This window comes from Streptomyces sp. NBC_00986 (assembly GCF_045162565.1).
In the GTDB taxonomy this organism is placed as follows: Bacteria; Actinomycetota; Actinomycetes; order Streptomycetales; family Streptomycetaceae; genus Streptomyces.
The window spans coordinates 4,878,943-4,990,280 of the sequence record NZ_CP108733.1 but is presented as its reverse complement, the minus strand read 5'-3'; the positions used below and the strand labels follow the sequence as shown (position 1 = coordinate 4,990,280).

At 69.7% G+C, this 111,338-nt stretch carries 112 protein-coding genes (2 of these 112 only partly in view); 56 read left to right on the top strand and 56 right to left on the bottom strand.

Features of this window, described 5'->3' with window-relative positions; genetic code table 11:
- The 3 genes from OG504_RS21775 to OG504_RS21765 form a co-directional block, all read right to left on the bottom strand.
- A protein-coding gene (locus OG504_RS21775; protein WP_405991335.1) for a thiol-disulfide oxidoreductase DCC family protein crosses the window boundary here: on the bottom strand, positions 1-503 show its 5' portion. It extends 19 nt beyond the left edge of the window; the window shows 503 of its 522 coding nt (coding positions 1-503); it begins with the start codon at positions 501-503; its stop codon lies off the left edge, out of view.
- Positions 500-907, bottom strand: a complete 408-nt coding sequence (locus tag OG504_RS21770) for a hypothetical protein (protein WP_033280152.1) — start codon at positions 905-907, stop codon at positions 500-502. The genes OG504_RS21775 and OG504_RS21770 overlap by 4 nt, the downstream gene beginning before the upstream one ends.
- A gap of 96 nt (positions 908-1,003) precedes the next feature.
- Positions 1,004-1,414, bottom strand: coding sequence for a VOC family protein (locus tag OG504_RS21765; protein WP_405991334.1), 411 nt, complete (start codon positions 1,412-1,414; stop codon positions 1,004-1,006).
- 382 nt (positions 1,415-1,796) lie between these two features.
- Here OG504_RS21765 and OG504_RS21760 point away from each other — a divergent pair, with 382 nt between their 5' ends.
- Positions 1,797-2,369, top strand: a complete 573-nt coding sequence (locus OG504_RS21760; protein WP_405991333.1) for a hypothetical protein — start codon at positions 1,797-1,799, stop codon at positions 2,367-2,369.
- Here the strand turns inward: OG504_RS21760 and OG504_RS21755 are convergent.
- On the bottom strand, positions 2,353-2,550 hold the full coding sequence (locus tag OG504_RS21755) for a DUF397 domain-containing protein (protein WP_405991332.1): 198 nt from the start codon (positions 2,548-2,550) through the stop codon (positions 2,353-2,355). The genes OG504_RS21760 and OG504_RS21755 overlap by 17 nt on opposite strands.
- Before the next feature lie 10 nt (positions 2,551-2,560).
- Positions 2,561-3,412 (bottom strand): helix-turn-helix domain-containing protein, encoded by an 852-nt coding sequence (locus OG504_RS21750; protein ID WP_405991331.1) that lies wholly within the window; start codon positions 3,410-3,412, stop codon positions 2,561-2,563.
- A gap of 139 nt (positions 3,413-3,551) precedes the next feature.
- Between OG504_RS21750 and OG504_RS21745 the strand changes: the two genes are divergently transcribed.
- Complete coding sequence (locus OG504_RS21745) at positions 3,552-3,989, top strand: ATP-binding protein (protein ID WP_405991330.1); 438 nt, start codon at positions 3,552-3,554, stop codon at positions 3,987-3,989.
- A 3-nt stretch (positions 3,990-3,992) separates the two neighbouring features.
- Here OG504_RS21745 and OG504_RS21740 read toward each other — a convergent pair whose 3' ends face one another.
- The 6 genes from OG504_RS21740 to OG504_RS21715 all read right to left on the bottom strand — a co-directional run bounded on the left by OG504_RS21740 (position 3,993) and on the right by OG504_RS21715 (position 8,960).
- Positions 3,993-4,565, bottom strand: coding sequence for a Uma2 family endonuclease (locus OG504_RS21740; RefSeq protein WP_405991329.1), 573 nt, complete (start codon positions 4,563-4,565; stop codon positions 3,993-3,995).
- Between the two features lie 169 nt (positions 4,566-4,734).
- Positions 4,735-5,514, bottom strand: coding sequence for a succinate dehydrogenase iron-sulfur subunit (locus OG504_RS21735; RefSeq protein ID WP_405991328.1), 780 nt, complete (start codon positions 5,512-5,514; stop codon positions 4,735-4,737).
- Entirely contained in the window at positions 5,514-7,268 is a 1,755-nt protein-coding gene (gene sdhA, locus OG504_RS21730) for a succinate dehydrogenase flavoprotein subunit (protein ID WP_399115044.1), read from the bottom strand. Before sdhA ends, OG504_RS21735 begins: the two co-directional genes overlap by 1 nt.
- A 24-nt stretch (positions 7,269-7,292) precedes the next feature.
- Positions 7,293-7,775, bottom strand: coding sequence for a succinate dehydrogenase hydrophobic membrane anchor subunit (locus OG504_RS21725; protein WP_405991327.1), 483 nt, complete (start codon positions 7,773-7,775; stop codon positions 7,293-7,295).
- Between the two features lie 5 nt (positions 7,776-7,780).
- Entirely contained in the window at positions 7,781-8,161 is a 381-nt protein-coding gene (sdhC, locus tag OG504_RS21720; protein ID WP_079660228.1) for a succinate dehydrogenase, cytochrome b556 subunit, read from the bottom strand.
- 241 nt (positions 8,162-8,402) lie between these two features.
- Complete coding sequence (locus OG504_RS21715; RefSeq protein ID WP_405991326.1) at positions 8,403-8,960, bottom strand: 2-oxo-4-hydroxy-4-carboxy-5-ureidoimidazoline decarboxylase; 558 nt, start codon at positions 8,958-8,960, stop codon at positions 8,403-8,405.
- Positions 8,961-9,179: 219 nt separating this feature from the next.
- Between OG504_RS21715 and OG504_RS21710 the strand changes: the two genes are divergently transcribed.
- From OG504_RS21710 to OG504_RS21690, 5 genes are all read left to right on the top strand, one after another.
- On the top strand, positions 9,180-10,814 hold the full coding sequence (locus OG504_RS21710; protein ID WP_405996397.1) for a beta-N-acetylhexosaminidase: 1,635 nt from the start codon (positions 9,180-9,182) through the stop codon (positions 10,812-10,814).
- 139 nt (positions 10,815-10,953) lie between these two features.
- Positions 10,954-11,637: a DUF4328 domain-containing protein gene (locus OG504_RS21705; RefSeq protein WP_405991325.1), complete on the top strand. Its 684-nt coding sequence runs from the start codon at positions 10,954-10,956 to the stop codon at positions 11,635-11,637.
- Between the two features lie 145 nt (positions 11,638-11,782).
- The gene (locus OG504_RS21700; protein ID WP_405991324.1) at positions 11,783-12,373 is read left to right on the top strand and encodes a hypothetical protein; all 591 of its coding nucleotides are present in this window, start codon (positions 11,783-11,785) and stop codon (positions 12,371-12,373) included.
- Between the two features lie 112 nt (positions 12,374-12,485).
- Positions 12,486-12,887, top strand: coding sequence for a hypothetical protein (locus OG504_RS21695; protein WP_405991323.1), 402 nt, complete (start codon positions 12,486-12,488; stop codon positions 12,885-12,887).
- Between the two features lie 148 nt (positions 12,888-13,035).
- Entirely contained in the window at positions 13,036-14,511 is a 1,476-nt protein-coding gene (locus OG504_RS21690; RefSeq protein WP_405991322.1) for an MFS transporter, read from the top strand.
- Positions 14,512-14,548: 37 nt separating this feature from the next.
- On the opposite strand, the gene OG504_RS21685 is transcribed toward OG504_RS21690, so the two are convergent.
- A complete protein-coding gene (locus OG504_RS21685; protein WP_405991321.1) occupies positions 14,549-15,739 on the bottom strand; it encodes a Gfo/Idh/MocA family protein in 1,191 nt (396 codons plus the stop codon).
- Between the two features lie 232 nt (positions 15,740-15,971).
- Between OG504_RS21685 and OG504_RS21680 the strand changes: the two genes are divergently transcribed.
- The 4 genes from OG504_RS21680 (at position 15,972) to OG504_RS21665 (ending at position 18,887) form a co-directional block, all read left to right on the top strand.
- Positions 15,972-16,583, top strand: coding sequence for an RNA polymerase sigma factor (locus OG504_RS21680; protein ID WP_405991320.1), 612 nt, complete (start codon positions 15,972-15,974; stop codon positions 16,581-16,583).
- Complete coding sequence (locus OG504_RS21675; RefSeq protein WP_405991319.1) at positions 16,576-16,785, top strand: hypothetical protein; 210 nt, start codon at positions 16,576-16,578, stop codon at positions 16,783-16,785. The genes OG504_RS21680 and OG504_RS21675 overlap by 8 nt, the downstream gene beginning before the upstream one ends.
- 267 nt (positions 16,786-17,052) lie before the next feature.
- Positions 17,053-17,715, top strand: a complete 663-nt coding sequence (locus OG504_RS21670) for an RNA polymerase sigma factor (protein ID WP_405991318.1) — start codon at positions 17,053-17,055, stop codon at positions 17,713-17,715.
- Positions 17,715-18,887 (top strand): hypothetical protein, encoded by a 1,173-nt coding sequence (locus OG504_RS21665; protein ID WP_405991317.1) that lies wholly within the window; start codon positions 17,715-17,717, stop codon positions 18,885-18,887. Before OG504_RS21670 ends, OG504_RS21665 begins: the two co-directional genes overlap by 1 nt.
- A 208-nt stretch (positions 18,888-19,095) precedes the next feature.
- On the opposite strand, the gene OG504_RS21660 is transcribed toward OG504_RS21665, so the two are convergent.
- Entirely contained in the window at positions 19,096-19,929 is an 834-nt protein-coding gene (locus OG504_RS21660) for a L,D-transpeptidase family protein (RefSeq protein ID WP_405991316.1), read from the bottom strand.
- A gap of 111 nt (positions 19,930-20,040) precedes the next feature.
- On the opposite strand from OG504_RS21660, the gene leuE reads away from it, so the two are divergent.
- Positions 20,041-20,697 (top strand): leucine efflux protein LeuE, encoded by a 657-nt coding sequence (gene leuE / locus OG504_RS21655; RefSeq protein WP_405991315.1) that lies wholly within the window; start codon positions 20,041-20,043, stop codon positions 20,695-20,697.
- Here leuE and OG504_RS21650 read toward each other — a convergent pair whose 3' ends face one another.
- Positions 20,698-22,110 (bottom strand): FAD-dependent oxidoreductase, encoded by a 1,413-nt coding sequence (locus OG504_RS21650; RefSeq protein ID WP_405991314.1) that lies wholly within the window; start codon positions 22,108-22,110, stop codon positions 20,698-20,700. It lies immediately after the preceding gene.
- Between the two features lie 72 nt (positions 22,111-22,182).
- On the opposite strand from OG504_RS21650, the gene OG504_RS21645 reads away from it, so the two are divergent.
- On the top strand, positions 22,183-22,833 hold the full coding sequence (locus OG504_RS21645) for a TetR/AcrR family transcriptional regulator C-terminal domain-containing protein (RefSeq protein WP_405991313.1): 651 nt from the start codon (positions 22,183-22,185) through the stop codon (positions 22,831-22,833).
- 2 nt (positions 22,834-22,835) lie between these two features.
- On the opposite strand, the gene OG504_RS21640 is transcribed toward OG504_RS21645, so the two are convergent.
- The 3 genes from OG504_RS21640 to OG504_RS21630 all read right to left on the bottom strand — a co-directional run bounded on the left by OG504_RS21640 (position 22,836) and on the right by OG504_RS21630 (position 25,251).
- Complete coding sequence (locus tag OG504_RS21640; protein ID WP_405991312.1) at positions 22,836-23,324, bottom strand: RICIN domain-containing protein; 489 nt, start codon at positions 23,322-23,324, stop codon at positions 22,836-22,838.
- Between the two features lie 94 nt (positions 23,325-23,418).
- Entirely contained in the window at positions 23,419-24,264 is an 846-nt protein-coding gene (locus tag OG504_RS21635) for a helix-turn-helix domain-containing protein (RefSeq protein ID WP_405991311.1), read from the bottom strand.
- Between the two features lie 21 nt (positions 24,265-24,285).
- Positions 24,286-25,251 carry a helix-turn-helix domain-containing protein gene (locus tag OG504_RS21630; protein WP_405991310.1) on the bottom strand — a complete coding sequence of 322 codons (966 nt, stop codon included), beginning with the start codon at positions 25,249-25,251 and terminating at the stop codon, positions 24,286-24,288.
- Between the two features lie 204 nt (positions 25,252-25,455).
- Between OG504_RS21630 and OG504_RS21625 the strand changes: the two genes are divergently transcribed.
- Together OG504_RS21625 and OG504_RS21620 are read left to right on the top strand one after the other, a co-directional pair.
- Complete coding sequence (locus OG504_RS21625; RefSeq protein WP_405991309.1) at positions 25,456-26,442, top strand: glycosyltransferase family 2 protein; 987 nt, start codon at positions 25,456-25,458, stop codon at positions 26,440-26,442.
- A complete protein-coding gene (locus tag OG504_RS21620; RefSeq protein ID WP_405991308.1) occupies positions 26,439-27,788 on the top strand; it encodes a polysialyltransferase family glycosyltransferase in 1,350 nt (449 codons plus the stop codon). The genes OG504_RS21625 and OG504_RS21620 overlap by 4 nt, the downstream gene beginning before the upstream one ends.
- A gap of 65 nt (positions 27,789-27,853) precedes the next feature.
- Here the strand turns inward: OG504_RS21620 and OG504_RS21615 are convergent, their stop codons facing one another.
- The 3 genes from OG504_RS21615 to OG504_RS21605 all read right to left on the bottom strand — a co-directional run bounded on the left by OG504_RS21615 (position 27,854) and on the right by OG504_RS21605 (position 31,493).
- Complete coding sequence (locus tag OG504_RS21615) at positions 27,854-29,029, bottom strand: acyltransferase family protein (protein ID WP_405991307.1); 1,176 nt, start codon at positions 29,027-29,029, stop codon at positions 27,854-27,856.
- Between the two features lie 143 nt (positions 29,030-29,172).
- Positions 29,173-30,513 carry an alpha-2,8-polysialyltransferase family protein gene (locus OG504_RS21610; protein WP_405991306.1) on the bottom strand — a complete coding sequence of 447 codons (1,341 nt, stop codon included), beginning with the start codon at positions 30,511-30,513 and terminating at the stop codon, positions 29,173-29,175.
- A complete protein-coding gene (locus tag OG504_RS21605) occupies positions 30,513-31,493 on the bottom strand; it encodes a glycosyltransferase family 2 protein (RefSeq protein WP_398992379.1) in 981 nt (326 codons plus the stop codon). The genes OG504_RS21610 and OG504_RS21605 overlap by 1 nt, the downstream gene beginning before the upstream one ends.
- 198 nt (positions 31,494-31,691) lie before the next feature.
- On the opposite strand from OG504_RS21605, the gene OG504_RS21600 reads away from it, so the two are divergent.
- Genes OG504_RS21600 through OG504_RS21580 form a run of 5 tightly spaced genes read left to right on the top strand, consistent with a single transcriptional unit; the run spans position 31,692 to position 37,240 of the window.
- Complete coding sequence (locus OG504_RS21600) at positions 31,692-33,020, top strand: DUF6716 putative glycosyltransferase (RefSeq protein WP_405991305.1); 1,329 nt, start codon at positions 31,692-31,694, stop codon at positions 33,018-33,020.
- Between the two features lie 32 nt (positions 33,021-33,052).
- Positions 33,053-34,354 carry a cytidylyltransferase domain-containing protein gene (locus OG504_RS21595; RefSeq protein WP_405991304.1) on the top strand — a complete coding sequence of 434 codons (1,302 nt, stop codon included), beginning with the start codon at positions 33,053-33,055 and terminating at the stop codon, positions 34,352-34,354.
- Positions 34,355-34,368: 14 nt separating this feature from the next.
- Positions 34,369-35,307: an N-acetylneuraminate synthase family protein gene (locus OG504_RS21590; protein WP_390157717.1), complete on the top strand. Its 939-nt coding sequence runs from the start codon at positions 34,369-34,371 to the stop codon at positions 35,305-35,307.
- A gap of 48 nt (positions 35,308-35,355) precedes the next feature.
- Positions 35,356-36,444, top strand: coding sequence for a hypothetical protein (locus OG504_RS21585; RefSeq protein ID WP_405991303.1), 1,089 nt, complete (start codon positions 35,356-35,358; stop codon positions 36,442-36,444).
- A gap of 37 nt (positions 36,445-36,481) precedes the next feature.
- Positions 36,482-37,240, top strand: a complete 759-nt coding sequence (locus OG504_RS21580; protein WP_405991302.1) for a hypothetical protein — start codon at positions 36,482-36,484, stop codon at positions 37,238-37,240.
- On the opposite strand, the gene OG504_RS21575 is transcribed toward OG504_RS21580, so the two are convergent.
- A complete protein-coding gene (locus OG504_RS21575; RefSeq protein WP_405991301.1) occupies positions 37,216-37,893 on the bottom strand; it encodes a class I SAM-dependent DNA methyltransferase in 678 nt (225 codons plus the stop codon). The genes OG504_RS21580 and OG504_RS21575 overlap by 25 nt on opposite strands.
- A 298-nt stretch (positions 37,894-38,191) precedes the next feature.
- Between OG504_RS21575 and OG504_RS21570 the strand changes: the two genes are divergently transcribed.
- From OG504_RS21570 to OG504_RS21535, 8 genes are all read left to right on the top strand, one after another.
- On the top strand, positions 38,192-39,421 hold the full coding sequence (locus OG504_RS21570; RefSeq protein WP_405991300.1) for an amidohydrolase: 1,230 nt from the start codon (positions 38,192-38,194) through the stop codon (positions 39,419-39,421).
- A gap of 276 nt (positions 39,422-39,697) precedes the next feature.
- The gene (locus OG504_RS21565) at positions 39,698-40,738 is read left to right on the top strand and encodes a BMP family protein (RefSeq protein ID WP_405996396.1); all 1,041 of its coding nucleotides are present in this window, start codon (positions 39,698-39,700) and stop codon (positions 40,736-40,738) included.
- Positions 40,739-40,966: 228 nt separating this feature from the next.
- Entirely contained in the window at positions 40,967-42,025 is a 1,059-nt protein-coding gene (locus tag OG504_RS21560) for a BMP family protein (RefSeq protein WP_405991299.1), read from the top strand.
- Between the two features lie 266 nt (positions 42,026-42,291).
- Entirely contained in the window at positions 42,292-43,977 is a 1,686-nt protein-coding gene (locus OG504_RS21555) for an ABC transporter ATP-binding protein (protein ID WP_405996395.1), read from the top strand.
- A complete protein-coding gene (locus OG504_RS21550) occupies positions 43,974-45,101 on the top strand; it encodes an ABC transporter permease (RefSeq protein ID WP_405991298.1) in 1,128 nt (375 codons plus the stop codon). The genes OG504_RS21555 and OG504_RS21550 overlap by 4 nt, the downstream gene beginning before the upstream one ends.
- Positions 45,098-46,360, top strand: a complete 1,263-nt coding sequence (locus OG504_RS21545) for an ABC transporter permease (protein WP_405991297.1) — start codon at positions 45,098-45,100, stop codon at positions 46,358-46,360. The genes OG504_RS21550 and OG504_RS21545 overlap by 4 nt, the downstream gene beginning before the upstream one ends.
- Positions 46,357-46,767: a cytidine deaminase gene (locus OG504_RS21540; protein ID WP_033280204.1), complete on the top strand. Its 411-nt coding sequence runs from the start codon at positions 46,357-46,359 to the stop codon at positions 46,765-46,767. The genes OG504_RS21545 and OG504_RS21540 overlap by 4 nt, the downstream gene beginning before the upstream one ends.
- A gap of 82 nt (positions 46,768-46,849) precedes the next feature.
- On the top strand, positions 46,850-48,142 hold the full coding sequence (locus OG504_RS21535) for a thymidine phosphorylase (protein ID WP_405991296.1): 1,293 nt from the start codon (positions 46,850-46,852) through the stop codon (positions 48,140-48,142).
- A 210-nt stretch (positions 48,143-48,352) separates the two neighbouring features.
- On the opposite strand, the gene OG504_RS21530 is transcribed toward OG504_RS21535, so the two are convergent.
- Complete coding sequence (locus tag OG504_RS21530; protein WP_405991295.1) at positions 48,353-49,273, bottom strand: AEC family transporter; 921 nt, start codon at positions 49,271-49,273, stop codon at positions 48,353-48,355.
- A gap of 100 nt (positions 49,274-49,373) precedes the next feature.
- On the opposite strand from OG504_RS21530, the gene OG504_RS21525 reads away from it, so the two are divergent.
- Entirely contained in the window at positions 49,374-49,766 is a 393-nt protein-coding gene (locus OG504_RS21525) for a hypothetical protein (RefSeq protein ID WP_405991294.1), read from the top strand.
- Here OG504_RS21525 and OG504_RS21520 read toward each other — a convergent pair.
- On the bottom strand, positions 49,650-50,666 hold the full coding sequence (locus OG504_RS21520) for a sigma-70 family RNA polymerase sigma factor (RefSeq protein WP_405991293.1): 1,017 nt from the start codon (positions 50,664-50,666) through the stop codon (positions 49,650-49,652). The genes OG504_RS21525 and OG504_RS21520 overlap by 117 nt on opposite strands.
- A 1,148-nt stretch (positions 50,667-51,814) precedes the next feature.
- Entirely contained in the window at positions 51,815-53,092 is a 1,278-nt protein-coding gene (locus OG504_RS21515) for an MFS transporter (RefSeq protein ID WP_405991292.1), read from the bottom strand.
- A 63-nt stretch (positions 53,093-53,155) separates the two neighbouring features.
- On the opposite strand from OG504_RS21515, the gene OG504_RS21510 reads away from it, so the two are divergent.
- Positions 53,156-54,112: a LysR substrate-binding domain-containing protein gene (locus OG504_RS21510; RefSeq protein ID WP_405991291.1), complete on the top strand. Its 957-nt coding sequence runs from the start codon at positions 53,156-53,158 to the stop codon at positions 54,110-54,112.
- A 71-nt stretch (positions 54,113-54,183) separates the two neighbouring features.
- On the opposite strand, the gene OG504_RS21505 is transcribed toward OG504_RS21510, so the two are convergent.
- On the bottom strand, positions 54,184-54,948 hold the full coding sequence (locus OG504_RS21505; protein WP_405991290.1) for a prolyl oligopeptidase family serine peptidase: 765 nt from the start codon (positions 54,946-54,948) through the stop codon (positions 54,184-54,186).
- 113 nt (positions 54,949-55,061) lie between these two features.
- On the opposite strand from OG504_RS21505, the gene OG504_RS21500 reads away from it, so the two are divergent.
- On the top strand, positions 55,062-56,219 hold the full coding sequence (locus OG504_RS21500; protein WP_405991289.1) for an adenosine deaminase: 1,158 nt from the start codon (positions 55,062-55,064) through the stop codon (positions 56,217-56,219).
- Between the two features lie 141 nt (positions 56,220-56,360).
- The gene (locus OG504_RS21495; RefSeq protein WP_327401732.1) at positions 56,361-56,720 is read left to right on the top strand and encodes an ATP-binding protein; all 360 of its coding nucleotides are present in this window, start codon (positions 56,361-56,363) and stop codon (positions 56,718-56,720) included.
- 75 nt (positions 56,721-56,795) lie between these two features.
- On the opposite strand, the gene OG504_RS21490 is transcribed toward OG504_RS21495, so the two are convergent.
- The 5 genes from OG504_RS21490 to afsQ1 form a co-directional block, all read right to left on the bottom strand.
- On the bottom strand, positions 56,796-56,999 hold the full coding sequence (locus OG504_RS21490; RefSeq protein WP_033280213.1) for a PspC domain-containing protein: 204 nt from the start codon (positions 56,997-56,999) through the stop codon (positions 56,796-56,798).
- Positions 57,000-57,093: 94 nt separating this feature from the next.
- On the bottom strand, positions 57,094-57,645 hold the full coding sequence (locus OG504_RS21485) for a VanZ family protein (protein ID WP_405991288.1): 552 nt from the start codon (positions 57,643-57,645) through the stop codon (positions 57,094-57,096).
- Positions 57,646-57,762: 117 nt separating this feature from the next.
- Complete coding sequence (locus OG504_RS21480; protein WP_405996394.1) at positions 57,763-58,347, bottom strand: hypothetical protein; 585 nt, start codon at positions 58,345-58,347, stop codon at positions 57,763-57,765.
- Between the two features lie 98 nt (positions 58,348-58,445).
- Positions 58,446-60,059, bottom strand: a complete 1,614-nt coding sequence (locus OG504_RS21475; protein ID WP_405991287.1) for an ATP-binding protein — start codon at positions 60,057-60,059, stop codon at positions 58,446-58,448.
- Positions 60,056-60,733, bottom strand: a complete 678-nt coding sequence (afsQ1, locus tag OG504_RS21470; protein ID WP_033280216.1) for a two-component system response regulator AfsQ1 — start codon at positions 60,731-60,733, stop codon at positions 60,056-60,058. The genes OG504_RS21475 and afsQ1 overlap by 4 nt, the downstream gene beginning before the upstream one ends.
- 267 nt (positions 60,734-61,000) lie before the next feature.
- Here afsQ1 and OG504_RS21465 point away from each other — a divergent pair, with 267 nt between their 5' ends.
- Positions 61,001-61,738, top strand: a complete 738-nt coding sequence (locus tag OG504_RS21465) for a SigE family RNA polymerase sigma factor (RefSeq protein WP_366489380.1) — start codon at positions 61,001-61,003, stop codon at positions 61,736-61,738.
- Positions 61,739-61,920: 182 nt separating this feature from the next.
- Here the strand turns inward: OG504_RS21465 and OG504_RS21460 are convergent, their stop codons facing one another.
- The gene (locus tag OG504_RS21460; RefSeq protein WP_405991286.1) at positions 61,921-62,568 is read right to left on the bottom strand and encodes a uridine kinase; all 648 of its coding nucleotides are present in this window, start codon (positions 62,566-62,568) and stop codon (positions 61,921-61,923) included.
- 127 nt (positions 62,569-62,695) lie between these two features.
- Between OG504_RS21460 and OG504_RS21455 the strand changes: the two genes are divergently transcribed.
- Positions 62,696-63,100: a hypothetical protein gene (locus OG504_RS21455; protein ID WP_393761824.1), complete on the top strand. Its 405-nt coding sequence runs from the start codon at positions 62,696-62,698 to the stop codon at positions 63,098-63,100.
- Between the two features lie 108 nt (positions 63,101-63,208).
- Here the strand turns inward: OG504_RS21455 and OG504_RS21450 are convergent, their stop codons facing one another.
- Genes OG504_RS21450 through deoC form a run of 3 tightly spaced genes read right to left on the bottom strand, consistent with a single transcriptional unit; the run spans position 63,209 to position 66,508 of the window.
- Positions 63,209-64,117: an aldehyde dehydrogenase family protein gene (locus tag OG504_RS21450; RefSeq protein ID WP_405991285.1), complete on the bottom strand. Its 909-nt coding sequence runs from the start codon at positions 64,115-64,117 to the stop codon at positions 63,209-63,211.
- The gene (locus OG504_RS21445; RefSeq protein WP_405991284.1) at positions 64,110-65,543 is read right to left on the bottom strand and encodes an aldehyde dehydrogenase family protein; all 1,434 of its coding nucleotides are present in this window, start codon (positions 65,541-65,543) and stop codon (positions 64,110-64,112) included. The genes OG504_RS21450 and OG504_RS21445 overlap by 8 nt, the downstream gene beginning before the upstream one ends.
- A 5-nt stretch (positions 65,544-65,548) precedes the next feature.
- Positions 65,549-66,508: a deoxyribose-phosphate aldolase gene (gene deoC / locus OG504_RS21440; RefSeq protein WP_405996393.1), complete on the bottom strand. Its 960-nt coding sequence runs from the start codon at positions 66,506-66,508 to the stop codon at positions 65,549-65,551.
- A gap of 191 nt (positions 66,509-66,699) precedes the next feature.
- Here deoC and OG504_RS21435 point away from each other — a divergent pair, with 191 nt between their 5' ends.
- The 4 genes from OG504_RS21435 (at position 66,700) to OG504_RS21420 (ending at position 70,685) form a co-directional block, all read left to right on the top strand.
- Complete coding sequence (locus tag OG504_RS21435; RefSeq protein ID WP_405991283.1) at positions 66,700-67,395, top strand: PH domain-containing protein; 696 nt, start codon at positions 66,700-66,702, stop codon at positions 67,393-67,395.
- 52 nt (positions 67,396-67,447) lie between these two features.
- Entirely contained in the window at positions 67,448-69,124 is a 1,677-nt protein-coding gene (locus tag OG504_RS21430; RefSeq protein WP_405991282.1) for a hypothetical protein, read from the top strand.
- Positions 69,125-69,195: 71 nt separating this feature from the next.
- Positions 69,196-69,948 carry a phosphate ABC transporter ATP-binding protein gene (locus OG504_RS21425; protein ID WP_405991281.1) on the top strand — a complete coding sequence of 251 codons (753 nt, stop codon included), beginning with the start codon at positions 69,196-69,198 and terminating at the stop codon, positions 69,946-69,948.
- Entirely contained in the window at positions 69,945-70,685 is a 741-nt protein-coding gene (locus OG504_RS21420) for a hypothetical protein (RefSeq protein WP_405991280.1), read from the top strand. Before OG504_RS21425 ends, OG504_RS21420 begins: the two co-directional genes overlap by 4 nt.
- 55 nt (positions 70,686-70,740) lie before the next feature.
- On the opposite strand, the gene OG504_RS21415 is transcribed toward OG504_RS21420, so the two are convergent.
- The 3 genes from OG504_RS21415 to OG504_RS21405 form a co-directional block, all read right to left on the bottom strand.
- Positions 70,741-72,375 (bottom strand): phospho-sugar mutase, encoded by a 1,635-nt coding sequence (locus OG504_RS21415; RefSeq protein ID WP_405991279.1) that lies wholly within the window; start codon positions 72,373-72,375, stop codon positions 70,741-70,743.
- Positions 72,376-72,552: 177 nt separating this feature from the next.
- The gene (locus tag OG504_RS21410; protein ID WP_405991278.1) at positions 72,553-73,377 is read right to left on the bottom strand and encodes a purine-nucleoside phosphorylase; all 825 of its coding nucleotides are present in this window, start codon (positions 73,375-73,377) and stop codon (positions 72,553-72,555) included.
- Between the two features lie 139 nt (positions 73,378-73,516).
- Positions 73,517-73,954: a gamma-glutamylcyclotransferase gene (locus tag OG504_RS21405; protein WP_019055782.1), complete on the bottom strand. Its 438-nt coding sequence runs from the start codon at positions 73,952-73,954 to the stop codon at positions 73,517-73,519.
- A gap of 174 nt (positions 73,955-74,128) precedes the next feature.
- Between OG504_RS21405 and OG504_RS21400 the strand changes: the two genes are divergently transcribed.
- Both OG504_RS21400 and OG504_RS21395 read left to right on the top strand, forming a co-directional pair.
- Positions 74,129-75,577, top strand: coding sequence for an NAD(P)H-quinone dehydrogenase (locus tag OG504_RS21400; protein WP_262056026.1), 1,449 nt, complete (start codon positions 74,129-74,131; stop codon positions 75,575-75,577).
- A 164-nt stretch (positions 75,578-75,741) separates the two neighbouring features.
- Positions 75,742-76,707: a DeoR/GlpR family DNA-binding transcription regulator gene (locus tag OG504_RS21395; protein ID WP_405991277.1), complete on the top strand. Its 966-nt coding sequence runs from the start codon at positions 75,742-75,744 to the stop codon at positions 76,705-76,707.
- Between the two features lie 213 nt (positions 76,708-76,920).
- On the opposite strand, the gene OG504_RS21390 is transcribed toward OG504_RS21395, so the two are convergent.
- Together OG504_RS21390 and OG504_RS21385 are read right to left on the bottom strand one after the other, a co-directional pair.
- Positions 76,921-77,496 carry a TetR/AcrR family transcriptional regulator gene (locus OG504_RS21390; protein WP_405991276.1) on the bottom strand — a complete coding sequence of 192 codons (576 nt, stop codon included), beginning with the start codon at positions 77,494-77,496 and terminating at the stop codon, positions 76,921-76,923.
- Between the two features lie 116 nt (positions 77,497-77,612).
- Entirely contained in the window at positions 77,613-79,385 is a 1,773-nt protein-coding gene (locus OG504_RS21385; RefSeq protein ID WP_405991275.1) for an acetyl/propionyl/methylcrotonyl-CoA carboxylase subunit alpha, read from the bottom strand.
- A 389-nt stretch (positions 79,386-79,774) separates the two neighbouring features.
- On the opposite strand from OG504_RS21385, the gene OG504_RS21380 reads away from it, so the two are divergent.
- The gene (locus tag OG504_RS21380; protein WP_405991274.1) at positions 79,775-80,236 is read left to right on the top strand and encodes a hypothetical protein; all 462 of its coding nucleotides are present in this window, start codon (positions 79,775-79,777) and stop codon (positions 80,234-80,236) included.
- Here the strand turns inward: OG504_RS21380 and OG504_RS21375 are convergent, their stop codons facing one another.
- From OG504_RS21375 to OG504_RS21365, 3 genes are all read right to left on the bottom strand, one after another.
- On the bottom strand, positions 80,237-80,857 hold the full coding sequence (locus tag OG504_RS21375; protein ID WP_405991273.1) for a Maf family protein: 621 nt from the start codon (positions 80,855-80,857) through the stop codon (positions 80,237-80,239).
- A gap of 31 nt (positions 80,858-80,888) precedes the next feature.
- Positions 80,889-81,017, bottom strand: coding sequence for a morphogenic membrane protein MmpB (mmpB, locus tag OG504_RS21370; protein ID WP_267885198.1), 129 nt, complete (start codon positions 81,015-81,017; stop codon positions 80,889-80,891).
- Between the two features lie 201 nt (positions 81,018-81,218).
- Positions 81,219-81,476 (bottom strand): hypothetical protein, encoded by a 258-nt coding sequence (locus OG504_RS21365; protein ID WP_405991272.1) that lies wholly within the window; start codon positions 81,474-81,476, stop codon positions 81,219-81,221.
- On the opposite strand from OG504_RS21365, the gene OG504_RS21360 reads away from it, so the two are divergent.
- On the top strand, positions 81,445-82,233 hold the full coding sequence (locus OG504_RS21360; RefSeq protein ID WP_405991271.1) for an SGNH/GDSL hydrolase family protein: 789 nt from the start codon (positions 81,445-81,447) through the stop codon (positions 82,231-82,233). The two genes, OG504_RS21365 and OG504_RS21360, sit on opposite strands and share 32 nt — an antisense overlap.
- Before the next feature lie 53 nt (positions 82,234-82,286).
- On the opposite strand, the gene OG504_RS21355 is transcribed toward OG504_RS21360, so the two are convergent.
- Entirely contained in the window at positions 82,287-82,496 is a 210-nt protein-coding gene (locus OG504_RS21355; protein WP_405991270.1) for an acyl-CoA carboxylase subunit epsilon, read from the bottom strand.
- 13 nt (positions 82,497-82,509) lie between these two features.
- Positions 82,510-84,111, bottom strand: a complete 1,602-nt coding sequence (locus OG504_RS21350) for an acyl-CoA carboxylase subunit beta (RefSeq protein ID WP_405991269.1) — start codon at positions 84,109-84,111, stop codon at positions 82,510-82,512.
- A 136-nt stretch (positions 84,112-84,247) separates the two neighbouring features.
- Between OG504_RS21350 and OG504_RS21345 the strand changes: the two genes are divergently transcribed.
- On the top strand, positions 84,248-85,123 hold the full coding sequence (locus OG504_RS21345; protein WP_405991268.1) for a biotin--[acetyl-CoA-carboxylase] ligase: 876 nt from the start codon (positions 84,248-84,250) through the stop codon (positions 85,121-85,123).
- 118 nt (positions 85,124-85,241) lie between these two features.
- Positions 85,242-86,369, top strand: a complete 1,128-nt coding sequence (locus tag OG504_RS21340; protein WP_405991267.1) for an adenylate/guanylate cyclase domain-containing protein — start codon at positions 85,242-85,244, stop codon at positions 86,367-86,369.
- 20 nt (positions 86,370-86,389) lie between these two features.
- Here OG504_RS21340 and OG504_RS21335 read toward each other — a convergent pair whose 3' ends face one another.
- Positions 86,390-86,992 carry a hypothetical protein gene (locus OG504_RS21335; RefSeq protein ID WP_405991266.1) on the bottom strand — a complete coding sequence of 201 codons (603 nt, stop codon included), beginning with the start codon at positions 86,990-86,992 and terminating at the stop codon, positions 86,390-86,392.
- 146 nt (positions 86,993-87,138) lie between these two features.
- Here OG504_RS21335 and OG504_RS21330 point away from each other — a divergent pair, with 146 nt between their 5' ends.
- The 3 genes from OG504_RS21330 to hutH all read left to right on the top strand — a co-directional run bounded on the left by OG504_RS21330 (position 87,139) and on the right by hutH (position 90,979).
- Positions 87,139-87,945 (top strand): enoyl-CoA hydratase/isomerase family protein, encoded by an 807-nt coding sequence (locus OG504_RS21330; RefSeq protein WP_405991265.1) that lies wholly within the window; start codon positions 87,139-87,141, stop codon positions 87,943-87,945.
- A 274-nt stretch (positions 87,946-88,219) separates the two neighbouring features.
- The gene (locus tag OG504_RS21325; RefSeq protein WP_365305433.1) at positions 88,220-89,365 is read left to right on the top strand and encodes a sensor domain-containing diguanylate cyclase; all 1,146 of its coding nucleotides are present in this window, start codon (positions 88,220-88,222) and stop codon (positions 89,363-89,365) included.
- A 75-nt stretch (positions 89,366-89,440) separates the two neighbouring features.
- The gene (gene hutH, locus OG504_RS21320; protein WP_405996392.1) at positions 89,441-90,979 is read left to right on the top strand and encodes a histidine ammonia-lyase; all 1,539 of its coding nucleotides are present in this window, start codon (positions 89,441-89,443) and stop codon (positions 90,977-90,979) included.
- 42 nt (positions 90,980-91,021) lie between these two features.
- On the opposite strand, the gene OG504_RS21315 is transcribed toward hutH, so the two are convergent.
- Both OG504_RS21315 and OG504_RS21310 read right to left on the bottom strand, forming a co-directional pair.
- Positions 91,022-91,828 (bottom strand): hypothetical protein, encoded by an 807-nt coding sequence (locus OG504_RS21315; RefSeq protein ID WP_405991264.1) that lies wholly within the window; start codon positions 91,826-91,828, stop codon positions 91,022-91,024.
- Between the two features lie 41 nt (positions 91,829-91,869).
- On the bottom strand, positions 91,870-92,163 hold the full coding sequence (locus tag OG504_RS21310; protein ID WP_405868721.1) for an LAETG motif-containing sortase-dependent surface protein: 294 nt from the start codon (positions 92,161-92,163) through the stop codon (positions 91,870-91,872).
- Positions 92,164-92,293: 130 nt separating this feature from the next.
- Between OG504_RS21310 and OG504_RS21305 the strand changes: the two genes are divergently transcribed.
- The 3 genes from OG504_RS21305 to OG504_RS21295 all read left to right on the top strand — a co-directional run bounded on the left by OG504_RS21305 (position 92,294) and on the right by OG504_RS21295 (position 95,061).
- Positions 92,294-92,647: a hypothetical protein gene (locus OG504_RS21305; RefSeq protein ID WP_033280241.1), complete on the top strand. Its 354-nt coding sequence runs from the start codon at positions 92,294-92,296 to the stop codon at positions 92,645-92,647.
- Positions 92,648-92,857: 210 nt separating this feature from the next.
- On the top strand, positions 92,858-94,108 hold the full coding sequence (locus OG504_RS21300; RefSeq protein WP_405991263.1) for an Ig-like domain-containing protein: 1,251 nt from the start codon (positions 92,858-92,860) through the stop codon (positions 94,106-94,108).
- A gap of 224 nt (positions 94,109-94,332) precedes the next feature.
- On the top strand, positions 94,333-95,061 hold the full coding sequence (locus OG504_RS21295; protein ID WP_405991262.1) for a dienelactone hydrolase family protein: 729 nt from the start codon (positions 94,333-94,335) through the stop codon (positions 95,059-95,061).
- Positions 95,062-95,120: 59 nt separating this feature from the next.
- Here the strand turns inward: OG504_RS21295 and OG504_RS21290 are convergent, their stop codons facing one another.
- On the bottom strand, positions 95,121-95,351 hold the full coding sequence (locus OG504_RS21290) for a DUF397 domain-containing protein (RefSeq protein ID WP_405991261.1): 231 nt from the start codon (positions 95,349-95,351) through the stop codon (positions 95,121-95,123).
- Positions 95,323-96,186: a helix-turn-helix domain-containing protein gene (locus OG504_RS21285; RefSeq protein ID WP_405991260.1), complete on the bottom strand. Its 864-nt coding sequence runs from the start codon at positions 96,184-96,186 to the stop codon at positions 95,323-95,325. The genes OG504_RS21290 and OG504_RS21285 overlap by 29 nt, the downstream gene beginning before the upstream one ends.
- Positions 96,187-96,298: 112 nt before the next feature.
- Between OG504_RS21285 and OG504_RS21280 the strand changes: the two genes are divergently transcribed.
- The gene (locus OG504_RS21280) at positions 96,299-96,484 is read left to right on the top strand and encodes a hypothetical protein (protein WP_405991259.1); all 186 of its coding nucleotides are present in this window, start codon (positions 96,299-96,301) and stop codon (positions 96,482-96,484) included.
- Positions 96,481-96,858 (top strand): ATP-binding protein, encoded by a 378-nt coding sequence (locus OG504_RS21275; RefSeq protein ID WP_405991258.1) that lies wholly within the window; start codon positions 96,481-96,483, stop codon positions 96,856-96,858. Before OG504_RS21280 ends, OG504_RS21275 begins: the two co-directional genes overlap by 4 nt.
- A gap of 17 nt (positions 96,859-96,875) precedes the next feature.
- Here OG504_RS21275 and OG504_RS21270 read toward each other — a convergent pair whose 3' ends face one another.
- Positions 96,876-97,442 (bottom strand): DUF6817 domain-containing protein, encoded by a 567-nt coding sequence (locus tag OG504_RS21270; protein ID WP_405991257.1) that lies wholly within the window; start codon positions 97,440-97,442, stop codon positions 96,876-96,878.
- Positions 97,443-97,564: 122 nt separating this feature from the next.
- Here OG504_RS21270 and OG504_RS21265 point away from each other — a divergent pair, with 122 nt between their 5' ends.
- A complete protein-coding gene (locus OG504_RS21265) occupies positions 97,565-98,188 on the top strand; it encodes an exonuclease domain-containing protein (RefSeq protein ID WP_405991256.1) in 624 nt (207 codons plus the stop codon).
- On the opposite strand, the gene OG504_RS21260 is transcribed toward OG504_RS21265, so the two are convergent.
- The 6 genes from OG504_RS21260 to OG504_RS21235 form a co-directional block, all read right to left on the bottom strand.
- A complete protein-coding gene (locus tag OG504_RS21260; protein WP_405991255.1) occupies positions 98,157-98,501 on the bottom strand; it encodes a hypothetical protein in 345 nt (114 codons plus the stop codon). The genes OG504_RS21265 and OG504_RS21260 overlap by 32 nt on opposite strands.
- 238 nt (positions 98,502-98,739) lie before the next feature.
- Complete coding sequence (locus tag OG504_RS21255) at positions 98,740-99,060, bottom strand: hypothetical protein (protein WP_405991254.1); 321 nt, start codon at positions 99,058-99,060, stop codon at positions 98,740-98,742.
- Positions 99,061-99,068: 8 nt separating this feature from the next.
- Complete coding sequence (locus OG504_RS21250; RefSeq protein WP_405991253.1) at positions 99,069-99,461, bottom strand: Imm50 family immunity protein; 393 nt, start codon at positions 99,459-99,461, stop codon at positions 99,069-99,071.
- Positions 99,462-99,487: 26 nt separating this feature from the next.
- Positions 99,488-104,149, bottom strand: a complete 4,662-nt coding sequence (locus OG504_RS21245; protein ID WP_405991252.1) for a putative T7SS-secreted protein — start codon at positions 104,147-104,149, stop codon at positions 99,488-99,490.
- Entirely contained in the window at positions 104,149-104,820 is a 672-nt protein-coding gene (locus OG504_RS21240; RefSeq protein ID WP_405991251.1) for a hypothetical protein, read from the bottom strand. The genes OG504_RS21245 and OG504_RS21240 overlap by 1 nt, the downstream gene beginning before the upstream one ends.
- The gene (locus OG504_RS21235) at positions 104,817-105,374 is read right to left on the bottom strand and encodes a hypothetical protein (protein WP_405991250.1); all 558 of its coding nucleotides are present in this window, start codon (positions 105,372-105,374) and stop codon (positions 104,817-104,819) included. Before OG504_RS21235 ends, OG504_RS21240 begins: the two co-directional genes overlap by 4 nt.
- A gap of 210 nt (positions 105,375-105,584) precedes the next feature.
- On the opposite strand from OG504_RS21235, the gene OG504_RS21230 reads away from it, so the two are divergent.
- The 3 genes from OG504_RS21230 to OG504_RS21220 form a co-directional block, all read left to right on the top strand.
- On the top strand, positions 105,585-107,054 hold the full coding sequence (locus OG504_RS21230) for an ABC transporter permease (RefSeq protein ID WP_405991249.1): 1,470 nt from the start codon (positions 105,585-105,587) through the stop codon (positions 107,052-107,054).
- A 131-nt stretch (positions 107,055-107,185) separates the two neighbouring features.
- Positions 107,186-107,872, top strand: coding sequence for an ABC transporter ATP-binding protein (locus OG504_RS21225; protein WP_262056004.1), 687 nt, complete (start codon positions 107,186-107,188; stop codon positions 107,870-107,872).
- A gap of 288 nt (positions 107,873-108,160) precedes the next feature.
- Positions 108,161-111,338: the 5' portion of a S8 family peptidase gene (locus tag OG504_RS21220; RefSeq protein ID WP_405996391.1), read on the top strand. The gene runs 152 nt beyond the window's last position; the window shows 3,178 of its 3,330 coding nt (coding positions 1-3,178); its start codon is at positions 108,161-108,163; its stop codon lies beyond the right edge, outside the window.

Genomic DNA, 111,338 nt, shown 5'->3' with positions numbered 1-111,338 from the left:
CCGTCGGCGCAGCCCGGCGCGGTGTAGGTCCACCCCCGGTGCGGGTCGTACGTCCAGCCGTCCCCCTGCCGGTAGACCCCGCCGCCCCACCGCCCGGCGCCCCACTGCGCCCCGCGCCACTTCGCGGCGGCGAGCACGGCGCCCCGGGCGAGGCGGGCCCCGGCCGGGGTGTTCAACCGGTGCGCCAGGGGCCGCTGTTCGCGCAGGGCCCACAGGGTGACGATCCAGGCCGCGGCACCCTGGTAGACCTGCCCGGAGTCGCCGACGACGGTGACCTCGTCGAGGGTGGCGCGGTGGTCGAGCCCGGGAAAGCGCCGCCGGGCCTCTTCGGAGGACGCCGGTACCAGCTCCAGGGGCACCAACTGCGGCTGCCGTACGAGCCAGTCGCGCACGAAGGTGCACAGGGCGCAGTCGGCGTCGTAGAGGACGGTGAGCCCGTGGACCGGGACGCGCGAGGCGTCCCGGTCCTGGGTCCCGCCGACGGCCGGGGCCACCCCCGTCACGCCCCGGCCGTCGGCGGGACCCACCCCTGCGGCGCGATGGGCGGCACCTGCTCCCGCTCCATGACCCCGCGCCGCCGGATCTTGTTCAGCACGAACACGTTCCCCAGGTGCATCACCCCGAGCACCAGCAGCACCACGCCCACCTTCTTCGACAGGGCCTCGAAGATGCCCCGGGTGTCGTCGATGGTGCCGTCGCCGCTGAGGTACAGGGCGACGAACCCGAGGTTGACGAGATAGAAGCCCACCACCAGGAGGTGGTTCACGGCCTCCGCGAGTTTCTCGTTCCCCTGGAGGACGTCGGCGAGGAAGATCCGCCCGTTGCGGCTGAGCGTGCGGGCCACCCAGACGGTGAGTCCGATGCTGACGATCAGATAGATGACGTAGGCGATGACCGTGCGGTCCATGCGCCTCCCCCTTCTTGAACACGTTCAAAAGTGCCGACAGGAAGAACTGTAGGAGCATTTTTGAACGTGTTCAACTCGGCTGCGCTGGGACCTGCGTCACACCCGCCGCGCCAACTCCGGCCGCTTCGAGTAGTCGGTGAACCCGATGACGTTGCCCCAGGGGTCGGCGATCTCGACGGTCCATCCGGTGGCCACGGAGAACGGTGCGTCGAGGAGGTCGATTCCGGCGGCGCTGAGGTGCTGGGCGGCCTTGCGGGCGTCCGGCACCTCCAGCCACACGCGCGGCGCGGGCCAGGGGGGCGGCCGGTGCCCCAGCCCGTCTTCCTGCCGCAGGAGAACCCCGGGCGTCTCGCCGCCGACCTTCAGGATCGCGATACCGGCCTCGTCGAGCCGGAACCCGACGGTGAATCCGGCGCGTTCGTAGAAGGGGACGGCTTCGGTGAGGTCCCCTACGGGGAGGAGGAGGTTGTCGAAGCCGAGCAGTTCGTACGACTCTTCATCTGACATTCCGTCAGATTAGAGTGGCGGAGCGGGGAAAGTGCTCGACCGTCCGGCAGGGCGGGGGATGTGCACTCGTTGAGGCGAGGGGCGCACGAGAAAGGCCCCGCTCCTTGACGGACGCTGTTGGCCGGATCCCGTCAGCGGGCCTGGGCAGGCTTGTACACCTGAGAAAGTGTGACGCTTTCGCGAGAAGTGTCACACTTTTCCGGGGGTACCAGGTCGCACCGGATTCGCCCACGGCATCCTTGACGTCGGCGTGGCCCGACAGGCGCGGCTACCTCGGGGCGGGCATCGACCAGGCCGGCTCAATGCACCCCGACACCGATTTCGACACCGTGCGCCAGGTCCTCGGGCGGGGACGGGAGGGGAAGTTCTCCTGGCCAGGGAAGTGCTGACCGTCTGCCGGGTTGAGCCCGGGTTCGAGGAAGATCCCCTTGTCGTCCGCGACTACGAACCGGTGCGCGAGGGCAAGGTCCACGTCGTCGCGCCGGATCGCTGCTCCGGGGGCCCGGTACGGCTCCTCGACTTCGACGGTCAGCGAGCGCGGGCGGCGGCGGAAGCGGACGTGCTGTGGCGTGCGTGGGCGGAGCTGCCCTCGGGGTTTCCGCCCGCCCGCAGCCTGGACGACCTGATCGCTGAGCATCCCGAGGCCACGGTTCGGCACGCGGGACTCGCGTGGCAGCGGTATGCGGCCCAGCCGTTGGTGCGTGCGGTCTTGGACGATGCCGACCTGCTCGCCCGCTTCGGACAGCGGGCCGTGGGGGAGTTCGGTGTCGGCCGCGACCGGTTTCTGCGCCGCAAGGCCGATGAGGCGTTGGTCCGTGACGCACTGCTGACGCTCGACGGGAGTTGGGTCACCCCGGTGTCCCGGCGAGACGACGACTACGTTTCCTTCTTCAACACGTATGTCGACGAACTGGCCCCGGACACCGTGCTGGTGAACATCACCTACCACTCCTGACGCGAAGGCTTCTGGCCATGGATATCAGGGCGCCGAGTTGGTGGGTGCCGGTGGTGAGGATGGTTTCCGCGGGGTCGTCGGATTCGCGGAGGAGGATCGTTCCGGTGGGGGCGGTGGCGACGTAGACGCAGGAGGAGGCCTCCTCGCTGTAGGTGGACTTCTGCCAGAGGGGTTCGGTCACGGGGGGTCTCTCAGGTGTCTTGGGCGATGCGGTGGATGAGGTCGCGGGATGCGTCGGGTTCGAGGGTGACCTGCTCCATGCGGTCCAGGATCAGTCGGTACTTGGTCAACTGTGCGGCAGCGTCGATGAGTTCGCTGCCGTGCGCGGCGTCGAGCTGCGCCGTGTCGAGGGCGGGCACCGGCCCGTGGGCGTAGTCCAGGCCATGGCCGACGGTGGGGAACACGGTGCCGTCGAAGGGGATCACCCGGAGCGTGACGTGTGGCTGTTCGCTCGTCTTGGCGAGATGGTCCAGTTGGGCGCGAGCCACTTCGCCGCCGCCGAACCGCATACGCAGCGCGGCCTCGTGGATGATCGCCGTGTACTGCGGCGGCTGCGCCCGGTGCAGGATGGCCTGGCGCTTGATGCGGTGCGAGATGCGGTACTCGATCTCGTGCGGGCGGAGCGTCGGGACGGCCTGGCGGAAGAGGGTCCGGGCGTGCTCCGGCGTCTGGAGCAGCCCGGGGATGTTGATGACCTGGGCCACGCGTAGCGCGACGCAGTGGTGCTCCATCTCCGCGACGTCCAGAAAGCGGGGCGGGAGTGTGTCCCGGTACTCCTCCCACCAGCCGCGCTCGCGGTGCGCCGTCATGTCCACGAGCGCGTCGATCAGGGCTTCGTCGGTGCAGTCGTAGTTCTGGGCGAGGGTGCGGACCCGTTGTTCGCTGAGGCCGAAGCGACCCGTCTCGATGTTGCTGATGCGTGCCTGGTTGGCGCCGAGCATCTCGCCCGCCGCGCGAGCGGTGAGGCCCGCGTGCTCCCGCAGTTTCCGCAGCTCGGCGCCCAGGCGGAGCTGACGTGCCGTGGGTGTCTGCCGTGGTGGCATGCTCTTCCGCTCCCTCGTCCCGTGGTCACCCACACGAGTGGACCGTCGGATGTATTCGCAGGTTTCGTAGAAACTATTCTACGCGCACCGTTACGGTGAGTTCCGAACCGCTCAACTCCCCCCTCCGTAGGAGGCGTTCATGGTCACCGTATCCCCGCCAACGTGGGCGTACGCCCTCCAACTGCCCCACGATCCCCGCGCCGCACGCATCGCCCGCGCCACCGTCCGTGCCGTACTCGCCGGGCACGGTATGGATCAACTGGCCGACCCCGCCGAACTGTTGGTCTCCGAACTCGTCACCAACGCCTACCGCCACGCGGGCGGCACCGCCACCCTCCGCCTGCGGTGCCTCGACTCCCGGCGCCTGCGTGTGAGTGTCTGGGACGCCAACCCGGACATCCCGCCGCCTTTCGACAAGCGGTCCGGTCCCCTTCGTTCGGTTCCGGTCGATGCCGATGGCGGGCGGGGGCTGTTTCTCGTCCGTCACTACGCCGTGGCGTGGGGCGGGTATCCGCTCGGGGACGATCTCTTCGGGATGGGCGGGAAGCTGCTGTGGTGCGAGTTGGCGGCGGCCTGAGCCTCAATCGCCCTTCGGCTGACCGGCCTTGAGGATCTCCGCCACGTCAAGGGTGACCTTCGCGCCGAGGGTGTCGGGGAGGGTGACGAGTTCGCCGGGGGCGTGGACGCGGTGGTTGGTATATGCGCCCTCCGCCGGGTCCGTCAGGACGTGGAGGCGCTGGTGTTTGCGGTCGACGATGACGTAGACCGGGACCCTGGCCTGGGCGTAGGCGGTGACCTTGGTGCGGAGGTCGGCGGGCCAGTTGCTGGAAGTGACCTCCAGGACAAGGCGGAAGACCACGGGGGCGTAGCAGTTGTTCTCCACGAGGTGGTCGTCGACGTCGGCTTCGACGATGCTGAGATCGGGGATCGCGTAGTCCTCGGGGTCGTCCGGCAGCCAGACGCCGATGCTCCGGTGAACCTCGGTCCCGTCCTCATCGAGACCGGCGGCCTCGAAGGCGTGAGTCACCTTCTTCAGCACCCTCGTATGAGCGATGTCAGGACGGGGCGTCGCCAGCATCTGGCCTCCGATGATCTCGACGAGGACGCCCGGAAGGCGACGCATGAGGCTGTTCGCCGCCTCGATCTGCGACATGCCATTCATCATCACGTGCCTCCCGCTGGGCTGTTGTCGAGAGCATCTTCGTAGGCCGAAGGGTTCCAGGAGCCCTGAACCGCACGCTTCACCCGATCGTGGCCCCGCACGCCCGAGGGCCCCGTTCCGGAACAGGAACGGGGCCCTCACAGCCGTACAGGAAACAACCTCAGAAGCGCCGCGTGATCAGCGCCCGCTTCACTTCCTGGATCGCCTTCGTGACCTCGATGCCGCGCGGGCACGCGTCCGTGCAGTTGAAGGTCGTGCGGCAACGCCACACGCCGTCGCGGTCGTTGAGGATCTCCAGGCGCTGCTCGCCCGCGTCGTCACGGCTGTCGAAGATGAAGCGGTGCGCGTTGACGATGGCGGCCGGGCCGAAGTACTGGCCGTCGTTCCAGAAGACCGGGCACGAGGACGTGCAGGCCGCGCACAGGATGCACTTCGTCGTGTCGTCGAAGCGCTCGCGGTCCTCCGCCGACTGGAGGCGTTCCCGGGTCGGCTCGTTCGTGTCGTGGTTGATCAGGAACGGCATCACGTCCCGGTACGCCTGGAAGAACGGGTCCATGTCGACGACCAGATCCTTCAGGACCGTCAGACCCTTGATCGGCTCGACCGTGATCGGCTTCTCGGGGCTGAGGTCCTTGATCAGGGTCTTGCAGGCGAGACGGTTCTTGCCGTTGATCCGCATCGCGTCCGAACCGCAGATGCCGTGGGCACAGGAACGGCGGAAGGTGAGGGTGCCGTCCAGTTCCCACTTGATCTTGTGGAGGCCGTCGAGGACGCGCTCCTTGGGGTCGATCTCCAGCTGGAAGTCCTCCCAGACCGCTTCCGCCGAGACCTCGGAGTTGAAGCGGCGGATCCGGAAGGTGACCGTGATGTAGGGGGAGTCGGCGAAGCCGGGCTCGGGCTGGCCGGCCGCTTCCGCCTTGTCCAGAACAGGGGTAGCCATCAGTACTTACGCTCCATCGGCTGGTAGCGGGTCTGGACGACCGGCTTGTAGTCGAGACGGATGGACTCGGTGCCGTCGTCGCCGACCTCGCGGTACGCCATGGTGTGGCGCATGAAGTTGACGTCGTCGCGGTTCGGGTAGTCCTCGCGGTAGTGACCGCCGCGGGACTCCTTGCGGGCGAGCGCCGAGACCGCCATGACCTCGGCGAGGTCGAGCAGGTTGCCCAGCTCGATGGCCTCGAGGAGGTCCGTGTTGAACCGGCGGCCCTTGTCCTGGATCGAGACGTTGCGGTAGCGCTCGCGCAGCTCCGCGATCTTCTCGACCGCCGTCTTGATCGTCTGCTCGGTGCGGAACACCATGACGTTCGCGTCCATGCACTCCTGCAGCTCGCGGCGGATGACCGCCACGCGCTCGGTGCCCGTGGAGTTGCGCAGGTGCTCGACCTGGTCGATGACCTGCTGCGCGGGGTCCTCGGGCAGCTCGACGTAGGACGCCTTCTGCGAGTACTCCGCCGCCGCGATGCCGGCCCGGCGCCCGAACACGTTGATGTCCAGGAGGGAGTTGGTGCCGAGGCGGTTGGCGCCGTGCACGGAGACACAGGCGACCTCGCCGGCCGCGTACAGGCCCGGGACGACGGTGGTGTTGTCGGTGAGGACCTCACCCTCGACGTTCGTCGGGATGCCGCCCATCGCGTAGTGCGCGGTGGGCTGGATCGGGATCGGGTCCGTGTACGGCTCGATACCGAGGTAGGTGCGCGCGAACTCCGTGATGTCCGGGAGCTTGGCGTCGAGCTGCTCCGGCGGGAGGTGCGTGAGGTCGAGGTAGACGTGGTCGCCCTCGGGACCGCAGCCGCGGCCCTCACGGATCTCCGTGTAGATGGAGCGGGACACGACGTCACGGGACGCGAGGTCCTTCATGACCGGCGCGTACTTCTCCATGAAGCGCTCGCCGTCCTTGTTGCGGAGGATGCCGCCCTCACCGCGGGCGCCCTCCGTCAGCAGGATGCCCATGCGCCAGATGCCGGTCGGGTGGAACTGGAAGAACTCCATGTCCTCCAGCGGCAGCCCGCGGCGGTACACCGCGGCCTGGCCGTCACCGGTCAGGGTGTGCGCGTTCGACGTCACCTTGAAGAACTTGCCGCAGCCACCGGACGCGTAGATCACGGCCTTCGCCTGGAAGACGTGGATCTCGCCGGTCGCCAGCTCGTACGCGACCACGCCGACCGACGTCTTCACGCCGTCGACGTCGGCGATCAGCTGGTCGAGGACGTAGAACTCGTTGAAGAACTCCACACCCTCCTTCACGCAGTTCTGGTACAGCGTCTGGAGGATCATGTGGCCGGTGCGGTCGGCCGCGTAGCAGGACCGGCGGACCGGGGCCTCGCCGTGGTTGCGGCTGTGACCGCCGAAGCGGCGCTGGTCGATCGTCCCGTCGGGCGTGCGGTTGAACGGCAGGCCCATCTTCTCCAGGTCGAGGACCGAGTCGATGGCCTCCTTCGCCAGGATCTCGGCGGCGTCCTGGTCGACCAGGTAGTCGCCGCCCTTGATCGTGTCGAAGGTGTGCCACTCCCAGTTGTCCTCCTCCACGTTGGCGAGCGCGGCGGCCATACCGCCCTGCGCGGCGCCCGTGTGGGAGCGGGTGGGGTAGAGCTTCGTCAGGACCGCGGTGCGGCTGCGCTTCGTCGACTCGATCGCGGCGCGCATACCGGCGCCGCCGGCGCCGACGATGACGGTGTCGTACTTGTGGATCTTCATCAGGAAATTCCTCAGCCCCGTTGCCTAACGGATGTTCGGGTCGAAGGTGAAGATCACCAGCGTGCCCAGCAGGATGGTGAACACCGTGGCGGTGTAGAGCAGGCCCTTGAGCCACAGCCGGGTGTTCGCGCGCTCCGCGTAGTCGTTGATGACCGTGCGCAGGCCGTTGGCGCCGTGCAGCATCGCGAGCCAGAGCATCAGGAGGTCCCAGACCTGCCAGAACGGCGAGGCCCAGCGGCCGGCCACGAAGGCGAAGCCGATCTTGGAGACACCGCCGTCCAGCACGAGCTGGATCAGCAGGTGGCCGAGGACCAGGACGACCAGCACGACGCCGGACAGGCGCATGAAGAGCCAGCCGTACATCTCGAAGTTGCCCCGGGTCGACTTCGGGGTCTTCTTGGTGCGCTGGCGGGGGGCCTCGATGAGGGGCGCGGGGTTGTCCACGTTGTAGAGGGACTCGCCCTCGACCGGGCCGATGCCGGAAGCGGTGGATTCGGTGGTGGCCATGGGTGTCAGCTCCCGAACAGTTCACGAGCGGCGTGGCCGAGCACGGGGTAGATCGCCCCGAGCATGAGCACGACCCACAGGCCGACCACGGACCAGAGCATCTGCTTCTGGTAGCGCGGGCCCTTCGACCAGAAGTCGACGGCGATGACGCGCAGGCCGTTGAGGGCGTGGAACAGGATGGCGGCGACGAGGCCGTACTCCAGCAGTCCCACGATCGGCGTCTTGTAGGTGGCTACGACCTTGTCGTAGTCCTCGGGGGAGACACGCACGAGAGCGGTGTCCAGCACGTGTACGAACAGGAAGAAGAAGATGAGGACGCCGGTGACTCGATGAGCCACCCAGGACCACATTCCTTCCCGGCCGCGGTACAGCGTTCCAGCCGGCACGGAAGAACCCTCCGGGAGCGGGGATTTAGGGCCGCGCCGGCTTCTCTGTCGGTCGGGCCCGGCCGGGTACGGTCCTCCGGCCCTCCGCATCGTATCCAGCCGTTGACGCCGGTCTTACGGCGGGCCTGCCTGTGTGATCAAACTGGCACGCAAAGGTGCACGTACGGGCTAGCGGTGGGCGGGTTTGTGTGGATTGCCGGGTGCGGCGCCGTCGTGGCTGGTCGCGCAGTTCCCCGCGCCCCTAAAAGGAAAAGACATCGAGTAGCCGCCCTCTTGCAAGGCGCCGCAACTCTTCCGCCACCACTACCCGCTCCTCCTCCGGGTCGTTCGTCAGGCGGGAACGGATGCCTGCCAGTACGTGGTCGAGGACCTCGTCCGGGGCGATGCCGTCCGCGCAGATGACGAACACGTGGCCGAAGCGGGCCTCGTACGCAGCGTGGGCCGCGTCCAGGGCCATGTGGGCGGCCTCGTACGTGTCGTCCGGCAGGACCGGAAGCGACTCGCCCGCCAGGGCCTCCGCCAGGTCACCCGCCGTCAGGTCGTACGACGCCTCGTCGGACGCCGCGAGTAGGGCGTCGAGGTCGGGGTAGGGGCGGTGGTCGGTGAGGCGGCGGGACCAGTGGAGGCTGTGGAGGCAGGTGAGGAGGGTGCGGCGGGCGTCCTCGGGGGGCGCGGCGTTGAACCCCGCCAGCGAGTTCGGGGACGGCGAGGTGCGGGACTGCTCGGGCAGCGCCGGTATGGCCACTCGGCCGGGGAGGTGGGGGAGGCGGTGCGCAGGCAGGGTGGATCCTCGTGTCACGGACGATGCGGCAGGGGATGCGGTGCTGAAGAGTGAGAAGTGCGTCACCACGTTATCGGGAGTGGTCATGAGGTGTCCGACAGATGCCCGAATTTCACCCGGACGGGAGAGTTTCGGAACGCGTGGTGGACACCCACGATCCACCCGGGGCCGTAGGTTGGCGCCGTGAGCCAGCACAGGCGCCGCTCGTCGGCGAAGCAGGTGAAGCCGTCGAAGCCGTTGAGGCAGCGGCGGGGGCTGATCGCGGTCGCCGCGGCCACCGTGGTGGTCGGGGGCGGGGTGGGCCTCGGGCTGTGGGCCGCGTCCGCGGACGAGGGGGGTTCCGGGGGTGCGGCGGTCGGGTCCGCCGACGAGACCTCCGCCGCCTCGCGCGGCGCGGCCTCCCGTTCCGCGTCCCCGACGCCGAAGCCGAGTCCGACCCGGTCGTATCCCTTGTCGCAGGCGCCCCGCACCATTCCCGCCGTGCGTTCCCACACCCCCGCGCGCGGTCCCGGCTGGCGGCCCGTCAAGGGGAACCGGGTCGTCGTCGAGGACGCCGATCTCGTCGACGAGGGCCGGCTGATCGCCGGTGAGCTGGGGCTGACGTACGGCGGCGAGGCGAGTGACGTGCGCGCCGGGGACGTACGGCTGGCGCTGAACGACGACGAGGGCGCGAACCCGGAGTCGTACGCGATGACCGTGCGCGGTGGGCGGGTCAACATCAGCGGGCCCTCGGACGCGGGGGTGTTCTACGGGACGCGCACCCTCAAGCAGGAAGTGCACGGGGGCGGTACGGCGCCGGAGGGTGTCGTGCACGACCAGCCGGCCAAGCCGCGGCGCGGGTTCATGCTGGACATCGCGCGCAAGCCGTTCACCGCGGCCTGGATCGAGGACCGGGTACGGGAGTTGGGCGACCTCAAGTTCAACGAACTGGGGCTGCACTTCTCCGACGACCAGGGTTTCCGGATCGAGTCCACGACCCACCCCGAGGTCGTGTCGAAGGACCACCTGACCAAGGCGCAGGTCAAGCAGATCGTCGCCCTCGCGGCCAGCCGGCACATCACCGTCGTGCCCGAGATCGACTCCCCGGGGCACCTCGGCGCGGTGCTCGCCGCTCACCCGGATCTGCAGCTGCGGAACGTGTCGGGTGTCGCCACGCGCGGTGCGATCGACATCTCCAAGGACGCGTCCGCCGCGATCGTGGACGAACTCCTCGACGAGTACGCCGGGTTGTTCCCCGGCGACCAGTGGCACCTCGGCGGCGACGAGTACCAGGCGCTGACCGTCGCCAACCCCCAGGCGTCCTTCCCCCAGTTGGCGGCCGAGGCCGTGAAGGCCTACGGCTCCGGCGGCACCGTCGCCGACCTCACCACCGGCTGGCTCAACGACCGCGCCGACACCGTCCGCAACCACGACCGCACGATGCGGGTGTGGAACGACGGCTTCCTCAAGGGGACTTCGGTGGCCGCGGCCAAGGACCTCCAGGTCGCGTACTGGACGGGCAAGGAGATCGGCGCCCGGCAGCCCGTCGCGTATCTGAGCGCGGGGCGCAAGCTCCTCAACTACAACGACGAGTACCTCTATTACGTCCTCGGCGAGCCGCAGACCTTCGTCTATCCGACGGGGCGGCGGATCTACGAACAGTGGACCCCGCGCGTACTGCGCGGCACGACGGCGGTTCCGGCGAAGTACGACTCCCAGATCCTCGGCGGGTCGTTCGCGGTCTGGTGCGACCTCGCCAACTCGCAGACGCAGAACCAGGTCGCGGCCGGAATTCGTATGCCGCTGCGCGCGACGGTCCAGAAACTCTGGGACCCGGGGACGCCCGCACTGACCTGGACGCAGTTCAAGTCCCTTGCGGACAAGGTGGGTTGAGCGGGGACCGGGCGGCGGGTCGGGCGAGGGCCGAGCGGGCGGTCGGCGCGGCTGGACGGGCAGGGGCCAGGGAACGTATGTTCCCCTCTCTTTTCTCTTTCCGCTCGCACTCGGGGGTCGTTTCACCATGTCCGTTCCCATGCCCACGCCCAGACCCGCGCCCGGTCCCTATCTGCGCTCGCCCATCGGGCTCGGCCGGGCCGCCGTCGCACTGCTCGGCCTCGTCATCGCCGTCGACCTGTTCGCCGTCTACGCCGATCTCGTCCTCTACGACGTGACGGGCGACCTCATGGACGGCGCGTCCGCCGGTGCGGCCGCCGGGAGGCTGGACGACGCGAACTCGCTCAACACGGTGGCCGGTGGCATCCAGTCGGGCGCGCTGATCGCGTGCGCCGTCGTGTACCTGTGCTGGTTCGTGCGGGTGCGGGCCAACGCCGGGGTGTTCGCACCCGACGCGCAGAGCATGAAGCCCGGGTGGGCGATAGGCGGGTGGTTCGTCCCGTTCGTGAACCTCTGGTACCCGCGCCGGATCACCCGTGACATCTGGGACGCCAGCAGCCCGCTGGGCGCCCGCAGGTCGTATCTGCTGGTCAACGCGTGGTGGACGCTGTGGCTCCTGTCGCTCGTCGGCGACCGGGTGGGCTCCGCGCAGTCCGCGGACGCCGACACGGTGGACGGGACCCACGCCGGTGCCTACGCGTTGATGATCTCCGACGCCCTCGACATCGCGGCCGCGGCGCTGGCGATCGCGCTGGTGCTGCGGCTGACCCGGATGCAGCACGCGAAGGCGCTGGCGGGGCCGGGCGTCCCGGGCGGGGTCTGAGGGATCCCGTTCAGTTGGCCGAAAACCTCTTCTTCCCTTTTCTCTGCCTGCTCGGGGGTGTCCCGTGTGACACTCCCGGGGTGGGGCGTGCCGTCAGGGGAAATGCGGGCTCCATAGGGGAGGGGCCCCGCTGAGGGAGGTCTGGATGAGTCTGGTGGAACTGATCGCGCAGGCCGACGAACGCGCGCTGGCTGCCAGTGGACTGGCTTGTTTGGATCGGTGCGTGCCGCTGCTGGGCGGTGACGACGAGGTGCTGCGCCCGCTGTGGACCAGCCTCGCCGACCCGGCCGCGGGGGAGACGTGGGGCGAGTGCCTGGAGCGGGCCCGCGCCAAGTTGCCCGGGCTCTTCGAGGAACCCGGTGAGGAAGCCGGCGAGGACCAAGCCGTGCGGCTCGCCCGCGCGATGCTCGCGACCGCGCCGGCCGATCCGGTGGGCGCTCCGCTGCGGGAGTGGGCCGACGCCTGTTCGGTAGCCGCGCTGCGGATCCACCGGCTCCTGGAGGTCATGGCCCCCGCCGGCGAGGTGGACGGCGCCGGCGACATCGACTCCCGCCGTGAAGGTCGTACGGAAGGAATGTCACCCCTCGTCGCCGCCGAACTGCGCCGCCAGATCACCGTCCTCGAACTCCTCGCCGGAACCGGCTCGGGCGGACTGCGCCAGGTGCTCGCGGTGTCGACGGAGGGGCGCCGGGTGCTGCGCGCGGTGGTCTCGCGGCGGGCGCGCGGCCGGAGTTGACGGCGAGGTCTGTGACCGTTGTGCGGCGAGGGTGGGTCGGTCCTGCGCCGGTCCGTGGAAATGTCCGGATCGGGGTGCCGGAACACCCTCCCACCATGCTTCTCCTGGTGCGATGACGCATGTGACGACGGTTCGAGAGACCAGGCCCTCCGCCGCCGCCCGGCCCGTGCGGTGGGCGGCGGACGCGGTGGCGACGATGCGCGAGGGGGCCCGGGTGCGGCTCGACTACTCGGCGCGGAGCCTGTGGCGGGTCGACCGGACGATCGAGGAGATACGGCGGGACGGGGCGCCGTACGCCGCCGTCGAGAGCGAGTTGCGCGGGTTCGGGGCGTATGCCGGTGAGGTGATCGCGCGGCAGACCGGTGGCGAGTGGTGGGCGACCGGGGGCGAGCACTGGCTGCGTACTCCCGAGGGGCGGCTGTGGGACCCCATCGACGAGGCCCGGCGGTGTTTCGGCGGGCACGGGTCGCTGCGGCTGCTGTGCCGGGACGCGGTGAACGGCGTTCGCCGGTAAGGGAGTTCGGTGCCGAGCATCAAGCGCCCCGCACCCGGCACGCAGTGGGGCCCGGTCGGCAAAATCGACGTAATAAGAGACGCCACCGTTCCCAAAGGATGGCGTGCGGGAGGACGATGAGGACGTTCGCCGGACCCGGGGAGGATCCATGGCCGAGAACCGTCGTTGGTGGGCGCTGGTCGTCATCGCGCTCGCGCAGTTGATGGTCGTCCTCGACATGACCATCGTCAACATCGCACTGCCGTCCGCCCAGACCGACCTCGGCATGTCGGACGGGAACCGGCAGTGGGTCATCACCGCCTACACCCTCGCGTTCGGCGGGCTGTTGCTCCTCGGGGGCCGGATCGCGGACCTCGCCGGGCGCAAGAACACCTTCATGATCGGGCTGATCGGCTTCGCCGCCGCGTCCGCGCTCGGCGGTGCAGCCGCCAACCAGGGCATGCTCTTCGGCGCCCGGGCGCTGCAAGGAGTCTTCGCCGCCCTGCTGGCCCCCTCCGCGCTGTCGCTGCTCACGACGACGTTCACCGACCCGAAGGACCGCAGCAAGGCCTTCGGTGTGTTCGGCGCGATCGTCGGCGCGGGCGCGGCAGTCGGGCTCCTGGCGGGCGGCTTCCTCACCCAGTATCTGGACTGGCGCTGGTGCCTCTACGTCAATGTCCCCATCGCGCTGGTCGCGTTCGCCGGTGCCTGGGTCCTGCTCAGCGACAGCTCCCGGCACCCGGACGCCCACCTCGACATACCCGGCGCGCTCCTCGGCTCCCTCGGCATGCTCACGCTGGTCTACGGCTTCTCCGAGGCGGAGTCGAGGAGTTGGGGCGACGGACTGGTCCTGACCCTGCTCGCCGCCGGGGTCGTCCTGCTCGGCGCCTTCGGGTTCTGGCAGACGCGGGCGAAGGTTCCGCTGCTGCCGATGTCGGTGGTGAAGGACCGTCAGCGGGTCGGGGCCTTCCTGACCATCCTGTTCGTCACCATCGGCATGTTCGGTGTGTTCCTCTTCCTCACCTACTACATGCAGCGCGTCCTCGGATACTCGCCGGTCAAGACGGGCGTCGCCTATCTCCCCATCACCGTCGGCATGATCACCGGCTCGACCCAGGTCGCGGCCCGGCTGCTGCACCGGGTCCCGCCGCGCACCCTGATGGTCCCCGGTCTCCTGATCGCGGCGGGCGCGCTCGCGCTGATCGCCCAGGTCGGCGTGGAGCCCGCGTACGCCACGTACATCCTGCCCGGCATGCTGATGCTCGGCCTCGGCATGGGTACGGCGATGATGACCTCGGTCTCCCTGGCCACCGGCGGTGTCGCACCCCGCGACTCGGGCGCGGCCTCCGCGACCTTCAACACCGCCCAGCAGGTGGGCGGTTCGATCGGTACGGCCCTCCTCAACACGATCGCCGCCACGGTCACCACCCGCTACGCGACCGCCCACGCGGGCCCCGGCGTGAACCGGAAACTCCTGGAGGCGAAGGCCGCCGTGCACGGCTTCAACGTCGCCACCTGGTGGGCGATGGCATCGATCCTGCTGGCCGCCCTCATTGCCGGGGTCCTGGTGAACGCGGACCGGGTGCCCACCGTGGGCGCGGTGGCGAAGGAGACCCCGCAGCAGCCGGTGGAGACCTCCATCTAGACCTACGGCCTCCATGGCCTCGCAGTCCCAACCAGGCCTACGACTGCTGCACTTGACCCCGCTCGAAGTAGGCGACGAGTTCCGGATCGAGGGGCGGCACCTCGCGCGGGGTGCCGCCGTCCCGCAGTGACTCGGTGGCCCCGGACCCCGCGGCCACGGCCATCCGCGCGGCGACGGGCGAGGTGTCGGTGCGCCCGCCGTGCCGTACGAACCGCAGGAACTCGTCGATCAACAGCGGGTCGGCGCCGCCGTGTTCGCCGTCCTGCCCGGTGTCCGGGACCCGGTACTCGGCGTCGGCGTGCTCGCGGTATTCCGAACGGCGGCTGTTCCAGACCTTGACCACCGCGCCGGGCCCGTCGCCGAAGTTCTCCAGTCGGCCCGCGTCGCCGATGACGGTGTAGTTGCGCCAGTAGTCGGGGGTGAAGTGGCACTGCTGGTAGGCGGCCAACACCCCGTTGTCCAGGCGCATGTTGACCAACGACACGTCCTCGACGTCGATGACCGGGTTGAGCGCCCGCTGGGTGTGCGGCGGCCAGTGTCCGTCCTCGGTGTACCAGTCGGCGGTCTTCGGCTCGCCGGGCGCGCGCCGGTGCGGGAGGCCGCCGTAGACCAACAGGTCGCCGAATGCGTGGACTTGGCGGGTGTATCCGCCGGCGAGCCAGTGCACCACGTCGAGGTCGTGCGCCGCCTTCTGCAGCAACAGGCCCGTGCTGTAACGGCGTTCGGCGTGCCAGTCCTTGAAGTACCAGTCACCGCCGTAGCCCACGAAGTGCCGTACCCACACCGTCTTCACGGTGCCGATCGCGCCGCCCTCGACGAGGTCGCGCATCAGGCGGATCACCGGCATGTGGCGCATGTTGTGGCCGACATAGAGGCGGGTGCCGGTCTCCTGGGCCGTACGCAGGACGCGGTCGCAGCGTTCGACGGTGATGTCGAGCGGCTTCTCGACGAGGACGGGCCTGCCCGCGCGCAACGCCTCGCAGGCGAGGTCGGCGTGGGTGTGGTCGGGGGTGAGGACGAGGATCGCGTCGACGTGCGGGGACAGGACAACTTCCCGATGGCCGGCGGATGTTGAGACCCCCGGGAAGTCGCGGGCCGCCTGCTCCCGGGCCGCCGGGTCGGGGTCCGCGAGGGCGGTGACGCGGGAGCCCGCGCCGGGGCGGTGGGCGACCCGGGCGAGGCTGCCGCGCAGGCCGTAGCCGAGGACACCGATACGGAGGTCGGACATGGGTCTCCTTCGTTCGCGGGGACGCCACGGGCGGACGTGCGCCGGGGCCAGAGGGACCGTGCCCCGTCGCCGGGCCGGAGATGTGCCGGGCGGGCCGCGGGCTGTGACGTTTCTGTGAGGGGCGGCGCTGATGGCGATGGGGGGTGCGGGGGATCGCCGAGGGGGGATCACCGAGGAGGACCGCCGTGCCCGTACGGATTCTTCGCGCACTCGGTACGGACGAGGACAGTCCTTGGGCCAGACAGGCGAGCCCCGGCGCGGGCACGCGTACGACGGGGAACTGGGCGCGGCCGTCGCGCGGGCCCAGGAGGGCGACGACGGCGCGTTCGCGGTCGCGTACCGGCTCGTGCAGCCCGGGCTGCTCGGGTATCTCCGCGGGCTCGTCGGCGACGACGCCGAGGACGTGGCGTCCGACGCGTGGCTGGAGATCGCCCGCGACCTGGGCCGGTTCCGCGGCGACGGGGCGGGCTTCCGCGGCTGGACGGCGACCATCGCCCGGCACCGGGCGCTCGACCATCTGCGCAGACAGCGGGTACGTCCGAGACCGGCGGCGCTCGAACAGGACGTACTCGAACTGCCCGGCCCGCACAGCACCCACGACCAGGCGCTGGAGTCCCTCTCCACGGAGTACGCGCTCGGGCTGGTGCGGGGGCTGCCGCGGGACCAGGCCGAGGCCGTGCTGCTGCGGGTGGTCGTGGGGCTCGACGGGCCCGCCGCCGCACGGGTGTTGGGCAAGCGGCCGGGAGCGGTGCGTACGGCCGCCTATCGGGGGTTGAAGCGGCTGGCGCGCGAACTGGGCGTGACGGACGGCGTGAGGGAAAGGGACGGAGACGGACATGGCTGACCACGACACGGGCCCTCCGGGTCCCCCCGGTCCGGCCGGCCTCCCGGGCCTGCTGGGCGCGGCTCTCCGCGAGGGTGACGTGGACGGCGAGGCCGAACGGCGGGCGGTGGCTGCGTTCAGGGCGGCGCGGGACGCGGGGGTCCAGGCGGCGCCGACGCGGAGTCAGGACGACTGGCGGCCGAGGGGCAGTGGCGGCCTGTAAGGGTTCGCGCATCGTCGCAGGCCCGTGAGGGACACCGCGGAGACGGCCGGGGCCGCCACCCCCCACAGGAGAGGCCCCGGCCGTCGCGCTGTACGGGCCGCGCGGCGGCCCGTACTTTTTACAGCGCCGGGAGTGCGTTTTCTGTCACACCGGGGGTCCGAACCAAGTAGTTGCGTCTTGTACGGACATGGACGAGGAACAGTTTCAGGTCGTAACGTGCCTTTCGCGCCGGAGTGCGGACGCGACCAACACCATTCGAGGGACCACGTGCTGGGGGACGACGCGGAGCTGACCGCCGCGGTGCTTGCGGCGCAGGACGGGGACGAGACCGCGTTCCGGACTGTGTACCGCACGGTGCACCCACGGTTGCTCGGATACGTACGGACGCTGGTCGGCGATCCGGACGCCGAGGACGTCGCGTCCGAGGCCTGGCTGCAGATCGCCCGTGACCTGGACCGGTTCAGCGGGGACGCGGACCGGTTCCGCGGCTGGGCCGCCCGGATCGCCCGCAACCGCGCCCTGGACCACATACGGATGCGCGGCCGCCGCCCCGCGATAGGCGGCGACGAGACCGAACTCACCGGCCGCGCCGCCGAGTCCGACACCGCAGGCGAGGCCATCGAGGCCCTGGCCACCGACAACACCCTCTCCCTCATCGCCCAGCTGCCGCAGGACCAGGCCGAGGCCGTCGTCCTCCGCGTGGTGATGGGCCTCGACGCCAAGACCGTCGCGGAGACCCTCGGCAAGCGGCCCGGCGCCGTCCGCACGGCCGCGCACCGCGGGCTGAAACGGCTGGCGGAACTGCTCGGCGGCGACCCGGAATCGGCCGCGGCCCTCGACGCCCTGCCGCCCCAGCGAGACCCGCGCGACCGCGCGGTGACGTCCGCCACTGTGACGCATACGCGCGCGCGGACGCAGAAGGACATGTGATGGCCGACGAGCGCTCTGCTTTTCCGGGGGACACCCCTCGGACCCCCGGCCGATGGCTGGACCGTGAGACCGCCGAACTGCTGCTGCGCGGCGAGTCCCTGGAAGCCGTCGACCCGGCCGCCCGCGCCCAGGCCGAGCGGCTCGCCAGAACCCTCGGCGCGCTGTCCGTGGAACCCTCGCAGACCAAGGTCGAACTCCCGGGCGAGGAGGCCGCGTTGGCCGCCTTCAGGTCGGCGCGCACCGGCAACGATGTCGAGCGGGCCGCCCTCGTCCGGCGCGGCCGCGGGCCGTCCTCCGACGCCGGTCTCGTCCGGCTCGGGCGCCCCGCCACGACCGTCCCGGGCCCGCGCTGGGGAAGACCCGTACGGGTCGCCCTGACCGCCGCGCTCGCCGTCGGCATGCTCGGCGGGGTCGCGGCCGCCGTCGGCACCGGAGCCCTGCCGACGCCGTTCTACGACGACCCGACGCCCGCCTCCTCCATCTCCGCCGCCGTGACACCGTCCGACCGCACGCTCGTCTCGCCCTCGCCGAGCGGCACCGGCGGCCCGGGCACGCCCACGACGGGCGGCGGTTCCGACGACTCCTCCGGCGAGGCCGCCGGCAGCGGCACCGGCCCCACGGCCACGGCCGGTACCGGTGACGGCAAGTCCTTCGGCTCCGGCGGCTGGTGGAAAGGCGTCACCTCGTCCTGCCGTGCCGTGCGCGACGGCAAGCCCCTGGCCCCCGGCCGCAAGCGCACCCTGGAGGGCGCGGCGGGCGGTACCTCCCACGTGTGGACGTACTGCAAGGGCCTCCTCCAGCACACCGGCACCGACACGGACGACAAGAACGCCGGCGGCAAGGGCAACGGCAACAGCGCCGGCAGCGGTAACAGCAACGGGCAGAACGCCGGCGGTCAGGGCGGCGACCAGAACGGTTCGGACGAGCAGACCGGCGGCCAGGGCGGCGGCAACGACGGGCACATAGCCCCGATCGCACCGGGCGGCGGCAGCGGCGGTGGCGGTAACGGCGGCAGCAGCAACGGCGGTTATCAGAACAACGGCGCCGCCACCTCCGGTCCCTCGGTCTTCACCCCGCTCGCCCGGCACCAGCCGTCGCCCGCCCCGGCCCCGTCGCACACCACCGACACCCGGCAGACCCCGTCGCCGAGCCCGACGTACAGCGTGCTCTGAACCGATCGCACGTCGCTGACCTGCGATTTCGTGGCTCGTGGAAATTTCTTCGCGGCGGGTGTGACATTTTCGGCCGTCGTGGCGCAGTACTGAGTGAGCCGACTGGTCATCGGCCATCGCACAGAGCCGGGGTTCCCCCCGTACCTACGGCTCGTGCACCCGGCGCGGGTGGGACACGTTCCCCCGGTCCCGCCCGCGCCTCATACCCCTACTGGTAGACGACGACCTTGTCGCCGGTCCGCACCTGGGCGAAGAGACTCGCGATCGCCGCCTCGTCCCGTACGTTGACGCAGCCGTGCGAGCCGCCCGCGTAACCCCGCATCGAGAAGTCGTACGAGTAGTGCACCGCCTGGCCGCCGCTGAAGAACATCGCGTACGGCATGGGGGAGTGGTAGAGCGTGGACACCCAGTTGCGGGCCTTCCAGTAGACCTGGAACACACCGTCGCGGGTCGGGGTGAGCTCCGCGCCGAACCGTACCGACATCGTCGACACCGTCCGTCCGTCGATCATCCAGCGCAGGGTCCGGCTCGTCTTGTCGATGCACAGCACCCGGCCGGTGAGACAGCGCGGGTCGGGTGCGCCGGCCGGCTGGCCGCCCATCAGGTACAGGTCCCACTTGCCCGGCTCGTGCGTCATCTTCAGCAGCCGCTGCCAGGTGACGGTGTCGGTCCGGCCCGTCTTCGGCAGTCCGCGCTTGCCCTGGAAACCCGCGACGGCCTGCTCGGTGAGGTCGTCGTAGGTCCCGGTCGGCCCGTCGAAGAGCCAGTCGACCTGCCGTAGCCGCGCCTGCAGTTCGCGCACGTCGCCGCCGCTGTCGCCGCGCGACCACAGGACGTTCGCGGCGCGGACGGTGCTCGGGGAGGCGGCGGGCTTGCTGTCGCCGGTGCCGGTGCCGCTGTCCGGAAGCTGGATACGGACGGGCAGATGGTGCCCGCCGTCCGCGTCGGTGCCCTGCACCGTGCAGCCGCACACCGCCGCCAGTGCGGACAGGGCCGCCGCGGCGGCGATCGCTCGCGCCCTACCCGAAGTACGCCTCCCCATACCCGTAGTACGCATCGCGGACCCCCGTCGTCTCACCGGCCTCGTACCCCCGACACGTACCCCCGGACGACAGGCCGCGAACGGCGTCCGGCGCATGCGACACTCGTTCTCATGCTCGGTGTCATAGACCTCCCCACCTACCTGGCCGGCCTCGTCCTGATCGTTCTGCTGCCCGGGCCCAACTCGCTGTACGTCCTCTCGGTCGCCGCCCGGCGCGGGATTCGGGCCGGGTACACGGCCGCCGCCGGTGTCTGGTGCGGGGACACCGTGCTGATGACGCTCTCCGCGGCCGGGGTCGCCTCGCTGTTGGAGGCCAACGCCGTGCTGTTCGGGATCGTGAAGTACGCGGGGGCCGGGTATCTGACCTGGCTGGCGTTCGGGATGCTGCGGGCCGCGTGGGCGATGTGGCGCAGCCGCAAGGAGCGGGCGGCCATGGAGGCGGCGCCCGCCGAGGAGGCGGCCGAGGAGCGGCCCTACCGCCGTGCCTTCGTCGTGAGCCTCTTCAACCCGAAGGCGATCCTGTTCTTCGTCGCCTTCTTCGTGCAGTTCGTCGACCCGGGGTACGCCTACCCCGCCCTGTCGTTCGTCGTGCTCGGCGCCTTCGCGCAGCTGGCGAGCTTCCTCTACCTCAGTGCCCTGATCTTCAGCGGGACCCGGCTGGCGACGGCCTTCCGCCGCCGCAGGCGGCTCGCGGCTGGGGCCACCTCGGCGGCGGGGGCGCTCTTCCTGGGCTTCGCGGTGAAGCTCTCACTGGCCAGTTCCGTGTAACTAGACGCTCAGGCCGAAGCGTTCCGCGTACTCCGCCAGGCCGTCGTCCGTCTCGCCCGCCCAGCCGACGTAGCCGTCGGGGCGGACCAGGAAGAGGCCCGTGCCGTACGTCTCGGCCGCCGGGCCCGCTACGACGCGTACGGCGTCGCCGTCACCGGTCGCCGGTGCCTTCGTGCCCAGTGCGAGCAGGGTCCAGTGCGGGCCCCGGAAGGCGTCGAGGAGGCGGACGCCCGCGACGGTCCGGTTCGGGGCGCGGTCGCCGGCCCGTAGCCCGTCCGAGGCCGCCCGGGTCTCCGCCGTGAGGCTCGACTCCCGGTAGCCGATGCCCAGTTGGCGGGTCGCTTCGCCGCGGCGGGCCTCGCCCCGGTGGACCTTGGTGGACAGGCCGAGCATCTCGGCTGCGTTGGGGCGCCGCTCCTCCTCGTAGGTGTCGAGCAGGCTCGCGGGAGCCTCGCCGCGCAGGACCGCGCCCAGCTTCCAGCCCAGGTTGTAGGCGTCCTGGACGCTGGTGTTGAGGCCCTGGCCGCCGGCCGGCGAGTGGACGTGCGCCGCGTCCCCGGCGAGGAAGACCCGGCCCTGCTGGAAGCTGTCCGCGAGGGCGGCCCGGGGTCGGAAGTCCGAGGCCCAGCGGAGCTCGGTGATGTCCTCGGGGGCGACGTGCGAGCGGGCGGCGACGATCTTCCGTACGCCGTCGAGGGAGAGGTCGGGCGTGCTGTCGTCCAGGAGTTGGGCGACCACCTGGAAGTCCTCGGTCCCGGCCAGCGGGCAGATCGCCAGGAAGCCCTCGTCGCCCCGCGGCGGGAAGATGTGCCAGTTGTCGCGGTCCAGGCCGGTGATGCGGGTGTCCGCCACCAGGATCGGGTTCGGGTCGACGGTCTCGCCGGTCATGCCGATGCCGAGCCCGCGCCGGATCACCGAGCGACCGCCGTCCGCGGCCACCGCGTACCGGGCGCGGACAGGGGCGCCGGACGTGAACTCGACCGTCACACCGTCCTCGTCCTGGGTGAGCCCGGTGACCTCGCGGCCGAAGGACACTCGGCCGCCCAGCTCGTCGAGCCGGGCCCGGAGGATCTCCTGGGTGCGCCACTGCGGCACCATCCACGGGGCGCCGTACGGCGAGTCCTCGTTCGTCTCGGCCGGGTCGAACATCTGCTGCTCGGCGACCCGCTCACCGTCCTGCCAGACCATTCCGACCGGGTAGTCGCCGCCCGCCGCGAGGATCGCGTCCAGGACACCGAGGTCGTCGAAGACCTCCATCGTGCGCGGCTGGATGCCCTTGCCGCGGGAGCCGGGGGACAGGTCCGCGCCGCGCTCCACGACCAACGCGTCCACCCCGCGCCGGGCGAGGTCGACGCCGAGGGCGAGTCCGGTGGGGCCGGCGCCCACGATCAGTACGTCCACGTGATCGGTCATGATCCAGTCTCCTTAACGCTGTTAAGTGCCATCGATTCCGAGGGTGGCCTTAACGGTGTTAAGTTGTCAAGCGTGAGTACGGAACGACGCATCCCCCTCGACCGCAAGCGCGTGGCGGACACGGCCCTGAAGCTGCTGAACGAAGTCGGCCTCGACGGGCTGACCCTGCGCGCCATCGCCAAGGAGCTGGACGTCAAGGCGCCCGCCCTGTACTGGCACTTCAAGGACAAACAGGCGCTGCTCGACGAGATGGCGACGGAGATGTACCGGCGGATGGTCGCCGACGCCCCGCTCGCCCCCGAGGACACCTGGCAGGAGCGGCTGCTGAAGTCCAACCGCGGACTGCGGGACGCGCTGCTCGGCTACCGCGACGGTGCCAAGGTCTTCAGCGGCTCACGTTTCACCGGCACGCTGCACGCCGTGGCGATGGAGAACACCCTGCGCCTGTTCACCGAGGCCGGCTTCACCCTCGCCCAGGCGGTCCGCGCGACCTCGACGTCGTACCTCTTCACGATCGGTTTCGTCAGCGAGGAGCAGGGTGTCCAGCCGCTGCCGGACGAGCGCCGCGAGGGCTACGACGTACACGAACGCGCCCGCCTGATGGCCGACTTCCCTCTGTCGGCCGCGGCGGGCGCGGAGATCTTCGAGGACTACGGCCGGCATTTCGAGGAAGGGCTGGCCGTAGTCGTGGCGGGCGTGGAGGTGTGGTCGGGGGTCAGCTGAGGTCAGTCGTGGGTGCCCCACCAGATGAAGGTGTCGCTGTCGATCCCCGACTGGGGGTAGTCGGTGGCGTAGACCGCGTTCTGGACGGTGCTCGTCCTCAGGTGCTCCTCGAATTCCAGGCCGAGGAGGCCGACGATGAACCCGGTGGCGCCGTTGTACGACCACAACTGGCCGAGGGAGCCGGTGCAGGAGCTCATCCAGACGGCGTTGGTGTCGGTGTTGTTGTCGGTCATCAGGCAGGTGCCGGTCTCGCGGTTTCTGAGTTCCTGGTAGGTGCCGGTACCGACGAAGTCCCACTGCTGACGGTTGCTCCCGACACACGACGTGGCGAACGCCGTGCCGGTGTCACCGGCCGTCAGACACGTGCCGTACCTGGCGTTCTGGAACTGCCAGTACGTCGGCGCCGCCTGCGCGGTCGCCGGGAACATCAGCCCGGCGCTCGCGGCGAGTGCGCCCACGGCGCTGACTGCGGCAAGACGGAGTTTCTTCACTGCAACCTCTTTCGGAGAGTTGGAAGTGGAGCGGTCGTCCTGATCAACAGCCTGCCGGGAAGGGGCAGTTGGGGCGTTGGCGCACAGAGCACACTCATGTGGCAATGCGTCCACGGGAACCGCGGGAGTGCTTGCGGAAGTCGCCCGGCGCCAGCCCGTACGCGGCGCGGAAGGCGCGCGCGAAGTCGGTGGCGCGGGCGAAGCCCCAGCGGGCCGCGACGGCGTGCACGGGGGTGTCGGCCTGGGCCGGGTCGGCGAGGTCGAAGCGGGCCCGCTCCAGGCGCCTGCGGCGGACGAACGCGGCGACGGTCTCGCTCTCGTCCTCGAAGAGCCGGTGCAGATAGCTGAGCGAGATGCCGTGCGCGGCGGCGATGCTCTGCGGGGTCAACTCCGGGTCGTCCAGGCGCTGTTGGATGAACGCCGTGATGCGCGGGGTCAGCGGCGCCCGGGGAGTCAGTGGCGGGCAGGGGGCCGGTTCCGCGGCGCGGGTCAGCAGGGCGGCGACCATGCTGCTCAGGACCGTGCCCAGCCGGGGTCCGTCGGCGGGGCGGTAGGCGCCGGTGTGTTCCGTGACCTGGGTGAGGAAACGGGCGAGCAGGGGTGCCATGAGGTCCCGGCCCGGGATGCGGTGGCCGAGCACCCGGTGGGCGCTGTCCCGGGGCAACGGCAGCAGGGCCTCCGGGATGACGGCGCCGACGGCCCTGATCGGGCCGGTGCGGATCTCGTGCGGGTGTGAGCCGTCGTCGCAGTAGAAGTCGCCCGCGCGCAGACGGGTTTCGCGCCGGCCGCAGGTGATCACCGCCTCCCCCTCAAGGAGGAGCGCGAGGCGAAAGTCCACGCCGGTCCTCTGTCTCGATCGAGGGTGACGTCGTAGTTCCAGCGGCTGGAAGGCCGCCGACCACACCGGCATCGCGCCGAGTCTGACAAGTCGTCCGGTCATGAACTCCCCCTGGGTGTGCGGTCATTCGGTACGGGTCTCGCGGTACTCCCGCGGCGGTACGCCGTAGGCCGTGCGGAACGCCCGGGTGAAGGCCGAGTGGTCCCGGAAGCCCCAGCGGGCGGCGATGCGGTGCACCGGGGTCTCCCGCAGGCGCCGGTCGGCGAGGTCGCGGCGGGCCCGTTCCAGGCGGCCGCGGCGGATCAGCTCGGTGACCGTGGTCTCGCGGGTCCGGAAGAGCCGGTGCAGATAGCTGACGGAGATGTGGTGGGCGGCGGCGACCGTGCGCGGGGTCAGCTCGGGGTCGGCCACGTGCTCCAGGACGTAGGCCTCGATCCGCCCGGCCAGCTCGCAGTCGCGGGGTTCGGGCGGCGGGCCGAGCGTGCCGTCGAGGTGGTGGGTGAGGGTCGCGGCCAGCAGGTCCAGGGCGACCGCGCTCACCCGGGTCTCGTCGGCGGCCGGGTAGGCGCACACCTCGGCGGCCAGGTCGGTGAGGAAGTGGGTGAGCAGTGCGCCCAGTCCTTCCTGGGCGGGTAATCGGGTCCCGAGCAGGCGGTCGGCGCGGCGGGCCGGGAGCGGCAGCAGTGTCCAGGGGACGTGGACCCGCAGAAGGGTGGTCGGCTCCGGGCCCGTGATCCGCAGGCGGAGGGGGCGGGAGCTGTCGTAGAAGGTGAAGTCCTGGCCGCGCAGGAGGGCCTCGTGGCCCGTCTGGGAGACCGTGAGGGTGCCCCGTAGGGGGAAGACCACCGCGCACACGGCGGGGTCGGAGCGGTGGATCAGGCGGGTCGTGCGGCGGAGCACGGACGGGGAGCAGGCCAGCTCCAGGATGTGGACCGGGCCGAGGTCGCGCGCGCGGGCCGTGGCCCGGAACCGTTCCGGTGCCGTGCTCGTCACGCGCATCGGGGGGTCGCGGGTGTGCAGGAAATCGTCGAAGGCGGCCAGTCGTTCGGCCGGTGGCAGGGCTTCGCTCCGGAACACCGTTCTGATCACGCGACCCCCCGGATCGATCAGCCGTTCATTTCGAACGTTGGATCGTCGAGCAGGCGTTCGGGATGTGCCTTTGAGCGGCTATTTGTAAATGGAGGGCGGCCCGTAACTTCACGTTCACCTGTTGGCCCCGGCAGGGTTGATATCCGGGCTCGAACATCTCCTACGGTCACAAGAATCCGCCCCGGAGAGAGCCCAGGTGTACGCGTGACCAACCGCCCCCCAACACTGTCCGTGATCGTCCCTTGCTACAACATCGAGGCCTATGTCCCGGAAACGGTGACCAGCCTGATCAACAATGCGCGGGACGAGTTCGAGTTCCTGTTCGTCGAGGACCGCTCGACCAAGGACAAGACCTATGAGGCTCTCCTGGAGCTGACGAAGCGGCTGCCGAACAGCAGGGTCATCCGGCACGAGAAGAACGGCGGTCTGGCCACCGCCCGCAACACCGGGATCGACGAGGCCGAAGGCCGCTACCTCACGTTCCTCGACGGCGACGACTGGCTCGCGCCCGGCTACCTGGCCGACCTCGTCGACGTCATCGAGCGCTTCGACGTCGACTTCGTGCGCACCGACCACGTCACCGTCACCGGCGTCGAGCGCGCCATCCAGCGCTCCCCGGAGGGTCGCCGGCACACCCCGCTCGACCCGCGCAGCTCGATCCTCCCCGTCGACGACACGACGATGGTCGACTACCCGTACGCCTGGGCCGGCATCTACCACCGCCGCCTCCTCGACCGGGGCCTGCTGCGCTTTCACGACGGCCTGCGCACCGCCGAGGACCGCCCCTGGATCTGGGAACTGCACCGCAAGGCGGAGTCCTACGTCGCCGCCAGCCTGCGCGGGGTCTTCTACCGCCGGGGCCTGGCCGGTTCGCTGACCCAGATCGGCGACGTCCGCCAGCTGGACTTCTTCCGCTCCTTCGACCTGGTCCTCGCCGAACTCGCCGACGACCCCGAAGCTGCGAAACTGAGGAAGAAGGCGCTGCGCAACTACTGCGTCGTCATCGCCCACCAGCTCCTGGACCGGGGCCGCTTCGAGCGCAGCGTGCACGCCAAGCTGCGGCAGATGTCCGCCGAGGCGCTCGGCCGGATGACGGAGACCGAACTCAACGAAGCACTCGTCGGCATGGGCGAGGAACGCGTGCACACGCTGCGGCGCATCCGCGGTGGCATGAAGGGAGTCGCGGCATGAGCGGCACGACACAGATCTTCTTCTCGGCCACGCAGTACGCCGCCGCGACCGTCACCGCCGCGATCCGCGCCGGCTTCTTCGGCCCGCGCACGGCCCACCGCCGCATCCTGGTCGTCAGCAACACGGCCGCCGTGCCCGAGGTCGGCACCCCGCTGGACCGGATGCCCGGCTTCGAGAAGCTGCGCCCCGAGTTCGACGAGGTCCGCTCGTGGAACGAGTTCATCTCCCCCTTCCACCCGGCCGGTTGGTCCCCGCGCGCCCAGGACGCCGCCCTGTGGGAGAAGGCCGTACGGCTGGCCTGGAACCTCGGTGACGAGGACGTGGAGATCGCCTGCGAGTCCATCCAGGCCAACCCGTCCCGCGCGGTCGCCGACATCTTCGCCGACAGCCCGGTGCACGTGTACGCGGACGGCCTGATGAGCTACGGCCCCACCCGCAACCGCATCCCGCACAACCTGAACAGCCGCATCGCGCGCGTGCTGCACCTCGACCTGATACCCGGGCTGCGGCCGATGCTGCTGTCCGAGTACGGGGTCGAGCCGCAGCCCGTCCCGAACGAGGCGATCGTCGACGTCCTCGCCCAGATCGGCGAGGAGGGCGCCGCGATCCTCGCCGACAAGCTGCCCCAGGAGAACCGGCCCACGGCCGTGATGCTCGGCCAGTACCTCTCCGCCATCGACCTGATCACCCAGGACGAGGAGGAGCAGCTGCACGTCCGCATGTTGCGCGCCGCGGCGAAGGCGGGCCACCAGGACGTCCTGTTCAAGCCCCACCCCAGCGCACCCGCCGTCTACAGCACGTCACTTGAGCAGACCGCCGACCAACTCGGCGTCCGCCTCACGGTGTTGCGCGAGCCGGTCCTCGCGGAGACGGTCTTCGCCTACCTCCGCCCGCAGTTGGTCATCGGCTGCTTCTCCACGGCCCTGATGACGGCCGCCGCCCTCTACGACATCCCCGTCGCCCGCGTCGGCACCGGACTGCTCCTCGAACGCATCACGCCGTACGAGAACAGCAACCGCATCCCGCTCACCGTCATCGACGCGATCCTGCCGGACGCCGAGAAGGACAAGGTCGGCCAGCCCCTCGAACTGGGCGCTCTGGCCGAGCAGTTGGCGCCGCTGGTGCGGGCCGTCGGCTACTGCATGCAGGCCCTGAAGCACCACGCGATGCGCGACGAGGTGTCGGCCTGGCTCGCCGTCCACCTCGACGAGTACCCGCAGTACTTCAAGAAGCGCCGCCTGACGAGCCTGCGCCTGCCCGGTGGCAGCGCCGTGCGCGCGGAGTCGCTGCGCAGGAACCCGACCGTACGGCGCGTGGTGCGCCGTATCCGGGCCGCGCAGGCCTGAGACGCACACGGGAAGGGCCCCTCGACCGGCGTCGGTCGAGGGGCCCTTCCCGTTGTTCGGTGCGGCTACTTGCCGAGCCTCGCCGCCAGTTGCTTCGACTGGAGCGACATCGTGCGCTTCAGCCGTGGCCCGAACGGCTTCTCGACGAAGCGGTGCATCAGATACGCCAGGCACAGCAGCCCCGGCACGGTCAGCGCGAGCGTCTCGTACGGGCCGAGGCCGAAGCCCCGGTGCAGGATGCGGATCGCGAACCAGCCCAGGTGCTCGTGGATCAGGTAGAACGGGTACGTCAGCGCGCCGGCCAGCGTCAGCCAGCTCCAGTTCGCCCAGCTCGTCCAGCCCAGCGCCACCGCCGCCACCGCCGCGAAGGCGACGAAGACGATCGCCTGGATGACATGCGGGTTGCGATGGAAGTCGCCGGTCATGCCCGGGTGCCACAGTGCCGTCACCGAGTAGCGCTGACCCAGCAGGAAGGACATCCCCACGATGCCCCACAGAAGCAGGTCGCTGCCGTAGCGGTAGATCAGGTAGAAGGCGAGGCCGCCGATGAAGTACGGCGCGTGGTCGCGCATCACCAGCTCGGTCGTCAGCGGGTTGTCGGCGACCCGGGCGAAGCAGCCGGCCATCGTCCACAGGATGCAGAAGGTCACCACCCGGCGGTAGGTGACGCCCTTCCAGATCACGAACAGCGCGAAGAACAGGTAGAACCGCATCTCCACCCAGAGCGTCCAGTCGACGCCGATGACGCGGGGCACGCCCATCGGCTGCTGGAGCATGGTGAAGTTGACGAGGAACTCGTCCGAGCGCAGCGGCTTGACGACCACCGGCATCAGCACCGACGCGGTGCCCACCAGGATCAGGGCCACCCAGTACGCCGGGTAGAGGCGGGCGATGCGGGAGCGGAAGAACTCGCCCATCGACTTGCCCCAGCTGCTCATGCAGATCACGAAGCCGCTGATGAGGAAGAAGAACTGCACGCCGAGCGAGCCGTAGGTCCCCGCCTCGGACAGGGTCGGGAACATCTTCCCGGGGGACTGGTGCCAGGAGGAGGCCACCTCACCGTTCTTGCCGGTGAAGTGGTACAGGCACACCATCAGCGCGGCCAGCAGCCGCAGTCCGTCCAGGGCGCGCAGCCGGTTCTCCCGGGGCGGGCGGGGCGGGGCGACGGGTGGCTGCTCCGGGTCCTGCCCAGGGTCCTGGCCCCGCAGGGTGGGTGCCAGGGCCTGGTCAACCGCGTTCATCCTGGGCCTTTCTCGCCGACGTCGAATGGCTGTTCCGCAGGGGAACGATGTGACGCTACGAACGTTCGACGGATGAGAGGCAATTCACCGGCGACACACAGGGGTCTCCTACATGTCGCCCGGATGAACAATTTGAATGGACGCTAACGTCCGGACAAAGCACGGGCGCGACGCGCGATGCGCCGGACCGTCTGATTCCGCGGAATGAACGACAGTTGCGCCGGTACGGCTCCGGGCAGCGCCAACGCGGTCAGGCGCCGGCGTTTGAAGTACCGCCAGGTGTGCGGGTTCAGGTGCGCCGAGAGGTAGCGCTCGGCGTCCGCGCGCAGCCGCGGGTAGATCTTGGGCTGCATCGCGAAGCCCACCGCCTTGAGCAGCCCGGCCAGTGCGTCCACGCGCTCCGCCGACGGCATCCGCCAGTCCGTCACCGCCTTCTTGTCGGCGAGGTCGGGCAGCACGTCGTCCACGATGGTCAGCGGCACCCGGTTGCTGTTCTGGTAGGGCGCGAGCCGGGCCAGCAGGGTGTCCGTGCCGACCCGCGCGACCGGGATGTCGTACAGGCCGGCCGCGGTGAACAGCGCGGTGGAGAAGCAGCCGACGACCAGCGCGGGCCGCATCCGCTGGAAGGCGACCTCGGCGAGCACCGGCCGGTCCAGCAGGGTGAGATGAGCACCCAGCTTCTTCGCCTCGTCCTCCAGGAGCCGCGACCAGCGGGAGGGGGCCACCGGGTGCGGCTTGAACACCAGCTCGCGATGACCGAGGGCCACGGCGCCGCGCACCATGCGCAGATGCAGCTCCTCCTCCTGCTGGTCGGTGAGGATGCCGAGCGCGGCGAGGTACTGGCCGAGCAGCAGGGCCGGTTGACCCTTCACGGCGGGCAACTCGCTCTCGGACTCGGCGAGTTCGCCAAGTACCTTGAGGAAGGCCTCCGTTGGCACCAGCTCCGGCGGGACGCCGAACTCGGTGAGCAGCAGCGGGGTGAGGCCCGGGACGAGATCGAGGTGCAGCAGCCGCTCGATGCGGGTGCCGACCAACGGGTCGATCTTGTCGCGCGTGGGGCCGTAACTTATGAGGCCGTCCGCGTAGACGTCGACCGGGGCGCCGGTGAACAGCTGGCACAGCGCGAGCGACGGATTGACCTGGACGGACTCCACGGCGAGCCGGATCTCGTCGTCGCCCAGCTTCCACAGCAGCCGTACGTACCGCTCCCACATCGGGACGTCGTCGCCCCGCGGGCTCCAACCGCTCGGGTGGAAGGGGGAGATGGTCTCGTTCCACGACAGCACGTCGTCGAAGCGGTCCCGGAGCCGGTCGAAGCCCGGCATGGTGTCCACCGACGGGGTGGTCTCCGGGTTCGCCGCGTTGTTGGTGATCAGCAGCAGCCTGCGGTCGGCCTCGCCGAGGAGCCCGGCGTCCAGTGCGGCGGCCAGGGTCGCGGCGCCGTACAGGGTCGACGCGCACAGGATCTGGGTGGTGCGGGGCATCAGGCGGCCACCGTCCGGGCCGAGGTGGGACGGCGGCGCAGGCGCCGCAGCCGGCTCGCGCGCTGGGGGTCCATCGAGTCCATTACCTCCGCCAGAACATCCTGCGGCATGCGCTTCAGCGCGGCAGAACTCAGTGAACGCAGTTTTCGAGCCACGGCGGGTTCGAACCTCTCGATCGATCCGAGATGATGAGCCATGATCGCGCAATAGGTGCGCACCGCTTTGGGCAGCAGTTTATCGGCGTCGCGGTCAGCCGCCGTCTCCTCGATTACCTGGTCGAACGCACGAATGAAATCGAGCTGCCGGACATCCCCGATCTGGGTCAGCGACGAGGCGACCCCGCGCCGGTAGAACACCCCGAGCAGCCCCACCGTGGCGAAGGACTCCGCCTCCCGGTGCAGCTTCCAGATCCACGGCCGGTCCTCGGCCGTGCGCAGCCCGTCGGTGAAGTGCAGCAGGCCCCGGTCGACCAGTCTGCGGTGGTAGATGCCCGCCCAGGCGTAGGCGTAGTCCACGGACGTGGAGCGGTCGGCGGGCAGGATCGCGTCCCGCGGGTTCATCACCACACCCCGCCGGCCCTGCGGCACCCGGGCGATCGAGCGGGCCTTGGCCGTGCACACCACGTGGTCGGTGCGCACGAAGTCGCAGCCGAGTTCCTCGATGGCGGCCAGCAGGCGCGGGAAGTAGTCCGGGGCGAGCCAGTCGTCGCCGTCCAGAAACGTCAGATACTCGCCACGTGCCTTGTCGATGCCGGTGTTGCGGGCGGTCGCCAGCCCTCCGTTCTTCTTGTGTCTGACATGCACGACGCCTGGCAGCTCCCGCTCCGCGCGCGCGAGAATGTCAGGGGTCTCGTCGGTCGAACAGTCGTCGACGAAGATGAATTCGAAGTCCTCCCGTGTGTTCGCACGCAGGCTCTTCAGGGTGTCGGGCGCGTATTGCTGCACGTTGTAGAACGGCACGATGACGGAGAGCTTGACCACCCGCATGACGTTAGAGGGCGCTCCGTCATCGGTCTTTACCATTGGTTTGATGTCGGGTGAACGCCACGTGGCGAACCTGTGAACCAGGAATTTTTACCGCACTACCACGCCCTGATTCGCCATTCAGCGGTGTGCTGTTAACCCTTTGTTGCCTTCGGGTTGGGCCGATCAACGGAATGGCTTCCTAGCGTCTTCGGTGTGCCAGCAAGTGCAACGCAGACCCTGCGAGTAGCCGTCCTCGCGGATTCCGACACCCGGTGGAAATGGGGTTCGCTCACCGCGAACCGCATTGCTCCGCCTAATTCGGACATCTCTTTGGACGGGTACCTCCTGCGGGGTCGTGCCACCCCAACAGCCCGCCAGCTGAAGGAAGTCGGCGTCACCGCCGACTCCCTCCGCGAGGTGACCGCCGTCGAATTCCTGCGCGCCATGGAGAAGGAGTCCTACGACATCCTCGTGCTCTCCCTCGTCGGCGGCGGGGTCCAGGCGATGCTGCACGGTCTGGCCCGCGCCTGGGACGGACGCACCGAGCGCCCCGTGGTCGTCACCGGCTATGTCGGCGTCGTCTACGAGAAGCTCACCGACGGTCTGCTGCTGCGGCACGGCGCGGACCTCGTCCTCGCCAACTCCCGCCAGGACGCGGACCGTTTCAAGGCGGTCTACGACGGGGTCGGCGCCGACTCCTCGGCGGTCACCGAGGTCGCCCTGCCGTTCCTCGGCGGGGACGCCTACCAGGGGGAGCGCGACCCGTACACGGTCGTCTTCGCCGTGCAGCCCTCGGTGCCCGACAACCGCCGGGACCGCGACTACCTGCTCAACAGGGCGATCCAGCACGCCCGTTTCCACCCCAACCGCGAGGTCCTCCTCAAGCTCCGCTCCAAGCCGGGCGAACACACCACGCACATCGAGGAGTTGCCCTACCAGAAGCTGGTCCAGGGCAAGGACCTCCCCGCCAACTTCAGCCTGGTGTACGGGCACATGGGCGACGTGCTCGACCGCACCGACCTCCTGGTGACCATCAGTTCGACGGCCGCCCTGGAGTCCCTGCACCGCCGTATCCCCACCGTCGTGCTGACCGACCTCGGCATCCGCGAAGGACTCGGCAACCACCACTTCGTGGGCTCCGGGTGCCTCGCCTCCTGGGACCAGCTCGACGCCGGGTACAAGCCGGCGCCGGACGCGGAGTGGGTGGCGCGGCAGGGTGTCATGGCTGGGGGTCCCCCCTCTGGGGGAGGATCGTACGAGACGGCCTTCGACGCGGCACGGGAGCGGATCACCAAGCTCCTGGCCGGCGACGAAATGGCCCCCCTGAACCCGTACTACACGCCCGAGACCGCCCCCGGCTATCTGCCCGGCATCCTCGCCCGCCACCACCTCGGCCCCGACGGCACCCCGCTGCCCGGCGCCCCCGCAGCGGACAAGGCGCCGGGCCCCGTCCGGCAGATCGTCCGCCGGGCCGCGCGCGGCGCCTACCGCCACGGCGTGCAGCGCGTGGCGCCCGTCATCCGCCGGATGGGGGAGCTGTGACCGCCGAGTCTTCCGCTCAAGGAGTAGAGCCCATGTCCAACTCGCAAGCGGGCCAAGGCGCTTCGATGCGCCGGGTGCTCGCGGTGATCCCCGCGCGCGGCGGCTCCAAGGGCGTCCCCGCCAAGAACCTCGCCCCCGTCGGCGGAGTGCCGCTGGTGGCCCGCGCCGTGCGCGAGTGCCGGGCGTCGCGACTGGTCACGGACGTGGTCGTCTCCACCGACGACCAGGCCATCGCCGCCGCCGCCCGCCAGGCCGGTGCCGAGGTCGTGCTGCGCCCCGCCGCCATCGCCGGTGACACCGCGACCTCCGAGGCCGCCGTCCTGCACGCCATGGACGCCCACGAGGCGCTGCACGGCTCCGCGGTCGACGTCGTCCTGCTGGTCCAGTGCACCAGCCCCTTCATCGTCCGCGAGGACGTCGACGGCATCGTCAACGCGATCGTCGCGAACGGCGCCGACACCGCGCACACCGTCGCCCCCTTCCACGGCTTCGTGTGGCGCGACGCCGACGACGAGGCCACGGCGGTCGTCGAACCCGCCCGCAGCGAAGAGGTCGGTGGCGCCACGAAGGTCGCCAACTCGACGGTGGCCAGCGGCGGTTACGGCGTCAACCACGACAAGTCGTTCCGCCCGCGCCGCCAGGACCGCCCCCAGGACTTCCTGGAGACCGGCGCCGTCTACGGCATGGACGCGGTCGGCTTCCGCAAGGTCGGCCACCGCTTCTTCGGCCGCACGGAACTCGTACGGACCGACCCCGCCCGCGTGTTGGAGATCGACGACCCCCACGAGCTGGCCAGGGCAAGGGCGTTGGCCCCGCTGTTCGACGCGGACCGCCCCGGCTCGCTCCCGACCGCCGACGACATCGACGCGGTCGTACTCGACTTCGACGGCACCCAGACCGACGACAGGGTGCTGATCGATTCCGACGGACGGGAGTTCGTCTCCGTGCACCGCGGAGACGGACTCGGCATCGCGGCGCTGCGCAAGAGCGGCCTGAAGATGCTCATCCTGTCCTCGGAGCAGAACCCGGTCGTCGCCGCCCGGGCCCGGAAGCTCCAACTCCCGGTCCTGCACGGCATCGACCGGAAGGACCTCGCACTCAAGCAGTGGTGCGAGGAGCAGGGCATCGCGCCGGAGCGCGTGCTCTACGTCGGCAACGACGTCAACGACCTCCCGTGCTTCGCCCTCGTGGGCTGGCCCGTGGCGGTCGCGAGCGCCCACGACGTCGTACGCGGCGCCGCACGAGCGGTCACCACCGTGGCCGGTGGCGACGGCGCTGTCCGAGAGATCGCCAGCTGGATCCTCGGCCCCTCTCTCGATTCCCTCACCAAGTAAGGAAACCCGCTGTCATGAGCATCAACTCCCGTCTGCGCCAGTTCGGTTCGAAGACCGCAGGCCCCGGCCAGCCCGTCTACGTCGTGGGCGAGATCGGCATCAACCACAACGGTGAGCTGGAGAACGCCTTCAAGCTGATCGACGCCGCCGCCGAGGCAGGCTGCGACGCCGTCAAGTTCCAGAAGCGCACCCCGGAGATCTGCACCCCGCGCGACCAGTGGGACATCGAGCGCGACACCCCCTGGGGCCGCATGACCTACATCGACTACCGCCACCGCGTGGAGTTCGGTGAGGACGAGTACCGCCAGATCGACGAGTACGCCAAGTCGAAGAACATCGACTGGTTCGCCTCCCCGTGGGACACCGAGGCCGTCGCCTTCCTGGAGAAGTTCGACGTCCCGGCCCACAAGGTCGCCTCCGCGTCGCTGACCGACGACGAGCTCCTGCGCTCGCTGCGCGCCACGGGCCGTACGGTCATCCTCTCGACCGGCATGTCGACCCCGAAGCAGATCCGCCACGCGGTCGAGGTCCTCGGCAGCGACAACATCCTGATGTGCCACGCCACTTCGACCTACCCGGCGGTGGCCGAGGAGCTCAACCTCCGCGTCATCAACACCCTCCAGGCCGAGTACCCGAACGTCCCGATCGGCTACTCCGGTCACGAGACGGGCCTGCAGACCACCCTCGCCGCGGTCGCGCTCGGCGCCACCTTCGTCGAGCGTCACATCACCCTCGACCGCGCCATGTGGGGCTCGGACCAGGCCGCGTCGGTCGAGCCGCAGGGCCTGACCCGCCTCGTCCGCGACATCCGCACCATCGAGGCCTCCCTCGGCGACGGCGTCAAGAAGGTCTACGAGTCGGAGCTGGGCCCGATGAAGAAGCTGCGCCGCGTCAACGGCGTGGTCGCCGAGGCGGAGATCGCCGCGGCCGCGGGCGAGCCGGTCTCGGTCTGAGTCTGAGCCATTAAGCGCCACTTACGGTCACGGGACGGTCGTACGACAATGAGCCCCCACGCCGGCACCGCCGGCCTCACCCCCCACACTCTCGCGTTCGTGGAGAGTCCGGTACAGCTTCTGAACGTGCTGGAGTGGGCGCACCTCCGTGCGCCCAGGGCCGAGGCGGCAGCCGGCGGGGGGCTCACCCTCGTGGTCCTGTCGCCGACCGACCCGATGACCCGCGGCCAGCTGCGCCGCATGGCCGACCTCGCCCGCGACGAAGGCCACACCGTGCGCTGGGAGGAGGCGCGGGGCGGACCCCTGGCCCCCTTCCAGACGATCGGCGGCCTGACCCGGCTGCTGCGCAAGGCGGACCGGATCGTCATGGGAGACCCGTTCTCGCGCTACGTGCAACTGCTGCTGACCATCACCAAGGCACGCGAGCTGGTGGTGGTCGACGACGGCACCGCGACGATGGAGTTCGTCGCACAGCTCGCCAGCGGCGAACGCCTGGTGCGCTGGCACCGCAAGGGCGGCCGCCAGGGCCCCCGCGACCTGATCTTCGCCCCGGTCTCCTCGGCGGCCCGCCGCCGCCTGACCCCGAGCGCCCGCCGCACGGTGGAGATCTTCTCCTCCATGCCGATCGAGACGACCCCCGAGGGCGTCACGATCACCCCGAACGAATTCGCCTGGACCCGCGCCACGTTCGGCCCGCCCCGCATCACCAAGGGCGCGGACATGGTCGGAACGTCCTTGGTGGAAACGGGAGTTGTCGACAACGACCGCTACCTGGAGGCCGTAGCCGTCCTCGCCAAGACCCACGGCGCGACCCGCTACTTCGCCCACCGCCGCGAAAGCACGGAGAAACTCCACCGGTTGGCGGTGGAGACAGGCCTGGAGATCGTCCGCCCGGACCTCCCGCTGGAGCTGATCGCCAGGCGGGGTCCCATCGGCCGTACGATCCTCAGCTTCCCGTCGACGGTGGTGCATACGCTGCCGCTGGCGCTGGTCGGCACCGAGGTCCGGGTCGCGGTGTGCGACATCGACCCGGCGTGGCTGACGGAGAATGCCTCGCCTCGGGCGCAGGGGTTTTTGTCGGGGGTCACGGGGACGGCTCGGGATGTGCATCGGTTGTCGGCGGTGACGGCCGCGTAGGGCGGTCCGGGCGGGGGCGTCCTGTCACCCTCAAGGCGTGCAACCACAACCAGGAATCGCGCCTACGACCCCGCCCACCGCCGGCACCCTCTTCGCCGCCCTGTACGGCGAACTGACCCCGCACGCCTGGCACGACCCCGAGCACGACGTGTATCAGCTCTTCTACCAGCGGTCACTCGCGATGGGCTGGCTGGACGAGCACGCAGCGGGCGGTCCCGGGCTGTGGGCTATGAACGACGCGGGGTCCAGTCCTCCGCAGGCCGCGCCCGGTACGGGACGGGTCTCCTGGTTCCAGGTCGAGGCCGGTCCCGTGACAGCCGAACGGCCGCTCCCCGTACAGCAGTTCCTCCGCTGCGCCCAGGACGTGACGGCGCGGATCGGCACGGTGCGGCTCTCCGCGGTGCAGGTGCTGCTGCCGGTGCGGGGGATCGATCCGGCGGCGCGGCCGGCCTACGCGGCCGTACCGTCGATGCTGACCGTCGCCTGGTTCGGTGAGCGCGATCCGGCGGCCAGGACCCCGGTGGACGTCCGGATCGGCAGTGGCCGGGATCCGTTGATCCCGGCCGTCGCGCGTCAACTCGCCCTGGGCCTTCGGGACTTGGAGCAGGACGTGTTCATGTGCGGGGATGACGAGGTCACCGTGCACGGCATGACACTGAGCGGTGAACTCGCCGAGTGGTCCTGCGACGCGGTCGGCTGGCTGGCCGCTACCGTCGCCGACTGTGCCGCCCGGCTCGGGGTGCGTTCACCGCTGCCGCTCACCGTCACATCTCAGTCCGCCGCCGGGGGCTTGTAGGCCAGGATGAAGGCCCGCGGCCGCTTCTCCTCGTCCTGGGGCTTGCGGAGGACCTCGGCGTACAGGGGCAGGCCCGCCTGGGTGAGGAACGAGGCGACCGTGGCCGGAGTGCGGAAGTAGTAGTCCAGCGAGATGTCCTGGCCGTAGCGCTCCGAGAGGTGCAGGTGTTCGTCGTCGGCGGCCTGGAAACCGAGCAGGACGTGGCCGCCCGGCCGCAGCGCCCGGTGGAACTCCGCGAAGACGCCGGGCAGGCGGTCGTCCGGGATGTGGATCGTGGAGTAGAGCGCCACGACACCGCCCAGCGTTCCGTCCGGTACGTCCAGGGACGTCATCGAGCCCACCTCGAACCGGAGTTGGGGATGCGCCTCGCGGGCCAGCGCCACCATGCGAGGCGAGATGTCGATGCCGAAGGCCGGGAGGCCGAGGGCGTTCAGGCGCGCCGTCACGTATCCGGGGCCGCTGCCCACGTCGGCCACCGGCGCCTCGCCCGCCGTACCGACCAGGTCGGCGAAGGCGGTCAGCAGTGAGCGGTCGAGGGGGCTCTCGACGAGGCTGTCGGGATGCTCGGCGCTGTACGCCGGCGCGATCGCGTCGTAGGAGGAGCGGGTGGCCTCTATGAAGTCCGCGGTCACGTCCGCGTTCGGGTCGGTCACGTCGGCGGACCCTACCAAGGGGGCGCGGGTCCGGAGCAAGGGGATGCGGGAGCGGGGAATCTCACGCTGCGTAGCGGTGTTTGCACTGTTGTGCGGCAGTACGGATTCCGAGATGCGGACGGGTCGAGCTGGGCTCTGGTGAGGCGTGGTATCCCAGAAGAAGCGGGGAGTTTACCCATCCCCAAAGACAGCTATGCGGTCGGCGGTCAGATTTTCTTCGACTAACGGGTTGAACTTTTGTTGATCGAGGGTCAGTTGACCACCCGGGCGCCCTACCCTTCAGAGGGTGAAGCAATTGATGTCACCAGAGTCCGAGGCAGCGTCCGAGGCGGAGTCCGTCGGGAATGTGCTTCCGGGCACCCTGTCGGAGACCTTGCGTGCCGAACTCGTCGCGTTCCGGCGGGACTTGCACATGCATCCCGAGCTGGGCAACCAGGAGTTCCGGACCACCGCGGCGATCAAGGCGCGGCTGGAGCTGGCCGGTCTCGAACCCCGGGTCCTCGCCATGGGCACCGGGCTCGTCTGTGACATCGGACCCCGCGACACCGCCGTACCCATGCTCGCGCTGCGCGCCGACATCGACGCCCTGCCCATCCCGGACACGAAGAGTGACTGCGCGTACCGCTCCACCGTGCCCGACCGCGCCCACGCCTGCGGCCACGACGTGCACACCACCGTCGTCCTCGGCGCCGGCCTCGTGCTGGCCCGGCTGCACGAGCAGGGACTCCTGCCCCGTGCCGTACGGCTGCTCTTCCAGCCCGCCGAGGAGGTCCTGCCCGGCGGTGCCACCGACGCCATCGAGTGCGGGGTGCTCGACGGGGTCGGCCGGATCATCGCCGTGCACTGCGACCCCAAGGTCGACAGCGGGCGGATCGGGCTGCGCATCGGCCCCATCACCTCCGCCTGCGACCGGCTGGAGGTCTCCCTGGACGGCCCCGGCGGCCACACCGCCCGGCCGCACCTCACCACCGACCTGGTGACCGCCGCGGCCCGCGTCGCGACCGACGTGCCCGTGATCGTCGCCCGACGGATGGACGCGCGGAGCGGGGTGTCGGTGACCTGGGGGCGCATCGAATCCGGCCACGCCCCCAACGTCATCCCGCAGCACGCCGAGCTCTCCGGCACCGTACGGTGTCTCGATCTCGACGCCTGGCGGCAGGCGCCCGACATCGTGCACGCGGCCATCGACGAGGTCGCCGGGCTGCACCGGGCCAAGTCCGCGATCACCTATGTGCGCGGGGTCCCGCCCGTCGTCAACGACGCGCTCGTCACCGAGCTGCTGCGGGACGCCATGACCGCGCGCCGCGGCCCGCTCTCCGTCGAGGACACCGAACAGAGCCTGGGCGGCGAGGACTTCTCCTGGTACCTGGAGCACGTGCCCGGCGCCATGGCCCGGCTCGGCGTGCGGACCCCGGGGGAGCGGACCGTACGGGACCTCCACCAGGGCGACTTCGACGCCGACGAGTCCGCGATCACGGTCGGCGTGGAGCTGTTCACCGCGGCGGCACTGATCGACGGCGCGATCTGAGCGCGGCGGGGGCGTAGGGGTGCCCGTTCGGTACCCCTACGTCCCCTTGTGTCACCCGGGTGTAACCACCGGCGCGTGAACGTAACGCGGCGGCGGCACGATCCGGTAACGGCAAGGAGAAACCCCGTTCCCCTCCTCGTCTACGCGCGTTACTGTGCGCGGAAATCGCCACAGAGGCGGCGGCTTGGGGAAGCGGTCCGGTGACGGTGCCGTGAGGACGAAGGAGTGCTTGCTGTGCGTCAGACAACTCGGAGGACGAAGTTCTCCCAAGCAGCGGTGGCCGTCACGGTCATCGCCCTCGCGGCCACCGCGTGCGGTAGCTCCAGCAAGGACGCCGACAAGGCGAGCGACAGCTCCTCGTCCTCGTCCGGCAAGTACACCGGCAAGGGCATCGGCCTCGCCTACGACGTCGGCGGCAAGGGCGACCAGTCCTTCAACGACGCCGCGTACGCCGGTTTCCAGAAGGCCGAGAAGGAGTTCAAGCTCACCGGCCGCGACATCGAGCCGCAGGACAACGAGTCCGACGCGGACAAGGTGCAGCGCCTGGAGAGCCTGGCCACGGCCGGCTACAACCCGGTGATCGGTGTCGGCTTCGCCTACGCGCCGGCCGTCAAGGAGGCCGCGGCGAAGTTCCCGAACATCACCTTCGGCATCATCGACGACGAGCAGGACAAGGCCGCCAACGTGGCCGACCTCGTCTTCCACGAGGAGCAGTCCTCGTACCTGGCGGGCGTCGCCGCGGCCAAGGCGACCAAGAAGAACCACATCGGCTTCATCGGCGGCGTGGACGTCCCGCTCATCCACAAGTTTGAGGCCGGCTTCGACCAGGGCGCCAAGTCCGTCAACCCGAGCATCAAGATCGAGTCGCAGTACCTGACGCAGACAGCTGCGCAGGGCGGCTTCTCCAGCCCCGACAAGGGCAAGGACGCGGCGAGCGGCCAGATCGACGCGGGCGCGGACGTGCTGTACGCCGCCGCCGGTCTCTCCGGCCAGGGCGTCATCTCCGAGGCCTCCGCCAAGGGCGTGTGGGCCATCGGCGTGGACTCCGACCAGTACAACCAGAAGGCGCTCGCCAAGTACAAGGACGCCATCCTCGGCTCGGCCCTGAAGAACGTCGGCGGCGCCGTGTACGACCTGGTGAAGTCGGTCTACGAGGGCAAGCCCAAGACCGGCGTGATCCGCTACGGCCTCGACAACGACGGCGTCGGCTTCTCCGACACCAACCCGAAGTACAAGGCGATGACCGCCGCCGTGGCGGCGGTGGACAAGGCGAAGGCGGACATCGTCTCGGGCAAGATCACCGTCAACACGAAGTAGTACGACGCTCTATGACGAGGGTCTTCGACTAGGCCCTCCGGGCATCGTTGCAGCCAGGCGCCCCTTGCCTCCCGCAAGGGGCGCCTGGCTGTCCGTACGCTGGCCACCATCTGTGGCCACAGCTCTATAACGGACCGGACAGATGGGGTTTTCCGTCTGGTCTACGCGCGTTACGCTGCGGCGGAACCAGCGCCTGGTTTGGGCGCTTGCACGAAGGAGTCTCGTTCCATGCGCCGGGTGTCCCGAATCGCGGTTGCAGGCGTTGCAACCGCAGCTCTTGCAGTAACCGTCTCCGCCTGCGGCAGCTCGTCCAGCGAGTCCAGCTCCAGCAGCAGCAGTTCCGGCACGTCCAAGGGTATTGGTCTTGCCTACGACGTCGGCGGCAAGGGTGACCAGTCCTTCAACGACGCCGCCTACGCCGGTCTGGTGAAGGCCGAGAAGGACTTCGGCGTCAGCGGCCGCGACGTCGAGCCGCAGGACAACGAGTCCGACGCGGACAAGGTGCAGCGCCTGGAGACCCTCGCCAGGTCCGGCTACAACCCGGTGATCGGTGTCGGCTTCGCCTACGCCCCCGCCGTCAAGGAAGCCGCCGCGAAGTTCCCGAAGATCACCTTCGGCATCATCGACGACAACACCATCACGGCCGCCAACGTCGCCGACATGGTCTTCCACGAGGAGCAGTCCTCGTACCTGGCCGGCGTCACCGCCGCGCTGACCACGAAGTCGAACACGGTCGGCTTCATCGGCGGCGTGGACGTGCCCCTGATCCACAAGTTCGAGGCGGGCTTCGAGCAGGGCGTCAAGGACACCAAGAAGGGCGTCACGGTCAAGGCGCAGTACCTGACCCAGACCGCCGCGCAGGGTGGCTTCTCCAGCCCCGACAAGGGCGAGGCCGCCGCCGAGGGTCAGATCGAGGCCGGCGCGGACGTCGTCTACGCGGCCGCCGGTCTCTCCGGCCAGGGCGTCATCAAGGCCGCCGCCGCGCACAAGGTGTGGGCGATCGGTGTCGACTCCGACCAGTACAACCAGGCCGCGCTGGCCAAGTACAAGCCGTACATCCTCACCTCGGCGCTGAAGAACGTCGCGGGCGCGGTGTACGACCTCTCCAAGTCCGTCATCAAGGACAAGAAGCCGCTGAGCGGCGAGATCCGCGGCTCGCTGAGCAACGGCGCGGTCGGCCTGGCCGACTCGAACCCGACCTTCAAGAACAACGCCACCCTGCAGGCCGCCCTCGCGAAGGCCGAGGCGGGCATCAAGGACGGCTCGATCAAGGTCAAGACCTCCTGAACCGTTGGTTCTAGGCCAGTCACGACCATGGCCAAAAGAGCGCTGTAATGACAGCGTTACGGCCACGGAACGGGGTGTGGGGAGGATGTCTCCTCGCGCCCCGTTCGCGCGGCAGAATGCTCGGAACGGATCGGGTGCGACACAAAGCCGGTCGGGTCCGGGCACTATTTAAAGCAGGGGCGCTACGCGCGTAGAGAGGCCCCTTTCCATGAGGAGAGTTCGCCATCGACGCGTCCAGCAACCCTCCACTCGGCGATCAGTCGACGATCGCGGTCGAGCTGGTGGGGATCACCAAGCGGTTCCCGGGTGTCGTCGCCAACAGCGACATCCGCTTCAGTGTCCGAAAAGGCACCGTGCACGCCCTCGTCGGCGAGAACGGCGCCGGCAAGTCGACCCTGATGAAGATCCTCTACGGCATGCAGAAGCCGGACGAGGGCACCATCGCCGTCGACGGCGAGCTCGTCACCTTCTCGTCCCCCGCCGACGCCATCGCCCGCGGCATCGGCATGGTCCACCAGCACTTCATGCTCGCCGACAACCTCACCGTCCTGGAGAACGTCGTCCTGGGCAGCGAGAAGCTGCACGGCATCGGCGGCGGCGCCCGCAAGAAGATCAAGGAGATCTCCGACCGCTACGGCCTGAACGTCCGCCCGGACCTTCTCGTCGAGAGCCTCGGTGTCGCCGAGCGTCAGCGCGTCGAGATCCTCAAGGTCCTCTACCGCGGCGCCCGCACCCTGATCCTGGACGAGCCCACCGCCGTCCTGGTGCCGCAGGAGGTCGACGCCCTCTTCAGCAACCTGCGCGAGCTGAAGTCCGAGGGCCTCGCGGTCATCTTCATCTCCCACAAGCTCGGCGAGGTCCTCTCGGTCGCCGACGAGATCACCGTCATTCGCAGGGGTACGACGGTCGGGACCGCCGTCCCCTCCGCGACGACCCCCCGCCAGCTCGCCGAGATGATGGTCGGCAGCGAACTCCCCACCCCCGAGACGGCGGAGTCCACGGTCACCGACCAGCCCGTCATCGAGGTCAAGGGCCTCACCGTCTACGCCGCGGGCGGTGCCTCCCTGGGCGCCGAGTCCGAGCCCGCGGCCGGTGGACTGCTCGGTGACCTCGCCACCCCGGGCGGCGCCGCCAAGCGCGTCCTGGACGACGTCACCTTCACCATCCACGCCGGTGAGGTCATGGGCATCGCAGGCGTCGAGGGCAACGGCCAGACCGAGCTCATCGACGCGCTGATCGGCCTGAAGAACGCCGACTCCGGCACGATCGGCTTCCTCGGCGACGACATCACGCCGTGGGCCACCCGCAAGCGCCGCGAGAAGGGCATCGGCTACATCCCCGAGGACCGCCACCGCCACGGCCTCCTCCTGGAAGCCCCGCTCTGGGAGAACCGCATCCTCGGCCACGTCACCGAGAAGCCCAACTCCAAGGGCGTCTGGCTGGACATCAAGGGAGCCCAGGCCGACACCCGCCGGATCGTCGAGGAGTACGACGTCCGCACCCCCGGCATCGACGTCACCGCCGCCTCCCTCTCCGGCGGCAACCAGCAGAAGCTGATCGTCGGCCGCGAGATGAGCCACAAGCCGAAGTTCCTGATCGCCGCCCACCCCACCCGCGGTGTGGACGTCGGCGCGCAGGCCGCGATCTGGGACCAGATCCGTGAGGCCCGCCGCGACGGCCTGGCCGTGCTGCTGATCTCCGCCGACCTGGACGAGCTGATCGGCCTGTCGGACACCCTGCGCGTGATCTACGACGGCAGGCTGGTCGCCGACGCCGACCCGGCCACCGTCACCCCCGAGGAACTCGGCTCGGCCATGACCGGCGCCGCGTCCGGTCACCTCGAACACGTCGAGGAAGAAGCAGACGGCGCGGAGAGCACCGTAGGAAACGGCGCGGACAGCACCGTAGAAAACGCGGACGACACCGCCGCCCCGGAGGACGAGGCCCGATGAAGAAGTTCGACAAGGAGCGCGTGCTCCTCGCCGTGGCCGGACCGGTCATGGCGCTTGTCGCGGCGATCCTGCTGACCTCGGTCGTGCTGCTCGCCTCGGGCAAGAACCCGATCGAGCCGTACCACCTGATGCTCCAGCAGATCGGGTACTCCGACGTCCAGGTGCTGATCATCAACCAGGCGTCGATGTACTACATCGCCGCCCTGGCGGTCGCCCTCGGCTTCCGGATGAACCTGTTCAACATCGGCGTCGACGGCCAGTACCGCCTCGGCGCCGTGATGACCGCGGTCGTCGGCGCGCACGTGGGCCTGCCGGCCGTCCTCCAGGTGCCGCTGCTGCTCCTGGTCGCCGTCCTCACCGGCGCCTTCTGGGCCGGTATCGCCGGTGTCCTCAAGGTCACCCGCGGGGTCAGCGAGGTCGTCGCGACGATCATGCTGAACGCGATCGCCACCAGCCTGATCCTCTACCTCACGCAGACCAACACCTGGGGCGTGCAGGTCGGCAACAACATGACGACCGGCATCATGAAGAAGTCCGGCTGGATCCCGGGCATCGACCTGGGCTCGGACGTCGGCGAGATCTACGGCCTGGTCTTCCTCGCCGTGATCATGGGCGTCCTGTACTGGCTCGTCCTCAACCGCACCCGCTTCGGCTTCGACCTGCGCGCCACCGGCGAGTCCGAGTCCGCCGCCGCGGCGTCCGGTGTCGACGCCAAGCGCATGACGCTCACCGCGATGCTGATCTCCGGCGGTGTCGCGGGCCTCGCCGGTCTGCCGCTGCTGCTCGGCGACAGCCACACCTACAGCCTCACCTTCCCCGAGGGCCTGGGCTTCACCGCGATCGGCATCGCCCTCCTCGGCCGCAACAACCCGGGCGGCATCGCCCTCGCGGCCCTCCTCTGGGCCTTCCTCGACAAGGCGTCCCCCGCCCTGGACTACGCGACCCCGGTCGCGTACCAGAAGGAGATCGCCACGATCATGCAGGGCCTGATCGTCTTCGCGGTCGTCATCTCGTACGAGGTCGTCCGCACCTGGGGCCTGCGCCGCCAGCAGAAGCGCGTCGGCGAGGAACTCGCCGCGGCCGCCCGCAACAACTCCGAGAAGAAGGAGGTGGCGGCCCGATGAGTACCGCGACCATCGCCAAGCCGCAGGCGCAGCAGCCCGGCAAGGGCGGCCGCCGTTTCTCGCTCCCCGTGCTCCTGCTGATCATCGCGGGCGCCCTGATCCTCACCTCGCTGGTCCGCGTGATCACCGGCGCGGACGGCATCACCTCCACCGGCCAGATGTCCACGGCCCTGCGCGCGGCCGTGCCGATCGGCCTCGCCGGTCTCGGCGGCCTCTGGGCCGAGCGCGCGGGCGTCGTCAACATCGGCCTCGAAGGAATGATGATCCTCGGCACCTGGTTCGGCGCCTGGGCCGGCTACCAGTGGGGCCCGTGGGTCGGCATCGTCTTCGGCATCATCGGCGGCTGCCTCGGCGCACTGCTGCACGCGATCGCCACGGTGACGTTCAACGTCAACCACATCGTCTCCGGTGTCGCCATCAACATCCTGGCGCTGGGTACCACCCGCTACCTCTCGAAGTTCACCTTCGCCAACACCGAGCAGGGCTCCGCCAAGCAGTCCCCGCCGATCGACTCGCTCGGCACCTTCGACGTCCCGGGACTGTCGAGCTGGCTGGACACGCTCAACGAGAAGCACTGGTTCCTGATCTCGGACATCGCGGGCCTCATCGGCGGTCTGATCACCGACCTCTCCCCGCTCACCGTCATCGCGGTGGCCCTCGTACCGGTCACCTGGTGGGTCCTGTGGCGCACGGCCTTCGGCCTGCGGCTGCGCTCCTGCGGCGAGAACCCGGTGGCCGCCGAGTCCCTCGGTGTCAACGTCTACAAGTACAAGTACATCGCCGTGATCATCTCCGGCGGCTTCGCCGGCCTCGGCGGCGCCTTCCTGTCGATCGTCGCGTCCAACGTCTACCTCGACGGCCAGACCGGCGGCCGCGGCTACATCGGCCTCGCCTCGATGATCTTCGGCAACTGGATGCCGGGCGGACTCGCCCTCGGCGCGGGCCTGTTCGGGTACACCGACAGCCTCAATCTGCGCGGCGGCTCCACCAACGTGCACGCGCTGATCCTGCTGCTCGGCTTCCTGCTGGTCGCGGGCTGCGCGTACATGGTCTGGAAGAAGCGGTACATCCCCGCCGTCGTCACCGCCGTCCTCGGCGCGCTGATGTTCGTCTGGTACGCCACCACGGACGACGTCCCGACCCAACTGGTCGGCGCCAGCCCCTACATCGTCACCCTGCTGGTGCTCTCGCTCTCCGCGCAGCACCTGCGGATGCCGAAGGCAGACGGCCTGCCGTACCGGAAGGGACAGGGCAAGTGACCTCGCCCGCCGCCGAGTTGGCCGTGGACTGGGACGAACTGCGCGCCGAGGCGCGGGAGGCGATGTCCCACGCGTACGCGCCGTACTCGGGCTATCCCGTAGGGGTCGCCGCCCGGGTCGACGACGGCCGCACGGTCTCCGGCTGCAACGTGGAGAACGCGTCGTACGGCCTCGGCCTGTGCGCGGAGTGCGGGCTGGTGTCCAACCTCCAGCGCACCGGCGGCGGCCGGCTGACGCACTTCACGTGCGTCGACGGCAAGGGCGACATCCTCGTCCCGTGCGGTCGGTGCCGCCAGCTGCTGTACGAGTTCGGCGGCCCCGGCCTGCTGGTGGAGACACCGGCGGGCATCCTGCCGCTCTCGGAGATGCTTCCGCAGGCCTTCGGGCCGGACCATCTCACCAGGTAACTCCCGTGCGGCCCCGCTGAGTTGGTCCATCTCCCTCAGCGGGGCCGCGCATTTTCTGAACGTTCGGAAGGAAAGCCAAGCCATGGCGCAAGTCTCGATGGATGCCATCTCCGTCATCCGCACCAAGCGGGACCGCGGTGAACTGAGCGACGAGCAGATCGACTGGGTCATCGACGCGTACACCCGCGGGGAGGTGGCCGACTACCAGATGGCCGCCCTCAACATGGCGATCCTCCTCAACGGCATGAACCGCCGCGAGATCGCCACCTGGACCGCCGCGATGATCGCCTCCGGCGAGCGCATGGACTTCTCGTCCCTGTCCCGCCCGACGGCCGACAAGCACTCGACGGGTGGTGTGGGCGACAAGATCACGCTCCCGCTGGCCCCCCTGGTCGCGGCCTGCGGCGCGGCGGTCCCTCAGCTTTCTGGCCGAGGCCTCGGCCACACCGGCGGCACCTTGGACAAGCTGGAGTCGATCCCCGGCTGGCGGGCCCTGCTCTCCAATGAGGAGATGCTGTCGGTCCTGGAGACCACGGGCGCGGTGATCTGCGCGGCGGGCGACGGCCTGGCTCCGGCGGACAAGAAGCTGTACGCGCTGCGGGACGTGACGGGAACGGTGGAGGCCATCCCCCTGATCGCTTCCTCGATCATGTCGAAGAAGATCGCGGAGGGCACGGGCTCCCTGGTCCTGGACGTGAAGGTCGGCACGGGCGCGTTCATGAAGACGATCGAGGACGCGCGTGAGTTGGCCTCCACGATGGTGGGCCTGGGCACGGACCACGGCGTCCGGACGGTGGCGCTCCTGACGGACATGAGCACCCCGCTCGGCCTGACGGCGGGTAATGCGCTGGAGGTTAGGGAGTCGGTAGAGGTCCTGGCAGGCGGCGGCCCCTCGGACGTCGTGGAACTGACGATCGCCCTGGCCCGGGAGATGCTCGACGCGGCCGGCGTGCAGGACGCCGACCCGGCGAAGGCCCTGGCCGACGGGTCCGCGATGGACGTCTGGCGCCGGATGATCGCGGCGCAGGGCGGCGACCCGGACGCGGAGTTGCCGGTGGCGCGTGAGCAGCACGTGGTGACGGCTTCGACGTCGGGCATCCTGACCCGCCTCGACGCCTACGACATCGGCATCGCGGCTTGGCGCCTCGGCGCGGGCCGCGCCCGCAAGGAGGACCCGGTCCAGGCAGGCGCGGGAGTGGAAATGCACGCCAAGCCGGGCGACACGGTGACCGCGGGCCAGCCCTTGCTGACCCTGCACACGGACACCCCGGAGCGCTTCGAGTACGCGCTGGAGGCGGTGAAGGGTTCCTACGACATCGGCACCGAGGGAACCAAGTTCACGGCTTCACCGGTGGTGCTGGAGCGTATCGCCTGATCGGTGGTTGGTAGTTGGTCATGGGGGAGGGGCTGGGACTTCGAGGGTTCCGGCCCCTTTTGTTTGGCTTGAGGGGGCGCGGGGAGGGGGCTGAGCTTCCAGATCCCGGCATCCTGCGTTTTTTTAGGGGCGCGGGGCTGTGGCAATGTGCGGCTCCGCCGTGTGGGCGCGGTCAGCCACGACGCGCCCGCGGACAAACAACAACCGCACCTACCCGAGCAGCGCAGCGATCCCCACCAACACCGGTACCGACAACACCGTGGACAGCAGGATCGAGTCCCGGGCCAGTCCCTCACCCACCCGGTACCGACTCGCGTACGTGTACAGGTTCTGCGCGGCGGGCAGCGCCGAGGTCACGACCACGTCGAGCAACGCCGCCCCGTGAATGCCGAACACCGCCCCCGCCAAGGCCCACGCGATCACCGGCTGCCCGACGACCTTCAACGCGACTGACAGCAACACCGGTTGACGATCCTCACCCCGCCCCGGCATCTTGCTTCCCCGCAGGGAAATCCCGAACCCGATCAGAACCGCCGGTACAGCCATGTTCCCGATCAGCGTGAGCGGTTCCATCACCGGGTTCGGGACATGAACCCGGCTCGCCGCCACCGCGACCCCCGCGAGCGACCCCACCGCGACCGGATTCCGCAGCGGCGTCAGCAGCCGTAGCCACAACGGCCCCTTCTCACCCGCGCCCGACAGATCGAGGACCGTCAACGCCAGCGGGCTCACCACCACCAGCTGGAACAACATCACCGGCGCCACGAGCGAGGCATTGCCCAGGACGTACACCGAGATCGGGATCCCGAGGTTCCCGGAGTTGACGTAACTCGACGAGAGCGCCCCGATCGTCGTACGGCCGACACCCCATCCCCGTACGACCCCCACCGCCACGAACACACCCGCCACCGCCGCCGTGCTGAGCATCGTCACGAGCAGCCCGCTGGAGAAGATCACCGACAGGTCGGCCCGCGCGAGGGTCGTGAACAGCAGGGCCGGGGACGCGACATTGAAGGCCAGCTTGGTCAGGACGTCCCGCCCGTGTTCGCCGAGAGAACCGCGCAGCGCGATCAGATAGCCGACCGCGATGACCACACCGATGACCGCGAACCCGGTCAGCACCCCTTGCACGGCACCCCCTCGGCACCGACATCGGCGCGCGCGAGGGCGTCGGGTATCCAGGGCGGGGCTGATCCGTGGGGCATACAGCAAACCTAGGTGGTCGCCCCCGATGAGTTACGACCGCCCACCCGGTCTACCGATCGTGGACGCCAAGACACCCGCTGTACTCGTGCCGGCCCGCCCCGTCACCCGTGACGAGGTGGCGGGGCTGTGCGCAGAGGTACGGGCACTGCTGGAGGCGACGCCCGGTGCCGGCGTGGTCCTGGTCGAGATCGTGGGACCAGGACCACCCGGGCTCGGTACCGTCGATCTCCTGGCCCGGCTGCAACTCACCGCCCGGCGGACCGGCGGCGGCCGGATCAGACTGCGCGACCCCACCCCCGCGCTACGAGCCCTCCTCGACCTGGTCGGACTCCGCTTCGAGATGGAGGGGCAGGTCGAACAGCGGGAACCAGCGCTTGGTGTCCAGGAAGAAGTGGAACCCGGTGAGCCCGCCGTCTGAGATCTCCAGGATCTGGACCGCCCAGGGGCTGAACCCGCCGGTGTCCGGGTCCGGCTTGTACTGGGCGAAGCCCGGCAGACCGTTCACCTGCACCGGGATCAGGCGTGAGCCCTCGCAGGCGGAACCGATCGTCGTCATGAAGCCCGTGATGTCGTCGTGGCCGGTCAGCCACAGGTCGAACGGCGGCATCGTCATGATGGCGTCCTCGTGCAGCAGCGCGGTGAGCGCGGCCATGTCGTAGCCCTCGAAGGCGGCGACGTACCGCTCGAGAAGCTTGCGCTGCTCCTCGTCGAGCGGGTCGGAGACGGCGGCGTCGGCCGCCTTGTCGTCCCGCTCGGCTAGGGTCGCCCGGGCCCGCTGCAACGCGCTGTTGACCGACGCGACCGAGGTGTCGAGCAGCTCGGCCACCTCGTTCGCCCGCCAGGCCAGGACCTCGCGCAGGATCAGCACCGCCCGTTGTTTGGGCGGGAGTTGCTGCAGAGCGGCCATGAACGCGAGCCGTACGGACTCCTTGGCCACGGCCGCCTCCGCGGGGTCTGCGACCGTCGGCAGCACGCGCGCGTCCGGCATCGGCTCGAGCCAGGTGTTGTCCGCGCGGGGCGACAGCGCGGCCTGTGCGAGGGGGGTGGAGTCGCTGAGGTCGACGGGCCGTGCCCGCTTGTTGCCGGCGGACAGCATGTCCAGGCAGACGTTGGTGGCGATCCGGTACAGCCACGAACGGAGACTGGACCGTCCCTCGAACTTCTCGTAGTTCCGCCAGGCGCGGACCATCGTGTCCTGCACGGCGTCCTCGGCCTCGAAGGAGGAGCCGAGCATGCGGTAGCAGTACCCGGTCAGCTCGACGCGGTGCTTCTCCAGCCTGACGTCGAGGTCCGTCGTCGTAACAACGCTGTCACTCATGGTCTCGCCCACCCACCCCTGTGGCCGTTCTTCCCTTACCCCGCAACGTAGCGCAGCCCACTGACAATGGCGCGAGGACTGAACGAACGTGCAGGTCAGGGCGATTACAGGTCACCCGGTATTGGTGCGGACGTCCCCTGGGGGCTCCGCCCCCAGACCCCCGATCGGCCCCGAAAGGGCCTCGTCCTCAAACGCCGGACGGGCTGAGTATGCGCGGCCTGCACGGGACAGCCGCCCGGAGCCGAGTGGTGTGGCCTGCACGGGATACGCGCCCGCGTTGGATGTTGTGGCCTGCACTGGATACGCGCCCGGCGCTGGATGCCAGAGACCTGTACCGGGTCGCCGCCCGGCGCTGGAAATTGGCGCCCGTACTGGGGAGCCGCCCCGCGCAGGATGTCGGTGGCCTGTACTGGGCAGCCCCCCCGGCGTTGGATGATCACGTCCTGCACGGGATCGCCGCCCGGCGTTGGATGATCGCGCCCTGTACCGGATTGCCGCCCGGCGCTGAATCGGCCGCCCGTACTCGAACCCCGTACTGGAAAGTGCCCTGCTAGGACGGACCCCTCAGACCAGGCCCTCGCCGCCGGCCATCCCCAGACCACCCCGCGTCCAGCCTCTGCAGGCCGGGCTCGCGCCCCCTACCTCTTCGGGCCGGGCTCCCGCGTCCAGCCCCGTCAGGCCGGGCACCCGCGTCCAGCCTCTGCAGGCCGGGCTCGCGCCCCCCACCTCTTCGGGCCGGGCTCCGGCGTCCAGCCCCGTCAGGCCGGGCACCCGCGTCCAGCCTCTGCAGGCCGGGCTCGCGCCCCCCACCTCTTCGGGCCGGGCTCCGGCGTCCAGCCCCGTCAGGCCGGGCACCCGCGTCCAGCCTCTGCAGGCCGGGCTCGCGCCCCCTACCTCTTCGGGCCAGGCTCCGGCGTCCAGCCCCGTCAGGCCAGGCTCGCGCCCCCGCCTCTGCAGGCCGGGCTCGCGCCCCCTCTTCGGGCCAGGCTCCGGCGTCCAGCCTCTGCAGGCCGGGCTCGCGCCCCCACCTCTGCAGGCCAGGCTCCCGCGTCCAGCCCCGTCAGACCAGGCCCCCACCTGCCCCCTCAGGCCCCCCACCTGCCCCCTCAGGCCCCCCACCTGCCCCCTCAGGCCCCCCACCTACCCCCTCAGGCAGCCGCCGCCCCAACCCCCCGCCGCTCCACCCGCGCCGCCCGCGACCCCAACACAGTGATCGTCACAACGCCGACCACCGCCAGCAACCCGACCCCCACCGTCCCGGCCCAGCCCCCCGCGTGGAACGCCATCGCGCCGACCGTACTGCCGGTGCTGGAGCCGATGTAGTACGCGGACTGGTACAGAGCCGACGCCTGCGCACGCCCCGTCGTGGCCGTCTTGCTGACCGACGAGGACGCGACCGCGTGACCCGCGAAGAAGCCGGCCGTGATGAGGACCAGGCCGAGCAGTACCAGGGGGAGTGAGTCGGCGAGGGAGACCAGCAGACCCGCCGCCGTCGTGCCGCCCGCCAGGTACAAGGCCCCCCGGCGCCCCAGCCGGCCCACCAACCGGCCTGCCGTGGACGCCGACACCGTCCCCACCAGATACACCAGGAAGATCGAGCCGATGATGCCCTGGGGGAGGGAGAAGGGGGCCTCGGTGAGGCGGTAGCCGATGACCGTGTAGACGCCGCCGAAGACGGTCATGAACAGGGCGCCGATCGCGTACAGCCGGCACAGCAGCGGGTTCGCGAGGTGGTCGCGGACCGTGCGGGCCAGGACGCGCGGGCGCAACGAACCCGGCGTGAAGTGCCGAGGGGCGGGGAGGAGGAGCCGGAAGGCGATGGCGCAGCCGACCGCGATCAGCCCGATCACCCCGACCGCGACCCGCCAGCCCCACTCCTGCGCGACCCACCCGGTGATGACCCGCCCGCTCATCCCGCCGACACTGTTGCCCGCCACGAACAGCCCGATCGCCGTGACCAGCGCCTTCGGTCGAACCTCCTCCGCCAGATACGCCGTCGCCGAGGCCGGCAGCCCGGCCAGCGCGGCACCCTGGAGAAACCGCAACGCCACCAACGCCCCCAGCGACGGCGCGAACGGCACCAGCACCCCGAGGCTCACCGCGACGACCAACGACGCCGTCATGACCGTACGACGTCCGAATCGCTCCGACAGCGCGCTCATCGGCAGGACGAACAACGCGAGCCCACCCGTGGCCGCCGCCACCGTCCAGCTCGCCGCACTCGCCGACACCGCGAAACCGGAGGAGATCAGCGGCAGCAATGCCTGCGTGGAGTAGAGGAGCGCGAAGGTCGCCACGCCCGCGAGGAACAGCGCGAAGCTCATACGGCGATAGCCGGGACCACCCGGCGTCAGCCGTGAGTCGGAGTCGGGGACAGGGGTGGTGGCGGCCACGACGGTGGACGCCCCGGTATCGGCGGAAGGCATGCTTCGAAGCTACGTACGCGCCCACTCATCCGTCCAATGCACGGAAACGCCATAATCGTTCCCATGGCGCATCAGTACAGCTCACAGGCTCACCTGTCACCGTCCGGTGACACAGAAGACATCGTCGCGCTGCTCGCGCCCCGCCTCGCGTACTTCGCCGGCGTCGCCCGCACCGAACACGTCACGCGGGCCGCGCAGGAGATGCAGGTCCCGCAGTCCACCCTGTCGCGGGCGATGGTCCGCCTCGAACAGGACCTGGGCGTGGACCTGTTCGCCCGCCGAGGCCGCACGGTGTCGTTGACCCCGGCCGGCCGCACCTTCCTCGCCTCGGTCGAGCGCGCCCTCGCCGAAATCGAGAAGGCGGCCGACGAGGTCCGCGCCGACGCCGACCCCGCCACCGGCAAGGTCGCCTTCGGCTTTCTCCACACCCTCGGCTCCGAAACCGTCCCCGGCCTCATCCGAGCCTTCCGGGCCGACCACCCCCGCGTCCGCTTCAGCCTCGTCCAGAACTACGGCGACGCCATGCTGGAACGGCTGAGGGCGGGCGAGCTGGACCTGTGCCTCCTGACCGATCCGACCCTTGACGCCCCCGATGTCGTGGCCCACCGCCTCGACGTTCAGAAACTCCGCCTCGTCGTCCCGGCCGACCACCGCCTGGCCACCCGCAAGCGCATCCGCCTGGCAGAAGCAGCCGACGAGACCTTCGTGACCCTGGAACCCGGCTACGGCCTCCGCAGCATCACCGACGCCGTCTGCAAGGAGGCCGGCTTCCGCCCGAAGATCGCCTTCGAGGGAGAGGAGGCCGAGACCCTACGGGGCCTGGTGGCGGCAGGGCTCGGGGTCGCCCTCCTACCCCCACCGGCCGTACCCCGCCCAGGAGTTGCGGAGTTGACGGTCACAGCCCCGAGGGCGGTGAGGGAAATCGGCGTGGCGTGGTTGGACGGCCACCCAGACACACCCCCGGTGGCAGCCTTCAAGCAGTTCCTACTGTCAAGAAAGGGCAACTTGCTACCAACGTAAGGGTCACCCACCTGAGGGGCGCGGGGAACTGCGCGACCAGCCACACATGACCCGCACCCCGCAACGGAGGATCAACCCCTACGAAGCGACCGCCCAAACCCCGCAGCCAACGGCATCCTCAACCCCAACGGCGGCGGAGCCTGAAGCGCATCCTCAACAGGCCGAGAAAACGCCCGCCCGAACAACGCCCCCATCACGAAGTCCTCGGTCAGCGCATGCACTTCCTGCCGATGCTGATGCAGCCCGTGCCCATCGGAATGCACTTCGAACCGACAGATGTCCCGGTTCGCCTTCTTCGCCCGAGCCGCCAACCGGAACGACAACTCGGGATCGGTCCGCTCGTCGTTCGTGCCGTGCACGATCAACACCCGCCGCCCGGCGAGTTGTTTCACCGGTTCGGGTGGAGCCGCAACGTCCTGTTCCGGCAGCCAAGGAGCCAGCGCGACAACGGAGTTCACCGCCTCGTGCCCCGCGGAGCGCAACGCCGCGCGGGCGCCCATGTCGATCCCGGTGAGACACACGGGCACGTCCCCGTACCGCCGTACGACCTCCTCCACCGCCCACGCCGCGTCGTGCGCGAGAGACGCCTCGCTGCCGTTCCAGCCGCGACAGCGGTAGTGGACGACATGCGCGGCGAGCCCGTCGGCCTGGCCCGCGCGGGCCAGTCGGCGCCCCAACGTCCGTACGGAGGCCGTCGCCAACATGGGGGAGGGCCTACGGCTGGACACCTCCTCGCCACCGGGGAGCAGCAGCACCACGCCGCTCACCGAGGTCGGTTCGGGACCGAGCGCTCTCCCCAGCCGGGCCGTCCTGACCGGCGTCGCTTGCTGTGCCATGACAGAACAGTGTCAGAAGCAAGCGTGTACGCCATCCTTCCGCGCGGTCACCGTTACGTATCGACGGATTCGTACAGCGGGCGATCTACGCGCGTAGGAGTTAGAGTGCGGAAATGACGAGCCAGAGCACCCCGAACACCCCGACGCCGGACCAGATCCGCCGGGCGCCGAAGGTTCTGCTGCACGACCACCTCGACGGCGGTCTCCGCCCGGGGACGATCGTCGAACTCGCCCGGGACGCCGGGTACACCGGACTCCCCGAGAGCGACCCGGACAAGCTCGGCGTGTGGTTCGCCGAGGCCGCCGACTCGGGTTCGCTGGAGATGTACTTGGAGACGTTCTCGCACACGGTCGCCGTGATGCAGACCCGGGACGCGCTGATCCGGGTGGCCCGCGAGTGCGCGGAGGATCTGGCCGAGGACGGTGTCGTATACGCCGAGGTGCGGTACGCGCCCGAGCAGCACCTGGACGGCGGGCTCAGCCTCGAAGAGGTCGTCGAGGCCGTCAACGAGGGCTTCCGGCAAGGGGAGTTGCTCGCGCGGGAGAGCGGGCGCCGGATTCGCGTGGGGGCGCTGCTCACCGCGATGCGGCATGCGGCCCGTTCCCTGGAGATCGCCGAACTCGCCAACCGTTACCGCGACTTGGGCGTCGTCGGCTTCGACATCGCGGGTGCGGAGGCCGGGTTCCCGCCCACCCGGCACCTGGACGCCTTCGAGTATCTGAAGCGCGAGAACAACCACTTCACGATCCACGCCGGCGAGGCCTTCGGGCTGCCGTCGATCTGGCAGGCCCTGCAGTGGTGCGGCGCCGACCGGCTCGGGCACGGGGTGCGCATCATCGACGACATCCAGGTCAAGGAGGACGGCTCGGTCGAGCTGGGGCGGCTGGCGTCGTACGTGCGCGACAAGCGCATCCCGTTGGAGCTGTGCCCCAGCTCCAACCTCCAGACCGGCGCCGCCGACTCCTACGCCGAGCACCCCATCGGACTGCTGCGCCGGCTGCACTTCCGGGCGACGGTCAATACCGACAACCGGCTTATGTCGCACACCAGCATGAGCCAGGAATTCGAGCACCTTGTCGAGGTGTTCGGTTATTCGCTCGACGACATGCAGTGGTTCTCCGTCAATGCTATGAAGTCAGCATTCATTCCTTTCGATGAACGACTCGCCATGATCAATGACGTGATCAAGCCCGGATATGCCGAGCTGAAATCCGAATGGCTGTTCCGGCAGACCGCTTCCACCAGCGGTTCTGCGGCGGAAGAGGGCTGAACGGGGCTGAGGGGCGGGACCGGAATGCGGGCGGGTGTTCACAATCCGTCCGCATTTCGATGTTTGCGGCGGGTGCCTTCGCGTGTTTACGGTCTTGGACCGCTCACATCTCCCGTCATCCCATTCAAGGACGCATTCACCATGAAGCAGTCTGCTGCCAAGACCCTCGGTGTCGCCGCCCTCGGTGCCGCTTTCGCCGCTGTCGGCGCCGGTGCCGCGAGCGCGGCCCCGGCGCTTCCGGACGCCACCCAGGCGCTGGGCACCGTGACCCACACGCTGCCCGCGGAGAACGTCGCCAAGGCGCTGCCGGGTGCCGGCCAGGCGCTCAGCCAGGCGCAGCCCGCGCTCGCGGGTGGCCTGTCCGCCGTGCAGCCGGCCGCCGAGAAGGTGCTGTCCGACGGTCCGACCGCGCCCGTCGCCGGGCTGCTGGGCGGTCTGCCCCTGTCGCAGACGGGTCTGCCCACGCACGGCGTCCCGCTGAACGGCATCCCGCTGGGCTGAGCCCCGCCCCTGAACGCGCCGATGGGGCGCACCCTGGACGAGGGTGCGCCCCATCGGCGTACGTGCGCCGGGGTCCTACCAGGCCTCGGTGCGCACCTTGTCCTCGGCCGGGAACAGGATCCACAGCGCGATGTAGAGCAGGAACTGCGGGCCGGGCAGCAGGCAGGAGACCAGGAAGATCACCCGCATCGTGGTCGCGGAGGTACCGAAGCGCCGCGCCAGCGCTGCGCACACTCCGCCGATCATGCGGCCTTGGGTGGGGCGGGCAATGGCGGTCATTGTTTGCTCCTTCGCGAGCGGCTGTCCGAGGCCCCCCGTGTGGTTGCCCCATCTGTCTTCAACCGTACGGAGCCGCAGCGCACCCCGCGTCGCTCTACGGTGCGATGCCGACCCTGGGAATCGTCGGGGTCCGTCCCTGAGTCGGTTCCTCCTGGAGGACGGTCAGGGGCTGTCGGCTCTCGGTCCTGCGGCGGAGCCAGGCGCGGGCCGCCGGGACGATCGCGGCGTGCGCGAGGGCCACGCCCACCGTGTTCATCAGGAGGGAGTCGATGTCCACCACCTGGCCCGGCACCCCGGTCTGGAGCAGTTCGATGCCCAGGGAGATCAGGGCGCCCGCCGCGACCGTACGGATGAAGGACGCGAGCGGGGAGACATGGAGCCGGCCGCTGACCATCGGGAGCAGGACGCCCAGGGGGGCCAGCAGCGCGAGGCCCTCGCCGATCCGCTTCGACGCCTCCGGCCAGCCCATGGCCAGGTCGGCTCTGATGCTGGCCAGCGGGTGCAGGTTCGGGGGCATCACCCAAGGGACGTCCCGGGGGCGCAGCGTGACCCAGGCGACGAGCACGAGATGTGCGACGAGGAGGACACCTCCTGCCACACGGATGCGAATCGCGGCGCTGCCGCCGATGGAGCCTTGACGCTGCACGCCCCACAAGACGCCCTGTCCGGCACGATCGGTTCCGGGTAGGCACCGGGGAGCAGGGTGAGGCTTGCGCCACACGCCCCTTTTCGCGCCTCGTTCACCCCCGGGGCGCACGCGGCTTCAGCCGCCCGTCACCTCGCTGGACGGCGGTGCCTTGGTGCCCGGGTCGGAGCGGACGTCGTCCGTGCACTCGTAACGGCGCAGGGGCGAGCCGTCCGGGCCGCCGAGGATCACGGAGCCGTCGCCCTCGGCCGCGGCCGAGTCGGAGAACGTACAGACGATCTGGGCGAGCGCGTACGACGTGAGGTCGGCCGGTGAATTGCTCAGCCGCAGCGCGTCCTTGGGATCCTTGGCCCGCGGCCCGCTCACCGTCATGCCGCCGCGCACGTCGGTCGTGTACCCGGCGTCCTTCTCACCCGACGAGGGCGACTCCGCGAGCTGGTCCAGAAGCCCCTGGGCGACGATGACGCGCCGCTGCACGTCCGCCGTGCCGTCCGGCACCTGTACGGCCCGGTCGACGGTCACCAGGGACGACCCGCACAGCAGGAACACCTGCACGGGCACCCCGCGCGCGGCCTGCGGCGACACGTCCGGCTCGGTGAGCGTGCACGGCACCCGGGAGGGAGCCGCCCCGAAGTCGGTCGGCACCTCGGTGGCCCGGATCCCGCACCCGGCGAGCAGCAGGCCGAGCAGCGGGAGCGCCATCAACCGGCGTACGGAGACGGCCCGTTCCCTGCGAGGACCCGCCAACCGGCGTACGGCGGCGGCCCGTTCCCCGTGCGGTACCAGCAACTGTCGTACGGTCATGATGAATTCCTCTTGGAGCCGCCCGAACTGCCCGAGCCGCCCGGGCCGTCGGGGTTCTCGCCCTCGCCCTTGTCGGTCTCCGGGTCCTCCGTGAGCGTGGAGGCGTCCCGGGGCAGGCGCAGGGTGAACACCGCGCCGCCGTCGGGGGAGTTGGCGGCGGTAATCTCGCCGCCGTGGATGTGGGCGTTCTCCAGGGCGATGGAGAGGCCGAGGCCGCTGCCCTCGGAGCGCGGCCGGGAGGCGCTCGCCTTGTAGAAGCGGTCGAAGACGTGCGGCAGGACGTCCTCGGGGATGCCGGGGCCGTGGTCGCGGACCGCGATGACGAGGTCGTCGTCCTCCAGGCGGACCGAGACCCGGACCGGCGAGCCGCCGTGCTTGAGGGCGTTGCCGATGAGGTTGGCGAGGATGACGTCGAGGCGGCGCGGGTCGAGCCGGGAGTGGATCCCGCGCTCGGCGTCCAGGTCCACGGCGTCCAGCCAGGCGCGGGCGTCGATGCACGCGGTGATCTGGTCGGCGAGGTCGACGTCGTCGAGGACGAGCCGGGCGGTGCCCGCGTCGAAGCGGGTGACCTCCATCAGGTTCTCGACGAGGTCGCCGAGCCGCTTGGTCTCGCTGACGACGAGGCGCACGGCGGGCTCGATCATCGGGTCCACGCTGCCGGTCTCGGCGTCGAGTTCTTCCTCCAGCACCTCCACTACGGCGGTGATCGCGGTCAGCGGGGTGCGCAGTTCGTGCGACATGTCGGCGACGAACCGGCGCGAGGCGTCGTCGCGGGCGGCCATGTCGGCGACCCGCTTCTCCAGCGCCTCGGCGGTCTGGTTGAACGTCCGTGACAGCTCGGCGAGTTCATCGGTCCCGGAGACCCGCAGGCGGGTGTCCAGCTTGCCCTCGCCGAGCCGGCGCGCGGCGATGCCGAGCCGGTGCACGGGCTTGAGGACGGTCGTCGCGGCGGCCTGCGCGAGCAGCGCGGAACCGATCAGCGCCAGCCCGGTGGCGATACCCAGCGACCAGGCAAGGGAGTTGAGGTCCTTGGCCTCCGGCTCGAGGGACTTGAGCATGTAGCCGGTCGGCCCGCCGCCGATCATCCGCGTCCCGGCCACCAGATACGGCGTGCCGTGCTCGGTGACCCGCTGCCAGTACAGGTGGTACGGCTCCTTGTTGCCGTCGGACACCGACTGCTGCTTGTTCACCGCGGTCTGCAGCGACTTGGGCACGTCCTCCAGCGAAAAGCCGTTCAGGCCGCCGGAGTTGCCGTAGACCGTCTTGTCGTTGGCGTCCTCGCCGACGAGCAGGACGCTGAAGCGCTGGCTGCTGTTGGCCATCTGGCCCGACGTGCGCATCAGTTCGTCCTGCGTGGGGTGGACGGGCAGGGCGCCGGCGCGGTTCTGCATCTCCTGGCGGAAGTCGCGCAGGACGGCGTCCTGGGCACGGGTGAGGACCGCCTCGCGGTTGAGCCAGTACGCGATGCCGGACGCGGACACGGCGGCGGTCAGCGCGACGAGACCGAAGACGACGACCAGCCTGAGGCGCAGGCTGGTGAACCGCAGCCGCCACAGAACTCCCTTACGACCCGGGCGCCAGCCGCGGATCCCCCCTGGTGCGTCGGTCACTGAGGCGAGTCCAGGCGGTAGCCGACGCCGCGCACGGTACGGATGAGGGTCGGGGACGACGGGATGTCCTCGACCTTGGCGCGCAGCCGCTGGACACAGGCGTCCACCAGCCGCGAGTCACCGAGGTAGTCGTGCTCCCACACCAGCCGCAGCAACTGCTGCCGGGACAGGGCCTGTCCGGGCCGCCGGCTCAGTTCGAGCAGCAACCGCAGCTCGGTGGGCGTGAGTTGGAGGTCCTCGCCGTTCTTCGTGACGGTCATCGCGGCGCGGTCGATCACCAACGAGCCGAACGTGGCCGCGTCGTTGGCTTCTCGCTCCCCGCGCCGCAGCACGGCCCGGATACGGGCGTCGAGCACGCGCCCCTGCACGGGTTTGACCACGTAGTCGTCGGCGCCGGACTCCAGTCCAACGACGATGTCGATGTCGTCGGAGCGCGCTGTGAGCAGAATGATCGGCAGCTGGTCCGTGCGCCGGATACGACGGCACACCTCGAAACCGTCGATGCCGGGCAGCATCACATCCAGCACGATCAGGTCCGGCCGCTGCTCACGCAACAGCTTCAGACCGTCCTCGCCGCTGGCAGCGGTGGCTACCCGGTGTCCCTGGCGCGTCAGCGAGAGCTCCAGGGCCGTCCGGATGGCGTCGTCGTCCTCGATCAGCAACAGGGAAGGCACGGGGCTCATTCTGGCCCATGTGGGGGTGGGGTTTCGACACCTGTACGTGTACGTAGCCCTTGTAGGTACGTGTGCGCACCCGTAGCGCCCTTTTCTGTGACCGGACTGTCCGTTTTCTGAGGTGGGCTACAGAGACCGACCCCTGTGACAGGTCTGTGACAGTCGGGGGACACGTCCATGAAGTGACCCCGGCAGGATTTTCGGCACAGGCAAGGAACCACGCCGGAACATCCGAACACCGGGCAAGTCCACTACGGGGGGCGCGAGATGAACACGCTGCACAGCACCAGCAACAACGCAGTCATCACGCGTCTGCACGACGTCACCCGGGGTTCCGAGAAGTCCGGTGCCGTGAGCGGGCGGGGGTGCGCTCGCGGCACCGGGCGTCAGCACACCGGTTACATGACGGTGGTTGACGCGCACACGGGGGAAGCGCACGGGGGAAGCGCGTACAGGGAGGACACGGGGGAGCGTCGCTCGCTGTCGGAGGCGGAGTTCACCGCCTACGTCCAGGAGCGCCGCGCCTCCCTGTACGCCACCGCGTACCACCTGACCGGCGACCGCTTCGAGGCCGAGGACCTGCTGCAGAGCGCGCTGTTCTCGACGTACAAGGCATGGGACCGGATCAGCGACAAGGCCGCGGTCGGGGGCTACCTCCGCCGCACCATGACGAACCTGCACATCAGCGCGTGGCGCCGCCGCAAGCTGAACGAGTACCCGACCGAGGAACTGCCGGAGACGCCCGGCGACACGGACGCGATGCGCGGCACGGAACTGCGCGCGGTCCTGTGGCAGGCGCTGTCCCGGCTGCCGGAACTCCAGCGCACCATGCTGGTCCTCCGCTACTACGAGGGCCGCACGGACCCGGAGATCGCGGAGATCCTCGACATCAGTGTCGGCACGGTGAAGTCCAGCATCTGGCGGTCGCTCCGCCGCATGCGCGAGGACGAGGTCCTCAGCTTCGGCCGTGACGAGGAGGACGCCTTCGGGGAGCTTGTCGCCTGAGGGTTGGGGGGGGAATGGGTAACGGGGGAGGTCCGGGGGGACCACGGGGGATCGGTACCGGGGGGTGCCGACGGGGTCACGGGGACCATGGGGGGGGGAAGCACGGGGGAAGCACCACGGGGGAACGGGGAGAGCGGGACTGGAGGGCCGGGGGGTCCGTCCAGTCCCGCTTTTTTTTGGGTCTACGGCGCGGAGGGCGCCGGAGTCGTCCGTGCCGGGCGCCGGCCCACCGCCGCCGCCGCGAGCCTGCCCAGTGCCTCGTCCTTGTCGCAGGCGTACGCGCCGAGTCCGGTCTGCCGGGCCACGATCGAGCGCTCCAGCCGCATCAGCCGCCAGCCACGCCGCAGCAGGAACGGCACGGACTTGCGGCCCTCCCTCAGATCCCGCAGGAAGCGGCGCCGGAAGGTGCGCATCGGGCCGCGGCTCAGGCACAGCGCGTCCGCGAGGACGCCCAGCTCCTGGCACCGGGTGATGACCTCGGCCGCGAAGATGCCCTCCGCTATGAACAACGGGGTCCGGCCGACGTCGACCGCCTCCGTGCCCGTGCGGGCGCTGAGCGAGATGTCGTAGACCGGAACGTCCGTACGGCCCGTGCGGCACAGTTCGACGATCGCGGCGACCGCGATGTCCGCGTCCCAGGAGTCGGGGTGGTCCCAGTCGATGTCCGAACTCCCCGCCACCTGCGGCAGCGTCGGGTCGTCGCCCTCTTTGTAGAAGTCGTCGAGCCGCAGCACGGGCAGACCGGACCGGGCGGAGACGAGGGACTTGCCGGAACCCGAGGGGCCGCACAGCAGCACGACACGGGCCGGTGACGGGGAAAGGATGCTCACGGGACACCAGTTTGACGTATTCCGTACGTCCTGCCGACCCCGCGGGTCGCCAGTGGAACGCGCATCACACGTCAACTACCCTTCGTGCTGACCTGATTACCCTGCGCACCAGAAGGTGGCACCAGCAATGGCACGACACACGTCCCCCCAGCATCCGACCGCCCAGCGCGCCCTCGTCGCCCTCGCGACCGCCGGAGTCGCCCTCGGCGCGGGCGCGGCGTCGGCCGCCGCGGACACCTCGCCGGTGGCTGACGTGGTGCGGACTCGGCCCACGTCTCTGGGCAAGATCGACCCCGCGGCGGGGCTCGGCGCGCTCACCGGCACGGTCGGGTATGTCACCGGACCTGTTGCCGGGCTCAAGCCCAACCCCCTGGCGGGGACGGGTGTAGACCCGCTCGACAACGGGGTTGCGACCCAGCTTGCCGACTTTCAGCCGTTGGCCTCGCAGGCGTTGACCGGGCCGGTTGCTGAGGCTCAGTCGATCGGGAGTATGCCGGTTGTTGGGCAGGTGACGGGGCTGTTGGGGGGTTGAGGGATTGCGGGGGAGGGGTGGGGAACTGCGGACTTGTTGCCGGGTGCGCGTCCGTCGTGGCTGGTCGCGCAGTTCCCCGCGCCCCTGGGGTGAGTGCCGTGAGGCCGATCAGTACGACGAGCCGGATGCCCCTAGCGAACCCGTGGGGTGCCAGACCGTCTTCGTCTCCAGGAAGGCTGTCAGGCGGTCGATGCCGGGAGTCTCCGCGTAATCCACAGGCTGTGGACGGAGGACTCGCTTGAGGTTGTCCGCCGCTGCGATCTCCAGGTCCTTCGCCAGTACTTCGTCCGCGCCTGCCAAGTCGATCGCGTTGACGTCCTGGTGGGCGGCCAGGGGCGCCGCGATCTCCGCCGTCCTGCCGGAGAGGATGTTGACGACTCCGCCGGGGAGGTCGGAGGTGGCCAGGACCTCGCCCAACGACAGCGCGGGGAGCGGGGAGTTCTCGCTCGCGATGACGATGGCCGTGTTGCCGGTCGCGATCACCGGGGCGACGACCGAGATCAGGCCGAGGAACGAGGATTCCTGGGGGGCCAGGACGGTGACCACTCCCGTCGGCTCGGGGGAGGAGAGGTTGAAGTACGGGCCCGCTACCGGGTTCGCGCCGCCGACCACCTGCGCGATCTTGTCGGTCCAGCCCGCGTACCAGACCCAGCGGTCGATCGCCGCGTCGACCACTGCGGCCGCCTTCGACTTCGACAGGCCTTCCGCGTCCGCGACTTCGCGCGCGAACTGGTCCTTGCGGCCCTCCAGCATCTCGGCGATGCGGTAGAGGATCTGGCCGCGGTTGTACGCCGTCGCGCCGGACCAGCCGCCGAACGCCTTGCGGGCGGCTACGACCGCGTCGCGGGCGTCCTTGCGGGAGGACTGCGGCGCGTTCGCGAGCCACTTGCCCTTTGAGTCGGTCACCTCGTACACCCGGCCGCTCTCGCTACGGGGGAACTTGCCCCCGACGTACAGCTTGTAGGTCTTGAAGACGCTCAGACGCTGCTGTTCGCTCTTGTCGGACTTCTCAGACATCGAGGTACGCCTCCAGGCCGTGGCGACCGCCCTCGCGGCCGAAGCCCGACTCCTTGTAGCCGCCGAACGGCGAGGTCGGGTCGAACTTGTTGAACGTGTTGGACCAGATGACACCCGCGCGCAGCTTGCTCGCGACCGCGAGGATGCGGGAGCCCTTCTCGGTCCAGATGCCGGCGGAGAGGCCGTACTGCGTGTTGTTGGCCTTCGCGACGGCCTCTTCGGGCGTGCGGAAGGTCAGCACGGACAGCACCGGGCCGAAGATCTCGTCGCGGGCGATGGTGTGCGCCTGGGTGACGTTCGTGAAGAGCGTCGGGGCGAACCAGTAGCCGGAGGACGGGAGTTCGCAGGACGGGGACCAGCGCTCGGCACCCTCTGCCTCGCCCTGTTCCACGAGCGTGGTGATGCGGGAGAGCTGCTCGGCGGAGTTGATCGCGCCGATGTCGGTGTTCTTGTCGAGCGGGTCGCCGAGGCGGAGCGTGGAGAGCCTGCGCTTCAGCGAGTCCAACAGCTCGTCCTGGATGGACTCCTGGACGAGGAGACGGCTGCCCGCGCAGCAGACCTGGCCCTGGTTGAAGAAGATGCCGGTGACGATGCCTTCGACGGCCTGGTCGATGGGGGCGTCGTCGAAGACGATGTTCGCGCCCTTGCCGCCGAGTTCGAGGGTGACCTTCTTGGTCGTACCCGCGACTGTCCTCGCGATCTGCTTGCCGACCGCCGTGGAGCCGGTGAACGCGACCTTGTTCACGTCCGGGTGCGCGACGAGCGCGGCGCCCGAACCGCCGTATCCCGGAAGGATGTTGACGACACCCTTGGGGAGGCCGGCCTGGCGGCAGATGTCCGCGAAGAACAGTGCCGAGAGGGGGGTGGTCTCGGCGGGTTTCAGGACGACCGTGTTGCCGGCCGCGAGGGCCGGGGCGATCTTCCAGGCCAGCATCAGGAGCGGGAAGTTCCAGGGAATGACCTGGCCCGCGACGCCGAGGGGCTGGGGGTTCGCGCCGAAGCCGGCGTGGTCCAACTTGTCGGCCCAGCCCGCGTAGTAGAAGAAGTGCGCGGCGACCAGGGGGAGGTCGGCGTCCCTCGTCTCCTTGATGGGCTTGCCGTTGTCCAGGGTCTCCAGGACGGCCAGTTCGCGGCTGCGCTCCTGGATGATCCGGGCGATGCGGAACAGGTACTTGGCGCGCTCGGAGCCGGGCAGCGCCGACCACTTCTCGAAGGCCTTGCGGGCGGCCTGCACCGCGCGGTCGACGTCCGCCTCGCCCGCCTGGGCGATCTCGGAGAGGACCTCTTCGGTGGAGGGGGAGACGGTCTTGAAGACCTTGCCGTCCGCCGCTTCCGTGAACTCGCCGTCGATGAACAGGCCGTAGGAGGGCGCGATGTCGACGACCGAGCGGGACTCGGGGGCGGGTGCGTAGTCGAAAGTAGCCATGATGGTCAGTCCACCGTCACGTAGTCGGGGCCGGAGTAGCGGCCGGTGGCCAGCTTCTGACGCTGCATCAGCAGGTCGTTCAGGAGCGAGGACGCGCCGAAGCGGAACCAGTGGTTGTCCAGCCAGTCCTCGCCCGCCGTCTCGTTGACGATGACCAGGAACTTGATCGCGTCCTTGGAGGTGCGGATACCGCCCGCGGGCTTCACACCGACCTGGATGCCGGTCTGGGCGCGGAAGTCGCGCACCGCCTCCAGCATCAACAGGGTGTTCGCGGGCGTGGCGTTGACGGCCACCTTGCCCGTCGACGTCTTGATGAAGTCCGCGCCGGCCAGCATGCCGAGCCAGCTCGCGCGGCGGATGTTGTCGTACGTCGAGAGTTCGCCGGTCTCGAAGATGACCTTCAGGCGGGCGGCGCCCGAAGCCTCCTTCACGGCGACGATCTCGTCGTACACCTTCATGTAGTTGCCCGCGAGGAACGCCCCGCGGTCGATGACCATGTCGATCTCGTCGGCGCCCGCGGCGACCGCGTCCCGCACGTCGGCCAGCTTCACGTCGAGCGCGGCGCGGCCGGCCGGGAACGCGGTGGCGACGGAGGCGACCTTCACGGAGGAACCGGCGACGGCCTCCTTCGCGGTGGCCACCATGTCGGGATAGACACAGACGGCCGCGGTCGAGGGGCTCGTGCGGTCGGTCGGGTCGGGGCGGACCGCCTTGGCGCCGAGCGCCCGGACCTTTCCGGCGGTGTCCGCGCCTTCCAGCGTCGTCAGGTCGACCATCGAGATGGCGAGGTCGATGGCGTACGCCTTCGCGGTGGTCTTGATGGAACGGGTCCCGAGCGAGGCGGCACGCGCCTCCAGGCCGACCGCGTCGACGCCGGGCAGCCCGTGGAGGAAACGGCGCAGCGTGCTGTCGGAAGCCGTTACCTCGCCGAGTGCGTGTGCAGCAGCAGGTGCAGTGGTGGGCATGGTCACCAGACGAGCATATCTACGCGCGTAGCGGCTGTACACCCCGGGCAGGTGGTCCTACCTGAGGGGCGCGGGGCTGTATCTGTATGCGGCTCCGCCGCCTGGGCGCGAGCAACCACGACGCACCCGCAGTCGCGAACGCACACAGCCCCAACGGCGAGCAGGCGCACCTCTGAGGCAGAATTCGCATCATGACGACCCCGCACCCCGAGCCCAAAGACCGGATCTACCGCTCACCCGCGGGCCTCATCGGCGGTGTCCTGCTGCTGGCCATCGCCTGCTGGCTCGGCATCGACGCCCTCGTGTCCGGCCACGGCCGCACCCCGTGGCTCGCGCTCGCCGGCCTGATCCTCGTCGTCCCGGCGGTCGCCGCGTTCACGCTCCGCCCGGCGGTGTACGCCAACCAGGACCGGCTGCGCGTCCGCAACCCGTTCCGGGTCGTCGTGCTGCCGTGGGGCGAGATCGCGAGTCTGCGGTCCGGGTTCTCGAACGAGGCCGTCACGAAGGCGGGCGCCAAGTTCCAGCTGTGGTCGGTCCCGGTCTCGCTGCGCGGCCGCAAGAAGGCGGCACGGCGCGAGGCGAAGGCCGCCGCGGAGGCGGCGGGAGCGCAGCGCGGCGGCAGGTCCGGCGCCCTGGGCTTCGGCGGCGGCCTCGGCGGGTTCGGCGGCGGCATGGGCGCGGGCAGCGGCATGCGGGGCGGCGCCGTGCCGGCCGGGCCCACGCGCGCGGAGTCCGACCAGATCATGGCCGACCTGCGCGAGCTGCTGGAGGCCAGGGAGCAGGCGGAGTCGGCGCAGGGAGAGGTCACCGTGCGCTGGGCGTACGAGGTGATCGGGCCGGTGGTCGCCGGTGCCGTACTCCTGGCGATCCTGCTGGCGACGGGCTGACCGGACGGGCCCCCGCACTCACACTTCCCCGCCCCTACCTCTCTGGGATGTCATGACCACGAACGTCCGGGAGTTGTCGCCGCTGCCCGCCACCGCGATACCCGAGGGGTGCGTGGACTGGAACGGGGAGCACGCGCGCGTGTGGGCCGGTGCGGTGGTCCCGCGGTGGGTACCGGTACGGCCGCGCCACTGGGCCGTCGAGCTGGCCGTCTGGTGCGCCGTACTGGTCGCCTTCGGCCTGCTGGCGACGACGGATCTGCCCCCGGACCTGGTCGCGCTGCTGCCGCTCCAGGTCGTCTGGTGGCTGTGGCGTCCCGAGGCCGTACGGTTCTCCGCCCCCGTGCTGATCGTGCTGGTGGCGGTGCGGGGGACAGGACTGCCGTGGCCGGTCCTGGTGTGCGCCGCCCTGCTGGTCCTGGCCTCCGTGACGGCCGCCGAGCTACGGGCACGCGCGCGTGCCCGCCAGCGGCACAGCGCCCTGGCCGCGACCGCCGGGGTCACGGCCGTACCGCCCGACACGGACGGGCCGGTGCGGCGGGGCGGGCTGTTCCTCAAGTCCGGGGCCGGTCTGGCCGTCCCCGGCGTCGTCCTGCTCGCCACCTCCGGCCTGTGGAACGCGGCGGACGACCGCCAACTGGCCCTCGCCGAGGGCCTGTTCACGCTGGGCCTGGCCCTCACCCTGCTCCTCTCCGGCACCCTCGGCCGACGCCGGGCGGTCGCCCTGCGCACGGCACCCGCACCCGTCCTGCGCGTCCTTGTCGGCAAGGACGAGCACGAGGACGCCGTGATCTACGCGACGGACGACACCGAGGCGCTCCGGCCGCTGTTCACGGTCGCGACGAGGGCGGTACGCGACGAGGAGGGGGAGAGGCAGGGGGACGGCAAGGACGGCAAGGACGTCAAGGACGACGAGGCGGCGCTGGAGGAGCTGGAGGAGCTCCTCGACAAGGACGCGCCCCGTGATCCCGGCCCCCTGCGCGAGGCCGTCCTCTACGGCACCCCCTACGACGGCGCCGAGATCCTGCTGCTCAGCGCGCCGGAGAAGCCCGGTGAGCCGCCGGTGACGCAGTGGTCGACCGGGCCCGTACGACCGTTGCCGGAGGGCGCCGCACGGCGGCGGCTCGCCCGGGAGGAGCGGGCGGCGGTGCGGGCGGCGCGGGACGAGGAACTGGCCGCGACCGTGCGGGCGGGGACCACCGTGGTGCCGGTACGGCGCTGGCGGGCGGGGCCGGTGGACTGGCTGGCGAGCTTCCTGACGATGCTGTGGTGCACGGGGTACTTCCTGCTGGGGATCGACGACAGCCTCTGGCTTCGAGGGCTGCTCCTCCTCTTCGGCCTGATGTGCGCCGTCCGCGTCCCCGTGAAACTCCGCTGGCGCATCACCGCCGACCGCACCGGTGTCTGGCTGAACCGGCTGCGCGCCCCGCGCCACATCCCCTGGGACGACCTCCGCGCGGCCCGCAGGGAGTCCTTCGAACTCCAGCTGCGGGTGCGTGACGGCGACGACTGGTCGATGGCCGCGCCCCGCTGGCCCTGGCTGCAACGCAGACGCCAACTCGCCCATCCCTACGACGCGTTGGCCGCCGAACTCGCCGCGATGATCGCCGATCCCGCCCTGCGCCCCACCGGCGAGAGCGAGGAGAGGGAGCGCGGGCGGCCGCTGTGGCCGTTCGCCGTGGGTCTCGGTATCGCCTGGATCGCGGTGCTCGTCTCGCGCTGGCTGTCCTGACCGCTGTGCGGGGCGGTGCCCGCATGCCGACGCTTCCGTCCGCTTATCGGCAACGTTGTCCAGACCGTGCGGTGAGCGCTTTCCCTGTGCCTGTCCTAGGGGTTCTCGACCGGGTCTCGCTCACGATGCCCGCCCGCGAGGTCACCGCGCTCATCGGCCCCTCCGGCTGCGGCAAGTCGACCTTCCTGCGCATCCTCAACCGCATGCACGAACTGATCGGCTCCGCCTCGCTGGCCGGCCGGGTCCTGCTCGACGACGAGGACATCTACGACCGCGGCCGCCGCATCACCCACGCCCGCCGCCAGATCGGCATGGTCTTCCAGAAGCCCAACCCCTTCCCCGCCATGTCGATCTACGACAACGTCCTCGCCGGACTCAAGCTCAACGCCATCAAGGCGAGCCGCGACGGCAAGGACGACCTGGTCGAGGAGTGCCTGATCAAGGCGGGCCTGTGGAAGGAGGTCAAGGACCGCCTCCGCCAGCCCGGCGGCGCGCTCTCCGGCGGCCAGCAGCAACGCCTGTGCATCGCACGGTCGTTGGCGGTACGACCCCGGGTCCTCCTCATGGACGAACCCTGCTCGGCACTCGACCCGACCTCCACCCGGCGCATCGAGGAGACCATCGCCGAGCTCAAGTCCGAGGTGACCATCGTCATCGTCACCCACAACATGCAGCAGGCCGCCCGCGTCTCGGACAGCTGCGCCTTCTTCCTCGCCTCGCAGAACACCCCGGGCGTGATCGTCGAACACGGCGACACCCAGGCGATGTTCAACTCACCCCAGGACGAACGGACTTCGGACTACGTGAACGGACGGTTCGGATGACGGCACGGCCGGGAGCGGTGGTCCGGGCAGCCGTCGGTGTCGCGGCGACGCTCCTGCTCGTCGCCGGCTGCGGAGGTGGGGCGCGGGGCATGACCACGGCGGCAGGGCCGACGTCCACGACAGCCAAGACGACCACCCCGGCTGCCCTCGCACCACCGGTGCCGTCCGCGAAGTCCGCCGCCCCGACGACCTCCTCGGCCACTTCACGCCCCCGCACACCGGCATCGGTCCCGGCCGTCCCGTCCCCGTCCACCTCCGATGCCCGGGTGCCCGGCCCGGACCTCTCCCGGAAGGTCCCGTCCGCCGCTCCCCGCCGCACGCCCACGAGGTCCGCCACCCCCGGCACCGACACGGCGACGACCGGCCGCCCCACCGCCACCACGATCCGGATCGGCGGCTGGTCCTCGACGGTGGTCCGGGGCGGCCAGGCGGAGGTCGACGCGTGCCGGCACGCCGTGCAGTGGACGGGCCCCGCGATCGGCACCGAGGACGGCTACGAGCTGAGAACCGTGGTGATCGTCGGCCACGACTACTGCGGCTTCGACCGTTTCGCCACGCTGCCCGTCGGCACCAGGGTCAACATCAGTACCCCGCGCGGGACTTGGACGTACAAGGTCTACGCCCACTACGTCACCCCGGGCCGAGGCGTCCCGGCGGCAGGCCTCTACTGGGGCGACCTCACCCTCCAGTCCTGCGTGGGACCGGACACGGGGTTCAGCTACCTGATGCGTGACTGAACCCCGTACGCGGCTCCCGGTGAATCAGGGGGAGCCGGGCTGAAGTGACGGTGTCTCAGATACCGGCCGCGGCCGACAGGTCCCGCTTGATCGTCGCGAGGGTCTCGGCGGCCTGGGCCCGGGCGGCCGGGAGGTCGGCGTGCGCGGCGACGGGCACCACGACCTCCAGATAGCACTTCAGTTTGGGCTCGGTGCCGCTGGGCCGGACGATGACCCGGGCGCCGTCGAGCGTGTAGCGCAGCCCGTCCGTGGGCGGCAGCTTGTCGGTCCCCTCGTTCAGGTCCTCGGCCTTGGTGACGGCCAGCCCGGCGAGTGCGGTCGGGGGGTGCTCGCGCAACCGCCGCATGGCGTCCGCGATGACGGTCAAGTCCTCGACGCGGACGGAGAGTTGATCGGTGGCGTGCAGACCGTGCTCGACGGCGAGATCGTCCAGGAGATCGAGCAGATCACGTCCCTCGGCCTTGAGTTCGGACGCCAGCTCGGTGATGAGGAGGGCGGCGGTGATGCCGTCCTTGTCGCGCACGCCGTCCGGGTCCACGCAGTAGCCGAGGGCTTCCTCGTAGCCGTAGCGAAGGCCCTCCACCCGGGCGATCCACTTGAAGCCGGTGAGGGTCTCCTCGTAGGGCAGACCCGCCTTCTCGGCGATACGGCCCAGCAGGGACGAGGAGACGATCGACTCGGCGAAGGTGCCCTGGGCGCCGCGCCGGACGAGGTGGGCGGCGAGGAGCGCGCCGACCTCGTCGCCGCGGAGCATCCGCCAGTTCCCATCTGCTTTCACAGCCGCGGCGCAACGGTCGGCGTCGGGGTCGTTGGCGATGATCAGGTCCGGGTCCGTGGCGCGGGCCTGCGCGAAGGCGAGGTCCATCGCGCCGGGCTCCTCCGGGTTGGGGAACGCGACGGTCGGGAAGTCCGGGTCGGGCTCGGCCTGTTCGGCGACGAGCACGGGCTCCGGGAACCCGGCCCGCGCGAACGCGGCCAGCAGCACGTCCTTGCCGACGCCGTGCATCGCCGTGTAGACGGTGCGGGCGGTACGGGGGGAGCCGGGGGCGAGGACGGCGTCGGTGCGGGCGAGGTAGGCGTCGAGGACGCTGTCGTCGAGGGTTTCCCAGCCGGTGGTGGGCCGGGGCACGTCGTGCAGTGAGCCGATCGCCCCGATCTCGGCGGCGATCTCCGCGTCGGCCGGGGGCACGATCTGGGAGCCGTCGCCGAGGTAGACCTTGTAACCGTTGTCCCGGGGCGGGTTGTGGCTGGCGGTGACCTCCACGCCCGCGATCGCGCCCAAGTGCCGTATGGCGAAGGCGAGTACGGGGGTGGGGAGGGGGCGGGGCAGTACGGCGGCCTTCAGCCCCGCGCCGACCATCACGGCGGCGGTGTCGCGGGCGAAGTCGGCGGACTTGTGGCGGGCGTCGTAGCCGATGACGACGACTCCGTCGGTGTGGCCGGTCTTCTTGAGGTACGCGGCGAGTCCGGCGGCGGCCCGGATGACGACCGCACGGTTCATCCGCATGGGCCCGGCGCCGAGTTCGCCCCGCAGGCCGGCGGTCCCGAACTGGAGCGTCCCGCTGAAGCGCTCGGCGAGCTCGGCGACGTCCCCGGCGTCGATGAGCTTGGCGAGCTCGTCACGGGTGTCCGCGTCGGGGTCCTCGGCGAGCCAGGTCCTGGCCCGCGCGATGAGTTCGTCGTCGTGCACGTCGGGTGAGCCTTTCGTGGTGGCTGTTCGTCAGCGTCTTGGCTTCTTGGCTTTTTACGTCCGTTTCCCGCCTCACCAAGAAGGTCTGTTCCTCGGCTTCTGGATGCCCGAGACGGGTGGGTGGGTGGGTGGGAAACATCCGGGGGTCCAGGGGGCGGAGCCCCCTGGGGACGGTGCCTACAGCCGCCCGAGCACCTGGGCCAGCAGCGACCCCATCTGCGTGGCGGAATCCCGGCCGGCCTGGAGAACTTCCTCGTGGTTGAGAGGCTCACCCGTCATACCCGCGGCAAGGTTCGTCACCAGGGAGATCCCCAGCACCTCCGCACCCGCCTCGCGCGCAGCGATCGCTTCGAGCACCGTGGACATGCCCACGAGGTCCGCGCCGATCACCCGAGCCATCCGGATCTCCGCCGGAGTCTCGTAGTGCGGCCCGGGGAACTGGGCGTAGACACCCTCCTCCAGCGCCGGGTCGATCTCCTTGCACAGGGCGCGCAGCCGAGGCGAGTACAGATCCGTGAGGTCGACGAAATTCGCGCCGACGATGGGGGACGTGGCCGTGAGGTTGATGTGGTCGCTGATCAGCACGGGCTGGCCGGGACGCATGCCCTCGCGGAGCCCCCCGCAGCCGTTGGTCAGCACGATGGTCTTGCAGCCGGCGGCGACGGCGGTACGGACGCCGTGCGCGACGGCGGCGACCCCGCGGCCCTCGTAGTAGTGGGTACGGCCGAGGAAGACCAGCGCGCGCTTGTCACCGATCGCGTACGAGCGGATCCGGCCGCCGTGGCCCTCGACGGCCGGCGGCGGGAAACCGGGCAGCTCGGTGACGGGGAAGTCGGCCTCGGGTACGCCGAGGGCGTCGACGGCCGGTCCCCAGCCGGAGCCCATCACAAGGGCGACGTCGTGGGTCTCGGCGCCCGTCAGTTCGCGCAGGCGCGTGGCGGCGGCGTCAGCGGCGGCATGGGGGTCGCCCTGGATGTCGTCCGGAAGAAGAGATGCGTTCACGCCGATGAGCGTAGCTGGTCTGGGCCTACGCGCGTAGATGACAGAGCGCACGGGATGGCGATCGTTGTCTTGTCGTTTCCAACGAGACCTGTGACGGGCGTTATGTGTGGGAAACCCTCAGCGGAACCGCGGGGAACCCTCAGCAGGGCCGCTTCCGCAGCTCCATCACATAGTCGTGCGGGGCGCCGGCCGACTCGGCGGCGTCGGCGAGTTCACCGAGGTAACGGGCGGACGGGAGCCCTCCCTCGTAGCCATTGAGGACGTACACCCAAGCGGGTTCCTCGCCCTCCAGCGTGTGCACCCGCACCCGCATCCGGCGGTAGACGTCGAGGCCGACGCCCTCCCACCGGTCCATGGAGTCCTCGTCGGGCGGCGCGATCTCGTACAGCGCGACGAAGACCTGGGAGCGCGGGGCCTCCACGATCGTCGCGAGCGCGCCCTCCCAGCCCATGTGCTCGCCGCCGAAGGTCAGCCGCCACCCGTTCAGCCAGCCCGTGGCGCGCAACGGCGAGTGCGGGGCGCGGCGGGTCATCAGCCGCGCGTCGAGATTGCCGGCGTACGCGGCGTAGAGCGACATGCTTCGAGAGTACGGCAGCGAAACCACCCGCCACTCCCGTAACCACCGGTACCCGAGCCCCCGGACTTCCGTACTCACCAGTACCCGAGCCCACTGCCGAAAAGGCCCTCCGCGGCCCCGGCGACCGCACCTCCCGTCGCCCCCGGGCGGAAGCACCTTGATGCGTGCGGGACAATGGGGTACGTGACTCGGATCGTGATCATCGGTGGCGGACCCGGCGGCTATGAAGCGGCGCTGGTGGCAGCGCAGCTCGGCGCGGAGGTGACCGTCGTCGACTGCGACGGTCTGGGCGGGGCGTCGGTGCTGACCGACTGCGTCCCGTCGAAGACCCTTATCGCGACGGCCGAGGTGATGACCACCTTCGACTCGTCGTACGAGGAACTCGGCATCATCGTCGCCGACGACACCCCACCGCTGGAGCAGGCGGCCCGGGTCGTCGGCGTGGACCTCGGCAAGGTCAACCGCCGTGTGAAGCGCCTCGCGCTCGCCCAGTCGCACGACATCACCGCGTCCGTGACCCGGGCCGGCGCCCGTGTCATGCGCGGCCGTGGCCGGCTCGACGGCATGCAGGCGATCGACGGTTCCCGCAAGGTCATCGTGAAGGCCGCCGACGGCACCGAGGAGACCCTCGTCGCCGACGCCGTCCTCATCGCGACCGGCGGCCACCCCCGCGAGCTGGACGACGCCCGCCCGGACGGCGAGCGCATCCTGAACTGGACCCAGGTCTACGACCTCACCGAGCTCCCCGAAGAGCTGATCGTGGTCGGTTCCGGTGTCACGGGTGCCGAGTTCGCCGGCGCCTACCAGGCCCTCGGCTCCAAGGTCACCCTCGTGTCGTCCCGAGACCGCGTCCTGCCCGGCGAGGACCCCGACGCCGCCGCCGTACTCGAAGACGTCTTCCGGCGTCGCGGCATGAACGTCATGGCCCGCTCCCGCGCCCAGTCCGCCAAGCGCGTCGGCGACAAGGTCGAGGTCGTCCTCGCCGACGGCCGCGTCATCACCGGCTCGCACTGCCTGATGGCCGTCGGCGCCATCCCGAACTCCGCGGGCATGGGCCTGGAGGAGGCGGGCGTCAGGCTCCGCGACTCGGGCCACATCTGGACCGACAAGGTCTCGCGTACGACGGCTCCGGGCGTGTACGCGGCCGGTGACGTGACCGGGATCTTCGCGCTCGCCTCGGTGGCCGCTATGCAGGGCCGTATCGCGATGTACCACTTCCTGGGTGACGCGGTGGCCCCGCTGAACCTGAAGACGGTGTCGTCGAACGTCTTCACCGACCCGGAGATCGCCACGGTCGGCTACTCCCAGGCCGACGTCGACGGCGGCAAGATCGACGCCCGCGTCGTGAAGCTCCCGCTCCTCCGCAACCCGCGCGCGAAGATGCAGGGCATCCGCGACGGCTTCGTCAAGATCTTCTGCCGTCCCGGCACCGGCATCATCGTCGGCGGTGTGGTCGTGGCGCCCCGGGCCTCGGAACTGATCCACCCGATCTCGATCGCCGTCGACAACAACCTGACGGTCGAACAGATCGCGAACGCCTTCACCGTCTACCCGTCTCTTTCGGGCTCGATCGCCGAGGTGGCCCGGCAGCTCCACACACGGAAGGCGACGGGCGAAGTCTGAGCCGAAACGGACTCCCCGCTGGTCACGGGGAGTTGTCGACCATTCGGGCGGCATAGGCGGCGAGACTAGGCCCTATACCACTTCCCGTCCTGCTGTACGAACAACTTCCGTTATTCGGCGCAAACACCTGAAAGCAGACGGTCGTTGGGGTTACTGTCAGTTTCGTGTTCGCTGCAGAACGTCGCCAATTGATCCTCGAAATGGTGCGAGCGAATGGGGCCGTATCGCTCCGTGAGCTCGCCCGCGTCGTCCAGACCTCCGAAGTGACCGTACGGCGGGACGTGCGCGCACTGGAGGCAGAAGGACTCCTCGACCGCCGGCACGGCGGTGCGGTATTGCCGGGCGGGTTCACGCGAGAATCCGGCTTTCCGCAGAAATCGCATCTCGCGACCGCCGAGAAGACGGCCATCGCCGATCTCGCCGCCAGCTTCGTCGAAGAGGGCGAGGCGATTGTGGTGGGGGCGGGTACCACGACCCAGGAGCTGGCCCGCCGGCTCGCCCGGGTGCCCGGACTGACCGTCGTCACCAACTCCCTTCTGGTGGCCCAGGCGTTGGCCCATGCCAATCGCGTGGAGGTCGTCATGACCGGCGGCACCCTGCGCGGCTCCAACTACGCGCTGGTGGGCAGCGGGGCGGAACAGTCCCTCCAGGGCCTGCGTGTCTCCCGGGCCTTCCTCTCCGGGAGCGGACTGACCGCCGAGCGCGGCCTCTCCACGTCCAACATGCTCTCCGCGTCCGTCGACCGGGCCCTCGTCCAGGCGGCCGCCGAGGTCGTCGTCCTGGCCGACCACACCAAGCTCGGCACGGACACCATGTTCCAGACCGTGCCCACGGACGTCATCACCCGCCTCGTCACCGACGAGCCCCCGGCCCACGACGACCGGGCCGCCACGGAGTTGCAGGCGCTGGCCGACCAGGGGGTGCAGATCGCCGTGGCCGGCGCATCGGGAAGCCAGGGGGGTGACCAGACCCCGACACGGGACCAACGCCGCCGAGACGTCCCCCTCCCGGCACCGCGACGGGGTCAAGTACCGGGCGGTGGACCGGGGTTGAGGGCAGCGGGTGTGCTGGGCGGGGAGTCCCCTGAGCGGGAGCGCGCGGCAAGGGTGGCGGATCTGCGAAGGCGTTGACCGAGGGCCCGGCTTTCGGGTGCAGGCCCGGTGGGGGGCTGGTCGCGCAGTTCCCCGCGCCCCTTAAACGCAGGTCGGCTGCAACGGGCCCGTCTATTTAGGGGCGCGGGGAACTACGCCCCCTTGAAAACGCGGGTCAGCCCATGTCTTTTAGGGGCGCGGGGAACTGCGCGACCAGCCACGACGGCGCCGCACCCGAAGACCGAACCAGTGCTACGGCTTCAACCCGCGCAACGTCAACGTCAGCAACCTGTCCGCCAGTTCAGGATCCCCAGGATTGCCCTCAGCCGCGAGAGCGATCGCGTGGGTCAGCTGGAGAAGGTCGCCGATCTCGACATCCCCACGCACGTCACCCGCCTCCTGCGCCCGGAACAGCAACGCACCCCCCGCCTCCCGGATGGGATGACTGCACCGGGCCAGCGCGGACGACCCGTCATGGTCGACCGCCATCAACGCCCGGGAAAGCCCCCGGTACTCACTCGCGTGCGTCACCATCTCCCGCAACCACGTCACCAGAGCCACACACGGCTGCGGAGCCAACAGCAACTCCCGCGAACGCGCGAGGAGTTCACCCGCCGCGTCCTCGAAGACCGCGCTCATCAGGGACTGCCGATTGGGGAAGTGCCGGTACAGCGTGCCGATACCGACACCCGCACGCCGCGCCACGTCCTCCAGGGACGCGTCCGTGCCGTGCGCGGCGAAGCACACCCGGGCCTCGGCAAGCAGCCGCTCGTAGTTGCGGCGGGCATCGGCACGCAGCCCCGCCGGCGGCTTGGCTGTGTCGGCCATGGTTCCCACCTGCCCTCCTCGGCTCGTTCCCGTCAGCATGCCAGGCGTTGATTACAGAAGTGCCCGGCAAAGACAGGCTGTTCCTGTCCGCCGGGCACCTCTGAACGTGCGGTGGGTCAGTCCTTGATCTCGCAGATCGCCGCGCCGGACGTGATGGACGCACCGACCTCCGCGCCAAGTCCCTTGATCGTGCCGGACTTGTGCGCGTTCAGCGGCTGTTCCATCTTCATGGCTTCGAGTACGACGATGAGGTCGCCCTCCTTGACCTCCTGGCCCTCCTCGACCGCGACCTTGACGATCGTGCCCTGCATCGGCGAGGCGAGGGTGTCGCCGGAGGCGACGGGGCCGGACTTCTTGGCCGCGCGGCGCTTGGGCTTGGCCCCGGCGGCGAGGCCGGTGCGGGCCAGGGACATGCCGAGCGAGACCGGGAGGGAGACCTCCAGGCGCTTGCCGCCGACCTCGACGACGATCGTCTCGCGGTCCGCGTCCTCGTCCGCCTCGGCGTCCGTGGGAGCCGCGAAGGGCTTGATCTCGTTGACGAACTCGGTCTCGATCCAGCGGGTGTGGACCGTGAACGGGTCGGCGGAGCCGGTGAGTTCGGGGGCGAAGGCCGGGTCCTTGACGACCGCGCGGTGGAACGGGATGGCCGTGGCCATGCCCTCGACGGTGAACTCGTCCAGCGCACGCGCGGCACGCTGGAGCGCCTGCTCGCGGGTCGCGCCGGTGACGATCAGCTTGGCGAGGAGGGAGTCCCACGCCGGGCCGATGACCGAGCCGGACTCGACACCGGCGTCCAGGCGGACGCCCGGACCGGACGGCGCCGCGAACGTGGTGACGGTGCCGGGCGCGGGCAGGAAGCCGCGGCCCGGGTCCTCGCCGTTGATGCGGAACTCGAAGGAGTGGCCGCGCAGTTCGGGGTCGCCGTAGCCGAGTTCCTCGCCGTCGGCGATGCGGAACATCTCGCGGACGAGGTCGATGCCGGCGACCTCCTCGGTGACCGGGTGCTCCACCTGGAGGCGGGTGTTGACCTCGAGGAAGGAGATCGTGCCGTCCTGGCCGACGAGGAACTCGACGGTCCCGGCGCCGACGTAGCCGGCCTCCTTGAGGATCGCCTTCGAGGAGGCGTACAGCTCGGCGACCTGGGCGTCGGAGAGGAACGGCGCGGGCGCCTCCTCGACGAGCTTCTGGTGGCGACGCTGGAGGGAGCAGTCACGGGTGGACACGACGACCACGTTGCCGTGGGAGTCGGCCAGGCACTGGGTCTCCACGTGCCGCGGCTTGTCCAGGTAGCGCTCGACGAAGCACTCGCCGCGACCGAAGGCGGCGACCGCCTCGCGCACCGCGGAGTCGTACAGCTCGGGAACCTCTTCGAGCGTGCGGGCCACCTTCAGACCGCGACCGCCGCCACCGAAGGCGGCCTTGATCGCGATGGGCAGCCCGTGCTGCTCGGCGAACGCGACGACCTCGTCCGAACCCGACACCGGGTCCGGCGTACCGGCCACCAGCGGGGCACCGGCGCGCTGGGCGATGTGCCGGGCGGCGACCTTGTCACCGAGGTCCCGGATCGCCTGCGGCGGCGGCCCGATCCAGATCAGGTCCGCGTCGAGGACCGCCTGGGCGAACTCGGCGTTCTCCGACAGGAATCCGTAGCCGGGGTGGATGGCGTCGGCACCGGACTCGCGGGCCGCGCCCAGGACCTTGCCGATGTCCAGGTAACTGCTCGCCGGTGTGTCACCGCCCAGGGCGAACGCCTCATCCGCGGCGCGGACATGCAGAGCGTCCCGGTCCGGGTCGGCGTATACGGCCACGCTCGCGATCCCGGCGTCCCGGCAGGCCCGGGCTACGCGGACAGCGATTTCGCCACGATTGGCGATGAGCACCTTGCGCACGATTGAGGCTCCCTCCTTGAAACAAGCCGAGTTTAGGGACTGCCGACACGGCGCATCGACCCGTCCCCAGTGGTGAGCTTGCCCACACGGAGCGTGATGCGAGGCCTGCTCGACCCGCGAAATCCCTTGTCGCACCTCGGTACGCAGGACTCCTCGTGGAAACCCTAGCTCTCCGGTGTGGGCAAGGTCTCTGTGAGAGCGTGCCGCGTGCCACGCCGTTTCTTTGTGGAGTCCCTACGAATGGCCCAATGATTCTTTGCCCCCAACGCAACCCTTGTCCCGCGGTTTACCCGTTAGTAGCGTTCGGGTTGTCTCGAACGTACTTGAGGTAACAAGGCTCTTGATCGAGCGGTAGTCGGAAGTGGGTGGGGCCGGTGGTGCGCAGGCCGGTGGCATGGATCTTGGCGCTCGTCCTCTTCGTGGAGGCGCTCGGAGTGGCCGCGCTGAACTGGTTCCTGGGGATCGTCGTCGACCGCCAGGACATGTCCCTGGCCGGTCTCGACCCGGACGCGATGTCCATCTCCTCGAAGGTCGGCGGCATAGTCTTCGGCCTCTACTTCGCCCTGTGCGGAGTGGTCGCCCTCCTCGTCGCCCTGCGCGACCGGGCCCCGGCCGGCTTCGGCCGCATCCTGCTGATCAGCGTGGCCGTGGTGCACGGCCTGCTGGGCGCGTTCGCGTGGGGTCTGGTGGGCCCGGGAGCGTTCGTGTCCATGGTGGTCGTGCTCGGCCTGGTCGTCCTGCTCCTGATGACGTACGACCGCCTGGAAGCCCCGTCCGAGGGGAGCCCCGAGCAGGGCGAGAGCGAGGGTCCGGGGCAGATCGCTCCGCCGGCCGCCCCCAGCCCCTCCTGATCATCCCTCCCGGGGTGTCCACAACTCCGTGATGCCGACGCCCAGTTGGGTCAGCAGGCGGCGAACGAGCGGCAGGCTGATGCCGATCACGTTGCCGTGGTCGCCGTCGATGCCCTCGATGAACGGTGCCGACAGGCCGTCGAGGGTGAACGCCCCGGCGACGTAGAGGGGTTCGCCCGAGGCGACGTACGCGGCGATCTCGGCGTCGGTCGGTTCGCCGAAACGGACGACGGTGGACGCGGTCGCCGAGACGTACCGGCCGCTCGTCGTGTCGTAGACGCAGTGCCCGGTCTGGAGGGTCCCGGCCCGCCCGCGCATCGCCTTCCAGCGGGCGGTGGCCTCCTCGGCGTCGGCGGGCTTGCCGAGGGCTTCGCCGTCGAGGTCGAGCACGGAGTCGCAGCCGATCACGAGCGCACCCTTTACCTCGGGCTTCGCGGCGACGACGGAGGCCTTGGCCTCGGCGAGCGCGAGGGCGAGTTCGGCCGGGGTGGGGGCGCTGACGGCGTCCTCGTCGACCCCGCTGACGATCACCTCGGGGTCCAGTCCGGCCTGGCGCAGCAGGCCCAGCCGGGCGGGGGACTGGGAGGCGAGCACGAGTCGGCGGCGCGGCTGATCTGTCATGCGTTCAGAGTATCGGCGTGGCTCTGGGCCCTCACGTCAGCCCGAGCACGATCATCGCCAGCACCATCGCGAGCGCCATGAGAATCCCGAGCCGCCGCAACATGACCTCTGTCTCCCGCAGGTCTTTGGGAGGCTCGTCATCGGGGTCGGACCACAACATGCTTCCGAGCTTGCGGCGATTTGGGCCGGGGCGCCTGAGTACGGGTACTCAACTCTTCCAAAAGGGCCTGTGGTTCCGTTAGTCTAATGGAACCGAGGTTCCCTTTGGAGGGTGTGTCATGTTCGCCACTGCCTGGACCGCGTCACCCCAGCTCCCCAGCGAAGGCTTCACTCCGAACTGGTCCCGTGAGGGGTTCTGGCGTCAGTCGTTGCGCCAGGTCGTGCGGTTGACGGCGGGTGGGGAGCGGGTTCGGGTGCGGTTCTCCAATGCGTACGGGAACTCGCCGGTGAGGATCGCTGCGGGCTCTGTGGCCGCCGGTGGGGTTGTGGTGCGGCTGGCCTTCGAGGGCTCGCCGGAGGGGGAGATGCCCGCGCGGGGGGAGTTGGTGAGTGACTCGGTCCAACTCGCCGTAGAAGCAGGGGAGTCGGTGGCCGTCACGCTGTACTTCGACTCGGCCACCGGACCGGCCACCTTCCATGCGCAGGCCTTTGCGACCAGCTGTCGGGGCGCGGGGAGTCTGCTGGGTGGGGGCGGGAACGAGTTCACCGAGTCGAGTGAGTCGTGGTACTTCCTGTCCGCCGTCGAGACCGACTCCGGGCGCACGGACGGGATTGTTCTTTTTGGTGACTCCATCACCGACGGGTTCGGGTCTACGACGGGGGCCGATCGGCGGTGGTCGGACGCGTTGGCCTCGCGGACGGGGCGGGCCGTGCTGAACGCGGGGATCGGGGGGAATCTGCTGCTCAACGACTCCGCGTGGTACGGGGAGCGGGGGGTGCGCCGGTTTGAGCGTGATGTGCTTCAACTGGCCGGGGTTGACACGGTCGTTGTGTTGCTGGGGCTCAATGACATCGGGTTCAGCGAGACGGATGTGCAGCCTACGTACAAGCCGGCGCCGGTGGTTTCGGCGGGTGAAGTCATCGCCGGGTATCGGGAGTTGATACGGCAAGCCCGTGAACTCTCAGTGATCGGGGCGACCTTGTTGCCGTTCGGGGGGTCGGATCACTGGGGGGAGCGGGCGGCGAAGGTCAGTCATGAGGTCAACGAGTGGGTTCGTTGCTCGGGGGAGTTTGACCGGGTCGTTGACCTGAATCGGGTGATGGCCGATCCGGGTGAATCGGATCGGCTGCACCCTGCTTATGACTTCGGGGATCAACTGCACCCCAATGACGAGGGGTACGGGGTGATGGCTGAGGCTGTGTTGCGTTGTTTGTAGGGCGCGGGTCCGTTGTGGCTGGTCGCGCAGTTCCCCGCGCCCCTAGGTGACTTCTAGCCCGGCCAGAAAGTGCGGGTCCATGCACTGGGCCCTGGGTGGGGGAGCCTCGCGGAAGCGATACGTGACGGGTCGGACCAGGCGTCCCGCTGTCTCGGGGCGCCCGGCGATGTGGTCGCCGCCGCGGCTGCGCGCGCTCTGACTACCGCCAAGGCCGCTGCCAGTTCCTCCGGGGTCGGGTTGCCCCGTACGACTTTGATGTTCATGGGGGCTGCTCCTCTACAGGGGGATGTTGCCGTGCTTCTTCGGGGGCAACGACTCGCGCTTGGTGCGGAGTTGGCGTAGGCCCCGGACGACGTGGCGGCGGGTGTCGGAGGGGAGGACGACCGCGTCGATGTAGCCGCGTTCGGCCGCGATGTAGGGGTTGAGGAGGGCGTCCTCGTACTCCTGGATCAGGCGGGCCCTCGTCGCCTCCACGTCGCCTGCCGCCTCCGCCTCCGCGATCGTGCGGCGGTGCAGGATGTTGACCGCGCCCTGGGCGCCCATGACGGCGATCTGGGCGGTCGGCCAGGCGAGGTTGAGGTCGGCGCCGAGGTGCTTGGAGCCCATGACGTCGTAGGCGCCGCCGAAGGCCTTGCGGGTGATCACCGTGATCAACGGGACTGTTGCTTCTGCGTACGCGTAGATCAGTTTTGCGCCTCGGCGGATGATGCCGTAGTGCTCCTGGTCCACCCCGGGGAGGAAGCCGGGGACGTCCACGAAGGTGATGACCGGGACGTTGAACGCGTCGCAGGTGCGGACGAAGCGGGCCGCCTTCTCGGACGCGTCGATGTCCAGGCAACCCGCGAACTGCATCGGCTGGTTGGCGACGATGCCCACCGGGCGGCCCTCGACCCGGCCGAAGCCGGTGAGGATGTTCGGGGCGAACAGCGGCTGCGTCTCGAAGAACTCGGCGTCGTCCAGGACGTGTTCGATCACCGTGTGCATGTCGTACGGCTGGTTCGCGCTGTCCGGGACCAGCGTGTCCAGCTCGCGGTCCTCGTCCGTGACGGTGAGGTCCGCCTCCTCGGGGAACGCCGGGGGCTCGCTGAGGTTGTTGGACGGCAGGTACGACAGCAACTGCTTGACGTACTCGATCGCGTCCTTCTCGTCGCCCGCCATGTGATGGGCCACGCCCGACACCGAGTTGTGGGTGCGCGCGCCGCCCAACTCCTCGAAGCCGACGTCCTCGCCCGTGACCGTCTTGATGACGTCCGGGCCGGTGATGAACATGTGCGAGGTCTGGTCGACCATCACCGTGAAGTCGGTGATCGCGGGGGAGTACACCGCGCCGCCCGCGCACGGGCCTACGACCAGGCTGATCTGGGGGATCACGCCGCTCGCGTGTGTGTTGCGGCGGAAGATCTCGCCGTACGCGCCGAGGGAGGCCACGCCCTCCTGGATGCGGGCGCCGCCGGAGTCGTTGATGCCGATGACCGGGCAGCCCGTCTTCAGGGCGAAGTCCATCACCTTGACGATCTTCTGGCCGTAGACCTCGCCCAGGGCGCCGCCGAAGACCGTGAAGTCCTGGGAGAACACGGCGATGGGGCGGCCGTCGACCGTGCCGTACCCGGAGACGACTCCGTCGCCGTAGGGGCGGTTCTTCTCCAGGCCGAAGTCCGTGGAACGGTGCCGGGTCAACTCGTCGAACTCGACGAAGGACCCCTCGTCGAGGAGCAGGTCGATCCGCTCACGGGCCGTCAACTTGCCCTTGGCGTGCTGCTTTTCGACCGCACGTGCCGAGCCGGCGTGCGTCGCTTCCTGGATACGGCGCTGAAGATCCGCGATCTTCCCGGCGGTGGTGTGGATGTCGATCTCTTGAGGCGCTTCCGGCTCGGACATCGGGATTGCGGCTCCCTGCCTGCTCAAAAGGGGGACGGGTTACTCATCCGTAGAGTAGTGGCGGGCCTACCGATCGGCAGTGCGGCGTACAACACACCTTGAGTGGCTTGCACGACACACACCTAGGGTGGCTTGCATGACGCCGCGAGATGCCTCAGACGAGAACAACAGTCGTTGGTCCGACCTGGACCGTCCGCCGCTCAACGGTGCGGCGCTGCGCAAGGGCCTGGTGCGGGACGGCGGCCACAGGGGCCTTTACTGCGACATCGAGGTCGTGCAGCGCACAGGATCCACCAACGCCGACCTCATGGCCCTGGCACTCGCGGGGAACGCCGAAGAAGGTGCGGTGCTCGTCGCCGAGGAGCAGACCGCCGGGCGTGGGCGGCTCGACCGGCAGTGGTCGGCACCGGCCCGCTCGGGGCTGTTCTTCTCCGTGCTCCTGGAGCCGAACGATGTTCCCGTGGCCCGCTGGGGCTGGCTCCCGCTGCTCACCGGGGTCGCCGTCGCGACGGGCCTGTCCCGGGCGGCCGGCGTGGACACGGCACTCAAGTGGCCCAACGACCTCCTGGTGACTGTCGGCGGCGAGGAACGCAAGGCCGGCGGCATCCTCGCCGAGCGCGCGGGCGACGACGCGGTGATCGTCGGCGTCGGCATCAACGTCACCCTGCGCGAGGACGAGCTGCCCGTCCCCCAGGCGGCCTCCTTGGCTCTGGCGGGGGCGGTCACGACCGACCGCGATCCCCTCCTGCGGGCGGTTCTGCGGTCCCTGGAGCACTGGTACGACAAGTGGCGCTCGGCGGGCGGCGACCCGCTGGAGAGCGGCCTCCAGGAGACCTACGCGGCCGGCTGCTCGACGCTCGGCCGGGTCGTCCGGGCCGAACTGCCCGGCGACCGGTCCATCACCGGGGAGGCCGTCGCGATCGACGGCGACGGGCGGCTCGTCCTCGCGACGGAGGACGGCGTACAGGAGCCCGTGGGGGCGGGCGACATCGTCCACCTGCGCCCCGCGTGACCCCGACCGCTCTTGTGGCGGCTCTTCCCATGTGACTCAAGGAGTGAGCTGGCCCACACCTGCCGTAGCATTGGGCCCGGTCGATACCTGACCGTGGCAGATCGGAAGGGCAGCAGGCGTGACCGTCGACGACACGGGCTCCGGCGCGGACGCGGACGGCCGGGTGGCCCCCGATGCCGCCGAACCCGGCGAGGATCCCCTCGCGCTGCGTCTCGAAGGACTCATCCTCGGCGCGGAGCGCCGCTACACCCCCTTCCAGGCGGCCCGCACCGCCGGCGTCTCCATGGAGCTGGCCACGCGCTTCTGGCGGGCCATGGGCTTCGCCGACGTCGGCCAGGCCAAGGCGTTCACGGAGGCCGACGTCCTCGCGCTGCGGCGCCTGGCCGGTCTCGTCGAGGCGGGGCTGTTGAGCGAGGCGATGGCCGTGCAGGTGGCCCGTTCCACCGGGCAGACCACCGCGCGGCTGGCCGGCTGGCAGATGGACTCGTTCCTGGAGGGCCTGACCGAGCCCCCGGAACCGGGCATGTCCCGCACCGAGGTGACGTACCCGATCATCGAGCTGCTCCTGCCCGAGCTGGAGGAATTCCTCGTCTACGTCTGGCGCCGCCAGCTCGCCGCCTCGGCCGGCCGGGTCGTCCAGGCGGGCGACGACGAGGAGATGGTCGACCGGCGCCTGGCCGTCGGCTTCGCCGACCTGGTGGGCTTCACGCGGCTGACCCGCCGCATGGAGGAGGAGGAACTCGGCGAACTCGTCGAGGCCTTCGAGACCACGGCCGCCGACCTCGTGGCAGCGCGCGGTGGCCGCCTCATCAAGACCCTGGGCGACGAGGTCCTCTTCTCCGCGGACGATGCCGGGGTCGCCGCCGAGATCGCCCTGCGCCTCATCGAGACCATGGCCAACGACGAGACGATGCCCGAACTCCGCGTCGGCATCGCCTTCGGCACGGTGACGACCCGCATGGGCGACGTCTTCGGCACGACGGTCAACCTCGCCTCCCGGCTCACGTCGATAGCGCCTCGCGACGCCGTCCTGGTGGACAGCGCCTTCGCCGAGGAGCTGATCCGCAGCGGCGAGGCCCCGGCCTCGGAGGCGGAGGCGGCGGAAGCCGCGGCCACGGCCGAGAAGGAGGGCGAGGACCCCCCGACGTACCGCTTCGCCCTCCAGCCGATGTGGCAACGACCCGTGCGCGGCCTGGGAGTTGTCGAACCCTGGCTCCTCACCCGCCGGGATTCGTCACCGGCGTAGCCCCAACTCGCTTACGTGGGTCAGTGGTTGGCGAGTCCGTCCACGCAGAGCCCGATGATCGGCACGCACAGACTCGGCCGACTCGGCGCGGGGACGGGGGAGTTGGCGGTCCGGCTGGGTGTGGGCGTGGGCGTCGGCGTGGGAGTCGAGGTCGGCCGGGGGGCCGGCGCCTGAGGCGGAGGCGTGGTGGCCGTCGTCGTCTCCGGGACGGTCGTCGGGTCCGCGTCCGCGGCTGCCGGCGGCGTCGCGGTCGCGTACGGAGTCGGTACGACCCCGGAGGTCGTCGTAGGGCTGGGAGTGATGCCGCCCATCACCGAGGTCGCGGACGGGATCGCGGTCGGGTCGGCGCTGATGGTCGCGGCGGCGTTGGCGGGCCGGTCGGTGCCGTCCGTGGCGCCGGTGCCCGGGTCCGGGCGGGGTTCCGCCTCCGCCGTACCCAGCCCGCCGACTCCCGACTCGGGCGCCAGCCGTACGAGGCTCAGCACCCCGGCGGCCACGGCGAGCCCCCCGACGGCGAGCAGGACCTTGCGGGGCCGGGGACGCCGGTGCCGACCCCTGGGCAGGGGCGGCGGCGCTATGTCCGCCGCGCCCTCTGCCGACTGCGCCTTCGTGGTCGTCGTCACGATCCCTCCCCTGTGGTGTGGCGGACGCACGTTATGCGCTTCTACGGGCGGTGCGGCGGGAGTTGGGCGGGATGTCACCCGAACGGGGAAGCCGCGTGCGATGATCGGGGCGAGGTCTGTTAACCCACGTTAACCAGGAGGCGGTCATGGGCGAGGAGCGGTCCGAGTCACGGTTCGGGGAGTTCGTGGTGGTGCGGCGGCACGGGTGCGTCGCGGAACTGGTCCTGGACCGGCCGAAGGTCATGAACGCGGTCTCCACGGCGATGGCGGTCTCGATCGCCGAGGCCTGCACGGCGCTGGCGGCGGACCGGGACGTACGCGTGACCGTGGTGACGTCGTCGCACGAACGGGCGTTCTGTGTGGGCGCGGACCTGAAGGAACGCAACTCCCTCACGGATGCGGAACTCGTACGCCAGCGCCCGGTCGCACGCGGCGCGTACACCGGCGTCCTGGAGCTCCCCATGCCGACGATCGCCGCCGTCCACGGCTTCGCCCTCGGTGGCGGCTTCGAACTCGCCCTGTCCTGCGACCTGATCGTGGCGGACGGCACGGCCGTGGTGGGGCTGCCGGAGGTGTCGGTGGGCGTGATCCCGGGAGGCGGCGGCACCCAGCTGCTCCCTCGCCGGGTGGGCGCGGCGAGGGCAGCCGAACTGATCTTCACCGCACGGCGGTTGGAGGCACCCGAGGCGTCGGAACTGGGTCTGGTGGATGTCCTGGTGGAGCCGGGGCGGGACCGCGAGGAGGCCCTCGCCCTGGGCGTGCGCATCGCCGCGAACTCCCCGGTCGGCCTGCGCGCGGCCAAGCGAGCCCTGCGCCTCGGTCACGGCCTGGATCTGCGCACCGGCCTTGAGGTCGAGGACGCTGCCTGGCGCTCGGTGGCGTTCTCGGGGGACCGGGCGGAGGGCGTGGCGGCGTTCAACGAGAAGCGGAAGCCGGAGTGGCCGGGGGAGTAGCGGGGGAGGAAGAGGGGGTTTGTGTGCGTTGCCGGGTGCGGGTTCGTTGGGGCTGGTCGCGCAGTTCCCCGCGCCCCTGGGGGATTGGGGCCGGCCGGGTTGGTGGGCGGTCCCCGCTGTCGTTCATCCGCTCATGGCACCGACCCCCTGGGGGCGCGGGGAACTGCGCGACCAGCCCCCACCGGGCCCGCACCCGGCACGCAACCCAAGGCTCATGACACCTGTTCGCCGCATCAATGTCCCGCTATGTCCCAAACCTCCCTAGCCTGGAGTGATGGGTGAGGACAGGCGGCTCGCGGCCGTGGTGGAGCTGGCGCAGGGGATGGCGGCGGCGCACACCCCGCGCGAGTCCTGGCGGGCCGCGGCAGCCGGCGCGTGCCGGGCGCTGGACGGCAGTTTCGCCGCGCTCTCGGTGTGGGAGCGCGAGCTGGGGCGCCTGCGGGTCCTGGTGAACGTGGGGGAGCGCGCCGAGGGCGAGGAGGAGTTCCCGGACGGCGAGACCTACCCGGTGCACCAGTTCCCCGAGATCACCGAGTTCCTGCACGAACGCTGGGCAGGCGGCGGCGAGCCCAACGCCTGGGTCGAGACCGCCGAGGGCCCGGCCGCGGGCAGCCCCGGTTACTGCCACCAGCGCGTGGCCGCCCTACGGCGTCGTAGGCGCGGATGCTGTGTCGTCGCCCCGATCGTCCTGCACGGGCGCGCGTGGGGCGAGCTGTATGTGGCCCGGCCGGTCGGTGCGCCCGTCTTCGGCCGGGGGGACGCCGATTTCGCGACCGTCCTCGCCTCCGTCGTCGCGGCCGGGATCGCGCAGACCGAGCGGCTGGAGGAGGCGCGGCGGCTGGCGTTCACGGACGCGCTCACCGGGCTCGCCAACCGCCGTGCCGTCGACGTACGGCTCGACGAGGCGATCGAGCGGCACCGGCGTGACGGGGTCGTCGTCAGCCTCGTCGTGTGCGACCTCAACGGGCTCAAGCGCGTCAACGACACCCAAGGGCATGCCGTGGGGGACCGGTTGCTTGAGCGCTTCGGTTCGGTGCTGTCGTTGTGCGGGGCGATGCTGCCCGGCGCACTCGCCGCGCGGCTCGGCGGGGACGAGTTCTGCCTGCTCGCGGTCGGGCCGCCTGCCGATGAAGTGGTCGACGCGGCGGTCGAACTCTGCCGCCGCGCCGCCGAGTTGGAGCTGGGCGAGGGTGTTGCGTGCGGGGTCGCGTCGACGGAGGATCCGATCGGGGCGGTGCGCTCCGGCCGCCGACTCTTCCGGCTGGCGGATGCCGCTCAGTACCGCGCGAAGGCCCTCCGTGCGGACAAGCCGGTGGTCGCCGGGCGGGACGGGCCGGATGATCCGGTGGTGCGGCTCGCGGACTCCCCCACGCCGGAGATGCCTGCCGAGCGGCGCCGCTTCCGGGGCCGCCGGACGTGACCTACCTGTAAGGGTCTAAGGGGTCACCCGGTAGTGACATCGCTGCATTCAATGCGTACGCTCCTGAATATGGATATGCACACTGTGGTGGTGGGGACGTCCGGGGTCACCGCGTCCGACGTTCTTGCCGTGGCGCGTGGGGGCGCCCGGATCGAGCTTTCCGGTGAGGCCGTCGCGGCGCTCGCCGCGGCGCGGGAGATCGTGGACGCGCTGGCCGCGAAGCCGGAGCCCGTGTACGGGGTGAGCACCGGGTTCGGGGCGTTGGCGTCCCGGCACATCAGCCCGGAACTGCGGGCACAGTTGCAGCGCAACATCGTTCGTTCGCACGCCGCCGGGATGGGGCCGCGGGTGGAGCGGGAGGTCGTGCGCGCGCTCATGTTCCTGCGGCTCAAGACCGTCTGCTCCGGTCACACCGGTGTGCGGCCCGAGGTCGCGCAGACCATGGCCGACGTCCTCAACGCCGGGATCACGCCCGTCGTCCACGAGTACGGCTCCCTCGGCTGCTCCGGCGACCTGGCCCCGCTCTCGCACTGCGCGCTGACGCTCATGGGCGAGGGCGACGCCGAGGGCCCGGACGGAGTTGTGCGGCCCGCCGGTGAACTGCTCGCCGAACACGGCATCGCGCCGGTCGAGTTGCGCGAGAAGGAGGGCCTCGCCCTTCTCAACGGCACCGACGGCATGCTCGGCATGCTGGTCATGGCGCTCGCCGACCTCGACATGCTCTACAAGTCCGCCGACGTCACGGCCGCCCTCTCCCTGGAGGCGCTGCTCGGCACAGACAAGGTCCTCGCGCCCGAGCTGCACGCCATCCGCCCGCACCCCGGGCAGGGTGCCAGCGCCGCCAACATGCTTGCCGTGCTTGCCGGTTCGGAGCTCACCGGTCACCACCAGGACGGCGCGCCCCGCGTCCAGGACGCGTATTCGGTGCGGTGTGCTCCGCAGGTCGCCGGTGCCGGACGCGACACGATCGCGCACGCACGGCTCGTCGCGGAGCGGGAGTTGGCGTCCGCCGTCGACAACCCCGTTGTGCTGCCCGACGGTCGGGTCGAGTCCAACGGCAACTTCCATGGCGCGCCCGTGGCTTACGTCCTCGACTTCCTCGCCATCGCCATCGCCGACCTCGGTTCGATCGCCGAGCGCCGTACCGACCGGCTGCTCGACAAGAACCGTTCGCACGGGCTGCCGCCGTTCCTCGCGGACGACGCCGGTGTCGACTCCGGGCTGATGATCGCCCAGTACACGCAGGCCGCGCTGGTGAGTGAGATGAAGCGGCTGGCGGTGCCCGCCTCCGCCGACTCCATCCCCTCCTCCGCGATGCAGGAGGACCACGTCTCCATGGGCTGGTCGGCCGCGCGCAAGCTCCGCACCGCCGTCGACAACCTCACCCGGATCATCGCCGTCGAGCTGTACGCGGCGACGCGCGCCGTCGAACTGCGCGAGGGGCTGGCGCCGGCGCCGGCGTCCCGTGCGGTCATCGATGCCGTGCGGGCGGCGGGAATTGAGGGTCCCGGGCCGGACCGGTTCCTGTCTCCCGACCTCGCGGCGGCGGATGCGTTCGTGCGGGGCGGGCATGTCGTAGAGGCCGTGGAGAAGGTCACCGGGCCGCTGCGGTAGGGCAGTTGGGGCCCAGCCGTGGCAACGGCCGGGCCCCGTACGTCACTTCAGCTTGGCGGACTGCGCGGTGATCACCGCGGCCGGGACCGTGTAGGCCTTGTCGGCGACCATCGCGCCGACGTTCATCGTGTAGTACGTCGCGACGACGTTCCCGTGGCGGACGACCACGGCGTGCGAGACGGGGGTCGTGCCGTCCTCGGCGTCCGGCTCGCCGTACGCCGCGTACGCCACCGACTCGTCGCCGGTCCCCGAGCCCTTCTCGGCGCTGACCTTGGTGAACTTCTGCGGTTCGCCGCCGGCCGTCCCCGTGAAGCCGCCGGAGCAGCCCGCGACCGCGTCGGACACGGCCTTGAAGGCCTTCTCGGCGCCGTCACCGTCGTACGACGAGAGCCCGACCATCGTCAGGTCGACGCTCATGGAGTCGGTGAGGGCCTTCTCGACCTCGTCGGCGCTCATGTCCTCCACGTCGGTGGAGGCGGCGGCCGAGGGCTTCTTGTCGGCGGTGGCCATGCGGTTGGTCTCCGCGGGCGCGTCGGCCGGGGCGACGCCGCTCAGGACGTAGAGAAGGGGCCGGCACTTCGCGTCGCCCTTGATGCCGCTCCTGCCGCCGGGGAGCGCGTCGGCGGCCGCGACCTTGTAGCCGTCGACATCGCCCTGGGCGAGGATCAGCTTCTTCAACTCGGCGGCGGTGTGCGCCTTGTCGGTGTTCTTCTGCGAACCCTGCGCGGCGTTCTCGGTGTTGCTCTCGGCCTTGTCCGAACCGCCGTCGGAGCAACCGGTGATGAGGGCCAGCGACAGTGCGCCCACCGCGACGGTGACGCACAGCCGTATGCCCGATGATCTCTTCATGAGCGGACTATGAAGCTTGAGTCAAGGAAGCGTCAAGCCAGTTAAAAGCCCAGGCGTTCCCGTCGTACCGAATACGCCACGAAACCGGCGCCGAGGCCGAGGAACACCGTGCCGCCGACGATGTACGGCGTGGTGTTCGGGCTGCCGGTGTCGGCGAGTTGGGTGTCGTGGGCGGAGGCGGTGACGGCCGTCGAGGTGACCCGGGCCTGCTGGGTGACCTGGGAAGTCGGGGTCGCCGAAGTCTCCACTCTGGCCTGGTCGGTCACCGTCGCGTTGGCGGAGGGGACGAACCAGAGGGCGCCCAGCAGGGTGCCCGCGGCGGTGGCGGTCAGCATCGTTCGGCGAGCGGTTGACACGGAATATCGATCCCCTTGTGGCGCTGGCGAATTGGCCGTGTGGAGCGATGCTAATGAACTGTGCGGGTCGCGGGAAAGTCGCGGGAGCCGCGGGCCGTACGCTCCCGGCATGAGCACCCAAGAGACATCACGTTTTGTACGCCTTCGTGTCGAACTCGTTCTTGAAGTGGAGAACGAGGACGCCGTGACCAAGGCCGCGCTGGCCAAGATCGCCGAGGATCCCGAGCTGCCCGGCGACGAGCGCGGGCACGCCGAGACCGCTGTGACGGAAGACACCGCCGAGGCGCTCGCGTATCTCGTGGACCCGTTCGACCTGGTCAGCGAGATGCCCGGCGTCGAGCTGGCCCAGGCCTCGTGGAGCAGTGAGGAGATCGACTACGACCCGGATTCGCCGGATTGGGACCTCGACGAGGATGATGTCGACGGCGATGAGGAAGCAGACGGGGTGGCAGTGGTCGGCTGAGCCGTGCGCGGGAGCAGATGACCCCGGGCGGCAACCGCTGCCCGGGGTTTCGTCGTCCCAGGGATGTCAGGGGCCACGGTGGACGTGGTGTGCCCCACATCCGGTGGGTAGGCGGAACGGGACGCGGCAGTCGTAGCGTTGGTTTCTTAAGAAACTGTTTACGGGGCGCTCGGGGTTTTTGGGGATTCGGCAACGATGGAGAAGCGTGTGATGACGGACAGTAAGCGGCGCAAGGGTCTTGTGGCCGCGTCCGCACTGCTCGGCGGTGTGCTCGTGCTCACGGCGTGTTCCGGCAGCGACGACAAGTCGTCCGGGAGCGATTCGAGCCAGAGCTCACAGTCCAAGGCCGACGAGGCGGCCGCGAAGAAGTCCTCCGAGGCACAGATCAAGATCACGCCGGCGGACGGTTCGGACAACGCCTCCATCAACAACTCGGCCACGGTGAAGGTCAGCAAGGGCACGCTCACGGCCGTGACGATGACGACCGCGGACGGCAAGGCCGTCGCGGGCACCATCTCCGCCGACAAGCTCAGCTGGAAGCCCAGCGCGCAGCTGGACCGCTCGACCACGTACAAGGTCGCGGCCACCGCGAAGGACTCCGCGGGGCTCGCCGCCCACGAGAACGCCTCCTTCACCACGGTCTCCCCGGCCAACAGCTTCATAGGGAACTTCACGCCCGAGGACGGCTCGACGGTCGGCGTCGGCATGCCGGTGTCGATCAACTTCAACAAGGCGATCACGAACAAGGCCGCCGTCCAGAAGGGCATCACGGTCACCTCCACCAGCGGCCAGGAAGTCGTCTGCCACTGGTTCAACACCCAGCGCATGGACTGCCGCCCGGACGAGTACTGGAAGGAGAACTCCACCGTCACGCTGAAGCTCGCGCTCGACGGTGTGGAGGGCGCTTCCGGGGTCTACGGCGTGCAGCAGAAGACGGTCACCTTCCACATCGGCCGCAACCAGGTCTCGTACGTCGACGCGAAGTCGAAGCAGATGAAGGTGGAGCAGGACGGCAAGGTGATCAAGACGATCCCGATCTCCGCCGGTTCCCCCGAACACACCACGTACAACGGCCAGATGGTCATGTCCGAGAAGTTCACGCAGACCCGCATGAACGGCGCGACGGTCGGTTTCACGGATGACGACGGCAAGGGCGAGTACGACATCAAGGACGTCCCCCACGCCATCCGCCTCACCAGCTCCGGCACGTTCATCCACGGCAACTACTGGGGCTCGCCCTCGGTGTTCGGCTCCGTCAACACGAGCCACGGCTGCGTGGGCCTGCAGGACGTGAAGGGCGCGGGCGACAAGAACATGCCGGCGGCGTGGTTCTACAACAACTCGATGGTCGGCGACGTGGTCGTCATCTCCAACACGGGTGACAAGACGGTGTCTCCGGACAACGGCCTCAACGGCTGGAACATGGACTGGGCGCAGTGGAAGGCGGGGTCGGCGGTCTGATCCGACCCGACCTGACCTGTCGACTCCGGTCAACTCCGGTACGCGTGAAGGCGGTTGCCCCTGAATGGGGGTGACCGCCTTTTCGTGATACCTTCGGCGCCGCCGTGTACCACTGCGCATTCGAGGAGGTGAGTCCGATCAACGCTGTGACAGGTCGGGGCTCCCTCCCTTGCATGGTCTAGGGAGCGCCCGCACGAGGCACTTCCGAAAGGCTTGAAACGCTGATGCGGTTCACCTCCCAGACGTCGTCGGACGGCGTCACCGAACAGTTCTTCACCCTCGACGAGATCCCCGGCGTGCTGTGGACGCCGGAAGACCCCCGCGGCACTCGTCCCCTGATTCTGCTGGGGCACGGCGGTGGGCAGCACAAGACGGCCCCCGGTACCGTGTCCCGCGCACGCCGCTATGCCGCCGACGGATTCGCGGTCGTCGCGATCGACGCGCCCAACCACGGCGACCGGCCCAAGGACGAGGGGTTCGGCCGGGTCGTGGCCGACATGCGAGCAGGCATGGCCGCCGGCGAGAATCCGGGCGCGCTGGTCGCGGGAATGCACGGCTATCTGGCCTCTCGGGCCGTCGCGGACTGGCAGGCGGTCCTGACCGCGGTCCAGCGCCTCGACCACGTCGGCGTCGGCCCTGTGGGCTACTGCGGCTTGTCTATGGGCTGCGGTCTCGGCATCCCGCTCATCGCCGCGGAACCCCGGATCCGGGCCGCGGTGCTGGGCCTGCTCGGCGTGCAGGGGCTGGCCGAGGACGCCGCGCGGATCACCGTGCCGGTGCAGTTCCTGGTCCAGTGGGACGACCAGTTGGTGCCGCGGGACGAGTGCCTGGCGTTGTTCGACGCCCTGGCCTCGGCCGAGAAGACGCTGCACGCCAACCCCGGCAGCCACGGAGATGTGCCGTCGTTCGAAGTGGACAGCTCGCTGCGGTTCTTCGCCCGGCATCTGAGCTGACACGAGCTCGCGGCACCTGGGGGTCTACTTCAGAAAGTGTGACACTTTGGCGCTTAGTGTCACACTTTTACGGAGGGGGTAGGGGGGCGGGGGGTTTTGAGCGCGGTGATGAACGGGGCCCAGGCGGGGGCGGTGAGGATGAGGGCGGGGCGGTTCGGGGCCTTTGAGTCGCGGACGGGGACGAGGCCGGGGAGGTTGGCGGCGACCTCGACGCAGTTACCGCCGCTTCCGTTGCTGTAGCTGCTCTTGAACCAGAGCGCGTCACTCAAGTCGGTCCGGTTGCTCGCCATTTCGATAGTCCTCTGCCGCTGCTTTGATCATGGCCAGGGACGCCTCCGGTGACAGCGCGACGGCCCTGAGCCGATCGTACGACCCGCGGTACTCATGTACGAGCGCAATATCGTCGACGGTGTCCCCGCTGTGCAGAGCCTCTGTGTAGAACAGCGGTGGGGCGTCGGGGAAGGCCATGATCATGGCTGAGCCGGTCATGAACGGGTGCGCCACACACTTCCGCAGAAGAACCTGCGGAGTGATCCGGCGGCGCTTCGCCAACTCCACGATCCGATCGAGTTGTTCGGCCATCTCGTGAGGCGGCAGGATCGAGTCGGTGATCAGCGACTCGTGCAGGATCACCCAGTACTGCGGGGTGTGGTGGTCCGCCTCGAAGAGGTCGGCGCGAGTCATCCGGGCGCTGACCTTCTCCTCCACCTCCTCGTCGAGGGACAGTGGGTGAGTCGCAAGGACAACTGCCCGCGCGTAGGCCGGAGTTTGGAGCAGCCCGGGGAGGAGCATCGGGCACCACTCCTCGATGGTCGTGGCGTGCTTCTCCGCGTCCAGGACCTTCTCGAAGTACTCGGCGTGACCCGCTCGGCGCGCTTTCCGTACCGACTCGCAGTTCCGCTCGAAGAAACCGTCAGTCCCCAGCTTCCGATCCGCGTGCCGAGCCAGGTCCAGCGGCATCCTCCGCTCCCCGCGCTCGATGTCGCTGAGATACGTCTTGCCGTAGAAGATGCCCTCAAGGAACGCATCCAACGACAGCCCCGCCTCCTCCCGCTTCCACCTCAACTCCTTGCCGTAGAAGGTCGGAACGCTCATCGACCCGTCGATGTCCTTGCCCCGTGCCACCACTTGCCCTCCTCCGCAGCCCCGGTCGCGAACGCGAAACCTCTTTTACGGTAGCCAGCGGAACGCCAATCTGTGAGGAGTTCGTCACAGAGCGCACAGGAGGCACTCGTTCATGTCCGACCCCTACGACACGACCCTCTGCGTGGAGGAACTCCGTGAGGCCCTCGACCAGCACGGCATCACACTCCCTTCCCTCGGCGTCGACATCCTGGCCGCCGGCCTCGTCGCGCTCGGAAACTGCAACACCGCCACGGCCCGCGAACTCGCCGCAGCCCTCCGCAAGGCGGCGGAACGGTGACCCTCGAACTCCGCCTCCTCGCCACCCCCAAGGCTGTCCCGGAACTCCGCCATCACCTCCGCCACCACACCTACGACGTCCGCCTCTGCGCAACGGAGTTGGTGACGAACGTGATCGACCACGTAGGCGACGGAACGCCGGTGACCGTCAGAGTCCTGGACACGGCTGACGGCCACACGCGCATCGAGGTCACCGACCCGGACCCGCGCGCGTTGCCCCTGCTGCTCCGGGCGACCGCGACGGACGAACACGGCCGGGGGATGGCGCTACTTGATGCGTTGGCGAGGCGGTGGGGCGTGGAGCAGGGGGCGGATCGCAAGACGGTGTGGTGCGAGCTGGATGGACTCAACAGCCTTGCCGGAAAGAGATGTTGAGGTGATCGGAGCTGAACTCAGCCCAGTTGCCGGGTCACGGCCTCGCGGGCGGCGGGGGAGAGCAGGGTGCCCGCGCGGGTGAGGAGGGCGTGCAGGCCGGGACCGTAACGCTCGGCCAGTTCCGCGTTGTGCGCCAGTACGTCCAGTTCGTTGGCGGCCGTGATTTCGAGAAACGCCCGCAACTGGTCGGCGGGTGGGCTGAGTTCGCGGCCGGTGAAGCGGTCCCGGAAGGCGAACTCCGTTGTGCCGTCGACGCGAGGGTAGACAGCGCCGCGGTCGCAGCCGGCGTAGAGGTAGACCAGCGCCTCCGCCCGCTCACCGATCAACGCGACGAGCGTGGCCCGCTCGGCGAGGGGCAGCAGCGCCGGTGCGAAGCCGTCCGTTCCGTACGTCGCGTGGCACAGCCCCGCGGTCTGGACGACGGCATCCGCTCCCCAGTCCGCCAACAGGCCCTGAACACGGCCCAGATGGGCCAACAACGTGCCACCGGGATGGGGCATCCCGTCGGCTCCCCGGTCGTGCAGGAACGCCTCGATGGCCGCGCGTCCCTTGCCCGTCAGGTGGTGCTGCTCGGTTGGTGCCATGGTTGGAGGTCCTCTCGCCGGTGGTGTCGTAACCCTGGGTCGAAACGCTGGGTCGAAGGTACGAGGTTGCCGCTGCCGTACCGGAAACTGTGATGGAGATCCACGCAAGAGGGAGAGCTGCTGTGCCCACCTTCGTAGTCTTCGACCTTGAATTCACGTCATGGCGGGGAGCGCTTGAGCAGGACTGGGGGTCACCGGGACAACTGCGCGAGATCGTGCAGATCGGCGCGCTGCGGCTACGCGAGGACTGCTCCGTCGCCGAGGAGTACGAGGCGCTGGTCCGCCCGGTGGTCAATCCCCAACTGTCCGCATACTTCACCGAACTCACCGGCATCGACCAGGAGACGCTGGACCGGGAAGGACTCCCCGCAGCGGAAGCACTCGGCGACTTCCTGGGTTTCTGCCGGGGCCAGTCCGTCCTCTCGTACGGCAACGACATGGTCGTCCTAGGCGAGAACGTCGGCTGGGCCCGATCCCGGGGCGAAGAAGTCAAGAGCGGCTTCCTGGACGCCCATTTCCTGAACATCAGACCCTGGCTGAACTCCGTCGCACCGGTGACGTCCGCATCCAACGTCGGCCGCTTGTGGCGGGACCTGGGCCTTCCGAAGCCCGCGACGGGCGAGGAACATTCAGCACTCTTCGACTGCTATTCGTTCGCTTCGGCTCTTGAGCACCTGCGCGGAAGTGGGGTGGGGTTGCCCGCGTTTCTGCCGCTCACGATCCAAGCAGCCGTCGAAGACGCCTGACTTCTTCGACCAGTTGAGGAACTGCCTCTCTGGCCATGGCTATGAACGCCGCGTTCTCGTCCCAGCGACCGTCGGCGCAGTCCACGTAGCGCGGTTGCTGTACCAGCGTCGCCGCGATCATTTCGCCTTGGTCGAACCCGGGCCACCTCTCACCCCGCCCGGTGTCCTCAGCAGTACTGACCGTCACCAGATTCATGGCGTGATCGTCATCGAGGTTCCTGACGAACCAGGGGCCCGACGTAGCGGCCGAGCACATCTCCTCAATCTCGTCGAGATCGAGTTCCGGGCTCCCTGAGCTGGGCCTTCGCGTCATCCTGGGAAACCTCCAGCAGTGCCTCGTGCTTATAGGAATCCATATCGTCCACACAGCGAGGTAGCCCCGGGCGTGTGGAGCAGAAGGTCACATGCGCGGTGAGGAGGTCGCGCATCGCCTTCCGCAGTCCAACCGGCGTGGACGATCGCACGGAACGGGTCTGGTACGTCCTCTTCCCGGGCGATGTGCTCGACCGCTTCGAATAATTCGAACATCTTGGCATTTGCTCCAGCGGTGTTCACCCCTCGTCAAGGAGCGGCATCGCGAGAAACGCCTCAACTTCGGTTTTCACATATCGGGAAAGTTCCTTCAGCCCTGCCACGATTTCTTTGAGCTCACGAGCAAGAGCAGGGAAATCACTCCAGGCACCTGCGTCCCTGGTGACTACCGAGTGCAGAAGATCGTCGTCGTACCAGCCGGCGGCGGCTTGGGCTGCCGCTGTATCTCGCAGGACCTCATGGACATTCTTGACCATGGAGGTCGCGTCTTCGGGTGGGTCCGGCCAGCGCTGAACTTCGAGTTGCTCGACTGGAAGGCTGCGGCTGACGGGCGTGGGCATTTCGTTTCCTACTCGGGGGTGTTGAGATATGCGGTTACTTTTGAAATTATAGCCGTATTGGCGACTGCTCTCACATCGGATCCGGGTGCAGAGAGGTGAATCTGTACACCTGTATCCTCCTCGATGGAAATGGTTGCCGTCATGTTGGTGGAGAAGCCGTTCAATTTCACCTCTCGCAGACCGCTAAAGGTGACTTCAATTTGCACGGTGTTGAAACCCTGAGCCGCCCACTTCCTGGGAGGGTTTTCAGGGTAGGAGGGAAGATCGAGGCGTACTCGCAACGCCGGGCCATCCCTGTGAAGGCATACCTCGTGGACATGCACGTCCAAAAGTTCGGGTGGTGAACCCTGGTAGACGGAAGTAATCCCCTCCGGGTTCTGTACAAGCGACGTCCATGTCATGTCGTCATCTCTTTCTTCTCTCTTCTCTAATATTCGTAATGCTGCGCAGTCCCAGGAACCTTACCGGTTCGCGGGTTCTCCCATGGGCGAACATTGAAGTGACTGTCTTGGTTTCCGACCCCGCCTTCCCCGAAGTCATGTCCGTGTGCGTGATCCTGAATAATTACCTTACTGCCGTCACCGCGCGTGAACACGTACTCTCGCGTCATTACCGGTTTGTTGGCGTCATCCATAACCTGTTGCCCACCGCGGTCGGTCATGGGCACCCTGCGGATCTCGTCCGGGTGCTGCGACATGGGAATATTCAGATCGCGTTTCGCCTTACGGAAGGCATCGTTCCGGCTTTCTGCCTCTACGTGCGATATCTGTTCGTCTTTGCATGCCTTGGGCGCAAGGCCGAGTGGGTCGCTCCATGTATGCGGGTTGGCTACGTAGGTGGCTGGGTTGGGTGCTGGTGAGAGTCCGAGGGGGTCGGAGGTGAGGTATCGCGCCGTCTCGGGGTCGTAATGCCGGAAGTAGTTGTAATGCAACCCCGTCTCGGGGTCGAAGTACTGGCCCGGGAAGCGGAGTGGTGTGTAGGTGGTGCTGCCCGCTGCCCAGGCTGTTGTGCCCCAGAGGGTGCTGCGGGTACGCCACGCGATGTCGCCCTGTTCGTCTATCAGTTCCGTCGGGGTGCCGACGAGGTCGGTGACGATGGCGAAGAAGCGGGAGTCGATCTCCTGTTGGGGGGTGTCCGCGGTTGTGATGCGTTCTGTCTGGGCTATGGGGTTCAGGCCCCGGTGGTCCCAGGTGAGGATCACCGGGTTGGGGAGGTCCAGGGACGTGGTGGTCTGTTCGCAGAGGGTGGTGCCGTCCCAGGTGAACGTCACCTGCTCTACGACCGTTTCGGCGTCCGCGGCCAGGCGGAACTTCGCCGTGCGGCGGCCGAGCGGGTCGTACGTGTAGCGCCACCGCGTGCCGTCCGGAGTGGTCACCTGCGTGAGGCGGTCTTCGGCGTCCCACTCGTAGCGCCACGTGTCCGGCTTGCGGGACAGGCGGGTCTTCTGGCGGAGAGTGGTGCGGCCCAACTCATCGTGTTCGTAGCGGACGTTGCCCGCGCGGGTGATACGGGTGCCCGTGTAGGCGCGGGCGCCCGTCGCTTCCTGGCCGGGGTGGCCCGTCGGCCAGTGCGCTTGCGTCTGGTTGCCCGCGTCGTCGTACGCGTACGTCTCGGTCCAGTTCGCCGCGTGGACCGCCGTCACCCGGCCCGCCGCGTCCAGGTCGAAGCGGCGGGCGCCGGAGAGTTGGTCGTCGATCGCCGTCAGGTTGCCGTCGGCTCGGTAGGTGTAGGCGCGGTGCTGGAGGGAGCGGCCGGTCGAGGCCGTCACCGACTGGGTCGTCAGGCGGCCGGCCGCGTCGAAAGTGTGCTCCAGGGTGAGCATCTCGCCCACTTGGCGGGCAAGTTCGCGGCCGACCTCGTCGTACGTGAAGTCGATGGAACGGCCCGAGGCCGTCATGCCGGTGCGGCGACCGGTGGCGTCGTACGACCAGGTCGTGGTCCCGCCGGTCGGGGTCGTACGGCCGGTGCGGCGGCCGAACTCGTCGTACGCGTACGTCAGTTCGCGGCCGTCGACCGTCTCCGAGCGGACTCGGCCGTGGCGGTCGCGCAGGATCGTCAGGGCGGTGTCCGGGCCGGTCGCCTGGGCGAGTTGGTCCGTCATGTCGTAGGCGTACGTGGTGACTTGGCCGGCCGCGTTCTTGCGGGTCACCTGGCCCAGTGCGTTGCGGTCGAACTCGATGACCTGGCCGAGCGTGTTCGTGCGGGTGGTCAGTCGGCCGGTCGCGTCGTGGGCGTAGGTGAGGGTGCGGTCGTCGAAGTCCGTTTCCGTGGTCAGTCGGCCGGCCGCGTCGTAGGCGTAACTCCACGTCAGGCCTTGGGGGTTGGTGACCCGGGTGAGGTTCAGTTCGGTGTCGTGGGTGAAGTCGTGGCGCACGCCGTCCGGGCCCGTGCGGGACGTCAGCAGGTCGAAGTGCGTGTACTCGAAGTGGGAGACGCCGCCCAATGCGTCCGTGTGGGTGGTGCAGTTGCCCTCGCCGTCGTACGTCCAGGACTCCGTCGTGCCGTCCGGTGCCGTGCGGTGGGACAGATGGCCCTCGGTCGTCCACGCCAGGCGAGTGACCGCACCGGTCGGGTCCGTGAGTGTTACAGGTCTGCCGAAACTGTCACGTTCGTAGCGGGAGACCCTGCCGAGGGGGTCTGTGATCTCCAGCGGGAGGCCGGTGCGGTCGCACCGGATCGTGGTTGTCAGGCCGAAGGGGTCGGCCACCGTCGTGAGGTGGCCCGCCTCGTTGTACGTGAAGTGGGTGGTGTGCCCGAGGGAGTCCGTCACCGAGGTGCGGTTGCCGCGGTCGTCGTAGGACTGGCGCACGGTCGTGCCGTCGGGGTTCACCAGCCTTGTCGGCAGGCCGAGTTCGTTGTACTCGGCTCGCGCCTCGCGTCCGTCGGGGCGGGTGACCGTGAGCAGGTTGCCGGTCTCGTCGTAGCGGAAGGCGGTGGTGTGGCCGAGCGGGTCGGCGCGGGAGAGGAGGCGGTTGTGGCGGTCGCGCCGGTAGCGGGTGACCGAGCCCGTCTCGTCGATCTCGGCCGTCACCTGTGCGCGGTCGTTGACCAGGTAACGGGCCGTGTGGCCGCGTGAGTTGGTGATCGCCGTGACGCGGTCGCCCGTCTCCGGGGCGGTCGTGTCGTAGGTGAAGGCGGAGTTGAGGTGGCCTGCCACGCCCGACTGGTGGGTGCAGCGGTCCCGGTCGTCGTAGACGTAGTCGAAGCGGCTGCCGTTGGTGTCCGTCCACGACGTGATGCGGCCGTGTTCGTCGCAGTCGAAGTGGAGTGGAATTCCTGATGAGTTGGTCACCTCGGTGAGGTGGCCGTCGGTGTAGCCGTAGCGGAGGATCTCCTGGGCCGGGCCGTCGCCTGCCGCGCCGGTCGTCAGGTGCAGGGCGGTTATTCGTCCATGCGCCGTGGTGAACCTCAGTTCGTGGCCGCCGCTGTGGGCGATGCCGAGCGGGGCGCCCTCCGCGTCGTACTCGAAAGTGATCCAGTTTCCGTTGCGGTCGTCGAGCTGTTCCAGCACCGCCAAGTCGGCCCCGCTGTCGGCGAAGTGCCGCACTCGGCCGGAGTCCGGGTCCGTGATCGTGTAGCCGCCGTCCTCCCGGTTCAGGGGCCAGCGCGGGCCGTGGTCGGGGAGGGTGGGCAGGCCCGGGGCCGGGTGCGGGTAGGTCAGCAGCAGGCCGTCCTCGGCGATGAGCACGACACCCTCCGCGTCGATCTCCAGACGCTGGTCCACCGTCGACGACCACGTGGGACCGAACCAACGGCCGGACCGATAGGCCGAGTTGAACGACCGTTTGAGGACGAGTGGCAGCGAGCCCGGCAGGGAGAGGTCGGTCTGGGGCAGGACCATGTGGCCCGTGGCGACATCAATGGGGTCCCGCTCGCAGACCGTCTCCTCCGGGCGACGGCTGACGCCCTCGGGGTTCTCCGTCGCGCCCTTGCGCCCGGCGCCCGCCGCATCCCCGGCCGCATCCCTCGCCGACCGCTGCACCCCCGACTCGACCGCGCTCTCCATCCCCTCCTTGAGCGCGGCCCGCCCGAACGCCGCCTCCAGGCCCGCCCCGTCACCGAAGAGATTGGGGAGGAACCGGCCCGTCCCCTCGGACGGGTCCTTCATGAAGTCGTCCAGCATCGTCTTCGCGGCCCGTTCCGGATGCGCGGCCGTCGAAACCAGGCCCGCCAGCGTCATGTTGACGTTCTGGACGTACGCGGCGGGGTGCGTGATGTTGTACGGGTCCATCGGGTTGAGGCCGCGGGCGAAGGTGAGGATGCCCGCCGTGCCCTTCACCACCCCGGCGTCGAAGTGCAGGATCTCCGTGTTGACGGCCTGGTAGCCGTCGACCGCGTCCGCCTTCAACCGGGCCAGTGGGGGTGGTTCGGCGGGGGCGTGGGCCAGGGCCTTGCGGACCGCGCTCGCCGCCGTGCGGGCGGCCTCGTCGCGTTGGCGGCGGGCCTCGTTCAGGATCTCGTGGGCGCGTTGTACGGCGGCTGCGCCCGGGTCGGTCGACGGCTCCTGTTGCTTGCCCCCGTCGTCCTTCTTCAGATCGGCCTTGTAGGCGTCGGACGCCTTCTTGCCCGGGCCGTACAAGTCGATCGCGTCCCGCGCCTGCCCCTGCGCCCACTCCACCGTCTCCGCGTACGACGACAGCGCCTTGCCCGCCGCGTCGCAGGCGTCCGCCGCCTGGAGCCACTTCGTGGGGTGCATGGCGAACTTCTTGCGGAACGCCTCCGCCGATTCGCCCTGCCAGGACGACGAGTCGAGCTTGCGCATGCCGTCGCCGACCTTGTCGAAGGCCGTGCAGAAGTCGGTCAGGTGCTTGGCGGTCGCGCGGATCGCCTTCGCGTCGCCATGGAGCAGGTCCTTCGGCTGGTCGCTCTGGCCCAACTGCTGCTCGGCCGGGGTCGCGCCCAGGTCCGAGGCGATGCGGTCGCCCGCGTTCTCGACCTTGTTCGCGAGGTCGTGCGCGCCGACCTTGTCCAGCGCGTCGCCGGCGGCGTTCGTGCCCTGGTCGACCAGCTCGCCCGTGAGCTTCTTGCCCTCGTCGACCACCTCGCCAACCTTGCCCAGCCCTGAGTTGACCAGATCGCCGATCCCCATCAGCCCGCGTCCCCGCCCTGCTGAGCCTCCGCCGCCTTCGCCCGTTCCTCCGGTGACGGGCCCAACGGGCCGTCGAGCATGTCGTTGTACTCGTCACCGCTCAGCCCCGCCGCGCTCGCCAGGTTCGCCGGGTTGAGGCCCGGGCCCAGCGGGCTGAACGTGTGCGAGGTCATCACGTCCCGCGCCGCGTCCTTGTACGCCTGCCCGCTGTTGTCCAGCGCCTTGTCCATGGACTCGGCGCTGAAGTCGACGCCGCCCGTGTACTCGTTGTTGCGCACGAGGTCGCCCCAGCTCTGCTTGGTGACGTCGTCCTCCGACGCGTACGGGTTGCCCATTCCCGCGTTCACCACGATCTTCATCGTGCCCTGGACGTACTGGTCCATCTCGTAGAGCGTGCCCGCCGAAAGACCCACGCCCGTCGCGAAGTTGTTGCCCTCGTTCACCAGCGCGCGCACGCCCCACTCCCAGCGTTCGCAGAACGACGTGAACCCCGACAGCAGCTCCTCGTTGCCCAACTCCAGTCCGGAGAGGGCAAGTTCCGAAAAGCCGCGGCCCGCTCCCGCCAGGCTGTCGATGCCCAGGTCCTTCAACTCGCCCAGCACCAGGGTGATCCCCTGCGCTATCTCGTCGAGCCCGGCCGCCTTGATTTCCTTGCCCGCGTCCCCGCTCATCCCCGTATCCCCTCCGCGTCGACCGCCGCCGCCTCCGGCACGATCCCCAACACCGGTGGAAACAGCGCCCCTTCGCCCTCGGTGCCCACATCCAGCGCCACTCCGCACGGCACACCCACCGCACTCACAGCCGGCACCGTCGCGTCCAACAGGCGGGCTCCCAGTAGCCGTTGATACGGCCACTGCCGCTCGCCTTCACCCCTCGCGATCGCGAACCTCGCCAACGCCGACTCGTTGGAAAACGCGTAGATCCACCGGATACCGCCGAAATCGCCGACCAGGGGTGCCTCGTCCTCATCCGTCGGCACCAGTACCGCCGTACGACGGAACTCGCCCAGCAGCACCGCGAATTCGTGCCGCCCGCGCGCCGCGACGTCGTCGCTGATCAGAGGCTCGGAGTCGCCGGCGGATACGCGAGGTGGACCTGCAGGTGCGGGAGATGGACCCGCCTCGCCCATCTCCGCGTAGTCCAGCAGCCGGGACCGTCGTACGCCCCCGGCCTCCCCGCTGGTCTCCCTGCCGTTCTGCATGTCGTTTCCCCCGCGATCGGACATGGGTGAAATCATCACACCAGCACATCGCGTACGGCAACGCGGATGCCCGCGACAGGCCCAGGTCGGTCCCGTAAACGCCGTAAAACGGTATAGAGCGCAACCCCATTGACAGCCCTGCGCGGGCTCATTCTTTGGCCATGGACAGCCTTCTCATCGTTCTCTTATGTCGGCCTTATGGCATCATCACGCGCCGTACCTAGCTTGCGGGCCATGTTCTTCACCTACCTGAGGCGCGAGTTGCGCCGCCGCAGAAAAGCGGCCCTCGTCGTCGCCTCCGGCCTCGCACTGGGCATTGCGCTGGTCATCGTGGTCAACTCCGTGTCCTCCGGCATGGGGAAGGCACAGGACAAGGTCCTCCAGTCGCTGTACGGACTCGGTACGGACATGACCGTCACCAAGGCGGCCACGCCCACGGCCAGCGGCTCGCAGCAGCCGCGGTTCCAGTTCGACGCCAACAACAACGGCGACAGCAAGACGCAGAGCAGCGACCGCGTCATGGTCCAGGGCTTCACCACCCTGGCCTCCACCACCGTCACCAAGGTGGCGGGGCAGAAGGGCGTCTCCGACGCCGTCGGTGGGCTCAGCCTCAACGTCGTCAAGGTCGACGGGCAGTTCACCCGCGGCCAGTTCCAGCAGAACCAGGGGAGCGGCACCGGGGGCGGCGGCAATCGCGGCGGCGGCACCGGCGCGCCGCAGGGCTCGGTCACCGGCGGTGGCGCCAACTTCAACATCAACGCGTACACGGTCTACGGCACGGACGTCACCAAGCCCGCACTGGGCCCGCTGACCTCCTCGAAGATCACCAGCGGCCGTACCTTCACCACCGCCGAGGCCAACTCCAAGGTCGTGGTCGCCGACTCGGCGTACGCCAAGACGAAGAAGCTCAAGGTCGGCTCGACCGTCACCATCAAGAGCGTCAAGTACAAGGTCATCGGTATCGCCACCGCCACCAGCGGCGACGCGGCGGCCAACCTGTACATCCCGCTGACGCAGGCGCAGACCCTGAGCGGTGACAAGAACAAGGTCACCACGATCTACGTCAAGGCGACCGACTCCAAGCAGATCTCGGCCGTCAAGAAGACCATCACGAGCAATGTCTCGGGTACGACGGTCACTACGTCCGCCGATCTCGCCGACACCGTCTCCGGTTCCCTGTCCACCGCCTCCTCCCTCGCCACCAGCGTCGGCAAGTGGCTGTCGATCGCGGTCCTGATCGCCGCGTTCCTGGTCGCCGGTCTGCTCACTTCCTCGGCGGTCTCGCGCCGCGTGCGGGAGTTCGGCACGCTGAAGGCGCTCGGCTGGAAGTCCGGCCGGGTGACCCGGCAGGTGGTCGGCGAGGCGGTCGTCAACGGTCTGGTCGGCGGCGTCCTCGGCATCGCGCTCGGCCTGGCGGGCGCGTACGTCGTGACCGCGATCAGCCCGACCCTCTCCGCCTCCCTCGGCAACACCGCGGCGGGCGGCCGTACGGGCGGACCCGGCGGTGGCGGCGGCGGTGGCTTCGGCGGCGGCCGACAGGCCGCGGCCAAGACCCTCGACGTGGCACTCACCGCCCCCGTCAACGCCACCACCATCGCCCTCGCGGTAGGCCTCGCCGTGGCCGGCGGCCTGATCGCCGGAGCCTTCGGCGGCTGGCGCGCGTCGCGACTCCGCCCGGCGGACGCCCTGCGCAGGGTCGAGTAGCAGACCTGGCGAAGTCAACTGCGGTCCGGCAGTGCGCTTTCAAGGGGCGCTGGGAACTGCGCGACCAGCCACGACGCGCCCGCAGACGACTGACGGCGCCCAAACCCTTTTACTTCCCCAGGAGTTGCACCATGTACGAACTAAGAGGCGTCACCAAGCTCTACTCACGCGGCAAGGAAACCGTCCACGCCCTCGACGGCATCGACCTCACCATCGGCGACGGCGACCGCCTGGTCATCCAGGGCCCGACCGGCGGCGGCAAGTCCACCCTGCTCCAGATGATCGGCGCCCTCGACCGCCCCACCGCGGGCGAAATCGTCCTGGACGGCGTCGACTTGGCGAAGCTGTCGGAGGCCAAGCTCACCAAGGTCCGCAGCGAGAACATCGGCTTCGTGTTCCAGTCCTTCAACCTGATCCCGACGCTCACCGCCCAGGAGAACGTCGAGACCGCCCTCGTACCGCTCGGCGTGAAGACGAAGGAACGGCGTCAACGCGCCGCCGACGCACTGGTGTCGGTGGGACTCGGCGAGCGCCTCGGCCACCTCCCCGGCGAGATGTCCGGAGGCCAGCAGCAGCGCGTGGCCATCGCCCGCGCGCTCGTGAAGCAGCCCAAGGTGCTGCTCGCCGACGAACCGACCGGCAACCTCGACGAGTCGATGCGCGACGAGATCATGGACGTACTGGAGCGCATGTGGAAGGAGCACGGGCTGACCTTCATCATGGTCACCCACGACTCCGCCATCGCGAAGAAGGCCCCGCGCCTCGCCACCATCCGCAAGGGCAAGATCACGGTGAAGGAGAACGCCGCGTCGAAGTAACTCGGCCTCCACACAAGGTAGTTCGGCGCTCAGATGAGTGACTCGGCGGCCCCCTACCGGAGTTCGCGCACGCTTCACCCGTCAACTGCGTAACGGAGTCCGGGCGGCGGCGTAACAGTTCACGGCTGCGCTTTCTTACCCTCCTCTCATCTCTTGAGCGGCTGATCACCCCTCGGCATACTGCGTATTCCGGGGGGTGTAGCGCACAGGTGTGCGGGCTTTCCCCCGGTCGGGTGAACGGGGAATTCGCCCGGTACCTCAGCTCCAGGGGGAGCCTTGCGCAGACACGTGAAGAGAGCGTGCGCGGCCACCGTCGCCGCGTCCGCCGCCGTAGCCCTCGCCGCCGGAATGACCACCCCGGCGTCGGCGAAGCCCGAACAGCGTGCGGCCGGTGCCGCGCAACTCGGTGCCGCACAGGCCCGGCTCAAGGGTGACCACCACATCACCCTGATCACCGGCGACCGCGTCACCGTCGACGCGAAGGGCCGGGTCGCCGGTCTGGAGCCGGCAAAGGGCCGTGAACACATACCTGTTCAGGTCCGCAAGCTCGACGGGCACACGCTCGTCATACCCGTGGACGCGGCCCAACTGGTCGCGTCCGGCAAGCTCGACCAGCGGCTCTTCGACGTCACCGAGCTCAACAAGTCGGCGGAACGCGCCTCCCAGAAGGCCGGCCTGAAGGTCATCGTCGGCTACCAGGGCGCCGCCACCGCCACCAAGGCCGACGTCCGGGACGCGGGCAGGCTGCGCCAGTCCCTGAAGACCCTGAACGCCGACGCCGTGCAGACCCCGCAGCAGGACACGCCCGAGCTGTGGAAGGCCGTCACCAACGGCGACAAGTCGGCCGCCGGTATCGCGCACGTCTGGCTCGACGGTGTCCGCAGGGCCAGCCTCGACAAGTCCGTGCCGCAGATCGGCGCCCCGACGGCGTGGGCGGCCGGCTACACGGGCAAGGGCGTCAAGATCGCCGTACTGGACACGGGAGTCGACGCCGACCACCCGGACCTGAAGACCCAGGTGATCGAGTCCAAGAACTTCTCCACGGCCGCCGACGCGAACGACCACTTCGGGCACGGCACGCATGTCGCGTCCATCGCCGCGGGCACCGGCGCCAAGTCGAACGGCAAGTACAAGGGCGTCGCGCCCGACGCGAAGATCCTCAACGGCAAGGTCCTCGACGACAGCGGCTCCGGTGACGACTCCGGCATCCTCGCCGGCATGGAGTGGGCGGCCCAACAGGGCGCCGACATCGTCAACTTGAGCCTCGGCGGCCAGGACACCCCGGGGATCGACCCGTTGGAGGCGGAGGTCAACAAGCTCTCCGCCGAGAAGGGCATCCTGTTCGCGATCGCCGCGGGCAACGAGGGCCCCCAGTCGATCGGTTCGCCCGGCAGCGCGGACGCGGCCATCACGGTCGGCGCGGTCGACGGCAACGACAAGCTCGCCGACTTCTCCTCCACCGGCCCGCGCGTCGGCGACGGCGCCATCAAGCCGGACGTCACCGCGCCGGGCGTCGACATCACCGCAGCCGCGGCCCCGGGCAGCGTCATCGACCAGGAGGTCGGCGAGAACCCGCCCGGCTACCTGACCATTTCGGGTACGTCGATGGCGACCCCGCACGTCGCCGGTGCTGCCGCCATCCTCAAGCAGGAACACCCCACGTGGGGCTACGCCGAGCTGAAGGGCGCGCTCACCGGGTCCGCGAAGGGCGGCAACTACACGCCGTTCCAGCAGGGTTCGGGCCGGATCGCCGTCGACAAGGCCATCAAGCAGAACGTCATCGCCGACCCCGTGTCGGAGAGCTTCGGCGTCCAGCAGTGGCCGCACACCGACGACACCCCGGTCACCAAGCAGGTCACCTACCGCAACCTCGGCACCGCGGCCGTCACCCTCAAGCTCACCGTGGCCGCCACCAACCCCAAGGGCCAGGCGGCTCCTTCGGGCTTCTTCAAGCTCGCCAAGACGTCGGTGACCGTACCGGCCGGCGGTACGGCCTCGGTCGGTCTGACCGTCAACACCAAGCTCGGCGGCACGCTGGACGGCGCCTACTCCGCGTACGTGACGGCGACGGGCGGCGGGCAGAGCGTCCGTACGGCCGCGGCCGTGGTGCGTGAAATCCAGTCGTACGACCTCACGTTGAAGTTCATCAACCGTGACGGCAGCCCCGCGAAGTACTACACGGCCTCGGTGGCGGGCCTGTCCGGCCTCGGCGCCGGCGGTTACTTCGCCCCCTACGACGAGTCGGGCACCGTCAAGGTCCGTGTCCCCAAGGGCGGTTACGTCCTCGACACCGGGATCTTCGTGGACCCGGAGGACTTCACCAAGGGCGCCGACTGGATCGCCCAGCCCAAGCTGGACATCACCAAGAACACCTCGGTCACCATCGACGCCCGCAAGGCCAAGCCGGTCGACGTCACGGTGCCGGACGCGGCCGCCAAGTCGTCCTTCGCGGCCCCGGGTTACTCGGTCGAGACGTCCGACGGCGGCGTCTCCTTCGGCTGGTTCCTGGAGACGTACGCCAACTTCCGCTCCGCGCACCTCGGTCCGCAGATCACCGACGGTTCGCTGTCCGAGCAGTGGGACGCGCACTTCACCAAGGGCACCGACGAGCAGTACGACACCACGACCGGCGGCAAGGTCAAGCAGCTCGCCACCGGCTACACCAAGCACTACAAGGCGAGTGAACTCGCCACGGTGAAGGGCCGACTGGGCGCCGCGGCGAGCGGCAAGACCGGTCTGTTCTACGCCTTCGGCTATCTGCCCGACGGCGGTGGCGCCTCCGCCGCCGCCTTCCCGCAGCCGCTGCCCGGCACCCGCACACTGCACGTCTCCACCATCAACGGCGTCCAGTGGGAGCTGGACTTCGAGCAGGACGGCGCGCTCGGCCCGGACGGCTTCCCGGTCTCCGAGTCCTTCTACGTCTCGAACGACCTGGAGACCTTCAAGGCCGGCCGGACGTACACCAGGACCTTCAACACGGCGGTCTTCGGCCCGCACCTCGACGACGTCTACGGTGTGTACCGCAACGGCAACGAGATCTCCGGGATCGTGCCGCTGTTCGCCGACTCCGCGCAGCACGCGGGCTCGTCGTTGTTCACCTCGGTCAACACGACCCTGTACCGCAACGGCACGAAGGTGGGCTCCAACCAGGACCCGCTGCTCGGCGAGGGCGTGTTCAAGGTCCCGGCCGCCAACGCCTCGTACAAGCTGACCACTTCGGTCATCCGCAGCGTCAAGGTCGCCGCCGCCTCCACCCAGATCGACGCGAGCTGGACGTTCTCCTCGAAGAAGCCGACCGGCTCCGCCGTGGCCCAACTCCCGGTCTCCACAGCCCGGTTCAACGCGACGACCGGCCTGGACAGCCGTGTCGCGGCGGGCAAGAAGGCGACGATCCCGGTCACCGTCGAGGGCGCGGCAGCCGGCCGCAACCTCAAGTCCCTGGGTGTGTGGGTGTCGTACGACTACG

Bases quoted from the DNA above. Each gene is read 5' to 3' on its own strand.
- OG504_RS21505 (WP_405991290.1), bottom strand. From the start codon at position 54,948: ATGGCACAGCAAGCGACGCCGGTCAGGACGGCCCGGCTGGGGAGAGCG.
- mmpB (WP_267885198.1), bottom strand. From the start codon at position 81,017: ATGTTGTGGTCCGACCCCGATGACGAGCCTCCCAAAGACCTGCGGGAG.
- OG504_RS21245 (WP_405991252.1), bottom strand. From the start codon at position 104,149: ATGGGGATCGGCGATCTGGTCAACTCAGGGCTGGGCAAGGTTGGCGAG.
- OG504_RS21355 (WP_405991270.1), bottom strand. From the start codon at position 82,496: ATGAACATCAAAGTCGTACGGGGCAACCCGACCCCGGAGGAACTGGCA.
- OG504_RS21255 (WP_405991254.1), bottom strand. From the start codon at position 99,060: ATGCCCACGCCCGTCAGCCGCAGCCTTCCAGTCGAGCAACTCGAAGTT.
- OG504_RS21735 (WP_405991328.1), bottom strand. From the start codon at position 5,514: ATGGCTACCCCTGTTCTGGACAAGGCGGAAGCGGCCGGCCAGCCCGAG.
- OG504_RS21685 (WP_405991321.1), bottom strand. From the start codon at position 15,739: ATGTCCGACCTCCGTATCGGTGTCCTCGGCTACGGCCTGCGCGGCAGC.
- OG504_RS21725 (WP_405991327.1), bottom strand. From the start codon at position 7,775: ATGGCCACCACCGAATCCACCGCTTCCGGCATCGGCCCGGTCGAGGGC.
- OG504_RS21450 (WP_405991285.1), bottom strand. From the start codon at position 64,117: ATGTCTGAGAAGTCCGACAAGAGCGAACAGCAGCGTCTGAGCGTCTTC.
- OG504_RS21510 (WP_405991291.1), top strand. From the start codon at position 53,156: ATGGCGCATCAGTACAGCTCACAGGCTCACCTGTCACCGTCCGGTGAC.
- OG504_RS21250 (WP_405991253.1), bottom strand. From the start codon at position 99,461: ATGACATGGACGTCGCTTGTACAGAACCCGGAGGGGATTACTTCCGTC.
- OG504_RS21345 (WP_405991268.1), top strand. From the start codon at position 84,248: ATGACGCCGCGAGATGCCTCAGACGAGAACAACAGTCGTTGGTCCGAC.
- OG504_RS21590 (WP_390157717.1), top strand. From the start codon at position 34,369: ATGAGCATCAACTCCCGTCTGCGCCAGTTCGGTTCGAAGACCGCAGGC.
- OG504_RS21480 (WP_405996394.1), bottom strand. From the start codon at position 58,347: ATGGCGCTCCCGCTGCTCGGCCTGCTGCTCGCCGGGTGCGGGATCCGG.
- OG504_RS21300 (WP_405991263.1), top strand. From the start codon at position 92,858: ATGACGGACAGTAAGCGGCGCAAGGGTCTTGTGGCCGCGTCCGCACTG.
- OG504_RS21295 (WP_405991262.1), top strand. From the start codon at position 94,333: ATGCGGTTCACCTCCCAGACGTCGTCGGACGGCGTCACCGAACAGTTC.
- OG504_RS21290 (WP_405991261.1), bottom strand. From the start codon at position 95,351: ATGGCGAGCAACCGGACCGACTTGAGTGACGCGCTCTGGTTCAAGAGC.
- OG504_RS21535 (WP_405991296.1), top strand. From the start codon at position 46,850: ATGGCGCAAGTCTCGATGGATGCCATCTCCGTCATCCGCACCAAGCGG.
- OG504_RS21310 (WP_405868721.1), bottom strand. From the start codon at position 92,163: ATGCTGACCGCCACCGCCGCGGGCACCCTGCTGGGCGCCCTCTGGTTC.
- OG504_RS21390 (WP_405991276.1), bottom strand. From the start codon at position 77,496: ATGGCCGACACAGCCAAGCCGCCGGCGGGGCTGCGTGCCGATGCCCGC.
- OG504_RS21330 (WP_405991265.1), top strand. From the start codon at position 87,139: ATGGGCGAGGAGCGGTCCGAGTCACGGTTCGGGGAGTTCGTGGTGGTG.
- OG504_RS21595 (WP_405991304.1), top strand. From the start codon at position 33,053: ATGTCCAACTCGCAAGCGGGCCAAGGCGCTTCGATGCGCCGGGTGCTC.
- OG504_RS21695 (WP_405991323.1), top strand. From the start codon at position 12,486: ATGACGCATGTGACGACGGTTCGAGAGACCAGGCCCTCCGCCGCCGCC.
- leuE (WP_405991315.1), top strand. From the start codon at position 20,041: ATGCTCGGTGTCATAGACCTCCCCACCTACCTGGCCGGCCTCGTCCTG.
- OG504_RS21495 (WP_327401732.1), top strand. From the start codon at position 56,361: ATGAAGCAGTCTGCTGCCAAGACCCTCGGTGTCGCCGCCCTCGGTGCC.
- OG504_RS21705 (WP_405991325.1), top strand. From the start codon at position 10,954: ATGCCCACGCCCAGACCCGCGCCCGGTCCCTATCTGCGCTCGCCCATC.
- OG504_RS21610 (WP_405991306.1), bottom strand. From the start codon at position 30,513: ATGCCCCGCACCACCCAGATCCTGTGCGCGTCGACCCTGTACGGCGCC.
- OG504_RS21650 (WP_405991314.1), bottom strand. From the start codon at position 22,110: ATGACCGATCACGTGGACGTACTGATCGTGGGCGCCGGCCCCACCGGA.
- OG504_RS21405 (WP_019055782.1), bottom strand. From the start codon at position 73,954: ATGTCGCTCTACGCCGCGTACGCCGGCAATCTCGACGCGCGGCTGATG.
- OG504_RS21700 (WP_405991324.1), top strand. From the start codon at position 11,783: ATGAGTCTGGTGGAACTGATCGCGCAGGCCGACGAACGCGCGCTGGCT.
- OG504_RS21675 (WP_405991319.1), top strand. From the start codon at position 16,576: ATGGCTGACCACGACACGGGCCCTCCGGGTCCCCCCGGTCCGGCCGGC.
- OG504_RS21315 (WP_405991264.1), bottom strand. From the start codon at position 91,828: ATGAAGAGATCATCGGGCATACGGCTGTGCGTCACCGTCGCGGTGGGC.
- OG504_RS21455 (WP_393761824.1), top strand. From the start codon at position 62,696: ATGGCACGACACACGTCCCCCCAGCATCCGACCGCCCAGCGCGCCCTC.
- deoC (WP_405996393.1), bottom strand. From the start codon at position 66,508: ATGCCCACCACTGCACCTGCTGCTGCACACGCACTCGGCGAGGTAACG.
- OG504_RS21660 (WP_405991316.1), bottom strand. From the start codon at position 19,929: ATGGGGAGGCGTACTTCGGGTAGGGCGCGAGCGATCGCCGCCGCGGCG.
- OG504_RS21665 (WP_405991317.1), top strand. From the start codon at position 17,715: ATGGCCGACGAGCGCTCTGCTTTTCCGGGGGACACCCCTCGGACCCCC.
- OG504_RS21750 (WP_405991331.1), bottom strand. From the start codon at position 3,412: ATGCCACCACGGCAGACACCCACGGCACGTCAGCTCCGCCTGGGCGCC.
- OG504_RS21465 (WP_366489380.1), top strand. From the start codon at position 61,001: ATGAACACGCTGCACAGCACCAGCAACAACGCAGTCATCACGCGTCTG.
- OG504_RS21375 (WP_405991273.1), bottom strand. From the start codon at position 80,857: ATGACAGATCAGCCGCGCCGCCGACTCGTGCTCGCCTCCCAGTCCCCC.
- OG504_RS21585 (WP_405991303.1), top strand. From the start codon at position 35,356: ATGAGCCCCCACGCCGGCACCGCCGGCCTCACCCCCCACACTCTCGCG.
- OG504_RS21280 (WP_405991259.1), top strand. From the start codon at position 96,299: ATGTCCGACCCCTACGACACGACCCTCTGCGTGGAGGAACTCCGTGAG.
- OG504_RS21400 (WP_262056026.1), top strand. From the start codon at position 74,129: ATGGGGTACGTGACTCGGATCGTGATCATCGGTGGCGGACCCGGCGGC.
- OG504_RS21560 (WP_405991299.1), top strand. From the start codon at position 40,967: ATGCGCCGGGTGTCCCGAATCGCGGTTGCAGGCGTTGCAACCGCAGCT.
- OG504_RS21350 (WP_405991269.1), bottom strand. From the start codon at position 84,111: ATGTCCGAGCCGGAAGCGCCTCAAGAGATCGACATCCACACCACCGCC.
- OG504_RS21420 (WP_405991280.1), top strand. From the start codon at position 69,945: ATGACGGCACGGCCGGGAGCGGTGGTCCGGGCAGCCGTCGGTGTCGCG.
- OG504_RS21740 (WP_405991329.1), bottom strand. From the start codon at position 4,565: ATGTCGCAGATCGAGGCGGCGAACAGCCTCATGCGTCGCCTTCCGGGC.
- OG504_RS21570 (WP_405991300.1), top strand. From the start codon at position 38,192: ATGTCACCAGAGTCCGAGGCAGCGTCCGAGGCGGAGTCCGTCGGGAAT.
- OG504_RS21515 (WP_405991292.1), bottom strand. From the start codon at position 53,092: ATGCCTTCCGCCGATACCGGGGCGTCCACCGTCGTGGCCGCCACCACC.
- OG504_RS21745 (WP_405991330.1), top strand. From the start codon at position 3,552: ATGGTCACCGTATCCCCGCCAACGTGGGCGTACGCCCTCCAACTGCCC.
- OG504_RS21230 (WP_405991249.1), top strand. From the start codon at position 105,585: ATGTTCTTCACCTACCTGAGGCGCGAGTTGCGCCGCCGCAGAAAAGCG.
- OG504_RS21620 (WP_405991308.1), top strand. From the start codon at position 26,439: ATGAGCGGCACGACACAGATCTTCTTCTCGGCCACGCAGTACGCCGCC.
- OG504_RS21240 (WP_405991251.1), bottom strand. From the start codon at position 104,820: ATGAGCGGGGACGCGGGCAAGGAAATCAAGGCGGCCGGGCTCGACGAG.
- OG504_RS21770 (WP_033280152.1), bottom strand. From the start codon at position 907: ATGGACCGCACGGTCATCGCCTACGTCATCTATCTGATCGTCAGCATC.
- OG504_RS21445 (WP_405991284.1), bottom strand. From the start codon at position 65,543: ATGGCTACTTTCGACTACGCACCCGCCCCCGAGTCCCGCTCGGTCGTC.
- OG504_RS21635 (WP_405991311.1), bottom strand. From the start codon at position 24,264: ATGACCGGACGACTTGTCAGACTCGGCGCGATGCCGGTGTGGTCGGCG.
- OG504_RS21615 (WP_405991307.1), bottom strand. From the start codon at position 29,029: ATGAACGCGGTTGACCAGGCCCTGGCACCCACCCTGCGGGGCCAGGAC.
- OG504_RS21525 (WP_405991294.1), top strand. From the start codon at position 49,374: ATGAGTTACGACCGCCCACCCGGTCTACCGATCGTGGACGCCAAGACA.
- OG504_RS21545 (WP_405991297.1), top strand. From the start codon at position 45,098: ATGAGTACCGCGACCATCGCCAAGCCGCAGGCGCAGCAGCCCGGCAAG.
- OG504_RS21490 (WP_033280213.1), bottom strand. From the start codon at position 56,999: ATGACCGCCATTGCCCGCCCCACCCAAGGCCGCATGATCGGCGGAGTG.
- OG504_RS21225 (WP_262056004.1), top strand. From the start codon at position 107,186: ATGTACGAACTAAGAGGCGTCACCAAGCTCTACTCACGCGGCAAGGAA.
- OG504_RS21305 (WP_033280241.1), top strand. From the start codon at position 92,294: ATGAGCACCCAAGAGACATCACGTTTTGTACGCCTTCGTGTCGAACTC.
- OG504_RS21550 (WP_405991298.1), top strand. From the start codon at position 43,974: ATGAAGAAGTTCGACAAGGAGCGCGTGCTCCTCGCCGTGGCCGGACCG.
- OG504_RS21765 (WP_405991334.1), bottom strand. From the start codon at position 1,414: ATGTCAGATGAAGAGTCGTACGAACTGCTCGGCTTCGACAACCTCCTC.
- OG504_RS21260 (WP_405991255.1), bottom strand. From the start codon at position 98,501: ATGACGCGAAGGCCCAGCTCAGGGAGCCCGGAACTCGATCTCGACGAG.
- OG504_RS21435 (WP_405991283.1), top strand. From the start codon at position 66,700: ATGACGACCCCGCACCCCGAGCCCAAAGACCGGATCTACCGCTCACCC.
- OG504_RS21430 (WP_405991282.1), top strand. From the start codon at position 67,448: ATGACCACGAACGTCCGGGAGTTGTCGCCGCTGCCCGCCACCGCGATA.
- OG504_RS21325 (WP_365305433.1), top strand. From the start codon at position 88,220: ATGGGTGAGGACAGGCGGCTCGCGGCCGTGGTGGAGCTGGCGCAGGGG.
- OG504_RS21500 (WP_405991289.1), top strand. From the start codon at position 55,062: ATGACGAGCCAGAGCACCCCGAACACCCCGACGCCGGACCAGATCCGC.
- OG504_RS21235 (WP_405991250.1), bottom strand. From the start codon at position 105,374: ATGTCCGATCGCGGGGGAAACGACATGCAGAACGGCAGGGAGACCAGC.
- OG504_RS21690 (WP_405991322.1), top strand. From the start codon at position 13,036: ATGGCCGAGAACCGTCGTTGGTGGGCGCTGGTCGTCATCGCGCTCGCG.
- hutH (WP_405996392.1), top strand. From the start codon at position 89,441: ATGCACACTGTGGTGGTGGGGACGTCCGGGGTCACCGCGTCCGACGTT.
- sdhA (WP_399115044.1), bottom strand. From the start codon at position 7,268: ATGAAGATCCACAAGTACGACACCGTCATCGTCGGCGCCGGCGGCGCC.
- OG504_RS21520 (WP_405991293.1), bottom strand. From the start codon at position 50,666: ATGAGTGACAGCGTTGTTACGACGACGGACCTCGACGTCAGGCTGGAG.
- OG504_RS21270 (WP_405991257.1), bottom strand. From the start codon at position 97,442: ATGGCACCAACCGAGCAGCACCACCTGACGGGCAAGGGACGCGCGGCC.